This is a genomic window from Parendozoicomonas callyspongiae (assembly GCF_023502345.1).
Lineage (GTDB): Bacteria > Pseudomonadota > Gammaproteobacteria > Pseudomonadales > Endozoicomonadaceae > Sansalvadorimonas > Sansalvadorimonas callyspongiae.
The window spans coordinates 1-115,343 of record NZ_JAMFLX010000005.1 but is presented as its reverse complement, the minus strand read 5'-3'; the positions used below and the strand labels follow the sequence as shown (position 1 = coordinate 115,343).

General features: G+C 48.1%; 89 protein-coding genes (1 of these 89 running past the window's edge). 60 read left to right on the top strand and 29 right to left on the bottom strand.

The features are described from left to right. On the bottom strand, window positions 1-812 hold the beginning of the coding sequence (locus M3P05_RS05330; RefSeq protein WP_249698367.1) for an RING finger protein. Its footprint begins 907 nt before the window's first position; only the first 812 of its 1,719 coding nucleotides appear in the window; its start codon is at window positions 810-812; its stop codon lies off the left edge, out of view. A gap of 237 nt (window positions 813-1,049) precedes the next feature. Between M3P05_RS05330 and M3P05_RS05325 the strand changes: the two genes are divergently transcribed. Beyond that, a complete protein-coding gene (locus M3P05_RS05325; RefSeq protein WP_249698366.1) occupies window positions 1,050-2,648 on the top strand; it encodes an ABC-F family ATPase in 1,599 nt (532 codons plus the stop codon). A gap of 225 nt (window positions 2,649-2,873) precedes the next feature. Here the strand turns inward: M3P05_RS05325 and M3P05_RS05320 are convergent, their stop codons facing one another. Then, window positions 2,874-3,200, bottom strand: coding sequence for an AMP-binding protein (locus M3P05_RS05320; protein ID WP_249698365.1), 327 nt, complete (start codon window positions 3,198-3,200; stop codon window positions 2,874-2,876). A 180-nt stretch (window positions 3,201-3,380) separates the two neighbouring features. Between M3P05_RS05320 and M3P05_RS05315 the strand changes: the two genes are divergently transcribed. After that, a complete protein-coding gene (locus M3P05_RS05315; protein ID WP_249698364.1) occupies window positions 3,381-3,845 on the top strand; it encodes a YcgN family cysteine cluster protein in 465 nt (154 codons plus the stop codon). Between the two features lie 189 nt (window positions 3,846-4,034). Here the strand turns inward: M3P05_RS05315 and M3P05_RS05310 are convergent, their stop codons facing one another. Together M3P05_RS05310 and M3P05_RS05305 are read right to left on the bottom strand one after the other, a co-directional pair. Beyond that, the gene (locus M3P05_RS05310) at window positions 4,035-5,453 is read right to left on the bottom strand and encodes a hypothetical protein (RefSeq protein WP_249698362.1); all 1,419 of its coding nucleotides are present in this window, start codon (window positions 5,451-5,453) and stop codon (window positions 4,035-4,037) included. 206 nt (window positions 5,454-5,659) lie between these two features. Beyond that, entirely contained in the window at window positions 5,660-5,992 is a 333-nt protein-coding gene (locus M3P05_RS05305; protein ID WP_249698360.1) for a PBPRA1643 family SWIM/SEC-C metal-binding motif protein, read from the bottom strand. Window positions 5,993-6,334: 342 nt separating this feature from the next. On the opposite strand from M3P05_RS05305, the gene trpB reads away from it, so the two are divergent. Next, complete coding sequence (gene trpB, locus M3P05_RS05300; RefSeq protein ID WP_249698358.1) at window positions 6,335-7,537, top strand: tryptophan synthase subunit beta; 1,203 nt, start codon at window positions 6,335-6,337, stop codon at window positions 7,535-7,537. 69 nt (window positions 7,538-7,606) lie between these two features. Here trpB and M3P05_RS05295 read toward each other — a convergent pair whose 3' ends face one another. From M3P05_RS05295 to M3P05_RS05265, 7 genes are all read right to left on the bottom strand, one after another. Next, window positions 7,607-8,260 (bottom strand): hypothetical protein, encoded by a 654-nt coding sequence (locus M3P05_RS05295; protein WP_249698355.1) that lies wholly within the window; start codon window positions 8,258-8,260, stop codon window positions 7,607-7,609. Between the two features lie 116 nt (window positions 8,261-8,376). Then, window positions 8,377-10,524, bottom strand: a complete 2,148-nt coding sequence (gene ovoA, locus M3P05_RS05290) for a 5-histidylcysteine sulfoxide synthase (protein ID WP_249698353.1) — start codon at window positions 10,522-10,524, stop codon at window positions 8,377-8,379. 189 nt (window positions 10,525-10,713) lie between these two features. After that, the gene (locus M3P05_RS05285) at window positions 10,714-11,145 is read right to left on the bottom strand and encodes a GNAT family N-acetyltransferase (RefSeq protein ID WP_249698351.1); all 432 of its coding nucleotides are present in this window, start codon (window positions 11,143-11,145) and stop codon (window positions 10,714-10,716) included. A gap of 38 nt (window positions 11,146-11,183) precedes the next feature. Next, window positions 11,184-11,651: a GNAT family N-acetyltransferase gene (locus M3P05_RS05280; RefSeq protein ID WP_249698350.1), complete on the bottom strand. Its 468-nt coding sequence runs from the start codon at window positions 11,649-11,651 to the stop codon at window positions 11,184-11,186. A 17-nt stretch (window positions 11,652-11,668) separates the two neighbouring features. Further along, window positions 11,669-12,415 carry a hypothetical protein gene (locus M3P05_RS05275; protein ID WP_249698349.1) on the bottom strand — a complete coding sequence of 249 codons (747 nt, stop codon included), beginning with the start codon at window positions 12,413-12,415 and terminating at the stop codon, window positions 11,669-11,671. After that, window positions 12,412-13,521: a hypothetical protein gene (locus tag M3P05_RS05270; protein WP_249698347.1), complete on the bottom strand. Its 1,110-nt coding sequence runs from the start codon at window positions 13,519-13,521 to the stop codon at window positions 12,412-12,414. The genes M3P05_RS05275 and M3P05_RS05270 overlap by 4 nt, the downstream gene beginning before the upstream one ends. Window positions 13,522-14,142: 621 nt before the next feature. Further along, window positions 14,143-16,224 carry a hypothetical protein gene (locus M3P05_RS05265; RefSeq protein ID WP_249698346.1) on the bottom strand — a complete coding sequence of 694 codons (2,082 nt, stop codon included), beginning with the start codon at window positions 16,222-16,224 and terminating at the stop codon, window positions 14,143-14,145. 342 nt (window positions 16,225-16,566) lie between these two features. Here M3P05_RS05265 and M3P05_RS05260 point away from each other — a divergent pair, with 342 nt between their 5' ends. Together M3P05_RS05260 and M3P05_RS05255 are read left to right on the top strand one after the other, a co-directional pair. Continuing rightward, entirely contained in the window at window positions 16,567-17,406 is an 840-nt protein-coding gene (locus tag M3P05_RS05260; RefSeq protein ID WP_249698345.1) for a Stp1/IreP family PP2C-type Ser/Thr phosphatase, read from the top strand. Window positions 17,407-18,003: 597 nt separating this feature from the next. Then, window positions 18,004-19,521 (top strand): hypothetical protein, encoded by a 1,518-nt coding sequence (locus M3P05_RS05255; RefSeq protein ID WP_249698344.1) that lies wholly within the window; start codon window positions 18,004-18,006, stop codon window positions 19,519-19,521. A gap of 85 nt (window positions 19,522-19,606) precedes the next feature. Here the strand turns inward: M3P05_RS05255 and M3P05_RS05250 are convergent, their stop codons facing one another. From M3P05_RS05250 to M3P05_RS05240, 3 genes are read right to left on the bottom strand one after another with little or no spacing between them, the layout of a single operon-like run. Next, window positions 19,607-30,073 (bottom strand): filamentous hemagglutinin N-terminal domain-containing protein, encoded by a 10,467-nt coding sequence (locus M3P05_RS05250; RefSeq protein WP_249698343.1) that lies wholly within the window; start codon window positions 30,071-30,073, stop codon window positions 19,607-19,609. Window positions 30,074-30,130: 57 nt separating this feature from the next. Beyond that, entirely contained in the window at window positions 30,131-32,086 is a 1,956-nt protein-coding gene (locus M3P05_RS05245; RefSeq protein WP_249698342.1) for a ShlB/FhaC/HecB family hemolysin secretion/activation protein, read from the bottom strand. Window positions 32,087-32,124: 38 nt separating this feature from the next. After that, a complete protein-coding gene (locus tag M3P05_RS05240) occupies window positions 32,125-34,812 on the bottom strand; it encodes a bifunctional serine/threonine-protein kinase/formylglycine-generating enzyme family protein (protein ID WP_249698341.1) in 2,688 nt (895 codons plus the stop codon). A gap of 333 nt (window positions 34,813-35,145) precedes the next feature. Here M3P05_RS05240 and tagH point away from each other — a divergent pair, with 333 nt between their 5' ends. The 24 genes from tagH to M3P05_RS05125 all read left to right on the top strand — a co-directional run bounded on the left by tagH (window position 35,146) and on the right by M3P05_RS05125 (window position 64,317). Continuing rightward, window positions 35,146-36,825: a type VI secretion system-associated FHA domain protein TagH gene (tagH, locus tag M3P05_RS05235; RefSeq protein WP_249698340.1), complete on the top strand. Its 1,680-nt coding sequence runs from the start codon at window positions 35,146-35,148 to the stop codon at window positions 36,823-36,825. A gap of 77 nt (window positions 36,826-36,902) precedes the next feature. Then, window positions 36,903-37,376 carry a type VI secretion system lipoprotein TssJ gene (gene tssJ / locus M3P05_RS05230; RefSeq protein ID WP_249698339.1) on the top strand — a complete coding sequence of 158 codons (474 nt, stop codon included), beginning with the start codon at window positions 36,903-36,905 and terminating at the stop codon, window positions 37,374-37,376. A 101-nt stretch (window positions 37,377-37,477) separates the two neighbouring features. Next, window positions 37,478-38,116 (top strand): AHH domain-containing protein, encoded by a 639-nt coding sequence (locus tag M3P05_RS05225; RefSeq protein ID WP_249698337.1) that lies wholly within the window; start codon window positions 37,478-37,480, stop codon window positions 38,114-38,116. Then, window positions 38,094-38,609, top strand: coding sequence for a hypothetical protein (locus tag M3P05_RS05220; RefSeq protein ID WP_249698335.1), 516 nt, complete (start codon window positions 38,094-38,096; stop codon window positions 38,607-38,609). Before M3P05_RS05225 ends, M3P05_RS05220 begins: the two co-directional genes overlap by 23 nt. A 57-nt stretch (window positions 38,610-38,666) precedes the next feature. Then, window positions 38,667-40,001, top strand: a complete 1,335-nt coding sequence (tssK, locus tag M3P05_RS05215; RefSeq protein WP_249698334.1) for a type VI secretion system baseplate subunit TssK — start codon at window positions 38,667-38,669, stop codon at window positions 39,999-40,001. Between the two features lie 21 nt (window positions 40,002-40,022). Beyond that, window positions 40,023-40,874 (top strand): type IVB secretion system protein IcmH/DotU, encoded by an 852-nt coding sequence (icmH, locus tag M3P05_RS05210; RefSeq protein WP_249698331.1) that lies wholly within the window; start codon window positions 40,023-40,025, stop codon window positions 40,872-40,874. Then, on the top strand, window positions 40,871-44,380 hold the full coding sequence (gene tssM, locus M3P05_RS05205; protein WP_249698329.1) for a type VI secretion system membrane subunit TssM: 3,510 nt from the start codon (window positions 40,871-40,873) through the stop codon (window positions 44,378-44,380). Before icmH ends, tssM begins: the two co-directional genes overlap by 4 nt. A 4-nt stretch (window positions 44,381-44,384) precedes the next feature. Beyond that, the gene (gene tagF, locus M3P05_RS05200) at window positions 44,385-45,110 is read left to right on the top strand and encodes a type VI secretion system-associated protein TagF (protein WP_249698327.1); all 726 of its coding nucleotides are present in this window, start codon (window positions 44,385-44,387) and stop codon (window positions 45,108-45,110) included. A 58-nt stretch (window positions 45,111-45,168) separates the two neighbouring features. Continuing rightward, window positions 45,169-46,491 (top strand): type VI secretion system protein TssA, encoded by a 1,323-nt coding sequence (gene tssA, locus M3P05_RS05195; protein ID WP_249698325.1) that lies wholly within the window; start codon window positions 45,169-45,171, stop codon window positions 46,489-46,491. Window positions 46,492-46,566: 75 nt separating this feature from the next. Next, complete coding sequence (tssB, locus tag M3P05_RS05190; protein ID WP_249698323.1) at window positions 46,567-47,088, top strand: type VI secretion system contractile sheath small subunit; 522 nt, start codon at window positions 46,567-46,569, stop codon at window positions 47,086-47,088. Next, window positions 47,085-48,578 (top strand): type VI secretion system contractile sheath large subunit, encoded by a 1,494-nt coding sequence (gene tssC / locus M3P05_RS05185; RefSeq protein ID WP_249698321.1) that lies wholly within the window; start codon window positions 47,085-47,087, stop codon window positions 48,576-48,578. Before tssB ends, tssC (M3P05_RS05185) begins: the two co-directional genes overlap by 4 nt. Before the next feature lie 81 nt (window positions 48,579-48,659). Further along, the gene (gene tssC, locus M3P05_RS05180) at window positions 48,660-50,213 is read left to right on the top strand and encodes a type VI secretion system contractile sheath large subunit (protein WP_249698320.1); all 1,554 of its coding nucleotides are present in this window, start codon (window positions 48,660-48,662) and stop codon (window positions 50,211-50,213) included. A gap of 85 nt (window positions 50,214-50,298) precedes the next feature. Then, window positions 50,299-51,618, top strand: coding sequence for a hypothetical protein (locus M3P05_RS05175; protein ID WP_249698319.1), 1,320 nt, complete (start codon window positions 50,299-50,301; stop codon window positions 51,616-51,618). Between the two features lie 16 nt (window positions 51,619-51,634). After that, window positions 51,635-52,516, top strand: coding sequence for a hypothetical protein (locus M3P05_RS05170; protein ID WP_249698318.1), 882 nt, complete (start codon window positions 51,635-51,637; stop codon window positions 52,514-52,516). Between the two features lie 34 nt (window positions 52,517-52,550). Next, window positions 52,551-53,024 (top strand): type VI secretion system baseplate subunit TssE, encoded by a 474-nt coding sequence (gene tssE / locus M3P05_RS05165; protein ID WP_249698317.1) that lies wholly within the window; start codon window positions 52,551-52,553, stop codon window positions 53,022-53,024. 12 nt (window positions 53,025-53,036) lie between these two features. Next, window positions 53,037-54,869 carry a type VI secretion system baseplate subunit TssF gene (tssF, locus tag M3P05_RS05160; protein WP_249698316.1) on the top strand — a complete coding sequence of 611 codons (1,833 nt, stop codon included), beginning with the start codon at window positions 53,037-53,039 and terminating at the stop codon, window positions 54,867-54,869. Next, window positions 54,869-56,002, top strand: a complete 1,134-nt coding sequence (gene tssG, locus M3P05_RS05155) for a type VI secretion system baseplate subunit TssG (RefSeq protein WP_249698315.1) — start codon at window positions 54,869-54,871, stop codon at window positions 56,000-56,002. The genes tssF and tssG overlap by 1 nt, the downstream gene beginning before the upstream one ends. Window positions 56,003-56,457: 455 nt before the next feature. After that, window positions 56,458-56,634 carry a putative adhesin gene (locus M3P05_RS21215; RefSeq protein ID WP_408635866.1) on the top strand — a complete coding sequence of 59 codons (177 nt, stop codon included), beginning with the start codon at window positions 56,458-56,460 and terminating at the stop codon, window positions 56,632-56,634. A 454-nt stretch (window positions 56,635-57,088) separates the two neighbouring features. Further along, complete coding sequence (locus tag M3P05_RS05150; RefSeq protein WP_249698314.1) at window positions 57,089-58,081, top strand: transposase; 993 nt, start codon at window positions 57,089-57,091, stop codon at window positions 58,079-58,081. A gap of 315 nt (window positions 58,082-58,396) precedes the next feature. Beyond that, window positions 58,397-59,014 (top strand): hypothetical protein, encoded by a 618-nt coding sequence (locus tag M3P05_RS05145; protein ID WP_249698313.1) that lies wholly within the window; start codon window positions 58,397-58,399, stop codon window positions 59,012-59,014. Next, the gene (locus M3P05_RS05140; protein WP_249698311.1) at window positions 59,011-59,361 is read left to right on the top strand and encodes a M15 family metallopeptidase; all 351 of its coding nucleotides are present in this window, start codon (window positions 59,011-59,013) and stop codon (window positions 59,359-59,361) included. Before M3P05_RS05145 ends, M3P05_RS05140 begins: the two co-directional genes overlap by 4 nt. Before the next feature lie 320 nt (window positions 59,362-59,681). Continuing rightward, window positions 59,682-62,381 (top strand): type VI secretion system ATPase TssH, encoded by a 2,700-nt coding sequence (gene tssH, locus M3P05_RS05135; RefSeq protein WP_249698309.1) that lies wholly within the window; start codon window positions 59,682-59,684, stop codon window positions 62,379-62,381. A gap of 29 nt (window positions 62,382-62,410) precedes the next feature. Beyond that, window positions 62,411-63,217, top strand: a complete 807-nt coding sequence (locus M3P05_RS05130) for a hypothetical protein (RefSeq protein ID WP_249698307.1) — start codon at window positions 62,411-62,413, stop codon at window positions 63,215-63,217. Between the two features lie 59 nt (window positions 63,218-63,276). Beyond that, on the top strand, window positions 63,277-64,317 hold the full coding sequence (locus tag M3P05_RS05125) for a hypothetical protein (protein WP_249698306.1): 1,041 nt from the start codon (window positions 63,277-63,279) through the stop codon (window positions 64,315-64,317). Window positions 64,318-64,354: 37 nt separating this feature from the next. On the opposite strand, the gene M3P05_RS05120 is transcribed toward M3P05_RS05125, so the two are convergent. The 7 genes from M3P05_RS05120 to M3P05_RS05090 all read right to left on the bottom strand — a co-directional run bounded on the left by M3P05_RS05120 (window position 64,355) and on the right by M3P05_RS05090 (window position 70,636). Continuing rightward, entirely contained in the window at window positions 64,355-65,563 is a 1,209-nt protein-coding gene (locus M3P05_RS05120) for a lipase family protein (RefSeq protein ID WP_249698305.1), read from the bottom strand. A gap of 11 nt (window positions 65,564-65,574) precedes the next feature. After that, window positions 65,575-66,084 carry a DUF6795 domain-containing protein gene (locus M3P05_RS05115; RefSeq protein WP_249698304.1) on the bottom strand — a complete coding sequence of 170 codons (510 nt, stop codon included), beginning with the start codon at window positions 66,082-66,084 and terminating at the stop codon, window positions 65,575-65,577. 3 nt (window positions 66,085-66,087) lie between these two features. Then, the gene (locus M3P05_RS05110) at window positions 66,088-66,381 is read right to left on the bottom strand and encodes a PAAR domain-containing protein (protein WP_249698303.1); all 294 of its coding nucleotides are present in this window, start codon (window positions 66,379-66,381) and stop codon (window positions 66,088-66,090) included. A 32-nt stretch (window positions 66,382-66,413) separates the two neighbouring features. Continuing rightward, a complete protein-coding gene (locus M3P05_RS05105; RefSeq protein ID WP_249698302.1) occupies window positions 66,414-67,040 on the bottom strand; it encodes a DUF6931 family protein in 627 nt (208 codons plus the stop codon). Window positions 67,041-67,055: 15 nt separating this feature from the next. Continuing rightward, window positions 67,056-68,912: a type VI secretion system Vgr family protein gene (locus M3P05_RS05100; protein WP_249698301.1), complete on the bottom strand. Its 1,857-nt coding sequence runs from the start codon at window positions 68,910-68,912 to the stop codon at window positions 67,056-67,058. 181 nt (window positions 68,913-69,093) lie between these two features. Beyond that, window positions 69,094-69,582: an Hcp family type VI secretion system effector gene (locus tag M3P05_RS05095; RefSeq protein ID WP_249698300.1), complete on the bottom strand. Its 489-nt coding sequence runs from the start codon at window positions 69,580-69,582 to the stop codon at window positions 69,094-69,096. Between the two features lie 316 nt (window positions 69,583-69,898). Continuing rightward, a complete protein-coding gene (locus M3P05_RS05090; protein WP_249698299.1) occupies window positions 69,899-70,636 on the bottom strand; it encodes a transposase in 738 nt (245 codons plus the stop codon). Window positions 70,637-70,913: 277 nt separating this feature from the next. Between M3P05_RS05090 and exaC the strand changes: the two genes are divergently transcribed. The 4 genes from exaC to M3P05_RS05070 all read left to right on the top strand — a co-directional run bounded on the left by exaC (window position 70,914) and on the right by M3P05_RS05070 (window position 75,192). Then, window positions 70,914-72,434: an acetaldehyde dehydrogenase ExaC gene (gene exaC / locus M3P05_RS05085; protein WP_249698298.1), complete on the top strand. Its 1,521-nt coding sequence runs from the start codon at window positions 70,914-70,916 to the stop codon at window positions 72,432-72,434. Between the two features lie 82 nt (window positions 72,435-72,516). Continuing rightward, the gene (locus M3P05_RS05080; protein WP_249698296.1) at window positions 72,517-72,900 is read left to right on the top strand and encodes a SirB2 family protein; all 384 of its coding nucleotides are present in this window, start codon (window positions 72,517-72,519) and stop codon (window positions 72,898-72,900) included. Between the two features lie 231 nt (window positions 72,901-73,131). Further along, entirely contained in the window at window positions 73,132-73,566 is a 435-nt protein-coding gene (locus M3P05_RS05075; RefSeq protein ID WP_249698294.1) for a hypothetical protein, read from the top strand. A gap of 99 nt (window positions 73,567-73,665) precedes the next feature. Continuing rightward, window positions 73,666-75,192: an FMN-binding glutamate synthase family protein gene (locus M3P05_RS05070; protein ID WP_249698293.1), complete on the top strand. Its 1,527-nt coding sequence runs from the start codon at window positions 73,666-73,668 to the stop codon at window positions 75,190-75,192. 63 nt (window positions 75,193-75,255) lie between these two features. On the opposite strand, the gene M3P05_RS05065 is transcribed toward M3P05_RS05070, so the two are convergent. Continuing rightward, window positions 75,256-75,834, bottom strand: coding sequence for a Fe-Mn family superoxide dismutase (locus tag M3P05_RS05065; protein ID WP_249698291.1), 579 nt, complete (start codon window positions 75,832-75,834; stop codon window positions 75,256-75,258). A 300-nt stretch (window positions 75,835-76,134) separates the two neighbouring features. Between M3P05_RS05065 and M3P05_RS05060 the strand changes: the two genes are divergently transcribed. Then, window positions 76,135-76,977, top strand: a complete 843-nt coding sequence (locus M3P05_RS05060; RefSeq protein ID WP_249698290.1) for an ATP-binding protein — start codon at window positions 76,135-76,137, stop codon at window positions 76,975-76,977. A gap of 51 nt (window positions 76,978-77,028) precedes the next feature. Here the strand turns inward: M3P05_RS05060 and M3P05_RS05055 are convergent, their stop codons facing one another. Next, on the bottom strand, window positions 77,029-77,337 hold the full coding sequence (locus tag M3P05_RS05055) for a hypothetical protein (protein WP_249698289.1): 309 nt from the start codon (window positions 77,335-77,337) through the stop codon (window positions 77,029-77,031). A gap of 236 nt (window positions 77,338-77,573) precedes the next feature. Here M3P05_RS05055 and M3P05_RS05050 point away from each other — a divergent pair, with 236 nt between their 5' ends. From M3P05_RS05050 to rpoS, 12 genes are all read left to right on the top strand, one after another. Then, window positions 77,574-78,362, top strand: a complete 789-nt coding sequence (locus M3P05_RS05050) for a hypothetical protein (RefSeq protein ID WP_249698288.1) — start codon at window positions 77,574-77,576, stop codon at window positions 78,360-78,362. Window positions 78,363-78,473: 111 nt separating this feature from the next. After that, complete coding sequence (locus tag M3P05_RS05045) at window positions 78,474-79,424, top strand: acetyl-CoA carboxylase carboxyltransferase subunit alpha (protein ID WP_249698287.1); 951 nt, start codon at window positions 78,474-78,476, stop codon at window positions 79,422-79,424. Window positions 79,425-79,505: 81 nt separating this feature from the next. After that, window positions 79,506-80,867, top strand: coding sequence for a tRNA lysidine(34) synthetase TilS (gene tilS, locus M3P05_RS05040; protein ID WP_249698286.1), 1,362 nt, complete (start codon window positions 79,506-79,508; stop codon window positions 80,865-80,867). Between the two features lie 163 nt (window positions 80,868-81,030). Then, window positions 81,031-82,824 (top strand): hypothetical protein, encoded by a 1,794-nt coding sequence (locus M3P05_RS05035; protein ID WP_249698285.1) that lies wholly within the window; start codon window positions 81,031-81,033, stop codon window positions 82,822-82,824. A gap of 187 nt (window positions 82,825-83,011) precedes the next feature. Beyond that, window positions 83,012-84,637 (top strand): CTP synthase, encoded by a 1,626-nt coding sequence (locus M3P05_RS05030; protein WP_249698284.1) that lies wholly within the window; start codon window positions 83,012-83,014, stop codon window positions 84,635-84,637. Between the two features lie 2 nt (window positions 84,638-84,639). Next, window positions 84,640-85,494: a 3-deoxy-8-phosphooctulonate synthase gene (gene kdsA, locus M3P05_RS05025; RefSeq protein WP_249698283.1), complete on the top strand. Its 855-nt coding sequence runs from the start codon at window positions 84,640-84,642 to the stop codon at window positions 85,492-85,494. A gap of 159 nt (window positions 85,495-85,653) precedes the next feature. Next, a complete protein-coding gene (locus tag M3P05_RS05020) occupies window positions 85,654-85,944 on the top strand; it encodes a septum formation initiator family protein (protein WP_249698281.1) in 291 nt (96 codons plus the stop codon). A 6-nt stretch (window positions 85,945-85,950) separates the two neighbouring features. Continuing rightward, window positions 85,951-87,021, top strand: a complete 1,071-nt coding sequence (gene truD / locus M3P05_RS05015) for a tRNA pseudouridine(13) synthase TruD (protein WP_249698280.1) — start codon at window positions 85,951-85,953, stop codon at window positions 87,019-87,021. 160 nt (window positions 87,022-87,181) lie between these two features. Next, entirely contained in the window at window positions 87,182-87,817 is a 636-nt protein-coding gene (locus M3P05_RS05010) for a protein-L-isoaspartate(D-aspartate) O-methyltransferase (protein WP_249698462.1), read from the top strand. Window positions 87,818-87,884: 67 nt separating this feature from the next. After that, entirely contained in the window at window positions 87,885-88,835 is a 951-nt protein-coding gene (locus M3P05_RS05005) for a DUF368 domain-containing protein (protein ID WP_249698279.1), read from the top strand. A 226-nt stretch (window positions 88,836-89,061) separates the two neighbouring features. Then, window positions 89,062-89,874, top strand: a complete 813-nt coding sequence (locus tag M3P05_RS05000; protein WP_249698278.1) for a peptidoglycan DD-metalloendopeptidase family protein — start codon at window positions 89,062-89,064, stop codon at window positions 89,872-89,874. A gap of 120 nt (window positions 89,875-89,994) precedes the next feature. Further along, window positions 89,995-91,026, top strand: coding sequence for an RNA polymerase sigma factor RpoS (gene rpoS, locus M3P05_RS04995; protein WP_249698277.1), 1,032 nt, complete (start codon window positions 89,995-89,997; stop codon window positions 91,024-91,026). A gap of 76 nt (window positions 91,027-91,102) precedes the next feature. Here rpoS and fdxA read toward each other — a convergent pair whose 3' ends face one another. The 6 genes from fdxA to M3P05_RS04965 form a co-directional block, all read right to left on the bottom strand. After that, entirely contained in the window at window positions 91,103-91,426 is a 324-nt protein-coding gene (gene fdxA / locus M3P05_RS04990) for a ferredoxin FdxA (protein WP_249698276.1), read from the bottom strand. A 187-nt stretch (window positions 91,427-91,613) separates the two neighbouring features. Beyond that, the gene (gene mutS, locus M3P05_RS04985) at window positions 91,614-94,202 is read right to left on the bottom strand and encodes a DNA mismatch repair protein MutS (RefSeq protein ID WP_249698461.1); all 2,589 of its coding nucleotides are present in this window, start codon (window positions 94,200-94,202) and stop codon (window positions 91,614-91,616) included. A gap of 103 nt (window positions 94,203-94,305) precedes the next feature. Continuing rightward, on the bottom strand, window positions 94,306-94,641 hold the full coding sequence (locus M3P05_RS04980) for a hypothetical protein (RefSeq protein ID WP_249698275.1): 336 nt from the start codon (window positions 94,639-94,641) through the stop codon (window positions 94,306-94,308). A 257-nt stretch (window positions 94,642-94,898) separates the two neighbouring features. Continuing rightward, on the bottom strand, window positions 94,899-95,351 hold the full coding sequence (locus M3P05_RS04975) for a host attachment protein (protein WP_249698274.1): 453 nt from the start codon (window positions 95,349-95,351) through the stop codon (window positions 94,899-94,901). A 158-nt stretch (window positions 95,352-95,509) separates the two neighbouring features. Continuing rightward, window positions 95,510-95,995, bottom strand: a complete 486-nt coding sequence (locus M3P05_RS04970) for a MaoC family dehydratase (RefSeq protein ID WP_249698272.1) — start codon at window positions 95,993-95,995, stop codon at window positions 95,510-95,512. Between the two features lie 25 nt (window positions 95,996-96,020). Continuing rightward, window positions 96,021-96,974, bottom strand: coding sequence for an alpha/beta fold hydrolase (locus tag M3P05_RS04965; protein WP_249698271.1), 954 nt, complete (start codon window positions 96,972-96,974; stop codon window positions 96,021-96,023). A gap of 257 nt (window positions 96,975-97,231) precedes the next feature. Between M3P05_RS04965 and M3P05_RS04960 the strand changes: the two genes are divergently transcribed. The 14 genes from M3P05_RS04960 (at window position 97,232) to M3P05_RS04900 (ending at window position 115,260) form a co-directional block, all read left to right on the top strand. Continuing rightward, the gene (locus M3P05_RS04960; RefSeq protein ID WP_249698270.1) at window positions 97,232-98,932 is read left to right on the top strand and encodes an AMP-binding protein; all 1,701 of its coding nucleotides are present in this window, start codon (window positions 97,232-97,234) and stop codon (window positions 98,930-98,932) included. 258 nt (window positions 98,933-99,190) lie between these two features. After that, window positions 99,191-99,658, top strand: coding sequence for an AMP-binding protein (locus M3P05_RS04955; RefSeq protein WP_408635864.1), 468 nt, complete (start codon window positions 99,191-99,193; stop codon window positions 99,656-99,658). Window positions 99,659-99,699: 41 nt separating this feature from the next. Continuing rightward, window positions 99,700-99,882, top strand: a complete 183-nt coding sequence (locus tag M3P05_RS21065) for an AMP-binding protein (RefSeq protein ID WP_332841999.1) — start codon at window positions 99,700-99,702, stop codon at window positions 99,880-99,882. A 50-nt stretch (window positions 99,883-99,932) separates the two neighbouring features. Then, on the top strand, window positions 99,933-100,385 hold the full coding sequence (locus M3P05_RS20885; protein WP_332841998.1) for an acyl-CoA synthetase family protein: 453 nt from the start codon (window positions 99,933-99,935) through the stop codon (window positions 100,383-100,385). Window positions 100,386-100,443: 58 nt separating this feature from the next. Beyond that, on the top strand, window positions 100,444-104,352 hold the full coding sequence (gene hrpA, locus M3P05_RS04945) for an ATP-dependent RNA helicase HrpA (RefSeq protein WP_249698269.1): 3,909 nt from the start codon (window positions 100,444-100,446) through the stop codon (window positions 104,350-104,352). A gap of 188 nt (window positions 104,353-104,540) precedes the next feature. Next, window positions 104,541-105,659, top strand: a complete 1,119-nt coding sequence (locus tag M3P05_RS04940) for a beta-ketoacyl-ACP synthase III (protein ID WP_249698268.1) — start codon at window positions 104,541-104,543, stop codon at window positions 105,657-105,659. 104 nt (window positions 105,660-105,763) lie between these two features. Beyond that, on the top strand, window positions 105,764-107,875 hold the full coding sequence (locus tag M3P05_RS04935) for an autotransporter family protein (protein ID WP_249698267.1): 2,112 nt from the start codon (window positions 105,764-105,766) through the stop codon (window positions 107,873-107,875). Window positions 107,876-107,948: 73 nt separating this feature from the next. Next, entirely contained in the window at window positions 107,949-108,464 is a 516-nt protein-coding gene (locus M3P05_RS04930) for a hypothetical protein (protein ID WP_249698266.1), read from the top strand. 306 nt (window positions 108,465-108,770) lie between these two features. Beyond that, complete coding sequence (locus M3P05_RS04925; protein WP_249698265.1) at window positions 108,771-110,228, top strand: sigma-54 dependent transcriptional regulator; 1,458 nt, start codon at window positions 108,771-108,773, stop codon at window positions 110,226-110,228. Further along, window positions 110,197-110,640, top strand: coding sequence for a flagellar biosynthetic protein FliO (fliO, locus tag M3P05_RS04920; RefSeq protein WP_249698264.1), 444 nt, complete (start codon window positions 110,197-110,199; stop codon window positions 110,638-110,640). The genes M3P05_RS04925 and fliO overlap by 32 nt, the downstream gene beginning before the upstream one ends. Before the next feature lie 440 nt (window positions 110,641-111,080). After that, a complete protein-coding gene (locus M3P05_RS04915; RefSeq protein ID WP_249698263.1) occupies window positions 111,081-111,893 on the top strand; it encodes a P-loop NTPase in 813 nt (270 codons plus the stop codon). A gap of 2 nt (window positions 111,894-111,895) precedes the next feature. After that, a complete protein-coding gene (locus M3P05_RS04910) occupies window positions 111,896-112,636 on the top strand; it encodes an RNA polymerase sigma factor FliA (RefSeq protein ID WP_249698262.1) in 741 nt (246 codons plus the stop codon). A 17-nt stretch (window positions 112,637-112,653) separates the two neighbouring features. Next, window positions 112,654-113,160, top strand: a complete 507-nt coding sequence (locus M3P05_RS04905; protein ID WP_249698260.1) for a rhodanese-like domain-containing protein — start codon at window positions 112,654-112,656, stop codon at window positions 113,158-113,160. Between the two features lie 156 nt (window positions 113,161-113,316). Continuing rightward, complete coding sequence (locus M3P05_RS04900) at window positions 113,317-115,260, top strand: AarF/UbiB family protein (RefSeq protein WP_249698259.1); 1,944 nt, start codon at window positions 113,317-113,319, stop codon at window positions 115,258-115,260. The last annotated feature ends 83 nt before the right edge of the window (window positions 115,261-115,343 follow it).

Genomic DNA, 115,343 nt, shown 5'->3' with positions numbered 1-115,343 from the left:
ACCATGGCAGGGGGTTTTAGCGCTATAGCCTGTTCAAAATCAGGCTTGGGAGGTGTTGGTGGGCAGGTGGAGGCGGGAGTCAGAAAACACCGGATCTGTTTGTCAAGCTTATCAAAAGCTGCCTGCATCTTGTTTTGGCGGGGATGTAATTTAATCGGGCTCTTTAGACTATGAAACCATTCCGTAATGTCTGGATGTACACGCGGGCTATTATACAGAAGCTTAAAGAGTATTTCACTGTCTATAGGCATGGTTAGCAAAGACAGCCAAAGGTATGTCAGCCAGGAGTGAGGTGCATTTTCTGGGGTACTGTTGTGAATGTTAATAAATACAATTGGAGATAAGAAGGGTGGCTTTTGAACTGAACTATTATCATGTAGCAGCAATGGTGTAACAAGCAACCCTGCCTCATATTCTTCTTCCCATTCTGGAATGGCGCGTTTGCCACAGGATGGGCTCTGGTTAATCCGGTAAGGCCCCAAGGACGATATAGATGATACAACCACCTCGGCATTGTATTTATCTTTATCTATTGGCGGCCAGTTATCTGTTTCGGTATCTCTAATACGGGGAGGGCCATCCTCGTCGGTCTCTGTCTTTAAGCTGGCAGTGTTTGAGCATGCTGTCGATGAAGAGGGGCAGGTGCATTCATCATTTCCGCAATGAGGACAGAGGGCATATGCCGGACAGACAACGACCAATGCCGTGACCAGTAAAAGAATACTGAACCAGCTCCAGCGGCCAGAATTATTCTGATCTTTTTGAAAAACCGTTAAAGCGTTAAGTCTTGAAAAAAGGAACTGCAAATACACGTTAAAGAGACAAGGCCTTTTGCTGTAAGCCGAAAAGTTTAGCAGTTAGTTCAGAAGACAATGATATGCTGATTTTTTCAACACAATATTTGTCTATTCTTTACGAATGCAGTTGCCTGATGAGGGCGGGCAATGTAGTCTCCGCGCCTTTTACTTGTGTAAGACTTTTCTGGCAGCAGCGCAAAGTGCGTGCAGGATGCCTCGATAATATAAGTCCAGACCTGACAGGATAATAACTTGATCTCTACTGCCAATCTCACCATGCAGTTTGCCTCAAAGCCTTTGTTTGAGGATGTATCCGTAAAATTCGGAGAGGGTAATCGCTATGGCCTGATCGGTGCCAACGGCTGTGGCAAATCCACCTTTATGAAGATTCTTGGTGGAGAGCTGGAACCTTCCTCGGGTACGGTGATGAAAGATCCCAATCAGCGTATGGCTAAATTGAATCAGGATCAGTTTGCATACGAAGAGTACAGTGTTATCGACACTGTGATTATGGGGCACGCTGAACTGTGGAAGGTGAAATCCGAGCGTGATGCTCTCTATGCCAAAGGCGATATGTCTGAAGAAGAGGGCATGCGGGTTGCTGATCTGGAAGTTCAGTTTGGTGAGATGGATGGTTATTCTGCCGAAGCCCGCGCCGGTGAATTACTGCTGGGTCTGGATATCCCCCTTGAGCAGCACTATGGCCTGATGGGTGCTGTTGCTCCTGGCTGGAAGCTGAGGGTTCTGCTGGCCCAGGTTCTGTTCGCTGATCCTGACATCATGCTGCTCGACGAACCGACCAACAACCTGGATATCAATGCGATCCGCTGGCTCGAAGGTGTGCTTCGCCAGCGTGACTGCACCATGATTATTATTTCCCACGACCGCCATTTCCTTAACAGTGTCTGCACCCATATGGCTGATCTGGACTATGGTGAGTTGCGCCTGTTCCCGGGCTCTTATGATGAGTACATGATGGCAGCGGAACAGGCTCGTGAACGTATGCAGGCTGATAATGCCCGCAAGAAAGCCCAGATTGCAGAACTGCGCACTTTCGTAAGCCGCTTCTCTGCAAACGCATCTAAGGCTCGACAGGCCACCTCCCGTCTGAAGCAGATTGACAAGATCAAGCTGGAAGAGATGAAGCCTTCCAGTCGTCAGAGCCCGTTTATTCGTTTTGAACAGGAAAAGAAACTGTTCCGTAATGCCCTGGAAGTTAACAACTTAGCCCAGGGCTATGAGGAGCTGCTGTTTAATAAGGTCGGCATGCTGGTGGAAGTGGGTGAGCGTATTGCCATTATTGGACAAAACGGTATTGGCAAAACAACGCTGCTACATACTCTGGCCGAGCAGATGGCTCCGAAAACCGGTGAAGTGAAGTGGTCTGAAAATGCCAACATCGGTTACTACGCCCAGAACCACAGTGCTGATTTTGATATGGACATGAATCTGTTTGACTGGATGAGTCAGTGGCAGAATGAAGGTGAAGACGAGCAGACGATCCGCAGTACTCTTGGTCGTATGCTGTTCTCCCAGAACGATATCAAGAAATCTGTAAAGGTGATCTCCGGTGGTGAGCAGGGACGTATGCTGATTGGCAAGCTGATTCAGCAGAAGCCCAATGTCCTCCTGATGGATGAACCTACCAACCATATGGATATGGAGAGCATTGAAGCTCTGAACCTGGCGTTGGAAAACTACCCGGGCACTCTTATCTTTGTGTCCCATGACCGGGAGTTTGTATCGTCATTGGCCACCCGGATTATTGAAATTACTGATAAGGGTGTGACTGATTTCCACGGAACTTACGATGATTACCTGAAGAGTCAGGGGATTGTTGAAAATGCGTAATTAATTGCGAAATTGAGGAGCATCAGGTTATAACTGGTGCTCCCATGCCGGGTATCTGATGCGAATGGCTAACTGATCCTATTGTTTGCAGAAATCAAATATCCACTAAAATGCTAATCGGAAACCTCGTTTATAAACCTGCTGAGCTCAGAGCGAAGGTGGGATTTCTTTGCTTGTAGAAACAGCCAGCTGTCTTCGGCATGGCTAATAATATATTTAATCTGGTCAGGAGCCAGGCGGGGGTTGGTTGTATGGCAGACGGCCCCAGATCAGGCGGTGGCGTAGTGGATTTCCAAGTGGCGGTAATCTCCAGGCCATGGTTGCAATGCGTTCACCCGGTTTGACACCCAGACTGTTCAGGGCATTGGCCAGTTTGCGGCAACGCCTGAAGATGCTTCCATAACTGGTACGGTGCGTTGAACCATCGCCGCTTAAAGAAACTACTTCACGATCGGGCCATGTTCGTTCTGCATGGAGAAGGATATCTTTTATAAGCAGAGGGCTATCCTTCATAATCCCGGAAAGAGGGTATGAAGATGCGTCTCTTTTCATGTTACCGTCATGAGATGTCTGCACAGGAAAACCACGAACTGTTTTTCGTAAGTTCGAAAAGTAGACCTGTTCCCTGCAAACTCAAGCAGATGGAGAGCGAGATTATTGTGCCTGTTACCGACTGTGCCAAACTGACGCCAATGTCGTAAGATATGCGGCTTTTTCCCATACCTGATGATCATGTCCCAAACAGAACCCAAGGCAATAGAAATTCCTTTCTGGCATAGCAAAACGTTGGATCAGATGTCTGAGAAAGAGTGGGAGTCCCTCTGTGATGGCTGTGGGCGCTGCTGCCTGAACAAGCTGATTGATGACAATGATCAGGTCCATACTACGGCTGTCGCCTGCAAACTGCTTGACCTTGAGACGGGACAGTGCCGGGATTATGTTCATCGCAGAGCCCAGGTGCATGACTGTATTCAGTTCACCCCGGAAACGCTCAATGAACATTATGCCTGGCTGCCCGACAGCTGCGCTTATCGACTGCTTGCAGAAGGCTATGAATTACCGGAATGGCATCCATTAGTGACTGGTGATCCTGGCAGCACCCGTAAAGCCGGGTTTTCTGTTTGTGGTATGGCTGTATCGGAGCTGGAGTGGCCTGACCCGGAAGAGTGGCATGAGTTGATTATTCAGGAAGAGTGAAGACAAACTTCTGTACCTTTGAAAACAGAAGTCACCGGCTGGCAATTTATAAAGCTGGCACAGTTCGTTGTAATCAGCTTTATTTTTAACAAGACCTGCATTCCATAGATCTTGCCCAGTAACTGTCTGCTACGGAATCTGTTGATTTCGGTAAAACTGATGCCTTGGGTTGCTATGGGCTGGACGGTGTCATTTTATCTTTTTGGGTCCATTTCTGCTCATATCATTGATCATCGCTTGCCTGACATCCCAAAAGGATGGCTCTTTTTCGCCGAAGGGCATGACCTGGCAACGTTCATGGCCTGAATACTTGCAGAGAACATGGTATGGCTCTATTGCGTTACTTCGCTCCAGAAAATATCTGCATACAATACTTTCTTGAATGTATACGCTGAAACGGTGAAGTTTCATAAATTCACCGACGCTATCACGACCCGGATAAAAAGGAGTTGGTTCGAAGAACTGGGCGCAGTGAACCTCATATTGTTTATCTTGATAGTTGAGAGAAGCTTTTTCCCTGACAAAACTATTACAGGTTGTATTTGGAAGAAGCTCCTGACCCCAGTGATTGCGAAGCTGAACCAACTGACTGGAAAGTGCATCGCACTCCTTGGCCACCTCATCTGGTATCTTCTGTCCCTGTTGGTAAGGACTGCTCAAACTTGTCATATACATCTGACAGTCACCAAACAGCTGGTCCATTGATTTAAGAAACTCTTCCGTTGCCTCTGAGTCACTATTTTCATACTTCCAGTCTTCAGCTGCTTTTATTTCACGCAGCAATTGCTTTCCCCTTGAAGTTTTGACCGTAGGTGAAGCCGAATTTGTTTGAATTTCGCTCTGTTGCATTTGTCGAGTAAGTGAGGGTGTAAGGCTGCCAAGACATAATTCCTCATCCTGACTGTAGGCAGATGAAGGTAAGCTTTTGGTAAACTGTTGGTGTTCTGCTTTGGAAAGGGCAAGAGCCTTCTGCAGGTCATCATAGTCTTGAGTCAGGTTTGTTAAGGCAAGCTGTTGGCTGGCAATGACTGCTTTGGAGAGATCAGTTGCTGCTGTGGGGTCACCACAATCTTGAAATACGGCATCCTGAACGGACTTCAAAAAAGTCCCAAGTTTTTGTGATGAAGGCATTTCACCGTTTTTCTTCTCAAGGTAAGCATAAGCTTCCTCAGCAAACAGTCGTGCTAGTGTGCTTACTTCGGCATATTCCGCCCCATTGATAATAGCGGTGGTCAGCTCAGCCTGGCGATCATTAAGCTGACCCACTTCTGATTCCCTGATTCCAAATGATTTCATCATCAGGTTTTCAACTGAAAGTAAGTCTCCTCCTGAAACTTCATCTTCTGTAACTTCTCGCTGGTGGATAGATTTAGCCTGTCCCTGAGAAGCCTGGTCTGCAGCATCGGTTAAAAATCTAAGATTGTGTTCCAATTTATGAACAGCCAGGTTGCAGTAGTAAGCTGTATCATCATCATCGAGGCGAGGAGTATGGACAATTATTTGTCCTTGAACGTCAAAGGATGCTACATCTCCAGCATTGGGGGTCACGCCTGAATTGAGTTTGCTGTCAATAAAATGGTTAACAGTACTGACTTTTAGCGGATACATAGCTGATTCCTTTGTGAAATTCCTTTGAAATCAGCTTAGAACATCAGTTTCAGACTTATTGTGGTTTTATATCAGGGAGGGAATCTGGAATGTCAGAACGGTTTAAATTAATCCTTTTGGATAGGAATGCTATCTGAAGTCATAGAAACAGAAAGCCCCCATGTTATTGATACCTAACACGGGGGCTTTCTATCAGTTAGCTTTGGTTAACCACAGCACTTCTTGAACTTCTTGCCGCTGCCGCAGGAGCAGGGGTCATTCCGGCCAGGAGTCTTTTCGACAACTGCAGTGGATGTAGGCATCTGCTGCAGAAATTCTAGATCAGCGATATTTTCCTCTTTCTCTTCATTGTGCTCGATATTGATTACCCAGCTGTTTTCAAGAGCAATAGCCTTAATTTCCTTGAAACGCTCTTCGGTCTGTACAACAACATTTGCAGGGTTCTTCTTGGTGCCCAACTTTGCAGTCTTATTATTATTAAACTGACGACCATTTTTGTCGCCCTGATTCATCAGCCGGTTTCCTTCGGAGTAATGCATCAATATCACCATATATTTGGAGGTTGACCGGCATGCAGCAAGCACTTTGCTCTATTCCGTTGCCGGGGTATGCAGGCTAAGCACGCATAAAAACCTGATAAATTTACAGTATTTAAGGTTTTTTCGCCACCGGCACGGGCCGTGGGAGGCGAGTACTTCTCGAAATATAACACCGTGGCCTTGTAATGAATGCTTGTATCATTGTACTGTTGCATTATTACGATGCGTGGCAGAATGCTGAGCAAAAGGCGCTGCTAGCTATCGAGAAATCAAAAACAACCCATATCCGGAAGATTAAGAGATAAATCAGGGATGTGGGCTCAAATTGCTCAAGGAGTGAAGATGTCTGAGTCTGCTTTTGCGGCTATGCCCGATAAGAATGGCTATTTTGGCGAGTATGGTGGCTGCCTGGTGCCGGAGCAGCTGGCAACGGTCATGCAGGAGATTGATGGGGCTTATCAGGAGATTCGAAAGGATCCTGCCTTCAAGAAAGAGCTTCAGGAGCTGCACCGCTATTATGTCGGTCGTCCCAGTCCTCTCTATTTTGCCCGCCGACTGACTGAGCTCTGCGGTGGGGCGAAGATATATCTTAAGCGTGAAGATCTGAATCATACCGGCGCCCATAAAATTAACCACTGTCTGGGAGAAGCGCTGCTTGCCAAATATATGGGGAAAACCCGTGTCATTGCAGAAACCGGGGCAGGGCAACATGGTGTTGCCATGGCAACGGCCTGTTCGCTGGTGGGTATTGATTGTGAAATCCATATGGGTGAAATCGATATTGCCAAGGAAGCACCCAATGTGGTGAAAATGAAAATTCTTGGTGCAAAAGTGGTTTCTGTCACCCGTGGTACCCGCACATTGAAAGATGCCGTCGACAGTGCCTTTGAGGAATATCTGAAAGACACCGATTCCACTCTTTATGCCATTGGCTCTGTGGTAGGTCCTCATCCGTTCCCAATGATGGTGCGTGATTTCCAGCAGGTTATTGGTGAGGAGGCCCGGGATCAGATTCAGGAACTGGAAGGTCGTCTGCCTGATGCTCTGGTGGCCTGTGTCGGCGGTGGCAGTAATGCTATGGGGCTATTTACCGCCTTCCTGAATGACACAGATGTCAGTATCTATGGAATTGAACCGGCCGGTAAGGGGCTGGAAACACCTGATCATGCCGCCACGCTGACCCTTGGGCAGCCGGGTGCGGTACATGGTTTCAAATGCTACGTCCTTCAGGATGAGAATGGCGAGCCTCTGCCTGTACATTCCATTGCTTCAGGTCTGGATTACCCTGGCGTTGGCCCACAGCACTCATACCTGAAAGATATTGGCCGGGTTGAATATCGCAGTGCTACAGACCAGGAATGTCTGGATGCGTTTATGACCCTGTCCCGTCGCGAAGGAATTATTCCTGCACTGGAAAGTTCACACGCTTTGGCAGGAGCAATGAAACTGGCGAAAGAGATGAAGCCGGATCAGGTTATTATCGTCAACTTGAGTGGCCGTGGTGATAAGGATGCGGATTATGTTGCGAATCTTCTAAATCTGTAATTCTCTGAACATGCCATAGAATGAAAACGGGCAGCCTGATCAGCTGCCCGTTTTCATTTTCAAAGAGAGTCATTTTTCCAGTCCATAGATTTCCATGGCGGATAGCATGACCCGGTAAAACAGATCACAGTAGTGAACAATGCTCTCCTGTCCTGCAAGCAGGCGGGTGTGATCCTGAGTTTGTTGAAGAACATTATCAGCAGCTTCAGCTGAGTTTGTTAAAGCCGTGAAATTAAGACGCATGGAATAGGCTTCCTGAAAAGCCGGAGCTCTCTGGTTCAGCCTTGGAATCGTATTGCTGATATTAAAGCAGACGGTACACCAGGACAGAAAATCAACGGCTTCCGGCGTTTCATCCTTACCCCATTTATAGGCATTGACGGTTGAGGTAACGGTTCGGTGTACAAAACGACAGCCATCCAGTAAGTCATCCCGTGCGTGAAGTTGATCCACGAGCTGATTGGAATATTGGTGGACCTGTTTCAACTCATCGACAGAATAGCGTGTTTTCATCAGCTGATTTTTACGAGGGGCTACTTCTGCGAAGGTTTTATAGATACCGCCGGTTTCCGGATAAATGGAAGTCACGATCTGGCAGGTTGTGAACCAGGCTGAAGCTTCAACATCAAGCAGAATAGCAGGCGGCAGATTCTTGGCAAAGGCGTATGGGGCAGTTGCTACCGGTAGAACCAGTGCAAGCAGTTGTTTTTTATATTTACCCATGATTGCTATCCACCTGTTAATTATTATTTGTGGATCTCCCTGTTTATGACTGTTTCTCCCATTTGTTGAATAAAGCTCGATTCAAGCAATACCTTACGTCAGCAGAAACTATGGGCTTACTCTCCTTTTTTACGCCACACAGTGCAGTGTGCCATGGTGTGTTGAAACTTTCTGGCTGTTTCCCTGATCACAAATGGAATATCCCGGGTAACGGGAATCTCCTCAAAATGCTTGCCAAGAACCCGCTTGAGACCAGTATGAGTATCCAGCGCCTCTCCATTTTCCCGGTAGCCACCCAGCCAGTTCTTCTTGGGCGTGTATTCCTCCAGCCAGGTATAGGGTGAGGTCAGAACCAATAGGCCCTGATCGCGGAGGCGCTTGTGAACTTTTTTCAGGAACTTACTGGGATTATTCAGCCGGTCGATCAGGTTGCCAGCAAAGATCAGATCATAATTTTTGTATTTGGGTTTCAGGTTGCAGGCATCACCCTGGGTGAACAGGATACGATTGGCATCGATATCATCCAGTCCGAGTTCTTTAAGGTCGGCAATCTGGTATTCGCCCAGCTCACCCTCGGTCGGTACAAAATAACGGACTTTGCCGTTTTTCTGCAGTTCAGTTGCTGCGGCAATAAAGCGGGCAGAAAAATCTATACCATCCACATGTTTAAACCAGCGTGCCAGTTCAAAGGTACTGCGACCGACTGAGCACCCCAGGTCTAGAGCCCGGGTCATATCATGTTCCGCCATCAGGCTGTAACAGATTTCCGCACAGGTTTTGGGGTAGTTGGGAGCATCGAAATACTCCTGACCATAATGGAACTCCAGGTACTGTGAGACTGATGCATCGGTTTCGTAAGGGTTGATCATCTCCCGGTTGGTGGCAGTCGACTCTACATAACGAAAACCGGCATGCTGGAAGAAGTGACGGCGAAAGGCGTAGCGGGAATCCTTGATGGCGCAGTTGCCTGTAGAAATCCAGCTGCCACCCTTGATCATATTATGCTTGCCATCAAAGGTTGGTGTTGAGAAATCATCGTACAGAGGGTGAACCCGGAAACCGTCATAAGCATCAATAGATGTGCTGGTCCATTGCCAGACATTGCCAATCACATCGAAGAGCTTCCCCTTACCAAGTGGAGTACTGTGCCGGTTGACCGGACATGAGGAAGCCCAGTATTCAAGGTTGATATTCCCGGGAGCCTGACACCAGTCGGGCAGGTCGGTATCAACGGTTTCTCTCAGACAACACCATTCAGCTTCAGTAGGCAGTTGAATCTGTTTGCCTGTGACTTCTGACTTCCATTTGCAGAAAGCCTGTGCTTCATGACAGTTCACATCAACGGGCCAGTTCCAGGGCATATCGATTTCTTCGACCATGGTGCGGTAACGCCAGGAATCACCTTCAGGAACCCAGAACTCGGGATGGCGAACCTTGGTAAATGTTGCCCAGGCCCAGCCTTCATCACTCCACCAGCGCTCGGTGTCATAACCGCCGGCCTGTATAAACTCCAGGAACTCGCCGTTGCTGACCAGGTACTGACTGGCTTTAAAGGGAGCGACTTTTAACTCATAGCAGCCATATTCATTGTCCCAGCCATACAGCGAGCTGTCGTAATCCTTGCCCAGTCTGATCTTTTGTCCGGAGATTTTAATCAGACTGTTCTCTGGAGCTTCACTGGCATCAGGGCATATCTGCCAGTCCGCGTGGGGCTTGACGCAGGAAAGAGGAAGCTGGCGCATCAGAACTGAAGATGTTTCCAGATGAATACGTTCATGTTCAATGCCCATAAGAACCAGCCAGGCCGGGCTGTCCCAGTCAATGGGGATTTCCAGTGGCATTTTCTGAATGAACTTGATGACTTTTTTTCTGACCTTCTGGCGATACTCTTTCATGGCCTTAACGGATGGCCAGTTGTAATTGTTCTCATCCAGGTCGTCCCATGACATTTCGTCAACGCCAATGGCAACCATGGCTTCAATATCGGGGTCTATACGCTTTTTGATTAATCGGGCGGCGATCAGTTTATTAATAAAAAATGCGGCAGTGTGACCATAGTAAAAAATCAAAGGGTGGCGTAGCGGGATAGCCTTTTCGAACCAGGCATCATCTCCTTCTAGAACTTCAAAAAGACTGTCGTACTGATCAAAAGTGTGACAAAAGTAATCCAGAAGTTCCTGTCGTTTACTTTCTGGCGTCCCCTGGTTCAGATAGGGGGTTGTTAAAGGACTTGACTCCTCAACAAGTTCGGGTTGTTTCAGCACAGTCAGCTTACCTTATTATTTGAATATCTAATGGATAAGTCTGCCCTGTACTGCGTGGACAGGTTTAACAGTAACTTAGTGATAGCAGATTAATATGACAGAAGATAGTTTGGTTTTATGGAACTCCTCCCTGATAATTCGTATATCCATTGTCTGGATATGGGAGCACATATCCTTTTAGAACATTTTTCAGTAGATATCAGGGTAGTGGATTTCCATAAAGTGATCCGGTTTATTGAGTGACCGGAAGCCGAACTGGGAATAAAGCCCGTGAGCATCTGCTGTCGCCAGTGTTATACGACGCAAGCCCTGCAGGCTGGGATGGTCCAGAATACAGCGCATCATCCATTTGCTCAGATTCCTGCCCCGGTGCTCGGGAAGAATAAAAACATCGGCAAGATAGGCAAAGGTTGCTTTATCGGTAATCAGACGGGCAAAACCGACCTGAATGTTATTGAAGAACAGGCCAAAGCAGAGAGAGTTCTCAATGGAACGCTCGACAATCTCATAGGGAATACCCCTGCACCAGTAGGCCTTGTTTGATAAAAAATCATGAATCAGTGGAATATCAAGAGATTCGACATCCGTGCTGATCAGGTATTGGTCTCTGTTCCATTCCATAGCGGCTATTTCAATCTTGTATGTCTTGTCGGTGATTCTTATTCAATACAGAGTTGATAAAAATGACCCTGCTCACCATGTTGTTCTGTTGCCGACAGTTTTTTCCAGTTGAGCTTGCGTGCCAGGGCTATGCTGGCGGTATTGTCATTGGCAATAAATGTCTGAAGGGTGGAAATATCAATAGTCAGATTCAATTGCTGCAGAACCATCCGGCAGGCCTCTGTTGCATAGCCCTGCTGCCAGAATTTGTGACGCAGGAAATAACCAAACTCCGGTACACCTTCCAGAATCTTCATACCACAGAAGCCGATCAGTTCATTGGTGTCGCAGGTTGCTACAACCCTGCGCGAAGGTCTTGTCAATTGCTCGGTAAACCATGCCTGCGCTTCGTCGTCAGTCAGAGCCCGTCGGGGGCCGATAAATCGCATGACTTCCGGGTTTTGCACCAGATCAAAAACGTTGTCTTTATCGCTTTCTTTCAGATTTCGTAAACGAATTCGTTTCATTCGATACAACTGCTAATTTATGGTTCCTTCAGCCAGACCTGCAAAGGCTGAAGCTCAGAAAATCCTGAGGTTTTGGCAATATCCAGATCGGAACCGGATTCATAACATACCAGTGGTCTGTCAGGGAAGTGATGGCGTGCGATAGCCATACAGTTCTGCCACCAGAACTCGGGGTTTGTTTCGGGAACAAACATATTGGACAGTCCAACCACACCATGACTGGCGTTGGCAATAGTGCCGGCAATAATTTCTCCGTGGTCGAAAGCAGCAATAAAAGCAATATCAGGATTAAAGAGAATGTCCGGAACAAAAATATGGGGCTGGTCAAGACTGTTGCGCCAGGCCTGTTCCCAGCGGGACAGATCGAAAGGGTTGTTAATAAAGGCCCACTCAATCTCGTCACAAGGGGCTGGCAGGGCAGTGTCCGGTTCCAGCCACAGCCAGGATGCTTCGAACAGAACCTGAAAGCCAAGGTTATCCAGATCCAATTGGTTGAAACTGTCTTTCACCGCCCAGCTGCCAGACAGCCCTCCGTCCAGCAGGTCCCAGATCATGGCCTTCTGAATGGGTTGGTGATCAACCGCCAGCGTAACAGCATTGGGGTAAAAACGGGGGACGGCTAACTGGTTCAGCCATAAAGTATCGTGAAATTCACCTGGTGTCTGATGAGCCTGACAAACAGAGTGACATAAGTGAGCATTGTTTCTGGCTGCCAGTTCAACCTTTGCTACTTTTGATGCTCTTGATAATGCTGCTGGATTCATAGTTCTTCTTCGATATCCGAACGGTAATACATGTTTACTTTATCTTTGTTCACAACGATATCGACGCTGGAAAAGCGCCGTCCCCACCAGGTGCAGTCTTCAGTGCACAGAGTGACGGAAATCCGGGAGTCCTTATGCAACTCTTCCAGAAACTGAGGATGGAAGCCTTTGGAACTCGGGGTGGCACGATAGATCAATAACCACTCCGGTGCATCTTTTTCCCGTGTCAGCAGGGCACTGAACGAGTGATAAACAGGACGGTTATAAATAATGGACAGAACTTCCCTCTTATCATTCTCCAGTTGTTTCACTGAGAAGGGCAGGGCGTCTGCCTCTTCAATAATACTCACCAGTTTCCTGACCTGCTCGGCACCAACAATGCGGTAGTCCACTTCATGGGGCGTTCCGGCGAAGAACGCATCTTCAAAATCACTGATAACAAGATTATCCTCCGGCCCCAGGAAGGCATCAATTTCTATGTTGAGCTCCTCTTCCTGCTCCAGGGGCTCCAGGTTGCAGTAACAGGGCTTGAAGGGTTTACCGTCACGGGGAAACAGCTGCTCATCATAATCACACTGGATCAGTTCATGACTGCCCAAGGGTATACCTTCTTCAAACCCGGTATCGATATAGCTTTCCAGCTCGTAGCCCTCGAACTCGCGGGTCACTGGATTAAAGAGGTGAGCGCTCTTGATGCCACCCAAGGTAGGAGAGCCATCCCAGTTGTAGACCAGCAGAGCCAGGCGGGCATCCTGTGTTAAGCAAACACCGGAGAATGAGACCGTCTGCCCCTCTTCAATAAGCTGTGCTGAACCTTTGGTGATAATCAGTGACTGTTCGAAGTGCTCACTGGTTTTATTGCAGCAGGAGAGTTCGAGGTGTGCAGTCTCCTGACTTTCAGGGCCAGAGAATGGACCTTTAACTTCATACTCATTTAGAAAGTGGGGTGAATTTGGTTTATGGTTTTCCGTCACAGTAATCTGTGCCATTGAAGAGGCATCCAGCTGTTCCAGATATAACACCAGAAGAACGGCTGCCAGAATGGCGGTCAGAGTCAGGAAAGGATTCAAGCGGCTTATTATTGTTCTTGTTAATGCTTTAGGCATAGGGCATTTTTGCCTTCAGATATTTTTATAATGTTCTATTGATGTGACTTGAATGTGGCATTTCACATTTTATTATGACTTGTTTATCAGCTTATCAAACCGGCTGTCCATACAGATGCTACCGCCCTTCGGTTGGCTTGATGTTTCGTGCGGGTATAACCGAAATACCAACAAGTACTGAGAGTATTATGCAGGGTTGTGATGGCTGCGATAAGGCACGGATAAGAACTTTGTTTGGCGGCAAAGATGCTCAGCAACTTTGGGATGAAGAGGTTTGCAGAGTTACGCAGCCACAATATTCTGTTGCAACTGCGTAAGGCTCTTAAGGTCTTAATATATCGATACTATCTAGGGGGCGTTCTCAATTAAACATCGAGCTCAGCGCTTTCGAGAGTTCCTATGGCAAGACGTAGTGCCGCAGGAATGCTTGTTGCCTTTCAAGGCGCTACAACGCAGTCCATAGGGACTCTCGGAAGCGCCCTTCGGGTGGCTCTAAAAGCGGCCATCTGCTGTGTCGGGCTTGCTCAATGTAGAGTAACTACGATTTTCACAAGCCCTTCTAACAGCTGACCGCTTTTAGAACCACTGAGTCGATGTTTAATTGAGAACGCCCCCTAGACACTATGGACAGGTATCCTGTTGCGCACCTGCGGGCAGTGGGATAACTGGAACATCTCCCTTGGCAATACTCTCCAGGAAACATCCATACTGATGACGCGCATCCTCCTGCTGGAAGATTACATGGTGCCCGGATTTGATACCATCTTCCGGATAGCGCACAACAGCTGACGTACGGCCATCCCTGTTGCCACCTACAGAGGAAACCCACTGCTGGTAACCGGCATTCTCCAGATCAGGCAGAAGTTGTTTATCTTCAGAAACATCCAGCTCAGGGCCAAACAGGTCAACTCCGAGACTGACCAGCAGAGGCTTCTGGTTATACAGGCCGACCCAGTCGTCAAAGTAGCCTTCAGCAATCAGCACGTTAGGAGCTGACTCGGCGGCTGCCAGATCCCGTGTCCAGCGGGATGCATGGATAGAGAAATCTACCGGTGCCAGTACCTGCTGGGATAACAGCCAGAGTGGGTGGAATGGATCGTCAACAATATCGTTCTTGCCGGTAAAGAAGAACAGTGGCTCCAGGGTGTTTCCAAGAGGTTTTTCGCCAGTTGACAGATGCATGACCAGACCGAGGTTATAACTTCCTGCGCCTCCGCCAATAATTCCCTGGAAAGGAACCGGGTCAATGGCTGCCTGGGAAATTGCGGTCATGGAGCCCAGTGACTGCCCCATCACAACCTGGGTATCAGGATCGAAACGCAGGCGTCCATCGTCACTCGCTGCTCCTGGGCACAATGCGGGATCCAGCTCCAGTTCATTAACCAGCTTTCTGAAAAGCACTCTTTCCACAACGGACTGCTCGAAGTTGCCGCGCATGGCTGGAAGGTTCATAAAGTTGTAAGTCCCGATATTCAGGGACAAACCGGGAATAAGATCGGCGATCACATTGATGACGCCAATGCTGTCCTCATGATCGGCACCAAAGTGGCCTCCCATCGCTGCAGTTGCCCAGTTTCTCTGTGCGGCGACCTGCGCCGGGCTACCCTGGCGGCTTTTCGTGCCATCGGCCAGAGTGGCACCGCGCATATAAGATTGGGTGGCATAGCCGCCAGTACCATGGTTGTAGAACATCATGGGATAGCCATCTGATGGCATCTCTGTTCTTGGAATGGTAATCACCAGCGGTGTGTCACGGTCGTACTGGACAACAGGGTTATTGTTGTCATCGTATTTGATCTTTCCGCCAAGCAATGGATAGGGAAGCAGGCCGGACTGCAGACCAGGCACCCGCCATTTTGATTCAACCACGCAGTATTCAGGGTTAACTTCAACCTGCTTGAACTCAGTCAATGGTTGGGGAGCTCCCTGCTCAACAGCCCAGCGGCCAAGGTTATCCAGAGAAGAGGTGGGGGAGCCGGTGGTCCAGACGGTTGCCCCGATAATATCATTGGCAGCAATCTGGTCGATCTGAAGCTGCTCCCGCAGAGGTGCATAAATGGCCAGTGCTCGCTGGGCATCTTCACTGCTGATATCTTTATCTACGCTCTGTGGATTTTTATTTTCCAGCAGGGCTTTCAATACCGGGTTGGGTATCAGTTTCTTGGCATGCTCAGGTGAAACCTTACGGGTCACAACAAGGGCATACTTGTTGTTCTCTTTCAAAGGTTTTCCTGCTGGTAAAACCTGTAACAGTTCATCTGGACGGTATTCATCTCCTTTTTCCCGGAAGGAGACTTTTATTGGGAAGCGCATGCCACGCTCATTGGAATCCGGATCTATATCCAGTAGCTGAATGGCAGCATTCTCATCTGCGTAGGAAAGAGGATCTTGTGGCAGTGTAAAGTCAGCATTTTCAACACTGCCATCAAAACGCATATAAAGAGGTAGGTTGGGAGCAAAGCCAAAGTGATCCCGTTCTGCCCATTTTACGTAGTTGCGGATAGTGATGTTAAGTGGTTGGGGATAGCTGTTGAAGTCAATGGAGTTATCCGGGTTGCGTCGGATATCGGAAGGGAAGCCTGAATCAAAGAAACCTTCTTCTCCACTGAGATCAAGGATCATCTGCTTATCTTCATAGCATCCCTGTAGCAACAGAATGCTGGAAGCCAGTACCAACGAACAGAGCACCCGGCTGGTATTCATAAGTATCGTTTCTCTTGTTGTCGTTATTGATGTTTTGATTGGTTTTATAAGAAGTCATCAAACGGGATTATGCATTCAGATTCTCCGTATCCCGATAGCAGTAAAGAAGAATTCAATATAATGAATCATGCTCTGAGAGCAGTGAAAATAATGTAGTGATTTCGCTATGGCTGAGAGGGGGGAGGTGTAAAGGTGCCAATCAGTTCATAAGGCAGGAGGACAATAAAAAATTGAAATCTTTAATATCTGTCAATGTTAACCATCCTTTTCTATTGGCTTTTGGGGTGAAAGCGGTAGTATTGATTCCATGGAAAATGGCGCAGTTATAAAAAGATAATAACAATGATTCGAATAGCCATCGATGGAAAAAGTGACATTGGGCGGAAGCGTGACGAAAATGAAGACGCGATTTATTTCAGCGGTGACAGTACCACACCATTCTCATTTATAGTTATTGCAGATGGCATGGGTGGTTATCACGGCGGTGCCACTGCCAGCCGTCTGGCTATTGAAAAAATCTCCCAGCGTCTATTGATTCTGCAGAACCAGACATTCGCTTCCTGTACTCCCCAGCAAAAACCTCAGGTCTTAAAGTCAGAAATTCTACATGCCATCAATGATGCCAATCAGACCATCCTTGATTGCAAATCAGGCGACAACCGCCTGCGTCAGATGGGTACAACGGTTGTTGTTGCCGTGATCTGGGAACATTCACTGGTCACGGCTCATGTAGGGGACTCCCGGGCTTACCTCTGGAACCGGGATTATGGTTTGAAGCAGCTGACACGAGATCACTCTGTTGTTCAGAATATGATCGACAGTGGTGCTTTATCAGAGTCGGATGCGCGTACCAGTAAGGTTCGCAATCAATTGACGAAAGCTGTGGGCGTTCAGGCCAGTGTAGAGCCGGTTATCTCTGAGTTTGATATTGCAGGTGATAATCTGGTTCTGCTCTGCTCAGATGGTATGACGGAATATTTTAGTAATGAAGATATCGAATATGTGCTGTCGACTCACCGTCCAGCTCTGGAGTGTTGTTACATGTTTATCGATGAATCCAACAAAATGGGCGGCAAAGATAATATCTCCGTAGCCATAGCTGAATGTTTGCAGCCCCATGAGGATATGCAGCATCCAGCCGACAATAATGACGAAGACAAAACTGTGCCTTACTCGGTATAAGCCTGTAAGCCGAGTATGTAACTGCTCAGAAACCGTTGCTACCGTCATGCCGTGCTTCGGTATCGTCGACGAGCGGTATCCGGGAGCAGGCAATCCCTGTTTCCAGAATTCCCCCACGTTCCTGGTGGAAGAGGTCATGCCCCTCAATCAGCAAGTCATTGAGTTTTCCTTCAGAAATGGGGCAGCTATGACTGTGCAGACAATCCAGTAAGAGGCTGAGTCACGCTGCAGGAATGATAGAGATCCAGCACCATCGCCGTGAGGTTGTGACCATAACGGCTTGTGATGTGGTTTGGTAAGCGGTACCTGGAAGTATTGATGGCAAAACATCAACCGAGAGCTTGTATCTACACCTTCAAAGAAAATTGCTTAATTTGCATTAAGGCAACTTTGATCGTGAATATTTCCTCAAAATTGTAATGCACGCTTGTTTCTGTTGCATATATGAGTTATTCATTCAGAGTATCCTGCTTCCTGCTTCCTGCATGAAGCAGCAGAATGTGTATAACAATAATAAAATTATTGCAGCTATTTGCTTGGTTCTGTCTGTTGGCAGAAAGCAGCCTTCGCTGCATAGCCAATCAGGAATGGGCAGATATGTCAGATATCGATTTCAAGGAAAGACTCAATCAGACTTTAAGTCAGGGCCCAAAGGAAAATGCCGGGCATATCAAGCCTAAAGAGCATGACACCAGCTTTACTGTAGGTGAAACCCGGTTCAGCTCACCCATGACTTACCAGGAGTGGAAGGAGGCAACCAAGGTCAGTCGCAAGATTCGCAGCTCTGCTCTAAAGCGGTTTGACAGCGCTTATGACCAATATATCAAGTCCAAGACCTTTGCTGACATGATGTCAGCTCAGCTGGCTCTTTCTGTCTGGATGCGCAAGAAAGGAGAAGGTGATGAGTGGAAGAAGAGCATCCGCAATCAGAAATATGCCGTTGAGGTTATTTATCAGCAACTCTTTCAGGGATATATAAGAACGCCGAGAGGATTACCATTGTGGCTGCCCCACCTCAGCTCTCAAGAAGAGCGGAAGGCGATGGAGTTCTGGGTGAAGAGATCTCAACAACTCTGCCAGAGATATTTCCGTCCAAAGGAAGGACAGACTCTTCACCTCAAACTGAAAAAAAAGAAAGCCGCCAAGGAGGCGATGGCTGGGCTGAAAAAACTGCCAGACCAGTCCAAAAAAGTCAGCCTGCCCGATGTGAAGTTACCACCGGTACGCTTGCCCAACATACCTCTTCCTGAAGTTAATATTCCCCGGGTAGAGTTGCCAGATATGGACCTTCCCAATATTAATCTTCCACAGCTGAATGCTCCCAGTGTGAATTTGCCCGGGTTTAATCTCCCCAATTTTGACTTACAGGATGCCCCGGGAATTTTTGTCTCTCTAAAAAACATGATTGCCAACTTCTGTGGTTTTGAGAGTTTCCTAAGCATGGGTAACTTCTTTAGTGAGTTCATCGGGACTATTGCGGGTGAACTGCACACGCTGGCATCGAGGTTTCTGGTCGATATGATTCCAGGAATCGCACAGCTTAAAGATGCTGCAGGTTTACTGCAGGCGTGGGGAAAGGCAGCCATTAGCTTTTACAAGCAGTCCAGTGCTCATTCCCACCAGATATATTTCAACTCGGGAGATGCTGCGAAGGCTTTTGATGCTGTACACAAATTGATGAAGCGAAAAACCAAAGATCTGACGGTGAAGGCTACCAATTTGACGGCCCGAATTGCTGTCGATGTAGCGACAGCAGGAGCTTCAACACAGATCAGTGGTGTTGTGAAGAATGTTACCGAGGTGATTCAGCGAATCTTTCTGCTGGGGCTGGAGTGGAGAGAAGCCCAGGCTGTGAATGAAATTCTTACCGATTCAAAGCCTCTGACATTTGAGATATTCAACAAGGCCCCAATTACGGGCAGTTATCTTGTTGCTTATGCGTCCCTGAGTGATTTGCTTTCTATGGGACGATATCAGTTTGGGGCGGAAGGGTGGATGGATGTTGTGCAGGAGCTTGATAAAAAGCATATTCAACCCATGCGGAAAGTGGCCAAGAGCCAGATTGATAAATCTATTTTCTGTATTCCCGGGTTTGCAGGTACAGCTTTAGCCTGATGCAAATGCAGAACACCTCCTTGGTTTTTATATAAAAAGAGCCGATAGAGTGACGACCGGCTCTTATATTTAACAGTTGAGAATTTTAGAAGCAGTTTTCATCAACTGTACACTCTTCCTCAGCCAGCTCCTCCTCTTCACCAGCGGCAGTCGCTTCAATAGGCAGAGCCTGAATGGAGTAACCACCATCATTCTGGGCCACCATAAAGTCACCGGCTGCAGGTTCAGCAACACTGTTTTCAGCAACACTGAAGCTACTGATAGCAGTGAAGATGGCCGGGTCAACATTGCCAAGCTGGTTTATCAGGTTTTGGGACGCATTACGCAGACCGTTCATTGCACCGATTTCAGCAAAGGACAGCAGGCGCTGACCTGATGTTTCCAGTAGTGCCTGAGCACCGGTAAACAGAGGTCTTACATAGGTGAGAGCTTCAATCCTCACAGTGCCATCAAAATCACTGGTAATGGTAAATGGTAGATCCTGGCTACCCACTGCGTCAGCTGCTGTCAGGTTAATATCATGCGCCTGGATATGAACACCGTCACCATCAGCAAGCAGACTTCCGTTTGTGCTTTCTAGAGTGACTGTGCCGTTACCTAGGGAAGCAACCAGACCATTAATAAGAATGTCACCCCGGTTGGCTTTTACACTGACATTGCCGCCAGTGCTGATAATGTCATCAATCAACAGTGTGTTGTTGGTGGTGATATCAACTCCACCGGCAACTGTTGCATCAATTTCACTGGTTTTGGCCAGACCGGACAGTGAGCCGGATGTGTTGAGCTGCATCAAACTGAACAGCGGAACACTGCTGATATCAATTGAGGTATTCTGGGCTGAAGGTAGGCCAATATTATTCGATGAGAGATTAATATTGGAATCAGTGACCAGAGATATCTCGCTCAATGTATGAGTGAGATGTTCAAACGCTGTAAAGTTCAGGCCTCCCAGACTGGATGATGAGCTGGTCAGCTCCCAGCCCAGACCGGCTGTCCGGTTTATCAGGGTATCGCTGTCGTTGCCACCGGCCAGTGAGGTCAGGGTGTCTACAGCCCCATCAATATAAACCGTATCATTGCCTGCACCTGTATTCAGGTTTGTAAAGCCGGTAAATTCCACGCCATCGCTGGTCAGGGTTTTATTACCTTGCCAGAAAATGGTGTCATCCAGGTTGCTCCCTGTCAGAGTGCCACTGCCGCTCTGTTCGGCAGCTCTCTCCGTTTCAAAGAAGGTCATGCCGGAAGCAATCAGGCTGCCATCAGTATTATTCAGTGACCACTTGGCATTGTTACCAACAACATTATCTGCGTCACCTGCACCAGAATGAATAAAGCGGATACCGGTAAAGTTGATGTTCTTAGCTAATAGAGCGTTGTCACCGACAACCTGGAACTCATCATTTTTCGAAGTGCCAATAAGCTCTTCCCGTTCATCTTTGGATACTTCATAACCATTACCGATGATATTTCTGATATCAGAGAAATCGATACCAGCGGCTGAGAATACATTATTGCTATCTTTGAGCTGCCATTGAATAGCAATATTGTCGCCAGCTTTTGCGGTATCATTACCACCATTTCCATCAACTGTTCCGATACCGGCAAAGTTGATTTCGCTGGCTGTGAACGACTTGTCACCAGTGATGGTGAAAATATCATCAGCGGTTGTGCCTACGACTATACCGCCACCGGCATCAGTAATTGTGTCAATATCTGTGATAGTAAGGTCGTTGACCTTCACAGATCCATTAACGATGGCACCGCTTTGATCAAGTTGAAGCTTCCATGTGTGATTTTCTTTTGATGCGATAACTTTGTCTGAGAGCCCATTACCGTCAAGGTTTTTCATGCCCTTGAAAGCCATTTCATTGGTTTGGACATAAAGTTCACTGGAACCGTTGTCTGTGCGAAGTTCCAGATTAAACTCATCATTACCGTTGGTGCCTCTCAACGTGCCGCTGTTATTTCCATTGATGGTTTCAATATTCTCGATAAGGGTAAGCTTGTCTGTCATGACCTGCTTGTCCATCCCATTGAGAGTCCAGGTTTCGTTTGTTCCCTGAATAATATCTCCTGCATCGGTACTTTGGCCGCCCGCGTTAAGCGTATCTATGCCAGTGAAAACAATATTTCTGGATTCCAGGGAGTCAGTAGTTGAATTGACAGTGAATGTATCATCGCCATCAGTTCCAAAAACTGTTCCAGTGTTATCAGTGATGTTCTTCACATCATTGAAGGTAACAGTCTGGCCAGAATCATAGCTTGAGCTGACTTTGTTATTCTGGTTATACAGCTGCCAGGTGTTTGCAGAACCCTTGATTGTATCGTTAAGGTCGGTATGCCCCGTGTACTCTGTAGCGCCCTTAAACTGAATATCTGCGATAGTCAGATTGTCGCTGTTTAAAGTCACTGTCTGGTCTGCATTTGTCGAGTTGGTCACACCCTTTGTGGTGTTAACCGCGACAATATTACCGAACTGATAGTAGGCTGGAGTTGGGTCTGAAGTGACAGCCTTATTAACCTGCTTACTGCCTCTAACAAGCCAGGATGTATCAGCGGTTGTTTTATCAGAAACAGTATCGCCGCTGCTATGGCCGATGTAACTGTGACTTCCCTGGAAGTCGATACCGCCCACGGCCAGGCTGTCATCATCAACAGTGACGTTCAGAGTGCCGGTTGAGCTGTTAGTCACAGCATTGTCTGTCGCAACGCTGGCAATCTCGTTAAGGGTATAAGTCTGTTTGATTGCAGACTTACCGCCTTTCACCTGCCAGTCATCGGTTCCTGTTGTTTGGTCAATGACATGATCACTGTTACCGGTATAGGATTTGGTTCCTGTGAAGCTGATCCCACCAACACTCAGGTTGCTGTCATTTAGAGTAATATCCTGACCGGCCATAGTACTGGTAACTGATCCTGTTCCAGTTATCTGCGATGTGCCAGCCACAGTTATATTGTTTGTGGACGAACTTGCATTTTTGACAGCATCTATTGTCCAGGCACTGTTGGTGCCGTCAGTGATATTGCCAGCAGTTGTTACCTTGCTGATATTGGTAAAGCTTTGTGAGCCTGAGCCAAATACTCTAGAAGCGGCCTGGTTGCCTGTAATCGTCCAGATATTGCCACTGGTATCGTTGATGGTATCACCTCGTCTGGCGTTACCGGTAAAGCCGGTAGCGTCAACAAAGTCGATAGCAGCCAGTCTCAGGCCGCCTGCCTTGGCTTCCACTTCCTGTGCGGTGCTTGCATCTGAAGTCAGACTTCCGGCCTCAGTGACTTTGGTAATACCTGTAAAGGTAATGCCTTTGGCTGTTGCAACTTTATCGCCGCTTGTTATCCAGTTACTGGAATTACCATCGACGTCACCAGTCGTGATAACCGTATCAATATTATTAAATGTACGGTTTAGGCTTTTCGCCTGGTTGTCGCCGGTCAGTTCCCAGTTATTGTTGTTGTCGGTCACGGTATCACCGTCTGCATGACCGGTGTAAATGGAAGCCCCGCTGAAGGTGATATCCATAAGCTCGAGGTCACCAGCGGATGTCACCAGTACAGTCTTCTCAGAACCAGTGCTGTTAGTCACACCGCCTGTTGACGTAATACTGCTGGTGCCGTTAAAGAACAGCTCGGTGTTATTGGCTGCCTTGGTACCTGTGACCAGCCAGTCACCGCCTGTGGTATCAGTCAAAGCACTGGACGAGTTAATGTTCCTGACCTGGTTAAAGGTCAGGGCACCTGTCACCAGAGAATCATCGGCGTTCAATGTCCATGCGTCACCGGTGCGGCTGTCGTTGATGGTGTCATTGCCCACACCGGTATACCTGGTGGCATCGGCAAACAGAACCTGGGCACTGGTCAGGGTGCTGTCAGCATTAATAGCAACCGCCAGGCCGGTACCAGTACCGTTTGTGATGTCACTGACATTGGCAAGTTTGTCGACGCGGCTCAGGCTGATCAGGTCAGAACCTGTACCGGTTGTGAGAGTCTGGGTACCGGTAATTTTCCATGCACGACCCTGGCTATCGGTAATATTATCGTTAACGCCGATTTCACCAGAACCCTGATAGCTCTTGCTGCCATGGAAAGTCATGTCTGCCAGGGCAATAGTGCTGGTTCCGTTGTCATTTCCAAGGGTTACGTTCTGGTCAGCTTTTGAGGCATTACTGATCTGGCCAGTTGTCGTGATCCTGGAAGAACCGCTGATGGTCAGGTTGTTGGCCGTTGATGTAGCCAGTTTCTGGCCATCGACTGTCCAGTTGCTGGTTGTGTTATCAGCAACTTCACCGGCTGTGGTCACCTTCTCTATGAGGCTGAAGCTCTGATAAGTTTCAGGGTTGGTGCCCAGCGCCCGTTTGGCAGTTTGGATACCAGTAATCTCCCAGTTATTACCGGTACTGTCACTGACCTTATCTTTTCTGCCAGCCTTACCGGTAAAGCCTGTGGCGCCAACAAAGTCTATTGCCGCCAGTTTCAGGCTGTCAGCCTTGGCTTCGACTGTTTGAGCAGAAGTAGCATCTGAACTCAGGGAGCCGGACATTGTGACTTTGGTTGTGCCGGTAAATGTCACGCCCTTGGCAGTCGCAACCTTATTGCCATCGGTTACCCAGTCACTGGTTGTGCCATCGATGATATCTCCGGTAGTACTGACGGCATCAATATTGGTAAAGATGCGACCCTGACTGCTGGCTTTTCTGGTATCTTCCAGTTTCCAGCCACTGTTGCTGTTATCAGTTATCTGATCACCATTGCCATGGCCATCGTAACTTGTGAAGCTCTTGAAGGTTACACCGAGAAGTTCCAGATCACTGGTATCTTTATTGATAACAACTGTCTGTTCAGTGGTGCCCTTGTTTGAGAGCTTGCCAGTTGATGTCAGACCACTCAGGCCTGTAAATGTTAAAGCACCATTGCTGACAGATTTAGTGGTAGTCACATTCCAGTCGCTGTTAAGCCCGTCAATAACTGATGCAGATGTATCAACACTATTGATCTGTTTAAAGGTCAGGTCAGCAGTTGTAAGAGAGTCTGCGTTTATGGTCCAGTCGCCGCTGGTACGATTATCATTAACTGAGTCATCTTTGGTGGCGTGGCCGGTATAGTTTTTGGCATTGGCAAATAGGATACCGGCAACATTCAGAGTACTGTCAGAGTTGATAGTCGCAGTGAGACCATCGCTGGTATCGTTGGACACTGTGCTAACGCCGGACAGCTTATTAATATTACCGAGGGTAATTGAATCATCCGTCTGGGCCAGTGCATTCTGACCGGTTATTCCCCAGGTGCGCCCGAGATTATCAGTGATATTGTCATTCACACCATTGGTGGTGGAACCCAGATACTCCTTGCTGCCATGGAAAGTGATACCGGCCAAAGCAATAGTGTTGGTGCCGTTATCTTTATCAAGAGCAACTTCCTGAGTGCTATTGGAAGCGTTGCTGACCTTGCCTGTTGTGACAATCTTGGAGGAGTTGCTGACGGTTAGATTATTTACTGTAGAAGTGGCTAGCTTCTGGTCATCAACAGTCCATGCGCTGTTGGTATTGTCTTCAATATCACCAGCAGTCGTGATTTTGCTGATATCAGTAAAAGTCTGATCGCCCAGATTTGCTTTTCGGGTTGAGGCACGGTTACCCGTAATGGCCCATTTGAAACCGGTGATATCATTGATTTCATCGCCACGATTGGAAACACCATCAAAGCCCAGGGCTCCCAGGAAGTTGATGCCTTTCAGTTTGAGACCATCGTTGTTAGCTTCAACAATCTGAGCGTCATTTTCAGAGTTTGGGTCTACCGCCACACTGGAGCTAAGTCGTGCTGTTCCTGACGTTGCAACAGCTTTGATATTGGAGAAATTATATGGGCCTTTACTGGCACTGTTCTGGCCTGCGCCAGTTACCCAGTCTCCGCCATCGGTATCGGTGACATTATCCAATGCTGAATGCCCCACATAACTGATAACATCATCAAATGACATACCCAGAAGTTTCAGGGCTCCGCCAGCAATTTCAACAGTTTGGAAGCCTGCGTTGTTGGTCAGAGTCGCTGCAGTACCAGCGATCGTGGATATACCTGTGAAGTTAACCTCTTTGGCTGTTAATGCTTTTGTTCCTGTAGCCAGGTAGTTGTCATTGGCATCAAAACCTTTAACAGAGTCGGAGCCACCATTACCAGACACACTGGTAATATTGCTAAATACAACCTCTTTGGCTTTGATAACATTGTTGGTAGCCTGCAAGGTAAATTCTTCATCGCCACCCGTGCCGATAATACTGTCACTACCCTGACCATGAGCCCCATTAACATTGCTGATACCTGTGAAGACCATCCCTTCACTTTGTACACTGTTATCAGCTGTTCGCAGGTAGAACTTGTCGTTACCCGAAGTGCCTACCAGGGTGTCATTGCCGCCATTACCATCAACCGGGTTAGCAATACCATTAAACAGCACACCATTACCCATCACATCATTTTGAGTTGCGGTAGAGTTGGTTACTGTGAAGGTATCATTTGCAGTTGAACCGGTCAGGGTATTGTTATGAACATCTTCTTTTACTTCAGAAATACGTGTGAATGTTATCCCTCTGGCGATGAACTCAGCAGTGTTAGCGGTTAAGGCATACTGATCATCTGCACTGGTTCCTTTCAGAGTGTTGCCAGTGTCATCGCTGCCTGCACCATCAACTGATTCAAGATCAGAAATGGTGAACTCTCCGGCAATAAGCTTCTCAGCGATAGTGGTTAGTTCGAAACTGTCATCAGAGGCCGTACCTGTAAGAGTGTCGTTACCACCACCGGCATTAATATCTTTTGCCGTATCATTAAAGGCAATGCCGTTGGCTTTGATCTGATTTGTTATGCCAGTTAATTCAAAAGAGTCAGCCTGGGCAGAGCCGGTCAGGGTATCTGAACCCTGTTGAGAGTTAACTGTTCCAATATTGGAGAAGGTTATTCCTTTTGTGATCAGCTGTCGGTTTTGTCCTGTCAGTAGATACTCTTCCTGGTTATCCGTACCTTTTACTGAGTTATTGGTTGAGTTATCTCCGCCACCAGAAACCAGCTGAATATCAGAGAAGGTGATTTGCTGAGAGGTCACCTGGTTGTTACCAGTCTCCAGGATGAAATCGGTAGCACTGTCTGCACCAGTTACTGTGTCATCACCTGTTCCGGCTTGAACGGAGCTGATGCCAAGGAACGTCAGGGCTGCGCTGGAGACTTTATTAAAGACTGATGAAAGAGTGAAATTATCAGCGTCATTCGTACCTTGGAGAACATCAGCACCTCCTTGGGCATTGATATCTTCTGTAATCCCTGTAAAGCGGATCAGGTTGCCCTTAAATTCTCCGTCTGTACCGGTTAAGGCAAAGGTATCAACGTCAGATGAACCATTCAGGGTGTCGCTTCCCTCACCAGCATTGACACTGGTGATCTGGTTAAAGGTGATCTCATTGGTTTTAACTGAGTTATTAGAGTCGGTCAGCTCGAAAGTGTCATTACCTGAAGTGCCGTTAACTGTATCTGTACCACCATTACCATCAACCTGGGCGATACCAATAAATATTCTGCCGCCAGCATCAACCTGATTATCAACGCCATTAATGGAGAATGTATCACTGTCAGAAGTGGTGCCTTCCAGCACATCGCTACCACCTTTGCCATCAATATTTCCGGTTATTCCTTTAAACTCTATTCCGTTAGCTGTCAGGTTACCGGTCGAGTTGGTATTTGATTCCAGGGTAAAGGTGTCCGTGCTTGCAGAGCCGATCAGAATATTGTTAGTGCTGGTATCTACAATCCGGGCAATTTTCTGGAAGGTGATTCCCTGGCTGATAACCTGTTTGTTTATACCTGTCAGCTTGTAAGTATCTGCTGAACTTCGGCCTGTAACTGTATTATCACTTCCGGAACCAGCATCAGCCTGTTCAACCTGTTTGAAGGTAATGCCCTGGGCGATAAGTTCATTGGTATTGTCTGTCAGGCTGAAGTTGTCGTTATTATTTGTGCCGACAACCTTATCTTCTGTACCGTTACCGGCATCAACAATTTCAATACCAGTAAAGAGAAAACCACCTGCTGTACTTCCAGTATCAACTTGTTTGCTGCTGCCGGTCAGTGAAAACTCGTCATTACCAGCTGTTCCTACAAGCGTGTCGTTATCGGTATTTCCAGCTTTGCTGCCAGCGTCAATCGGACCAGAAATGCTATTCAAGGTAATACTATTACCGACTATCTGTCCTCCTGTACCAGTTAACTTGAAAGTATCATCTTCGTCTGAACCAGTGAGTGTATTAGCTCCACCTCCGGCATTCACAGTACTGATGCCTGAGAATGTGGTTCCATGGGATTTAACGACTCTGTCAGCACCAGTTAATTCAAAGTTATTTGAGCTGTTTGAGCCATTGATTGTGTTATCGCCACCACCAGCATCAACTGTTCCCAGTCCACTAAAATTGATGTCTCTATGACGAACATAATTTCCAAATGTCTGGTTTTCTCCTAACTGAAATGTTTCATCGCTACCGGTTCCAGTTAGTGAACCATTGCTGTTTCCTGTGTAATCAATGGTGCCATTGTAAGTCACTGTGCCGAAAGCGACGGCATCAGCGCCATTCAACTTTTGAGAATCAATAGTGACATCATTATCAGAAAAACCGATGGTTCCTTCTTCATAAACAAACGTGTTGTACCCTGAACCAGTGGCAGAGATAGTTGTAGAGGCCGCATTGATAATGGTGCCAATGTAACCAACGCCATCTTGATTATTCCTGCCAATTTGAATCGAGACATTCCCGTATTCATCAAAAATCGAATCTCTATCAAGATTGATCGTGCCATGGTTAATAAAATTCTTGGAGTCAGAGGAAAAGTTTCCTCCATGAGTATTTAGAACTGCATTCTCAGCAATATAAACGGTGTTGTCTGCATTCAAGAACAGGTTGAAATCACCCAGGCTTTTGCTGCCAATACCGGACCCTTGTCCAAATGTAATATCATTATCGGCATTAAGCGTTAGTGAAACTGCATTACCGCTTCCTATCGAAGGGTCTATAACAGTATTGTCCTCTACTTTTATATTTCCTGAATCGCCATCTGGCAAACTATTATTTTTAGTTGCCGTAATAGTGATATTGGTATCATCCAGCAACGCTTGCTCAAGAGCTTCATCATAAACAATTGACCCAGTAACTCCTTCAGTATTATCGCCAGACTTTATAGTCACATTCTCGGGATCAAGTAACCAGTTACCAGATTTTCCTTTTGGGGCCCCAGCATTGACGCGACCTGTGACAGTTAGGTGCTTCTTACCTGAAGTCTCAACAAAACCTCCATCACCGGTATTAACACCACCACGAGCTTTGATTTCACCAGCAAAAACAGCAGTATCATCAGACCAGACAATGACCTTGCCACCGTTACCGTGTTCTAAGGCGCTGGCATCAATTTGGGAGCCTGCTTCGACAACAACTTTGGTAGCATTATGGATATCAGGATTTTTACCCTGATAATCACCGCCAATCAAAACGGTACCGCCGCCATTATCACCGGTGGCAATGATGCGAGAGTTCTCTTTAACCTGGATTGAATCGCCTTCGACCTGAACCCGGCCACCTTTTGCATTGGTGCCACTGGCGGAAACGTCAATCGTTCCGGAATTAACAACATCGGCAACTCTGCCGCCGAAGCCGCCCAGGCGAATAGTTCCACCGCGAGCATTAATACCTCTGGCTTCAAGAATTCCTTCATTATTAACTGCCGTATCAAACAATCCTTTTGCTGTTTGAGCCGTCAAAACAATTTCACCGGCTTCAATTGTGCCGGTGTTTAAAACCGCGCTATCTACGCCCTGGGATTCAAGAATTTCTTTGGTGACCCTGACACCGATCAGCTGGTCGGAATCAAAGATCAGTACAGTCTCGGAACCACCGGCCAGTGCAACCATATCCGCAGCAATCAGACCATTATTGACAACCTGTTCCCCCTGCAGGACTACACCGCTGGCAGCATTAATAACCCCCTTATTGATAACAGCACCCTTGCCACCCCCCTTAAAGGCAAATTTTCCATTCATAAAATCTTCGGTCTGAATATCGAGCGAAGATGCAGTCATGCTATTAACGTTGATACGGGCAGTCTCGGTAAACAGAACCCCCCTGGGATTTACCAGAAGAACATGACCATTGGCATCAATTGAGCCATGAATCATGCTGGGGTTTTCATCCAGAACCCTGTTCAGTACCAGTGATGATGATGAGGGCTGAATAAACTTAACCTTCTCATCAGTGTTCACATTAAAACTGTCCCAGTTAATGGCCAGCTTATCTGTGTTCTGAATAATATTGGTGTTCTTGCCAGAGTTAGAGATGGAGCCAGAACCGCCAACAACGACACCTCCCTGCGGTGCGGCAAAAACAGCACCTGAGCTCATAAGTGAGAGAAGGATCAAACCTTGACTTAACCCGGCATTTTGCAGTTTCAGAGCTTTGGCGATACTGGTCAGTTTTATCTGATGACTAACATGACGGCTGTTCTGGGGCAGCTTATCTATTGTTTTCATTACTTGGCCTGCAAATTCTTATGATTGTTAATTCAATGAATTTTCAATAATTATTTATCAATCCAGATGCATTGAGAGATCTACATATGTCCGCCAGCTCTTGGCATTATCACCAACAACACCACTGCTTGATTTGGCACTGATTGGTTTGGCGATAGTCAGGGTGGAATAAAACTGATCAAGCCAATTCAGCCGGAACAGGAAGCCAGCCCCTGCAAGGTGGGCCCATGGATCAGGAACTTTTCTATCTCCGACATTCTGGCGATAGCTGTTTTCATTACCGTAAGCACCGTCAACAATCAAAGCATACTGGAAGATGTCGCTGACCCGTTGTCCCTTGGCAACATCTACATCAAATTTTTGTGGCACATCAAAGAACATCTCGACACCAAGGTATGCACCGGAGTCCACTGAGAAATCATTAATATTAAATGCCCGTACGCTGTTGGGTCCGCCAAGGGACATCTGCTCAAATGTTGGCAAGGCAGTGTTTCCATAACGTAGTTTTGATTTAAGGATCAGACGGGACTCACTGTCTTCGGTAAATGGTATTGGCACAAAGAACAGGGAGTTGGAATCCAGGGAGGCCTTATAGTAATCAGAGCCGCGATCCTTAGGGACTTTATTTTCAAACTTACCGTACTGCAGACCGAAACGACCCATATTTAACATTCTGACATTGGTTCCGAGCTTGTCACCTTCAAAAATCAGCTCCGCTGAACGAGCATGATCACCCTCTGTCAGCAAACTGTTAATCTCAGATTTTCGGGTTACCTTCTGGTCTGAGAGACGCAGGCCAGCAGATAGATTGTTGGCCCGTGAGCGCATAAACTGGTGCATTAAAGTGGCAGAGAAGGTACGACTTGCACCGGTAATACCCAGAATATTGACGCTCTGGTCTTTTTTCGATGTGACACTGTAATCATTATCTTCGTAGAAAAACTCCAGTCGTGTATCCGGCCCATAAATGGGCAGGCTGTAACTGAGCTGATAAAGGTCTGTGTTGTTTGGATCAAATCCATACAGGGTGCCCAATGTCAGCTGGTCTCCAATACCTGTGGGGTTAAGCCAGCTGCCCTGGGTATAGAGGCGTTTTTTACCGGTGAACTCTGAGCCATGGTTGTCCGCCCGAACAGTCAGTTTCCAGAACTTTTCATCCCTAACCTGCAGGTTCAGATTAGACTCGCCGGTTACCTCGCCTTTTTCAAAATAACCAAAAACACTCAAGCCGGGCAGGTCATTAAGCAGGTAGATGCTCTCTTCAACTTTATGGTTGTCGACAGCTGCACCCAGCTGTTCTTTGAAGGGTTCCTGCAAACGTTCAGTGCTGTACTTGATATTGTTCTGAACTGTCACTTTACCCAGAGTACCGGCAATAATGTCCAGCTCAACATTTCCGTTCACAACTTCCTGTGGCGGAATATATGCTTTAGCCAGAAGCAGCCCCTTCGAGCGATAGAGCTGAGTGATTTCCTGTACCACTGTTTCAATATCGGAATAGGTCATTCCTCGCAGGGCGTTCTGGTTTTTCACAATGTTAATCAGACCCCTCAGGTCTAGCATCGTTAAAGAGTCAGCACTTGTGGTGGTTGCTTTCTCCTGAAGGAAAGTTCCTATTTCTTCCAGTTCATCAGGAGTGAAACCACTGTCGAGTTTGTCCGATTCACGCATCAGTTTCTGTCGGAGTTTTTCAGTGAGGCCTTCTACTGCCTGCCGGGTTATTCCGAGTTCAGGATATTCCGGCAGGTTCCGAAAAGAGAAACTGCGTATCTGAATATGGGGATCACTGACTGATAAATCTTCATCGAAGGTCTGGTTGATTGGCTGATCCGGGATATCAGACTTTCGCTGCTCAAACTCTTTCTTGATATCAGGAGTATCGAGGTTAGGAACGTAGTCCTCTGCCGCCATGGTCAGAGAGGGCAGGCTGAGGAACTGGGCCAGAAGTATGGAAGCTGCCAAAGGTTTGAGGCAGAAGATCTGTTGCAATGCGCTTTGATTTGGTCTGTTCACTGCTCTACACCTGACCTCTTATTATTACAGTTGTTTAATTATTTAATTGTTCGGATTAGGCGGAAGCCCGTAATGCTGTCTGGCTGGCCGTTATGAGCTACCTGTGTTGTCACCAGACAGCGCTTCAGAGGGTCCTTCCGGCTTCCTCCTGCGGCAATAAGTCTGCCATTTGTTCCAATGGTTAATTCCTGTACATTGCCAACATGGTTTACAAGCCCGTTGTCGTTGGCTTTGCCAACATTGGCATTGACCAGTTCAGCGCCTTTCTGCAGGGTTCCAAACTTGATGTAACAATTTCGATCAGGATCGCTGCCATTTCGTTCATCACTGGCAAGATCAAGCCACTCATCGTAAGACGGCAGGCGATACTGGTAACCACTTTGCTGGCTGAGCCAACTGACATAATGCTTGATTTGCTCAAAGCTGATATTACTGGCTGGAAGTTTTGAAGAGCCATTAAGTGGAGAGCACTGGCCGGTAGTCTGGCAAAATTTGTTGAAATCCCCAATGGTCACTTCATTGCGGGTTACGGCAACGGTTTTGTTACCGGCTTTGGCAACAACAAGTGTGGGACTGTTACCGCCACTATCGAGTATATCGGCACAATAGTAACGTTTACCCTTACTGCCGGAGCCAGGGCGTAAATGACCGCAGAAGTCAATTGAGACTGCAGCAATGGTTGGTGACTGAGGGAAAGCCTTGAGGGCTGAGGACTTTAGGCGTGATGCTGTACTGGGGCTGCGGCGTGCAATCTGGGTCAGGCAACCGGATAGGCTTCGTTCAGCGCTCTCTTTCTGCACCTGGTATTTGTTAGCACTTAATTGTTGTAGTGCTGACAGGGTACTGGCGATTGCACCAATATCTATTGAGCTGCTGCAATAGAGTGAATCCTGCACGGATTTTTCGGCATTAGCGATATCTCTTTGCTTCTTTTTACGGGCAAGCGCCTGCTTACGCAGCTCTTCCTGCCTTGCCAGCTCGATCTGTTGTTGGCGTTGGGCTTCGGCCAGCCGTCTGGCTTCTGCTTCTGCAGCCAGTTTTTGCTGCTCCTGCTGTTGACGGAGATCCTCCTGTGCGTCTGCCAGCAGGGATTCCTGCCTGACGATCTGTTCTGTGTCTTCTTTCTGCCAGTAACTTGCCTTATTCAGAAGTTCCCGTGCCGCTTTCAGAATTCCTGCTTCTCTCTTCTCTGCTGAAGCCAGCAGGTAAAGGGACATTGCCTTTTGTTGAGTCTGAATAATGGTATCTGTATCGTCAGGGGCCAGTTTTTTATAGGCGTTCAAAGCACCTTCAACCGCTGCATCCCAGTTTTCATCAAGAGGCATCTTCAGGGCGGACTGCAACAGATTGCTGGCTGATTTTACTGCCAGCTCATGTTCAACATTGGCGCGAATATCACTCTGCAGCTCCTGTTCAAGTTCCTCTCTCAGAACCTGTTCATCCACCTGTTGAGATTGTTGGTAAACAATGAAGGATGCGGAGGCTGCAACAAGAATGGAGGCCGCAGCATAGAGTGGAATGCGGGATTTGCGGAAAAATGCTATCTCCAGCTCTTTTACCGTAGCTGTACGATCTGACCGTTTAAACTGTAAAGCCTTTTCCAGTGCTTTCCACTGGCGGCTTTTCAGGTTTTTGATTCTTTTAGGCTTAAGGTTCTGTTCAGCGGCTTTATCGGCAGGTGTTTTATTAAAAGGGTGTTTACCGGCAAACAGTTCATAGGCCACACAAGCCAGGGCATAGACATCATCACTGACCGACGGTTCCTCACCTTTCAACATCTCGTAGCTGGCATAAGCCGGTGTCAACGCACTTAGTTCACCGGCATCAAAAACAGTCTTGTCATCATCGGTTGGAGCACCAATACCAGAAGAGGAAACAGCTCTGGCGATACCAAAATCAAAAACCTTGGCATGGCCACTATTTAGAACAAAAATATTTCCCGGCTTAAAATCGGAATGAATAATATTTTTGGAATGGGCGTACGCCAGAGCTTCGGAAATATCACGAAAAACCCTGCAGGCTTTCTCAAATTCCAGCCCGATATTGGCATTTTTGCGAATCAGGCCGTCAAGTGCAGAACCCTCCATGAATTCCATGGTCATAAAGACCGTTTCACCATCCCGGTCAAAGTCATAGACCGTTACAATATTGGGGTGGGCAAGATTCTGTGATTTTCGTGATTCGCGCTGAAGAGATATAAATGCATCAGGATGCTTTTTAAAGTCATCATTCAACAGTTTTAGAGCGACGTAAGGATTTCGATCTCTTGCTTCAACTTTGCGCAGATCAATAGCTTTATATACAGCCCCCATGCCACCCGCACCTAATACTGTCTGTAACTCAAAACGGTTATTAATTAGCCGGTTGGAGCTGTAACGCTGTTGTTCTGCCGGGTTAGGTTGCTGTTGATTATTGAATTGACTGCTTTGATTGTGCTGAAAGCTTCCCGTTTGATGACTGCCAGTTATTGATGGGCGGGTGTCAACAATAATGGTTTTGTCGTTTTCGTCTGGAATCTGATCAGTGCGAGCACTGACTTCTGGTATATCGACAAGAGTAGTTCTGTCTTCGGAATCCTGATCTATTCCCGCTATCACAGTTTCGTCGGTATAAGCTGAAGAATCATCGACAAGTCTTGTCTTGTCAGAATTTCCTTCAGATGAACCTTTTTGGTTGAGTTCGCTGTGATCAGCCAGCTTGGTCTTGTCGTTATCGCTGGTACTCATTCTTGTACTTCTGTTGTTATTACACCCAGTACAGCCGCTTTAATGATTTATTGGCTTTTCATTTTAAATTATTACCAAAAATCATTATTTCTAATCTATCAAAATTTTAATTGCGGTTTTATGACTGTACAAGATGTAGGTCTGTTTTTACCCATTCTTTTCAATTGAATCATGAAATTAGACAACGACTAATTTGATTTCAAATCACTTGTAGCCAAATTGTATGGGCATGCGATAGTATCCTCAAATGTAAGGGTACGCGCCCCATGATTTGGTGGTAGTGTATCTTCCGAGAGAATAAGAATGTAGTCCTGATAATATGAAGAATCGGAAATGGCAGAAGATCTTGTATTAGAGGTTATTGATAGCCCTGCCGAAGCGAATATGTGCGGTCATACTAAGACATTCGCCGGAGCTGGAGGGTCGATTGGACGATCAGATTCCAACAGCTGGGTTCTGCCCGATGTGGAACGCATTGTTTCCTCCATTCATGCAGATATTCTTTATGCAGATAGTGATTATTATCTGGTTGATAAAAGTACTAACGGTACCTTTATTAATGGAACGGATCATCCCGTCGGTTCCGGAAAAAAAGTGAAAATCAATGATGGTGATATCATTGGTGTCGGTCTGTTCCAGATAAAAGCTGTATTACAGGTCAGGAATGTTGATCTTCCCGATGGGCTTGGTGGGGTTGATTTTCTTGATGACTCCGATAAAACCACTATCGGATCCATTGCGGCGCAATCCCAGGATCAGGCCGGAGCTGATGGTGATAATGATCAGTTTGATCAGTGGCTGGAACCGGGGCAGAAATCTTCTTCCTATGATGTTTGGGGCAGTGTGAACCCCAGTATTGATATGGCGGAGGCGCCTGCTGATCCGCTGGCTTCATTGTCTGGTACCTCAACCCTTGATCCTTTGGGGGCAACACCTGCACAGGATATTCTTGACCCGCTTGAAGCTTTATCTGATTCAGGCGTTCCACAAGCCCAGTCAGATATCAGCTCTCCCTGGGGTAGTCAGCCCCAACCGCAGTCTCAGGAAGCAGACGACCAGTGGTGGCTAAGTGAAGCTGATAATGCACCGGCAGTTCAGCAGTCCATCGCGATGCCAAAGCCAGCACAGCCTGTCACCCCCGAACCCGTTCAGCAGCAGGCACCTGTGAAGTCAGAACCATCGCTTGATGATATGAGTCTTGATCAGCTGCTGACACCTTCTGAATATGCGCCGATAGGGCAGGCATTTGCCGAAGCACCTTCCGTAGAGCAAGTTGCTCCTGTAAAGGCACAACTGCAGCCAGAGGTACAGCAATCTGCACAGCCTCAGGTTGAATTTCCACCTCAACCTCAACCTCGACCAGTAGTGCCACCGGTCCCACAGCCTGTAAAGATACAGCAGCCTCCAATTGCGGAAAGTGCATCAGTTAATGCTGATAGTGTATTGATGACCCAACTTGGGCTGACAGATCTGGCCCCCTCTGACCTGGCTGGCCTGGATGTTGAAGCGGCAGCTTTTATTCGCGAAACCGTCAGTCGATTAATGGATCTTCTGCGGGCGCGTAGCACGATAAAAAATGAGCTGCGGGTCGAGCGCACCATGATTCAAAGCCAGGATAACAACCCGCTGAAATTTTCAGCTGGAGTTGATGATGCTCTGACCATGATGTTTGGCAAGAACAGTAATGCCTTTATGTCACCGGAATATGCGGTAAAAGACAGTTTTGATAATGTCTCTGATCATCAGGTTGCGGTTTTGGCTGCGATGCGCAGTGCTTTTGAATCGATGCTTGCCAGCTTTGCTCCCGATAATCTGGAAAACCTGTTTGGCCGCATGAATGGCAAGGGTTTTGCTATGAATAAAAAAGCCAAGAACTGGCAGTCTTATCAGGATTGGTACAGAAAACTGGCTGGAGATTCTGAGACCGCCTACAACCGATTGTTTGGTGAAGTGTTTACCGAAGCATATGAAAAGAAAATATCCGAGCTGACAGCTATAAGAAATCTCAAATAGAAATAATGCTGTCATCCTATGACAACAGAACCTTAGCCTGCTTAAAAAAGAAAAGCTGTAAACAAGGAGTTCAGACCGTGAGTGTAAAACGATTTGCTCATTTCGCTTTCCTCAGCCTGGTGGTTGTTATCTGGGGTTGCAGTACCACCAGGGAATATTTGGACTTTGATACTTTGGCGGAGTTGGAGTTTCAGGCGGCGCGTAATGTCAACCTGGATGACGATGGTCGTCCATCTCCACTTGTTATTCGAGTATTTAAGCTGGCCGACTCACGCCAGTTTGAAAGAGAAGACTTCCTGGCGCTTTATGAGAATGCTGAAGAGCGTCTGGGTAATGATCTTCTTGGAGCCATCCAGTTGAAAGAGATTGCGCCCGGTGAGAATCGTCTGGAAGCGATTGAACTCACTCCTGAAGTGCATTATCTCGGAATTATTGCGGAATATGCTCGTTACGGTGAAGCCAAAACCATGCTGCTGGTGCCTATCGATGCACACTACAGCAATGATTTCACCGTAGTTGCCAATGACAAGGGATTGGCACTGGCTGATTGATAACGGTACTGCATGTCCTAAATATAATTACCCAGATCCTTAACTTAAATAGGACTGCAGGCTTGCAGCCAGACACAAGAAAAAAACAGAGATCAACAAGAATGAGGTTAGGAGCCGAAAGTCACATTCCGGCCAAAATTAAGCTGGAATATGCCCTCCAGAGGTATGAGGACCATATCCGTAGTGCAGGAGACAACCCGACAACGGAGCAGACTCGGCACCTGGAAAGAGAAAGGATGCATGTTGAGGCCTTTGCTGATCTCACTCACAAGTTGGAAGAGTATTACGGTATCGTTGATAGCCCCCAATATGACATCTACCAGGATGAACACCAGAGCCAACGTCTGGGAGAGAACATGCGGGCAGTCGGGAGGCCAAAACCAACAGAGCGGTATGATGCACATGCCATTGTATCGGGTTCGCACGACAGGGCTGCACTTTCCCGGGTGAAAATGGCACGACTTCGAGTAGGCCTTGATGACCCCGATAATGGAGCATGGTTACCAAGACGAGGGCATGACGCCAAGGGTTCTCGGTGCTGGGCGACCCCTGGTGCTATTCCGCATAGCCGGATACATAGAAAATCTTACTACAACTGGATTACCAGGCAGGTTTCTCCAGTTACCAACAGGGATGTACTGAAGCAGCGCTTGCGCACGACGGGTGCGCGACTGGAGTCAGGTGATATTCCTGCCAATATCAAAGAAGAGCTCAGGTATGATGATTTACAGAGTAGTTAGTGACGATGCCTTTGGTGAGTTGCTGCCTGATTGGGAATGGCTGCTACAGCAGTCGAGCGTACCTGATGCTGTAGCTGATGCGATATTTGATAGAAGCAAACTGGCTCAGTTCTGGGTAAAGCATGAAGGTCTTATTCAGGATGACCTTCCGCTGGGAGATATTTGTCGTCTGCAAACCAGTGAGCTGATGCTTTCACAAAAGGCTGTAGAGTGCTTGAAGGAAATGCTGCCGAAAGAGCTGCTACCGGTCACCTGTCAAGAGGACTCTTGGTATCTGCTGAATATTATCAACAGTATCCCGGCTAATGAGAAAGCAAGCCAGCTTAATGATTATGGCGAGGTTAAAGCGATTGCTTTTAACAAAAAGGATCTTGCAGGACAGGTTCTTTGGTCCTCTCCCTTTAGTGAAAATGTTGAAGTTTATTGTTCACAGACTTTTGTTGATACCGTAAAAGCTTATAGCCTGACGGGTCTCAGTTTTGAAAACCTGTAAAGTGATTTTTGAGCAGGGTTAGCCAGTTATTACGCTAAGGATGAAAGGCGACAGATAATGTCGAATAAAAATAAAGTCATTTGGTCTGAGGGCATGTTCCTCAGACCGCAGCACTTTCAGCAGCAGGATCGCTACTTCGAGTCATATATAGAAGGGCGCACGGGTGCTTCCTTTGCTTATGGCTGGGGTCTGACCAAACTGCGGATTGACAATGAGCTGCTTAGGCTTGGGAAAATCTCGGTTATCGAGGCCCAGGGCGTGATGCCCGATGGTACGCCTTTCTCTATTCCTGATAATGAGCCTCCCCCCGCAATAATTGATATTCCGGTCAATACCCGGGATGAGATTATTTATCTCTGTCTGCCGCTGCGTCGTCCGGGCGTGCGGGAAAGTGTGCGCAAGGGTGAAGAGCAGACCCAGGCACGGTTTATCAGTCAGAGTGGTGAGATTCGGGATAATGCTTCGGACTCGAATGAAATTGCGGCTATCGAAACCGGCAATATGGCGTTATGCCTTAAACCGGAGTCTGATGATCGTAACGGCTATGCCTGCCTTGGCGTAACCAGGGTTCTGGAGCGGTTAACTGATAAGCCGATCAAACTCGATAACGAATATATCCCCCCCATTCTTGACTGTCATCTCTCGCCAGTGACCAGTGGCTACTTTGAAGAGATTTCCGGGCTGCTTAGACAGCGTGGCAACGCGCTTGGTCACCGGCTCTGCGACAGTGGTCGTGCAGGCTCTGCAGAGATTGCTGATTATCTGTTGCTGCAGGTAATTAACCGCTATGAGCCGCTGTTTATCGAGTTGTCCCGGCAGAAGCGTCTGCATCCGATAGAACTTTATAAAGAGATGCTGCAGCTGGCTGGTGAGTTGGCAACGTTTACCCGCAGTGAGAAAAGGGCAGAGCAGTTCCCGGCATTTGACTTTGAAGCTCTTGGTTCGGCATTCGGCGCCGTGTTCTCCAGCCTGCGCCAGTCTCTCAGCATGGTACTGGAACAGACTGCCATTCCAATGGAACTGGCCAAGCGCAAGTTTGGTATCTATGTGTCACCGGTTTCTGACCGTTCTTTGATTACTGGCGGCACATTTGTGCTGGCAGTGAAGGCAGATATTCCCGGCGATACCCTACGCAGCAACTTCCCGGCTCAGGCCAAAGTAGCACCGGTTGAAGTGATCCGTGAACTGATCAGTGCATCCATGCCCGGCATTATGCTGCGGCCGCTTCCCGTAGCCCCCAGGCAGATTCCCTACCATGCTGGCTTTGCCTACTTCGAGCTGGAGAAACAGGGTAAGGCCTGGGATTCCATGAATAAATCCGGTGGTTTCGCTGTTCATCTCGGGGCTGAGTTCCCGGGCTTGAATATGGAGCTGTGGGCGATTCGCGATTAACCGGGAGCAGGGAGTTTCATTATGAGTGATCGTACCGTTATTGTTCCTACTCCTGGCAGCAGCCGGCAGCCTGATATGGCTCCTGCTCAGCCTCAGTACCGGCAACAGGGGCAACCACAATATGCACCGCAGCCAGCAGCAGGCGACAATTTTCAGATACAGTCGGGCCTGAACCCGGTTGTGAATGCTGCTAACACGCTGCTGACCCTGATGGTCAAGCTGCGTACTACCACAGAGCACCGCCTGGTTCCCCAGCTACACCAGATGATGACGGCGGAAATCCAGAGATTCGACCGGGAGCTGCAAAGTCAGGGTATGCGACCGGAGCAGATTATTGCGGCCCGTTATCTGTTGTGCACGGTTCTTGATGAAACTGTGATGAATACTCCCTGGGGCAGTCGCAGTGGCTGGAGCCAGCGCTCGCTGCTCAGCACTTTCCATCGGGAAACGTTCGGTGGGGAGAAGTGTTTTGCCATTTTACAGCGTCTTCAGGAAGCTGCCCGAATGAACCTGCATGTTCTGGAGCTTTTCTACCTCTGCTTAAGTCTGGGCTTTGAAGGCAAGTTCAAGCTGGTACCGAATGGCACAGCCCAGCTGGATACCATTCGCGACAATCTGTACCGCGTGATCCAGGCTCAGCGGGATCAGGGTGACAATGAACTCTCGCCTCATTGGCAGAGCAGTGTGCGTCGAGGCAAGGGGCTCATGCATTACATTCCGCTCTGGGTGTTTGCCGCTGTTGCCCTGGCCGTTCTGGTGGCCGCTTATGCCGGTTTCAGCGTATGGCTGTTTCAGGGCAATGAACCGGTTATTGAATCTATGCAGCAGTTAATTACTGAGGCTGTCGCAATACTCTCAAGGGGTCAGGTATGAAGCGGGTTCTGGCTTTTCTGGGGAATCCCTGGGCTATCGGGTTTATCGGGATCTGTGCCCTGAGTGCGGTGATCTGGTTTGGTGCAGATTATGTCCGGTTTGGTGAGGACAATGCCACGCTGGCATACAGCACACGATTGATCATTATTCTCACCATTTTCTTTATCTGGATAGTCTGGCGTTTGGTGATGCTGCTGCGGGAACGCAGCCAGAACAATGAGATGCTGGAGGAGATCCAGACCTCTGCTGTACAGGAAGCTGATCCGGAAGACACCCGCACCAAAGAGGAGATGGAAGCGCTGTCCAGCCGCTTCCGCGAAGCCATGGCGGTGCTGAAGAAGTCCCGCTTTAAAATATCGGGGGGTAACAAAACGCTCTACCAGTTGCCCTGGTATATCATTATTGGCCCGCCAGGCTGTGGTAAAACGACCGCACTTGTGAACTCCGGGCTGCATTTTCCGCTGGCCAGCAGTCATGGTAAGGCATCTCTTGGAGGTATTGGTGGTACCCGGCACTGTGACTGGTGGTTCACCAATGATGCTGTGCTGATTGATACCTCTGGCCGTTACACAACTCAGGACAGTCATCGGGTGGTCGATAATGCCGCCTGGACTGGGTTCCTTGACCTTCTCAAGAAGTACCGCCGTCGTCGTCCAATTAATGGTGCCATTGTTGCCATAAGTCTGCAGGATCTGATGCTGCAGACGGAAGAGCAGCGCCATCAGCATGCCCAGGTGATTCGTGCTCGTCTGGATGAACTGCGTGACAAGCTGGGAGTTCGTTTCCCGGTCTATCTCACTTTTACCAAGACAGATTTGATAGCCGGCTTCAGTGAGTTCTTTGCCAATCTGTCCCAGGCTGAGAGAGAGCAGGTCTGGGGTATGACCTTTGATATGCCCGACGACCGACTGTCGCAGGATGGTGCAGGTCGTGTTGATCTGGCGAAATTTGAAACCGAGTTTAAGGAACTGATTCAGCGTTTGAATGATCGTGTTCTGCGGCTGGTACATCAGGAGCGTGATATTGAACGCCGCTCTCTTTTGCAGGGCTTCCCGGCCCGAATGAGCAGTCTGCAGGAAAATATTATGAATTTCCTGCTGCAGGCGTTTTCTGATAACCAGTTCCATGAAAGTCCGTTGTTGCGAGGTGTTTACCTGACCAGCGGTACCCAGGAAGGCACCCCGATTGACCGGATGATGGCATCAGTCACTGCCAGTTTCGGACTACCAAGAGATATGGCCAGTCAACAGGTCAATACCGGTAAGAGCTTCTTTATCCATCGTCTGCTGAGAGATGTGATCTTCCCGGAATCGGAACTGGTGGGTGTTAACCGTCGTTTCGAATCTGGTCTTTTATGGATGCGTCGGGCCAGCCTGGCCGGTCTGGCCATTATTACTGCTGGAACCATGGTGGTGTGGGGTGGCAGTGTCGGTAAGAACAAGCAGCTGGCGGCCGAAGTGATCGATCATATTAATACCTATGATGAGGGAGTGGCCTCTGCTCAACCCAACAGTGTGCCTCTTGCGGTTCTGCCTGCCATGCATGCGTTGCAGTCTGCCAGTGTTGTTTATGATCGGGAAGAACACCCGTGGCTGGACTCTCTGGGACTGTATGATGCCAAAGTTGATACTACGGCCAACAAGCTGTACGACGATAAGCTGATATCGGTATTCCTGCCATCCTTCAAGAATGTACTGGAAGAGAAACTGCGATTTGGTGGTGGCAGCGACGGTGAAATCATTGAACAGTTACGTATCTACCTGATGCTTTTGAATCCTGGGCGGCGTGATCCGGAAGCCATCAAAGAGTGGGCCAGACTCCACTGGCAGGACACTCTGTCAGGTCAGGCTGCAAAGCAGGAACAGCTCAACCAGCATCTGGATCGGGCATTGCAGTTTGATTTCCCCGCCCTGGATGGTGATGAACGGCTGATTGCCGGTGCCCGGCAACAGATTCGCAGTATTCCGGTACCCCAGCGGCTGTATGGTCAGCTGCGCAATGAGCCCGAACTGCGTGGTGAAGTAGATATTTATACTGTGATTGGTGGCGATACCCAGCAGGTGTTTGGTGTTTCCCAGGATAATGCTTCCTTCACAACACCAGCCTTCTTTACCCGGCAGGCCTACGAGCAGGCTGAGTATGGTCCGGATTCTCCACTTCTGACTGATCTTGCCCAGGATCAGTGGCTCTACGGTCAGACAGAAGGAGAGGACTTTACCGAAGCTGACCGTAAGAAGATCTCGGAGCAGATCCAGAAGATCTATCTCACCGAATATGGTCAGTACTGGAAAGGCTTCCTGGATAAGTTCCATATCAAGCCATTTCGCAGTATCTCGGATGCCACATCCAGCCTTAAGGTGATGGCAGATCCAATCAATTCCCCCCTGCAGGGTGTTCTGGAGGCGATTGCCCAGAACACTGAACTGACGCCGGAAGTCAAAGTACCGGATAAAACCAGCAATGTGCCAGGCGCTGAAGCTGCAACCAGGCTTTTAGCTTCCAAGCGCAAGCCCACCATCGTGGATCTCCAGTTCCGGGATATCCAGGGGTTATTGAAAACCCAGAATGTCCAGTCACCCCAGCTGCAGGAAACCCTGGCAGTTGTGCGGGAGATGCATGATTTCCTGGAAGGCATTGCCATGGCCCCGGACTCTGCCGAGCAGGCTTTCAAAGTAGCTCGGGCCCGGTTCCAGGGCAGTGGTAACGATGTGATTAAGAAGGTCCGTATCAAGGCCGCCCAGTCACCTGAACCGGTGAAAACCTGGCTGAATGAAATCGCCGGTTACAGCTGGCAGCTGATACTCGGCAATGCCCACAGTTATGTCAATAACATGTGGCAGGAGCAGGTGTATGCTTCATACCGGCGTAGTCTGCAGGGTCGTTATCCGTTGACAATCAGCCAGGATAAGGAAGCACCTCTGCAGGACTTTAACCAGTTCTTTAAACCTGGGGGTATCGAAGAACAGTTTTTTAATGACTACCTCAAACCGTTTGTTTCTACTCGCAACTGGAAGGTCCGTAAGCTCGATGGTCGAGGGCTGGCTGTTTCCAGTGATACCTTGAAGCAGCTGAAGCGGGCGACGTTGATTCGGGAATCCTTCTATCAGGGTGGTTCTGATCTGGTTGTTGATTTCAAACTGCAGCCAACCAAGCTTGACTCCGAGGTGCGCCTGTTCTCCCTGGAACTGGGGCAGCAGCGAATGAACTACTCCCATGGTCCCCGCACAGTGAAACAGTTTGAGTGGGATGAAGCGGAGAGTTCAAGAGCAAGAGTGGTGTTTGAAGACCTTAATCAGACTGTCAACCGCCAGCAATATGATGGTGACTGGTCCTGGTTCCGGTTGTTTGATGCTTCCAAGCTAACTTCAACAGGTGACCCAAGGGAGTTCCAGGTCATATTTAATGAGGCAGGGCGGGAAGCAAAATTCCGCTTGATTGCCGGAAGCAGCTTGAATCCGTTTAATAAATCGCTGCTGCGCAGCTACCGACTCAACAGCAGGTTGTAAGGCTATGGCAGGTGTCGACGCAGTTGTTGGCAAGAGAAGTCCCGGATTTTACGGCAAACTCCCGGCCCATGGTGATTTTATCGATCGTGGGCTTCCTGTGTCGTTTATCTCGGGCTGGGATGAATGGCTGCGGCAGTGTGTTGCTGCCAGTCGGGAGATAGGTGGCGAGAATTGGTTGAATCATTATCTGACCAGCCCGATCTGGCGCTTTGCACTGACCGATGGCGTAATCAATGGTTCTTCCTGGGCTGGAATACTGGTGCCGAGTGTTGATTCTGTTGGGAGATATTATCCGGTCACAGTTGCCATGCCTCTGATCGCCGGCGAGCAGCCAGCCAGCTTTCTGGCCGAAAATCATGACCTGTTCAGCAACTGGGAGCAGATTGCACTGCAGGCACTTCAGGAAAATCTAAAAGCTGATGAAGTGGCGGAACGATTAAGCAAGACCGGTGATATTGCCCGTCCGGTGACGGTGATGTCATCAGCTGGTTACCAGCGCAGTTCTCTGGTTAAAGGAATTGCCCAGCCTGCTGATGGCGGTAATGTCTGGGCCCGGCTGCTGGATGCCAGCACTCAGGCTCATGCTGACAGTTTCAGTTTGTGGTCCTGTGCCGGTTCAGCCTGCATGCCAGCCATGTTGCTGTACAAGAAAGGTTTGCCGGAGCCGCGCAGTTATATTGCCATGCTGAATGGCCAGTGGCAGGCTCATGAGTGGGACAGCCCACTTTAGAAAACAACAAAATTGCAATACAGCACAACCAAAAAATAATCAGGGACTGGAGTAGATCATGCCATCTGCGCAAGTGATAGATGTTGAACGACTGCTGGAGCCTATTACCGAGGAGCTGCCCCAGGGGATTGATATCCGCGAGGATCGTTCACCGACATCGGCCTACTACACCATCAAGGATGCCCGCAATGCCGCCAGGGCTACAGAGCGCACCGGTATGTTTGATGAGGATATCCGGGCTGAGGCGCTGTCCCAGTGGAAACCGGTCTTTGAAAAAGGACAGGAAATTCTGGCCAGTACCAGCAAAGATCTGGAAGTCTGTTGCTGGATGATTGAAGCAGGCACTCGTCTGCACGGCTTCCCAGGATTGCGTGATGGTCTGACCATTCTGCATGGTCTGGTGGATAAATTCTGGGATGGCCTTTATCCCGAACCCGATGAAGATGGGCTGGAAACCAAGGTTGCTCCAATAACTGGCCTGAATGGTGATGGTGCTGATGGCACTTTGCTGACACCAATCCGTAACTGTGAAATCACTGGCGAAGGTAACTGCGGACCGTTCAGCTTCTTTGAATACCAGCAGATTTATGAAGCCAGCAAGATTGCAGATGAAGAAAAGAGGCAGGCTCGGTATGAGCACCTCGGACATTCTCTGGAAGATGTAACACAGTTGATCAATACCACAGGGGATCAGTTCTACGTTGATCTGGTTGATGATCTGGACATCTGTAATTTCGAGTACAAGCGCCTGAACCAGCTTCTGCATGATCATTGTGCCCATGATGCCCCACCAAGCAGTCAGATAAGCAGCCTGCTTGATGAAGTCCTGCGCTCCGTACGCTTTCTTTGTCAGGATATCCTGGCACGGGCGGAAGCCGCCAGGGAGTCCGAACAACAGGTTGAAGCTGCCGCTGAACAGGCTGACTCTGTTGATAATCAAACCGGGAATCCAGCTGCGATCCAGCAGGGTGTTGCCGGTGCCGCTGTTATGGTTGCCACGGGCCCGATTACCAATCGGGAACAGGCCCTTGACCAGTTAGAACAGGTCGCGGAGTTCTTCCGTACTTATGAACCCCATACACCTCTGGCTGATGGTATTGACCGGCTGGTGCGCTGGGGCCGTATGACCGTTTCTGAATTGATGATGGAACTTATGCCGGAAGAGACGGCACGGGGAATCTTCAGTCAGCTGACCGGGGTGGCAATGGATGGCAGCTCGACAGCGAAGTACGTACCACCTCCCACTGCCCCGGCAGCAGCACCTGCTGCGGCCGAAGCCCCTGAGCAAGATGGTTGGGGAGAGACGACTGAAGAGATAGTCGATGAAAGCTGGGGCAGTGAGTCCAGCGGTGTTTCCGAGTCAAATGATGTTGGCTGGTAGAAATAGCAGAAATAAAAGAAGTCTAACAATTTGTAGAAAACAAAGAACTCATAAATTGAGACAGGGAGAAGAAGAATGTCAGACAGTATTCACGACAAACTCAAGCGGGTTCGTAAACCCCGTGTTCATATCACTTATGACGTGGAAACCAATGGCGCGGAAGTCCAGAAGGAACTGCCATTTGTTGCTGGTGTGATGGGTGACTACTCCGGTGATAACACTGCTGGTAAGAAGGCACTGAAAGAGCGCAAGTTTGTTCAGATTGACCGGGATAACTTCAACCAGGTGATGGGCAAGGTTAATCCCAAGCTCAACCTGAAGGTTGATAACACTCTGGCAGATGATGACAGTCAGATGTCTGTGGAACTGGATTTCAACTCCATGGATGACTTTGAGCCGGAGAATATCGTTGACCAGGTTGAACCCCTGAAGCAACTTCTGGAAGCCCGCAACAAGCTGCGCGACTTGCTGAGTAAGGCTGACCGTTCCGATGAACTGGAAGAGGTGCTGGAGAATATTCTCAAGAATACCGAGGAAATCGCCAAGATCTCTGAAGACCTGGGTGTGACTGTGAAAGAGGGGGAGGATTCCGAATGAGCAATGAAACAGATAGTGCCGTCCTTGACTCTGCGGTCGCGGAAGAACAGTCGGTTAACTTGCTTGAACAGGCTATCGGTGCCACCAAGCAGACTGAACGGGAAGAGGCCAAGGATCTTCTTGAGAACCTGACCAAGCAGGCCATGCAGGGCACGGTCACCTGGGACCGGAACCTGACCAAGACCATCAACTCTGCCGTTGATGCCATTGATCGCGCCATCTCCAAGCAGCTGGCCGCGATTATGCACAACGACAAGTTCCAGAAGCTGGAAGGCTCCTGGCGTGGCTTGAATCATATGGTGATGAACAGCGAAACCAGCACAACGCTAAAAATCCGTATGCTTAACCTGAGCAAGCGCGAACTGTTCAAGGATCTGGATAAGGCTGTTGAGTTTGACCAGAGCCAGACCTTCAAGAAAATCTATGAAGAAGAGTTTGGTATCGCCGGTGGTGAACCCTATGCCTGCCTGATTGGTGACTATGAGTTCACTAACCATCCGGAAGATATCGATCTGCTGAGTATGATGTCCAATGTGTCTGCAGCCGGTTTCTGCCCATTTGTGGCTGCGGCTGGCCCTGAGATGTTTGGCTTTGATGATTACACCGAGCTGTCCAAGCCCCGTGATCTGGCCAAGATCTTTGAGTCACAGGAATATATCAAGTGGCGCAGTTTCCGTGACAGTGAAGATTCCCGCTTTGTCACCCTGGTTATGCCCAAGGCATTGAGTCGTCTCCCTTACGGCGCCAATGGAAAAACCGTGGAAGCTTTTAACTATGAAGAGCTTCCACTGGATGAAAGCGGTATGGCACAGGCTGTTGCCCATGACCAGTATTCCTGGATGAACGCATCCTACGTAATGGGTACAACACTGACCAAAGCCTTTGCTGAAACAAGCTGGTGTACGGCTATTCGTGGTGCTGAAGGTGGCGGTAAGGTGGAAGGCCTGCCCAGCCATATCTTCAAGAGTGATGATGGTGATACTGACCAGAAGTGCCCGACTGAGATTGGCATTACCGATCGTCGTGAAGCCGAGCTGAGTGGCCAGGGCTTCCTGCCACTGTGTCATTACAAGAATACGGACTACTCGGTATTCTTTGGTGCCCAGAGCTCTCAGAAGGCCAAGGTCTATGACGACCCGGATGCCACTGCGAATGCGTCTATCTCGTCCCGTTTGCCATACATTATGGCAACGGCCCGGATTGCTCATTACCTGAAGGTGATGGCACGGGATAAGATCGGCTCCTTTATGGAAGCCAAGGATGCTGAGGTTTGGCTGAATAAGTGGATTTCCCAGTACACCAACGGTAACCCTGATGCTTCTGCCGAAATGAAAGCCCGCTATCCGCTGGCTGCCGCGAGGGTAGAAGTGAAGGAAAACCCAGGTGCACCAGGTTCTTATAGCGCTGTCGCCTATTTGAAACCATGGCTACAGATGGAAGAGTTGACCACCTCTCTGCGAATGGTGGCCAATATTCCATCCTCAAGCTAACTGACCTGATAGAAACCACCTAGCCTGATACAGAAGCCGGGTGGTTTTTCTCTTAAAGGGAAATACAAAAAGGAAATTGAAGTGTCTGAACCGGTTGTAGCCAGCAGAAAAAAGCAAACAGCGGTAGAGTCGGCTGGCGATCAGTTTCAGGCGCAAGAAACTCAGCAGTATAACTCAGCTCTCAGGCAGTTTCTGGCTGAGTCTGATGATGCCAAAGCACTTAACTTGTGGTTCCAGCATATCAGTCGTGGCTTTTCTGCCCTTGCCGGGGATGAAAGTCTGACCACTGATGATCTTAAACTCTGGCTGGGTTCCGAAATTGCCTGGATTGACCAGCAGATAAACGACCAGCTTAATGCCATCATCCACAATGATCGCTTTCAGAAACTGGAAAGCAGCTGGCGCGGACTCTGGAACCTGGTTGATATTGCCGGGCATTTCAGCACGGTCAAGATACGTATTCTTGATATCAGCTGGCGGGAAGTCACCCGTGATATAGAACGGGCACCCGATATTCTTCAATCCCGTCTGTTTACCTTGATTTATGGTTCTGAATTTGATATGGCCGGTGGTGAACCCTATGGCGTTCTTCTTGGTGATTTTCAGGTTTCTCACCGGCCCTTTGATGGTCATCCCTACGACGATGTTTTTACCTTGCAGGGGATGGCTCAGATAGCGGCTGCAGCTTTCGCTCCTTTTGTTTGCAGCGCTGCACCACAATTGTTTGGCCTGGATAGTTATGAAGAACTGGGCATGCCCCTGAATTACCAGGAACTGTTCAGCCAGCCGGAATATATGCGCTGGCGTTCACTGCGGGAACGGGATGACAGCCGTTTTCTGGCCATCACATTGCCGGGTTTGCTGATGCGCCGCCCTTACAGAGAGGGAAGTCAGGGCGCTTTAAATTTTGAAGAACAGACTTTCAGTGCGGAAACAGGTGATGAAGCCAGCTCCAATTATCTCTGGGGCAATGCCTGCTATGCCTTTGGCAGTGTATTAATCAGAGAGTTTGGTGAAGTAGGGTGGTTCGCCCATATTCGTGGTGTGCCAAGAGATTACTTTGGTGGCGGACTGGTAACATCCTATCTGCCACAGGATTACCCAACAGACAGCGTTGATGTGGCCCATAAGATCCTGACTCCGGTATTAATCACCGATACCGTAGAGAGGGAACTGTCTAACCATGGTCTTATGCCACTGTGTCATTGCCATGATACGCCTTTTGCCGCTTTCCATAGCTGCCCATCGCTGCATCAACCGAAGAAGTTCAAAAAGAAATCAGCCACAGCCAATGCAAGAATCAGTGCCATGCTGCAGCAGGTGATGTCCGCTTCCCGTTTTGCCCATTACATTAAGGTGATGATACGGGATAAGGTCGGGCAGTTTATGACGGCTAAAGACTGTGAGCGTTTTCTGCAGGAGTGGCTGAATGAGTACGTGACCGGCCGGGATGATATGAAATGGGATATGCTCGCACGTTATCCCCTGCGAGGAGCGCGCGTGGAAGTGCGTGAACAGCCAGGCTCTGCGGGGATTTATCACAGCACGATTTATTTGCGGCCGCATTATAGTGCGGATCATTTGGTTTCTGAGTTGCGGTTGACGACTGAGCTGGCGGGTAGCAAAGGGCATTGATTACTGAGGTACTCTTTGGGTTGCTGTCGCTTAATATCACCGAATACAATGACAAAAATTGAGTCAAACAATAAGTGCAAGAATTATGACTATTGCAAATCAACAACTTGTAAGACTGATTGCCAGTGACCAGGGGCGCACCTTGTATGCTACGCCCGCTGCAAAAGCGGCCTTTGATGCCTTAGAAACCCGAGGGCAGACAAATTACTGGGCAAACCTAATTGTTCGGGAGATAAAAAGGCTGCGATGCAGTAAGTTTTCCAGTGATTATGTATACATTTCTACTGCTCGATCTCAGGGTGACGAAGCATTCCGGATGAACCTTCCGGGGTGTTGTGTAACTGTACATCCATTGAGTTATTACGGTTCTATGGATAACAGTTATGTTGTGACTGATATTCAAGTTGATAACTCTTATCAGAAAGAACGTAAAAAAAATCAAATGCCGCAGCTCTATGAGGCAGTCGAAGGGAGAAGTGATTGGAAAACAAGTGAGAGGGCTCCTGCTAATGTGTTAAACACCAGCATGCATGCAAATAACTGGGTACTAGTAGGTATCAATGGCACGGGGGGTGAAATAAATCAGGCTGCAGCAGTCGTTGCAAACCATATTGATAATGTGAAACAAGTTGGTAAAGGAAGGGTTGCTGAAGTGGGATATAACTTTTTCTTTACCCCTTCACGTGGCTATTTTCAGGGATTACGAGCTCTAAAGGCTGCGTTGAAGCCAGAAAGCTCTTCATCCAAACGCGAAGCAGCAATATTATTGGCTGATGTTATGCGAGCTTCTACTAAAGAAAAAGACTTGAAAGTTCGCTGGATTACCCAGAAAAGTGGCTCGGCAATATTAACCCAGGCAATGAGAATTCTCCGGGATCAAGGTGTACGTCTTGGCGAGAACCATTCATTGTTTTTAAGTAGTCCAACGTCAAGCCTGAATAGTGCATATAACCTCAGCCAGAATTTGGGAATGAAGGTTGAGACTGAGTTTTATAATAGTAACCCTTCAAATATCGTTGAGCAGTTAGGTTCCCAGTGGGGGGGCGTCGGCTCGGCAACTAATGCATATAAACGGACAAGAAATTCTGAGGACGGCTTTGGCTTTTGGGATGGTGTTAGTCAAGTATATGACTCCTACGGAGGAACAAAAGGGCTGGTATCAGCAGCTTCCGCAACAGCCGGTGTCCTTGCTTTTTTGGGAACAGGGCCTGCAGGAGTGGTCGCTGCAATGGCAACCGCTGCAGGAGAAGCGTCATTAGCTGGTGCTGCCACACAAGTAACTGGTGCAGCCCTGACCGCTGGATCAGCTTTTGGTCTGGCGGTTAATAACTCACCAGTAGCAAAAGGGTATCATCAAAGTGCGACAGGTCACTTGAAAAATATGATAACAAGAGAGTTTGCCTGAGGTGTAGGAAAACAATATGGCATTTGAAATACTACCAATTACCAAACCATATAGGCCGAAAGTCCCTGACTTTGATCGGGTGGCTAAGCCAATTAAATTTGATATATCTGGTACCCAGCTCTCTTTGAAACTACCAGTGCATAAACCAGATTATTCTGAGGAGCTATTCCCCAAGCCCTCCTATGATATTCATGACTTGTCTCGCTATGAAAAAGTTGGCAACTATCTTTCATTATCAATTCTTGCCCGTGCATGGAAGTTAAAGGGCCCACTCTTTCATGAAAATGCAGGGGAACTTTTTTTCTGGTGTGGTGTAACTTTCGTTGAAGGCTGTGATCTTGAGAACTCATTGTTCAGTCATGAGGTTTTCGAGGAAGCTGTTTTAAAATGTACAAGATCTGAATGGGGTGAAGGGTATGGTAATTTCAAGAATGGATGTCAGATAAATAGGGCACCAGTTAATTGGAAGATTATTACGCTAGCAGATTTTTATGCTCTCCAGTTTGAAATCTATCGCGATTTTTCTCAGTCAAGAATCATTCAGACCTTTATCCCATTAACGCACTCCCATTTCCTATGTTTTATGCTTCGTGATAACACGCTTTTTATTCAAGATAAAGGCGATAGGCACCTTATTGATCAAGATCCAATTAATCACTTCTTTGAAAAAATCTTGGACAGCATATCCATAGATTTATCGGAAGTGAGTAAATCTCAAAAACAGATAATTGAAGATCGCTTTAGGAATCAAAAATATTCTGCTCACAGACTACCTGAAAAATGGACTACAGAAGAACAGGATAAAGAGTACGAAGAACACCTTCGAGGCTGGGAAGAGATTGTAAGACTTTCTCAAGAAAGTGTAGAAGCAGCTAAGAAGTTTAATTCTGCAAGATGACCTTGTTGTCACTACATCCAGTCAGGGCCGGAGAATGTACAACAAAAACGAAAAAAAACTCATGGCACCGGTGCTGGACAGACTTCTGCAGCACGAGAGAGGCGTGCAGGTCAACTACCTGAAGCTCAAGCAGCTGAGGGAAAGTGTGCGCCGGGATCTGGAACATATGATGAACACCCGGTATCGGTGTGTTTCTCCTCCCGATGAGCTGGGACAGGTGCGAAAAGGGATTCCCAATTACGGTTTGCCAGACCTGTCCACAATTAATCTGAACTCATCGGAAGCATTAAATAAGTTCTGTCGCCAGGTGGCTGATGCGGTGCGCCATTATGAGCCCCGCATTAAATCCATCAAGGTCGAGAGTGCCCAGTCTATAGACCCGGAAGATCCGACAATTCGCTTCCGGATGGAAGCTGTGCTTCATGCCAATCCATCACAGGAACTGTTGATTTTTGATTCGGCGCTCGACCCTGTGACCCAAACTATTGATATTCTGGAAATGCGGTAAGGATACATAACCATGAGTGAAAAGCTGCTGCCGCTGTACGAAAAGGAACTGGCTTTTATCCAGCAGTCTGCTGGTGAATTTGCCAAACGGCATCCATCGGTCGCCAGCTCCCTGCTGCTTGATACCGATACTGTGGCTGACCCTCTGGTGGCGCAGCTTTTATCAGGTTTTGCTTATCTGAACGCCCGCATTCAGCAGAAACTTGATGATGAGTTTCCTGAGCTCACCGAAGCCATGCTGGAGACGCTGTATCCTCACTATCTTCGTCCAGCCCCTTCCATGGCCGTGATTCAGTTTGAGCCGGAAGCGCTGCTGGATGCACCAGCCTGCGTGCCTGCCGGAACTCTGGTGGATACTGAGCAGGCATCTGGCGGCAGTTGTCGTTTTAAAACCGCCTATGATGTCACGGTTCCTGCCATTAAGGTGAAATCAGCCAGCCTTCAGCCACGGCCATTTATTGCTCCGGGTTCAAACAAGGTGACTGAAGCCAATGCTGTTTTGAAGCTAGCTTTTAAAACACTGGCTGAAGAGAGTGCTGTTGGGGAAGTGGTGAGCCCTTCCACCCGTTTTTTCCTGCGTGGGCAACCTCAGCATGTTTATCCGCTTTATGATCTTTTGCTGACTAAAGCCGTTAAGCTAGTAGTGGCAACAGGAGAGGATGACCCGCAACCCGTTTACCTTGATGCTGATTGCATTCGGGCAATTGGTTTTGAGGAGGATGAAGGGCTGATTCCCTATCCGGATAATGCCTTTCTCGGATACCGATTGCTGACCGAGTACTTTGTTTTTCCGGAGAAGTTCCTTTTTATAGATATCGATGGGTTGGACAAAGCTCTGGCCGGTAATGAAAAGCAGGGTTTCCACCTTTATATCTATCTGGAAGAAAGTGTTGATGAGCTGGAGCACCAGCTCTCAGCCAAAATGTTTGCTTTGGGCTGTACGCCGGTTGTTAATCTGTTCCCGCAGCGGGCGGAACCCATCTCCCTTGACCATACCAGTTATGAGTATCCAGTTGTGCCTGACCTTCGCAGGCGGGATGAGATGGAGACCTGGTCGGTTGAGAAAGTCGTAAGCAGTGACAGCAGTGGCAAAAAGCGGGGGTTCACTCCTTTTTACAGCTACAGACACCATCAGGTGGAAGCGGGGCAGACTGCTTTCTGGATCAGCCACCGGCGGGAAGTGGTTGAAGGTGAGCATATGAATGAACAGGCCAGTGAAGTGGATATTCGGCTGGTCGATCTGGAGTTTAATCCCTTCCTGGAAGGCAACAGTGTTCTACATCTGGAAACACTGTGCACTAACCGAAACCTGCCCAGAAAACTTCCAACTGGTGGTGGGCAACCTCATTTCACTGTGGTTGATGGGGATGCACCAACAAAACGAATCAGCAGCGTGATTTCGCCAACGGCGGTGGTGCGGGCGCCCATGAAAGAGGGCGCATACTGGCGGTTGATCTCACACCTTAATTTGAACTTTCTCTCTTTAAGCCGTGGCACGGATTCCTGTGAGGCCTTTAAGGAAATTCTTCGGCTTTATAATTTCCGTGATTCTGCCAGTACCCGCAATTTGATTGAATCCATTCGCACCATGCAGACGCGAACAATCACAGCACCAATTCCCATTGATAACACCGTGGTGCTTTGCCGGGGAACAGAAGTGGAAATTGAGCTGGATTCAATGATGATGACAGGAACCAGCCCGCTGTTGTTCAGTTCTGTGATTGAACGTTTTCTTGGTGTCTATTGCAGTATTAATTCCTTTGTTCGGTTAATTGTCCGCTTAAGTGGCAAAGACGGTGAATTCCGCCGCTGGCCACCACGGGCAGGTGAAAAGGCGCTTTTGTGATGACAGCTGCAGAGAAACCACCCGGCCATAAGAATAAGCGACCAACTGTTGTTGATAAATTGCGTTCAAGGCCGCAGGAGTTTGATTTCTTTCAGGCTGTGCGACTGCTGGAAACGATCGGCCAGACTGAAAAAGCCCAGGCAGAGAAGTTTGCCAGTCAGCCTGTAGCAGAACAGGCTCCTCCCCATAAAGAGCTGGTGCGGTTTCTCGTTTCACAGAATTTGTCGTTTTCAGCCTCAGATATAGCACGACTGAAAATCCGTGAGCAGGAAGAGAACGATGACCCTGATAACCGTCATCAGTGGTTGATGGAAGTCTCTTTTATGGGGTTAACCGGCAGTCAGGGAGTGATGCCTCAACACTTTACTGAGACAGTTCTCAAAGAGCTGAAAGCCAAAAACAGAAGCCTGCGGGATTTTCTGGATATCTTTCATCACCGCACAATCTCACTGTTCTACCGGGCCTGGCGTAAATATCAGCTACCTGCTCATGTGGAGCGGCACAGGATCAAGCATGTTGGAGATTTTGAGCCGACGAAAGAGAATGATCTTTATAGCCATGCCGTAAAGTCCCTTGTTGGCCTGGGCACCAATGCTGTTCAAAATCGTACGGCACTGTCCGATGAAATTGCTGCTGGCATGGGCGGTTTGCTGGGCAGGAATATCCGTTCAGCCAGCGCTTTGAAGAGCGCGATTTTGCATCATTTCGGTTTAAAGGCTGAAATTGAGCAGTTTATTGGTGAGTGGTACCACATACCACGGGATCTTCAGACTCAGCTGCCGGGTGTCGTAAACAGAAACAAAGGTATCAATAATATTCTTGGGCAGAATGCTGTACTGGGAGAGCAGAGTTGGCAGATACAAAGTCGGTTCCGAGTGGTTCTGGAGCCTATGAGTTACAAGCTTTATATGAGTTTTTTACCTGGCAGTCATCGTTTGGAATCTTTGCGTTCATTGGTGCGGCTGGTGGCGGGTACTGAGCTGGATTTTGATATTTGTATTCGGGTTCTGGAGCAGGAATTGCCTGCTTTGCAGCTTTCTCAGCGGGCGGATTATTATCCTATGTTGGGGTTTAACAGTCGGCTGGAGAGTGAGGTGAGTAATCAGATGGTTGTGGTTGCTGTGCCTGGGTGATTTTTTGGTTTTTTGGATTGATTTTTGGTTGCTTTTGTGGTGGTTGCGGGTGTAAGGTTTTGGTAAGGGTTGCTGGTTTTCGTGGTCTTTGGGATGACGGTAGTGTGGTTGTGTTCCTTTTCGACCTACTTTGACTGTTCTGTAGTTCCTTAATGTAATTGTCGTGGGTGTACTGAACCATTAGTAATGGAGCTTTGGGTATCATCAAGTATTGCTGTGGTATGTTTAGCCGCTAGCTATGTTCCTCCTGCTCGTTGAGGCGTTGAGTATATATTGAATTATTTTTCTGTCTTACACGTATGATAAAGAAATATCAGAAGAGCAGCCTTTGGTGTACTAAGACGACTTACTTAATGGATTAATGATTTCCAAATAGGGCTCTACACCAGTTCATAATCAGAAATCGATGGTCTAGTGAGACAAGAAACTCAAAACTGACGATCTATTAGCTATAGATGGTTCTGAGGGTGAGTTCTATCAACTGGAGGGTTAATCATATGGCAGATTTTGTGTTTTTTGGTCATGGTGGACGAGGCGAGGGTACTTCGAGGGGGACTTATGTTGTCCCCAAAAACTGTACTATTCATTTCTTCGAGGAAGATGGGCAGTTATTGAATATGTCAGGAGCGTAAAAATAAAGGACATCCATAAATTTGACTCTTCCCGAGAAAAATAAAGAGCAGGAAAAATAAAGGACATCCACAAATTTGACTCTTCCCAAGCGCAGTCTATTTTTCTTCCTGCCATCAACTGAAGTAGAAGAAAAACATGACCAGTGCCTGAAGAACTCTAATTGATCCAAATACCACACCTTACTATCACTGTAAGGTTCGTTGTGTCAGGCGTGCTTGCGGATCATATTATGGGTAAAAAATTCGAATACCGAAAAAGTGAGTTGTTAAAAACTGGATGAAATCACTTCAGTTTTCGGGATAGGTGCCTGTGATGTGATGTTGAATCATGAATACCTATAAAACTTAATAAAAACCTAAAACAAATAAAGCAAATAAAGGACATCCATAAATTTGACTCTTCCCGAGCGCAGTCTATTTTTCTTCCTGTCATCAACTGAAGTAGAAGAAAAACATGACCAGTGCCCGAAGAACCCTGATTGATCCAAAAACCACACCTTACTATCACTGTATGGCTCGTTGTGTCAGGCGTGCTTTCCTCTGTGGTGAAGATCATTTAACTGGTAAAAGTTTTGAGCACAGAAAATCCTGGGTTGTTGAAAGGCTTGAAGAACTCTCTTCAGTTTTTGGGATAGAAGTCTGTGCTTATGCCGTGATGTCGAACCATTATCATGTTGTTCTCTACGTTGATAGTGAGAAGTGCAGTGCATGGAGTACTGAAGAGGTGCTTCGGCGCTGGGTGTGCCTTTTTAGTGGCCCATTGTTGGTTCAGCGATTTTTATCGAGCTTGGTTACTTCAAAAGCTGAGTTAGATCGTGTAAATGAGTTTGCCCGAGAATATCGCCAGCGCTTGCAAAGTATTAGCTGGTTTATGCGGTGCCTGAATGAAAATCTGGCCCGAAGAGCCAATGAAGAAGATTCTTGTAAGGGGCGATTCTGGGAAGGGCGTTTTAAAAGCCAGGCGCTATTGGATGATGCTGCCTTATTGTCGTGTATGGCGTATGTTGATTTAAACCCTGTAAGGGCAGGAGTTTCAGAGTTGCCGGAAGATTCCGATTTTACATCCTTGCAACAGCGAATAAACCAATGGAAGAGATCTTGTGCAAGGGCGACAAATCGTCAGCCAAAGAATATCAAGCCTTTCCGTATTCAGGGGCAAAGGCAGGAGTTGGCCATTCCCTTTGCTCTGGTTGACTATATGGAATTGGTAGATTGGTCTGGCAGGGCCATTCGTGATGATAAGCGTGGTTCTATTCCGGCAAGTGTGCCGCCGATATTATCTCGTCTTGATATTAACCCTGATGAATGGTTGTACACATTGCGGCCATCTGGTTTTGGGTTTATACGAGCAGTAGGGAGAGTTGAAAATTTATTGTCGTATGCACGAAAGCTTGGACAGCAGTGGGTTCATGGTTTGAAAGCCAGTGACAGACTTTTTGCTAGATAGCTTTTTATCATAATGAACACTTTAGAGTAATTTCCTTCTCGCTGTATGAAGCCTTTTTTGGTTTTGATTCTGAAACTTTCTGTTCTTACCTTGTCATAATCGCGGGTTTTTTCTGGCGTAATTCAATCACTATAGGGTAATGCCTACAACAAAAATATATGGATGTCTTTTTTCCTTCTTTTTCTTTCTTTCTTTTGAAGCTGATTAGGAGGTGGATGACTCAAACACCAGATTTGACGATAACTCCTATGCAATCATCAGGAAGTTATGATTCCTGAGATTTCTATTGGGATTATATCAAGGAGAATAATAATTATGTCCGCAACACTATTAGCACCTGTATTGTCAGCGGCAAGTTCTTACCTGGCAACCAAAGGTATGGATTTGCTAAGTAGCCTTTTCAGGGGAGGAGTTGATAAAGGCGTTGAGAAAATTGCCGGGAAAATCAAAGAAAAAACAGGAATTGATATTTCTGATATCGCCGAAGAAAACCTATCAGACAAACAGCTTGTAGAGTTGAAACAGTTCGAACTTGACTACCAGGAAATGCTTTTAGATCACCTTCAAAGAGTTAAAGCGCTTGAGGTAGAGGAAGAGAAAGTACACCATGCAGACAGAGTGAGTGCACGATCTATGCAGATCGAGGCTCTTCGGCAAAACGACAAGATTGCCAAGTATTTTATCTATGCTTATTCATTTTTAATTACCTGTCTTACCTTTGGTTATATATTTTATATAACAATGAACCCGCTTCTAGAAAGTGCTGTAGGTATTGCTGATACTGTTTTGGGCTTTTTATTAGGTGTGACATTGTCAGCAATTATTCAGTTTTTCTATGGATCAAGCAAAGGAAGTTCAGATAAAAACTCCCAGCTCTCAATTCTTACACAACAACTGACAGAGCTCTCTGAAAAAATGGGGGTTAAAAAATGAAATCGGTACAAAAACAGGCTCAATTCCTGATTCATGTTACCCAGTTATTACAGAAGGCTTATGAAGCAAGTTTTATTGTAACTGGGGGTGAGCTGTATAGAACAGTTGAGCAACAAAAGCTTTATGTTAGGCAGGGAAGAAGCAAAACAATGAATAGTCGCCATTTGCAAAGACTGGCGATAGATCTTAATTTCTTTATTCCTGACCAGGAGGGTAAGGTCAGATTGACTTATGAAAAGTCTGATTTGCAGGCAATTGGTGATTACTGGGAAAGTTTACATTCTGACAACAAGTGGGGTGGGAATTGGAAAAAATTCAAGGATACACCTCACTTTGAACGTCGATAAAAACGAACATGATGTCTGCACAGGTTGACCTTTGATATTTTGATATACAAATAAGGGAAGGTGGATTTTGAGCGGTCAGATTTTTCTGTGTTCTACCTTCCCTCAACTTAACGCTTGTGACATTTGCCCCCTTCCCTTAACTCCTTTCAATTAATCCCGCCTACTCATTCAAGTAAAAAATCAGTCAAAAGGGTTCAGAAATGCTCTACAAGAGCAGGTGAGCGGCTGATATAGTCAGTATCACATTGTGCTTTGTTATGCCTTATAAAACACCGAGGCTCTTGCCCTGAGAGCCAGAATAATACAAGGACGGCGAATCAATGATTTCCCTGAATCTGAAAGCCCTGGTCGACAGAATGACCCCGACATTGCGAGAAGCATTGGAAGGTGCCGCTGGCTTATGTCTTGCCCATAACCAATACAATGTGGAGCTGGAACACTGGCTGCTTAAGTTGCTGGATAAAAGTGATACCGACTTTTACAGCTTGCTGGAGCTGCATGAAGTGAATCCTTCCACGCTGGCGAAACAGCTGGCAGAATCTGTGGCCAAATTCAAAAGCGGCAGCAGCCGCCCTGCAGCATTATCACCCTCCATTGTTGATGCCTCCAAAAATGCCTGGATGATAGCTTCCATTGACTGCGGACATAACCAGATTACTTCAGGCCACCTGCTGGCAGCGATTATGCTGGATGATCAGCTGCGCCGTCAGCTATTGGAAAGTTGCGCAGTACTGCGTGAGCTGGCACCGGAATCAGTACGCGAGACGGCCCGGGCACGAGTAGGAACGACCGGCGAGTCTGCATCTACAGCTGCGGTTGGTTCTGGAAGCAGTGGTAGTGGTAATCAGGCAGATGCCAAGCCAACTAACACGCCATCCCTTGATAAGTACACAATCAATTTGACCGAACGGGCGGCTAATGGCGAGATTGATCCGGTACTCGGGCGGGATGAAGAGATTCGTCAGTGTATTGATATTCTGCTGCGTCGCCGCCAGAACAACCCGATTCTGACCGGTGAAGCAGGCGTTGGTAAAACAGCCGTTGTTGAAGGCTTTGCCCTTCGGATTGCTGGTGGCGATGTGCCTGAACCTTTGCAGGGAGTGGTTGTTCGTACTCTCGACCTTGGTCTTTTACAGGCAGGAGCAAGTGTGAAAGGTGAGTTTGAAAATCGCCTTAAGTCCGTGATTGAAGAGGTTAAGGCTTCACCGGTTCCCATTATCATGTTTATTGACGAGGCGCATACCCTGATTGGTGCCGGTGGGAAGGAGGGGCAGGGTGATGCCGCCAACCTGCTTAAGCCGGCACTGGCTCGTGGCGAGATGCGTACTGTGGCCGCCACAACCTGGGCAGAATATAAAAAGTACTTTGAGCGTGATCCGGCCCTGACCCGGCGCTTCCAGGTTGTAAAGGTCGAAGAGCCTGATGAAGTAAAAGCCATTAATATGATACGGGCTATTTCTGCTTCCCTGCAGGAGCATCATAAGGTCCGTATTCTTGATGAAGCGATTGAAGCTTCAGTAAAACTCTCCCACCGTTATATTCCCGGACGTCAGCTGCCGGATAAGTCGGTCAGTCTGCTGGATACAGCCTGTGCCCGAGTGGCCCTGAGTCTTTCTGCAACACCGGGAGCGATTGAAGATGCTACCCGCCGAATTCAGGATGCTGATAGAGCCTTGGCTATGCTGGAGCGGGAACATGCAGCGGATGAAGGGCATGGAGATCGTCTGGTTACCCTGAATGAGGAAAGAAACCAGGCTCAGGAGGATTTAGAAAGCCTTGAGCAGCAGTGGGAACAAGAGAAAGAACTGATTGGCAGAATCCGTGATATCCGTGAGCAGATTGATGCCAGCTTCTTGGGCCAAACATCAACCAAGGCCGACGAGGATGAGGCAGAAGAGGGTAAGTCTGAAGAGCTGTTTGACCAGAATATTCCCGAGCTGCGTGAACAACTGAAAACACTGACCAGCGAGCTTAACGAGATCCAGGGGCAGCAGCCCTTGATTCAGCCCTGTGTTGATCAGCAGGCTGTCGCTGAGGTGATTGCCAACTGGACCGGTATTCCTGTTGGCAAGATGGTCAGTGATGAGATCAATGCTATCCGCCAGTTGGGTGACCGGATGAAGCAGCGGATTATTGGTCAGGATCATGTTGTTGATGCAGTAGCCGAGATGATTCAGACTTCACGCGCTGGATTGACCGACCCACGCAAACCGGTTGGCGTGTTCCTGTTTGTTGGTACCAGTGGTGTCGGTAAGACCGAGACGGCATTGACACTGGCTGATGAACTCTATGGCGGTGAGCAGAATATCACCACGATTAATATGTCAGAGTTCAAGGAAGAGCATAAAGTCTCCATGCTGCTGGGTTCTCCTCCCGGGTATGTCGGTTATGGCGAAGGTGGTGTGCTGACAGAAGCAGCCCGTCGTAAGCCCCACTCAATTATTCTGCTGGATGAGATGGAAAAAGCTCATCCCGGCGTGCAGGATATTTTCTACAGTCTGTTCGATAAAGGCACAATCAAGGATGGTGAAGGCCGTGATATCGACTTTAAGAACTGCGTTATTATCATGACTTCCAATGCTGGTGAAGATGCTATACGCGCCATTATGGGGCAGGTAGAAGAGAAGCCAGAGCCGGAAGTGCTGCTGGATAATATCCGTCCGCAGTTGCTCAAGCATTTCAAGCCAGCTTTCCTGGGGCGTACCAATCTGATCTCTTTCTATCCGCTGGAAGATGAAGATCTTATGAAGATCTGCGCGATCAATATGCGCAAGATTGATAAGCGAGTCAAAGAACACTACGGTGCCAAATTCAGCTATGACGATGATGTGCTGCTGCATATTGTCGCCCGTTGCCAGGAAGCTGATACCGGGGCTCGGAACATCGAAAATATTCTGACCCGTACATTGCTGCCTGAACTGGCAGCGGCCTGCTTGTCCCGTATGGCTGATGATAAACCCGTTGAGAAGATTCATATCGGTGTCACCGAAGAGGGCGAGTTCAGCTACAAGCTTGATTAACAGACTAACTGGATTAATTGAGAGCTGTTATGAGCAACCCGACTGTCCGGCAATGCCGATATTGTCAGCAGCCATTGGCTGCCCACATTCCTGCGAACCGGGAGTATTGTGGCGATATTGCTTGTCGGGCAGCCTGGCAGAAAGATCTGGTGGCAATTCAGGATCAGAAGCGGCTGGATGAAGAGAACGCCTTTCGTACAGATGTGCGGAAAATAACTCTTCAGCAGGCATCCGAGGGTGGTTTTGATCCGGATGAGTTAACGTTAACTGTTGTCCCCTGTAATCCTCATGAAGTTGCACAGACCTCCAGAGCAGCACGTAAGGGTATGGAAACCTTTCTCCGCCACCTTCTGGATACACTTGATCTTTATGACACAGAAGAGGTGTTTACGGCTGAAGTAGAAGCGCCTCCTTCTCCCCATCTTGATGCACTTATAAACGTCTGCTGTTCCGCCTGCCGAGGGAACTGCTGCCTGCAAGGCAAGGACACTCATGCCTATCTGCAGAGAGTCACTTTAAAGAGGGTGATGGATGAATTTGGGCTTAATAAAGAGCAGCTTCTAAAACGGTACCTGGATCAAATACCTGATAAGTCGATGGAACGGGGCTGTCTGTACCAGGCGGATAACGGTTGCAATCTGGATGAGCAGTTACGGGCAGATATCTGTAAGGATTATTTCTGTGAAAGCATGATTACTATGATGAATCATCATAATCGTGTTATGCCTGGGCGTAATCTTGTGGTTTCTGAGGACAGTAACAAAGTTATGGCAGTGAAGATCCTTGATACAAATGGAGAAAGAAATATTAATTCTGGGGCTGACTTGAAGTTTTGATTGTGTAAGCGGAAACACTTTTTAGAAGTATATTTGGCTGATTCTGAAAGGGCATTCAGATGGGACTTGTAGTTGCTTCCAGCATTGTTGCCATACTTCTTGTCAGCGGAGTATTGGCCCACTTTACTGAAATAGGCTTTGTCTGGTGGTTTGCAGGAATTCCTCTGGGCATATTGATGATTAATGTACTTTTTTCGGTATCTTCGTGGGTGTCAGAGAAGATGGTGGATGAAGGTGTTGATCTAAATCTTGTTGAGCAAGTTGTTTTATCGCATGGTTTTTTTGAGCCAGATTCTCCACTATTTGATGATATTCCTGAAAGTGAAAAAGCAATTATCAGAAAGTCAGCTCCGCTTTGGAGCCATTCGCTGTTTGCTGACACAATACCTCTGAAAGTTTCAAAAAATCCGCCATTTGAGAGACTGTCTAACGACCTGTGGAGTAGTGAAGAGGGAGATTACGGTTTTCAAATTAACTATGGATCTGCACATCCTTCGCGCTTTTTTCTTCAAAGCTACTCTTCCGGCTCAGATGTGAACTACCGAAATAAACTTATCAGTTGGCAAGGAAAGGTTAGCGATAGAATTAATGCTGTGGATTTACCTTTTGAAGACGGACCTGAGGGATTTGAGGTTCATGGTGCAACAGAACGCTATACAGTGCTGAGTTTGAACTTTGAGTATCAGCATATTAGACAAGTCCTGCTCTTAGATCACTCTAGTAACCATTTAACTGCAATTAGTAAGCGACAGGAAATGGCAGGGATGAAACTGGAGTATGGCGATAGAAAGAGTTATGCGATAGTCGTTGCGGCAGATGAAAGTGAAATCTATATAGTCTTTTATCTTAATGAAAAAAATTATGATGATTTCTTTAGTGCTCGAGGACGGTATATCCCTCGATCTGCTGAGTTATGGCGTATTTCTTTTAAGAACAATGAGAGTCAACTTATTTCTCGCCTGATACTATCGAAGCACGGTATGCCTGTAGCAATGAGGGTAGAAATGGATGGATTGCTGATAGATACAGTGGATGAGAGAAATCTGAAGAAGGTAGTATGGCGGCGATGGAAGTTGGCAATGCATGAAGAAGGTTTATAAGGCTGCAGCGCAGCCCTATAGAAATCGAGTATTGTAATTAATACTTTGTAATATTCTTAATGGCCTGCTTTCCTACAGTTGATATTTTATTCATTAGCGTTTGCAAAACATAGCGTATCACAAAATGAGTTAGCTCCTCAGCCTTTTGTTTGATCTTCATTCCTAATGCCTGCATGATTTTGGCCATCAGCCTTACTACCCATATTGACAGTTTTGCTGAGTATTCAATTCCTTTGCGGAGTATCAAGGCTAATTTGTCAGCAAGGGTAATACACCCCGAAAAACCTGCCTGTAAGCTTATCGCTGTTACCTTGAGAATTTTCTTTATGACATATTCCAGGCCGGCATTGATCCATTCCCATGTTTTTGGGTTGAACGGGTTAACAGAACCATCTGACGCGAGCCACTTTTCGACAAGCTTGTCATATGATGTGGATGGCAAAGGATCACCAAGGCTCGACCAGCTGGCCTCTGGATCCTTCACTGAATCAAAGTAAAGACGCATATCGTGTGCATCAGCACTTAGTAAGGCTTCACTTGAGTAGAGGTGAGTTCCTGTGCCAGGAATAGGCGCATGAACAAAAGGATAGAGTGGTATCATGGGAACAGGATCGGTTGAATGAAAGACCCTGTGAACAGATTCACTATTCAGTCTGGTTGTTAGCTTTCTTGCAAACCATTCAAATCCTGGTTTCGGTGCTCCAAAAGTGTATAACTTCACTTCCTTTGTGCTGTAATTGCATTTAATCCAGTCTGACGTGATGGTCGCTATTGCCCCACCTAGGCTATGGCCCACACAATGAACATATTTTATCTTGTTGTTATGTTGATTAAGGAACTTCTCGATCTGGTCTTTCATACTCATGAAAATCGAGTTGAAACCAATATGAACTGGTAGCCCTGTGCTGGAGGTCTCTACTCCTATTCGAAAGTTGCTGATCCAGTCAGCATACATGTTGGCAGTTGTTGAACCCCTGAAAACAATAATTGCATGTCGATTGCTAGTATCTTGATTTCCCACTTTTTCTTGTTCAGCACCTAATGCGCAAACACCAAAACCATCTTTTGTATTAATAAGACGAGAACCAACCTCAGCACTCATGGTTTTCTTTTCTCTTCCTTTGGGAGAGAAGAGTGGTTTATTAAGGAAGGCTTTTACAAGAAATTCATCCTGCACGGCATAAATATCTCTTGCAAGGCTGGCTGCATCTTTGGGAATAAGGTGGTTGTTTTCAGTTACGTTCATCGCTTTGCCAATTATTGTTGTAATTTACAGGCTGTGACTAGAAGCCCTTCAGGAACGTCAACTGGCTCCATTTCATCTTTGAGTTCACAGGTGAATTTGATTTTCTTCCCACCAAGTTCGCCATCAAGCTCAGGATTTATCTTTCCCATCGACCATATAACAAAATCATTACCCTGATACTGCACAGTAATTCTTTGGTGGGAAACAAATTGGGAAGGAAGAAGGCTGTTATGACTCATTGTGATTGCAGGCATTCTGAAACTGCCATCATTCTCAGTTATTACACTATCGCTATTTTCTTTTTGCCACTTGGAAGTGCGTAATATTGTGGCTCCACTTATTGGCTTCCCATCATAAGTGATTGATCCTTCAACATCGGAAAAAAGAACGACTTCTTTACTTGAAAATAATGACATAGCAACACCTGATCCTGAGTATCCAGCCAAAATCACTAGGAGACAAATAAGAGATACTCCTGCGGTGAAGTTATCTCTTTTCAAAAACGTTGATTGCAACAGCATATATCACCCAATTAAAACCGTAGGAGCCCCAGCCACAACCTTCCCACCATGAGCGGTAGAATCCCCCAGCCGAGCTGCAGGTTTCCCGCAAATCAAAACACTGGTGCTGCCCATGGCAATCGTATCTGGTGGGCCTACACAGACACACATGCTGCTGACAGTCGCCGAAGGCAGGCTGCATATCAAAACAGTGGGACCACCAGGAACATTAATTGGTCCTCCTACATGAGGAACCGGGCCTGGGTTCACCATAGGGCAGACATGCATATCTGTTATTCGCGCTGCGGGCATTCCCATATTTTTTTAATCCCTGATTCTTTTATTTTTATTTATGAAACGGGGGCAGCATCCTGCGCTGTAGTTAACAGGATTGCCGGCTCTTTATGTATCATCCCTTTGCCGCCACTGGCCAGATCCAGTCCCTGGCTGATAAACCGGAGATAGCGTTCCTGGATCTCATCCTCAGAGTCAGCAGCAGCTGCCATGCCAACTGATCCGGAAATTGCCTGAGCATAGAGAAAGGGTGGAGCAGTCATAGTCTGTTCATTATTATCAAGCATATTCCCTACACTCCAGAACGCGGCCATGGCTGCCCAGCTGTCAGGTGTTTTGAATTTGCCCTTATTCGCCAGCGTCTCGGCATTGCGGCGAAGTTCTTCTGTCGGTTGCCGCACCCAGCTTTCGGTCACTTTGAGGGTCTGCTGATTTAAAGGAGGCGTGTCCGGTGTATGGGTAAAGCGGGTGGCCAGACAAGCCCACCAGACGCCTTCACGCTTTGGCAGGGCATGTGCGAGAAAGCGAACGCACTCATAATATTGTTTTTGATTCAGAAGTACCTGAATGTAACCTTCCGGTGTTAGCTCTGGCGTTAACAGACTTTCAATATCTTCGCCCAACTCGTAATGCGTGGTGATCTGGCAGGCTTTGCTGGCTTCGATCTTGACTAACTTGCTCATAGTTCCTTCCTGCCGTTAGTTGACTTTCACCAGAGCGCCTTTCACCTGTGTTATGGCTCCGCCCTTAACATCCATCATCACACCAGCTTCAATCTTGGTATTGGTATCCGACTTGGATTTGATTTGCATCGCTTTCAGGGAAATCTCACTGGGTGTCATCTTGATAACCGAGCTGCCCACTTTCAGGGTAATGCTGGTTTTTGACTCGATGGTGATAGCACCCTGAACAGTGGTTTTCTGGGTGCCCTTGCTGACCTTCTTGGTTTCATTACCTTTGCTGACGGTAATATCCCGGTTGTTGGTGACTTCTATGGTCTGGTCATTCTCAACGGTTTCGGTATTGTCGTTATGGACCAGGACATTCCAGTCCTTACCAGCTTCAAAGTAGATTTCCTCGGCCCCTTTTTTGTCGTCCAGGCGCATCTCGTTGAATTTGCTGCCTTCCCACTGACTTTTCCAGCCACTTTGGGTGCGGGAATATTTTGGCCCGTTATTATCGCTGTTATAGAGAGCGCCCGTGACGACCGGGCGATCCGGGTTGCCATTAAAATATTCAACCACCACTTCCTGGCCAACTCTTGGAACAAAGTTGGCACCCCAGTTACTTCCTGCGTAACTTTGCACAACCCTGATCCAGCAGCTGTTCAGTTTGCTCTTCCAGGGAAACTGAACCTTGACTTGGGTAAACTCGTCAGAACCCTGCTCACCTGCAGCTTTTACTTCAATCACTTTCGCCGTCTGGGTGGTATGTACGGTGCGACGGAAGTTCTCAGGTGATGGCGGCGCATATATATCAGATGGGATACAGGTAAAGTGATTACTGTATCGAGTACCGAGATCATTACTGTCCTGTGCTGTATGGCGAACAACTGTCAGCAGGTACTTTCCAGACTCACTATCGATAGGGTGTTCGACCTCAAATTGCCCGCCTGCATAGAACTCACAGCAGGTACTGCGGCCGTCAGCTGTATCGAACTGACCTTCCTGGTTTTCTGCCATGGTTCTGGCTTTTTGGGTACAGAAATTATTTGGCAGCTGTTCGGTATGGTCCTGTTCTTTTACGTAATCGAATCGGCCAAAGTATTCCCGCATGGGTTTGGCGGTATTCAGAGAGCCACAGGTGCTTTTCTCTTTGGATGGTTTCTCGATCCAGGCTGAGGCTGAAAAAGGGAGATAGTCACGGTATTCGACTTCTGCCGTATGGTAGCTGTAATTGTGCTGCCATTGATGGATGCTGTTTTCCAGCGGGTTGCTGCCAGTGCCAATATAGGCAACAGGGGTGGTCAGAGATGGCTTGAAGGCGTTGGCTTTGTCGGCAATGCAGAAATCATGGCTGCCATCTTTGTGATCAAAATAATAATGAACGCCTTCTTCCGCCAGCAGGCGACTGATAAATTCAAAGTCACTCTCTTCAAACTGGGTGCAGTAACGGCGTTTGCTGTAGGAACCTGACAAAGCCTTTTTGAAAGTGACGGTGGTATAGTCCCCCAGCACTTCATTGATAATGTCGCTGAAGTCCTTGTTTTCAAAAATTCTGTTCTGCCCGCCCAGTGTGGTAAACCAGAGTGCCGGCACCACTTCTGCCCGATACAGGCGTTTCATTCCTTCGTTGGTATCAAGAGCCGCGAATCGACAGATATGCCCATGAATATACCGTGGGGTATCCGGGCCGCTGTTGTAAATGGCAATGGTAACCGGCTGCCCCAGCAATTTCTTTGATGTAATGGCGCTATCTTCAGATAGCAGTGTCAATTGAAAATGGAATAGCTGGGAGAGTGCTTCCTGACCCTCAAGTTCGCGCACAATCAATGCATCCTTTCCCAAGGGCGTATTTATGGTGATCAGGCGGTTATTCTGGGTCAAAGCCGACATGAGAAGACATCCATTCCTGTTGCAGTTCTAACTGGGCGCAGTTTTTTATGGTTGTTCGATTTTCTTCGATACTGCGCAAACTGTCCTGTTATTATCCGGCCTGCAGCTGGAAATTTCTTATTGCAGTGCAGACCGGAAAGCTCCCGCAGGAGTATCACTTCACTACTAAAATGCCTGAAACTTACATAGGCTCTGCAGTCGTCAGGTTGTAACCAACTTTGAGGTTGGACTTGTTCTTATGAGTCTTGTCTGCGTGGCTCAGATCACCAACGATCTTGGCAAAGCTCAGGGAGATAGTTTCAGTAGGTGCGCCACCTGCAGATGCGCCAACGCTGTAGGAAGAAACAATACAGTCTTCCAGGGTGTAGCTGGCATATTTCTGGACAGATTTGGCTCCAGTCTGAACAATGTCGATAATAACGGTGACACCTTCAGCACCTGTTACAGACTCTTTAAACAAACCACCGGAAGAAGCATCCATAAGCTTGGTGACAGAAACTTCACTCAAGGAAGGGCGGCTGGCTTCACGGTTAGACATGGCACCTGCTTCCATGGTGATGCTGCGGCCAACACCAAAGGAGAAGGAGTCCACCTCGATCCAGTCTTCATAACCCTTGGCAGTTACATTACCGGCGGGCTTGTTGCTGTTGAAGTTCATGTAAATGGCCATATGCGAAGTCCTCTTTCATCGCTTGTTATTCATTTTTATCCGACAGATGAGCGCCCGGGGGCTGGTTTTTATCACTGTCTGAGGTTGATTTAATCAGAGGTTTTCCGGGTCGTGAAGGTAAGAAATGATTTATAAAACCCACTCTGACACTTATTTAATATTCATGAAATGAGAGGGTTTAATTCTTCTCAGACTGAAATTTGCCGAGCCTTGATTTACCTGTGTTTGAGAGGGTTTTGACCAGTCTTTATGCTGGATTTGACTCTGACACGACTTTTTTTAGAAATTTTCAGGCAAATAACCAATACCACTGTTTTTACAAGGTTGTTTTATCTTTTGCTGGTGATTTCTCAGGCTTAATTTCAGCAACTTTTTTTCGAGGTCTGCCACGTTTCAGTGGTCTTACTCTGTGGTTCGCTATTTTCTCGATTTTATCCTTGAAAGCATCTCCACCAAGAACCTGGCCCATGTTGACCGTTTCGGCAATAAAGTCGATAAGCCGGCGATCAAAACGGTAGCGGAAGGTTTCACTGTAAGCATCACAGCGTTCATCCCGCGTATCGCCCAGGGCCATGTATAGGCGATGATCCTGAATCAGCCAATTAACCGAATTACCGCAGTGGTGGTGATAACTGGACCACTTGTAATCGGACAGATTATCAACCAGCCCCTGATGGAGAGGACGCAGTTCAACATAGCGATAGCAGGTGAGAAGGTAGTTGTCGGAATCAATAAGGCTGGATTTATAACGACCTTCCCATAAGGTACCTGAGCGTTTGTATTTATGATTGACATGCTGCACATAACGTCTTCCCAGAGACTGCATCATGGAGGAAATGCTCTTGTCGATTCGCGGGGTGGCAATTATCTGGATAGAGTTCGGCAACAGGACATAGGCATGGATTTCCACCTGGTACTGATCAGATGCAGCACGCAGGCTGCTTAGATAGAACTCGTAGTCTTCGTCGTCGAAGAAGCAGGGCAGGCGGTTATGGCCTGTCTGAACAATATGTTGAGGTATTCCTACGATATTTATGCGTGACAATCGACCCATGACTTCTGGTGAATCCTTTTTCTGGTCTTTGTCTTATTCGTTATTTGCCTAATTGCGCATGATACGGAACAAGGAGGGAGACTGGCAATATCAAAATGAACTACAGGTAAAAGCAATTTAATAGAAATGGCAGTTAAGGGTAGGAGTGTACAGAATGATTAAAGATCAAGTTGTGGGAATGTAATAATTGTTTACAACCGTGGTGTAGCATAACCCATTGATTTTCAGTAATGTGAAATTGGTCTTTCAACAACAATAACAAAGAAGGACGGATCTGATGATTTACGCAAATCCCGGCGCAGCCGGTTCTGTCGTTTCCTTTAAGGAGCGCTATCAAAACTATATCGGTGGAGAATGGGTTGCTCCTGTTAAAGGACAATACTTTCAGAATACAACGCCGGTTACCGGGGAGGTGATCTGTGAAGTTCCCCGTTCAACGGCTGAAGATATTGATCTGGCCCTTGATGCTGCTCACCGGGCCAAAAATGCCTGGGGAAAAACCTCGGTGACTGAGCGCTCTAATCTGCTGCTGAAAATGGCAGACCGGATTGAGCAAAATCTTGAGAAGCTTGCGATTGCTGAAACCTGGGATAATGGTAAGGCAGTGCGTGAAACGCTGGCCGCTGATATTCCTCTGGCGGTTGACCACTTTCGCTACTTTGCCGGGTGTGTTCGCGCGCAGGAAGGTTCAACGGCGGATATTGATGGCAATACTGCGTCTTATCACTTTCATGAACCGCTGGGTGTAGTTGGTCAGATTATTCCCTGGAACTTCCCACTGTTAATGGCAGCATGGAAGCTGGCTCCGGCACTGGCAGCAGGTAACTGCGTGGTGCTGAAACCGGCAGAGCAGACCCCGGCTTCCATTCTTGTTTTGATGGAGCTGGTGGGTGACCTGTTCCCGGCTGGTGTCATCAATATTGTCAATGGCTATGGTCCGGAAGCCGGTGAGGCTCTGGCAACCAGCAAGCGGATTGCCAAGATTGCCTTTACCGGTTCGACTCCAGTGGGCTCGCATATTCTGAAATGCGCTGCTGAAAATATTATCCCTTCGACGGTAGAGCTGGGCGGTAAATCACCCAATATCTATTTTGAAGATGTGATGCAGCATGAGGATGAGTTTCTCAGTAAGTGTGTGGAAGGAACTGTTCTTGCCTTCTTTAACCAGGGTGAAGTGTGTACCTGTCCTTCCCGGGCCTTGATCCAGGAATCCATTTACGATGAGTTTATCTCGTTGGTGGTTGATCGCTCCCGGCAGATAAAACGTGGCAATCCTCTGGACACTGATACCCAGGTGGGAGCACAGGCATCCCGAGAGCAGTTCGACAAGATTATGAGCTACCTGGAGATTGGCCGGAAGGAAGGCGTCGAGTTCCTGATTGGTGGTGATAAGGAAGAGCTGGGCACAGGCTATGGCAAGGGTTTCTATATCCAGCCAACGCTGATGAAAGGCTCAAATGATATGCGGGTATTCCAGGAGGAAATCTTTGGTCCGGTAGTCGGGGTAACCACTTTCAAGGATGAAGCCGAAGCGCTCAGTATTGCCAATGCCACCGAGTTCGGACTAGGGGCTGGAGTCTGGACGCGTGATATTAACCGTGCCTATCGGATGGGTCGGGGAATTGAGGCAGGCAGGGTATGGACAAACTGCTATCACGCCTATCCCGCTCATGCCGCGTTTGGTGGTTACAAGAAATCCGGCGTTGGACGTGAAACCCATAAGCGGGCACTGGAGCATTATCAGCAGACAAAGAATCTGCTGGTCAGCTATGATGTGAACCCACTTGGATTCTTCTAGGTATCTAAATAGGCTCTAGAGAATTCGCTATTCTGGTCAGCACGCATTTTGTGCTGACCGGATGAATTTATCGGGGTGCTGTTTGATTTATTTTGCCTTAAAACACCTGCATACCGCTTTTGCGGCGACCAGTATGGTTCTGTTTTTTATCCGCTGGCTGATTGCTCTGATTAACCCGCGCTGGCTCCGGTACTCAGTGTTTCGTGTTGTTCCGCATGTTATTGATACATTGCTGCTGTTGGCTGCAATTGGGTTATGCGTTTTTCTCAGCCAGTACCCGTTTGTTCATAGCTGGCTGACTGCCAAGGTTGTCGCGCTGGTGGCATATATTGTGATTGGCTATACCGCAGTTAAAGGAGGCAAAACCTTTTCCCAGAAATTTGTAGCAGGAATGCTTGCCCTGCTGATAGCCGGTTATATAGTGGGGGTTGCCATTTACCATAATCCCTACTCCTGGCTGAGTTGATTTCTCTCTTCTGCCTCCAAATCCTTTGACTCCCCGTATATCTAAGTACCCAGACAGTTGCTTTCATATATTCTGGCGGCGTCTTTTTCCACCCTTACAGCGTTGCAACTCTGGTCACGTAGCTACGGCTACGCTCCCGGCGTTGCGCCTCGAAGGGTGAAAAAATCCACTCGCCATAACATACGAAAGCAACTGCCCGGGTACTTATAAAAACAATGAATCGGGGTGCTTATGCGACTGACAGGAAAGCTTGCTGACAGCAGACTTGAGCTTCAATTTACCCCGCTGACAACAGCTGAAAATCAGCAGTACTTGCTCCACTGGGCGTTAACTGGTTCTGACCGCAGTACTGAGGTCAAGAGCGGGGAGAATGCCCATAACACTCTGCATCATGACTTTGTGGCTCTTGAATTTGGGAGGGTGATGCAAAGTCGGGACAAAGCACAGTGGATGGTTGAAATACCCACCGGGAAATATCAAGGGCCATTAGCCCTCAGTGTCTGGGTTACCCCTGTTAATAACCCTTGCGAAGTGCTTCAGGCTGCAGGATTAAATAACCCATTTCAAAGAGAGAAGGAACAACAAATGCTCCCCATGGAAACAATTATGACCACGGCAATGGCCACTGGAATTATGTTTGCCAAGCCAAAACAAAGTTCTTTGTAATCATTTGTTCTCGCAACCGGAAGTATCGCATCTATAACAATATCAGATGCGTATCTTAGATATTCATGCAGTAACCCACAGGTAGTTCCTATGATGGGAATGGAAATCTTAAATTCAGAGTTTGTTCGTGTATTAACAGCTGTTCTGCAAATCCTGGCTTCACTTTTTGTTTTTGTCGTTGGCGCGGGGCTGGCAGGTGTTATCGCTATCTACTTTATCGACAAAAATCAGACCAGTCAGACGATTCGACGTAATTACCCGGTTATAGGGCGTTTTCGTTATTTCTTTGAGCATATGGGAGAGTTTTTCCGGCAGTATTTTTTTGCCGGAGACCGGGAAGAATTGCCTTTTAACAGAGCTCAGCGCTCATGGGTTTACCGCGCAGCGAAGAATGTCGATAGCACGGTTTCTTTTGGTTCCACCAAACCTATTAAGGAGCGAGGCTCGATTCTGTTTCTCAACTGCCCCTATCCGACGCTGACCGAAGATGCCCATGAGATCGACAGTGTATTAATTGGCCCTTTTTGTGAGAAACCCTACCGTCCGGGTTCGCTGTTCAATATTTCCGGGATGAGTTACGGAGCATTGTCGGCACCGGCTGTTCAGGCGCTTTCAAAAGGGGCAAAAAAGGCAGGGTGCTGGTACAACACCGGTGAGGGAGGTTTGTCTGAGCATCACCTGTCTGGCGATTGCGATATTGTTTTCCAGATAGGAACAGCCAAGTACGGTGTGCGTGATGAGCAGGGCAGGCTTTCCAATGAGCGTCTGCGGGATGTGGCAAGCCACGACAATGTCCGTATGTTTGAAATTAAACTTAGCCAGGGGGCCAAACCTGGTAAGGGAGGTATTCTGCCGGGTGAAAAAGTAACGGAGGAAGTCAGCAAGATTCGTCTGATCCCTGTTGGTGAAGATTCCATCAGCCCCAACCGTCATCCAGAAATTAATTCTACTAGCGATCTGCTAGACATGACTGACCGGGTACGCCGGGTCACTGGCAAACCAACTGGTATCAAGTTTGTGCTGGGTGCCACCAACTGGCTGGATGATCTGTGCCGGGAGATTCACAAGCGTGGCATCGAATCCGCACCTGACTTTATTACCATCGACAGCTGTGATGGTGGTACCGGTGCTGCGCCAATGGCGCTGATTGATGATGTTGGCCTGCCTCTGAAAGAGAGCCTGCCTTATGTTCACGATCTGCTGATGAGCCAGGGTTTACGGGAGAGAATCCGGATCAACTGTTCCGGCAAGCTGATTAACCCGACAGATGTTGCCTGGGCCTTATGTATGGGAGCGGACTTTATTGTCTCGGCCCGTGGTTTCATGATGGCTCTGGGTTGTATTCAGGCTTTGCAGTGCAATAAAAATACCTGCCCGACCGGTATTACTACCCATAACAGGAAACTGCAGCGTGGACTGGTGCCAGCTAATAAAGCTGAACGTGTTGCTCATTATCACGATAACCTCGTGCATGATGTTGAGCTGATCAGTCATTCTTGTGGTGTTAACGAACCGCGCAAACTGCGTCGTTATCATGCCCGACAGGTGATGGATAACGGGCAGTCTATAGCACTGGATAGGCTTTACCCTTACCCAAAGAATGAAATCAGTGAAAGTTCTCACTGAACTGCAGACAAAAAAAGAGCTGGTAGGGGGATTGCCCTGCCAGCTCTTTTTTGAAGGGAAAAATTAAGCGTAATTCGCTTCAGCAAATTCCCAGTTCACTAGATTCCAGAAAGCTTTCAGGTAATCCGGGCGTACATTGCGGTAATCGATGTAGTAAGCGTGCTCCCACAGATCGCAGGTCAGCAGAGGCTTCTGATCAGTAGTCAGCGGAGTCGCTGCATTGCTGGTGTTAACAATTTCTACAGAGCCATCAGGGTTCTTGACCAGCCAGGTCCAGCTGGAGCCGAAGTTGTTAACGGCCATCTCATCAAACTTGGCAACAAAGTCTTCGAAAGAACCGAAAGCCTTGTCGATAGCTGCAGCCAGAGCGCCGGAAGGCTTGCCGCCACCGTTAGGCCTCAGGCCATTCCAGTAGAAAGTGTGGTTCCAGATCTGGGCTGCGTTGTTGAAAACGCCACCTTCAGAAGACTTGATAATCTCTTCCAGGGATTTGCTTTCCAGGTCGGTGCCACCCACCAGACCGTTCAGCTTCACAACATAGGTGTTGTGGTGCTTGCCATAGTGATAATCCAGAGTTTCCTTGGAGATGTGTGGTTCCAGTGCATCACGCTCATAAGGCAGGGCAGGCAATTCAAAAGCCATTTTGATGATCTCCATTCAAAATTGAAAAAGCGGAGGCTGACGAAGCCTCGGCGCTGTCGGATTTGGTGAGGCGATAATAGCACTATGGTTGCGGGGTTTGCTATCCCGGATAGGGGTTTGTTCGTGGTTTTGGGGGTGAAATCGGCAAGTATTTTTGCATCATCCTGATAGCTAATCTCTATTAAGTGTGAGAACGCTTGTTCTGAATCATAGTCAGATCAGGTTTAAAGGATTGCCTGTTGGGGTGATCATGGCTTTCCTCTATCATACGCAAGATTGTACTTGTAATTTACCGGACCTATGAATTCGCGATCCCAGGATGATCTAGACAAGCTGCCCAGCATTTCCCTGTCTCCGGATGATCTGCCCGACAGGGCTGCGGACAGGAGTCGCAAGTCAGCAAAAAAGGTAACTGCCAAAACCGAAAGTCAGGCTGGCAGTCGTTTTCCCATGGCTGCAGTGATTCTCTCTGTTGCCCTCTTGGCGCTTGCTGGTGGTGGTTACCTGCAACTCAAAGCCGTTCAGGATGATTTGAACCTGGCACGAAGGCAGCTGGAAGAAACCACCTCCCGTCTGGTTGAGGTGTCGGGCAGTGTTTCCAAAACCGATGAAAACCTCAGCAAGAGTGACAGCAAGGTTAAGGATGAACTCAAGGCGATTAATTTTGAGATTCGCAAGCTTTGGGATCTGTCCAATAAGCGCAACCGCCAGAATATAGCGGCTCAGGGCAAACGTCTGGATGCGGTCGAGAAAAGTGCCAAGTCATCTGTCAGCAATATCGACAAGGCAGAAGGACAGATCTCATCGCTTACAAAGCAGCTATCTACAACGGGCAAAGAGCTGGATACAGCCCAGAATAGTCTTGCGGCCCTGAAGAAAGAAGTCAGGGGAATTAATGCCCAGATTACTGCCGGTTCGGCTATCAGCCAGGAGCAGCTGGACAGTCTTTCCGTAAAAATGAGAATGCTTGAAACCAGTCTCAGCAATACTGTTGCAGATAACCAGCGGCTGACCAAAAATATTGAGGCACGTCTGAAGGAAAGTGCTGAGAATGACAAAGCTTTTGATGTCCATCGTCAGCAGCTCAATCGTCGGCTGTTACAGCTGGAAAATACCGTGCGCGGGCTGAATGTTGCTCAGTAATAATATGCCTTCATCTTTGAGGGCTTATTGAGCGGAAGCTGGTTTATCGGGTTAGCGGGATAACCGCGATAACCGCGATAAATGTGCAAGAAGTTGCTGGTTCTTGATGCTCTTTTCAAAAGCCAGTTCACGTGACTGACGGTTCCAGTCATAGCGTGCCAGGTCACCGGATTTTCTATCGGGTCCGACAGCATGACATTTTGTGCAGATAACCCGGTTGCCGAAGAGCCGGTGTACCAGTTTTGGGTGACGGTTGCCACAGTAAGGGCAGGTTGCCAGTTGGAAATCCATGATGACGCTCAATCCCTGAGATGTCATTTCATTTATCAGTAAACCAGCCAGAAGGCTGGTTGTTGCCATATAAAAGCAGCTGTTCTTATTTTTTAGCAAGGTAACAGCAGCAGATATATGAAGCTTCCATTGTGCTGGAGCTCAGATTAATGGTGTCTTCTCAGACTAGAAGGTGGTTTTGTTACCCGCAACTTTGCCTGATTAAGCAATGGGTATGCGGTGACGTTTACCCTGGTAAGACTGTTCGCCTGGTTTTTCTCTGTTTCCTGTTTTCTTCTGTGTCGGGCTGCTCCTGGGTAAGGGGATTGTGGACTGATCAAACTGATCCCGTGCTGTCCGTAGAATCTGTTGAGCAAGTTGAGAGTGTGCCGCAGCAGGCTCATAAGCATATGCCTGTTCCCAAGATTTGGGTTGTTGATGGTAGTAAGGCCAATGAGTTTCGCTCAATTCTGAAATACAAAACCCTGCTTCTTGTTCCAGTTATGGATATCCAGTCTAATGGTGAGCTGCTCCCGGACTATATCCGTACGGCAAAACTATACGATGATTTGAAAAAATCGGGGCTGAAGCTGGCACCACCCGAGTTAAGCCTGAAATGGCACTTCAATATGATTGCTGCCGTCGAACAGGCGTGTCCAGAAAAGGCCATAGATCCATTACCGTCCTGCAGTAGCAGGAAGTGGGTCAGCAGCTGGTTACCTGGAAGCGGACCATATTTCAGTGACGATATGCTGTTTCATTTTCTGGAGAAACATCATATCGATTACCTGCTTGTGCCTGATCCGGAAATCTATGATGGAAAAACTGTGCAGAATCTGCGCTATGCTCCATCTTCCAAACCAGTTGTTGATATGAATCACCGTGAACGTAAACAGCTGTTAAAGCCTCTTCTGGATACCGTTTCCATGGGCTTAATGAAGGTGGATCGCAACTGGCTGGGTAATATCGAAAGCTGGAATAAACCGCTGGCACGCTGCGAATTGCCGCTCAACCTGCAGGGGCATTCATCTGAGTCTTTCATGTGGCGCCGGACGGAAAAACTGGACCAGCTTCGTCGGTATTGCATAGGGGGGATAGTGGGAGTGTTAAGGTGAGTATAAGAATGTAAAGCTGGCTTACATCTTTTCTCTCGACATTGCCAAGGCTATTCCTTAAGGTTTGTGGTTGAATTTTACCGACCTGGCTCCTCTGAGCGCTCTGGACAAATGAATCCGAATTATCTTGAATTTGAACAACCCATCGCTGAACTCGAAGCCAAGATCGATGAGCTGCGACTGGTTGGCAGTGACAATGAACTGAACATTACTGGCGAAATCGCAACCTTGAAAGAGAAGTGCGAAACACTGACCGCCAGTATTTTTGAAAACCTTTCTGCTTGGCAGGTAGCCCAGCTGGCCCGTCATCCGCGTCGGCCTTACACGCTGGACTATATTCGGGAAATTTTCACCGATTTTGATGAATTTCATGGTGATCGTCACTTCTCTGATGATCACGCCATTATGGGTGGTATGGCCGAGCTTGACGGTCAGCCGGTTATGGTGATCGGCCACCAAAAAGGTCGTGAGGTTCAGGAAAAAGTACGCCGTAACTTCGGTATGCCCCGTCCGGAAGGCTATCGTAAGGCCTGCCGTCTGATGGAAATGGCAGAACGTTTCCGTGTGCCTATTATGACTTTCATTGATACCCCTGGAGCTTATCCGGGTATTGATGCCGAGAAGCGCGGCCAGAGTGAAGCAATTGCCTGGAACCTGGCTGTAATGTCCCGCCTGGAAACTCCGATTATCTCCACCGTTATCGGTGAAGGTGGTTCTGGTGGTGCTTTGGCTATTGGTGTCTGTGACAGCCTGATGATGCTGCAACATTCCACTTACTCTGTGATTTCTCCGGAAGGCTGTGCATCTATTCTATGGAAGACTGCAGAGAAAGCTTCCGACGCTGCCGAGGCTATGGGTATAACGGCCCCTCGCCTGAAGGAACTGGGCCTGGTTGACCGCATTATCCAGGAGCCTCTGGGTGGGGCTCATCGCTCCCCTGAAGATGCTGCCGCCAATATGAAGGAAGCTCTGTCCGAAGAGCTGGCGAAACTGCGTGGCCTGAGTGGTGCTGAACTGGTTCAAAACCGCTACGAGCGTCTGCGCAAGCTTGGGGTTCAATAATCCTTTAAAGCTTCTCCTTGCAGAGACTGTAAAGCCGGAACTGTGCAATACATAGTTCCGGCTTTTTTGTATCCTTATGCCATGAAATTAACACTCGATTCTTTTCTGGCAAGTTTTCAGGATCTGGTTCCTGGCTCCCATCCTCAGGTTGTGGTTGGATTCAGTGGTGGCCTGGACTCCACAGTATTACTGCATCTGTGTCATCAACTCAGGCAGCAGGGCATGATTGCCAGCTTACGGGCCGTTCATCTGCATCATGGTTTAAGTTCTCTGGCAGACACTTGGGTGGAGCATATCGAAGCGGTATGTCGTGACTGGGATATCCCCCTGGATGTTGGCTATGCCAAAGTCTGTGCAGAAAGAAATGTTGAAGACAGTGCCCGCGAAGCCAGGTATTCCTTTTTTGAAAAGCAACTGGAAGCCAATGAGTTCCTCCTTCAGGCCCATCATCATGATGACCAGGTTGAAACCCTGCTGTATCGACTGGTGCGTGGTACAGGTATATCAGGCCTGAAAGGTATTCCTGCGACCAGGCCTTTGGGGCAGGGATATTTAGCCAGGCCTCTGCTTGAGTTTGAGCGAAAGGATATCGAAGAGTATGCAGATGATCACGGCTTGAGCTGGATTGAAGACGATTCAAATACTGACACTCGCTATGACCGTAACTTTCTGCGTCATGAGATTGTTCCGCTTTTAAGTCAACGCTGGCCAGGAATGAAGGCATCACTGGCGCGCCTTACTGATATCTGCTCTGAAACTGAGGGGCTGCTGGGTGATATTGCCCGATCAGATCTTGAAACCTGCTCTTTGGTCAGATCGTTTCCCTTTATTGGTGAGCAGATGGTTGTGGATATAGCAGCTCTTCAGGCTTTATCTCATTCACGTCAGCAGTTACTCCTGAGGGCGTGGCTGTCTCGGCAAGGAGTCGCTGTCCCTGGAAAATCCATGCTTCAGCGGATCCTTGATGAGGTGGTTTCAGCTCGTAAAGATGCTGAGCCTGTCCTTGCCTGGGAGGGGGGGCTGGTCAGGCGCCATTGCGGCTTTTTGCTGGCTTTTGAAAAACCTTTGTCTGAGAAAGGGTTTGAACCTTTAGTGTTTGCCGGGCAGCCGTCTTTGTCTCTATCGAATGGAGATGTGGTGCAAGTATCACCAGCTAAAGGTAATAGTAATGGTTCATTTCGAATAAAAGCGGGTGTGAGTTTTACATGTTCCCCGCGTGCAGATATTCAGGTGCAGCCTTTTGCGTTGTCGGGACGAAAGGGGCGAAAAACTCTCAAGAAATGGTTAAATGAGCTTGATGTACCTGCCTGGATTCGAGGGCGTCTGCCGGTATTGCATGAGGGGGATATCATGATCGCGATTCCGGGGCTTTTGATTGCTGAAGGTTTTCAGGCTGATTTAGGCAGTAGCTGTCTGGATTTGCAGTGGATTCTCGATAATTAGGCTTTTTTGCTGCATGGTTATTTCCTCCGGCATTCTAGGCTTTGATTTATTTACGAAGAGAAATGCAAATTAACAGTTATTAACAACCTCTTTTGGCAGCTGTAATCGGTGGTGACTACACTTCGCCCGCATTTTGATTTGAGTGGGCGAGAGAGATTATCTGATGAGATTGCAGTATGGTTTAAGTCACCTGTCGTGTTTTGGCTTGATCTGTTTAATAGCCTTGCTATCAGCTGCTTCCTCTTATGCTGACCAACAAGTTTCTGCAGCAGTTGATTCACCTGCTGGATACCCGGTAAATGAAACTGGTTATGAGAAGGGTGAATCTGCAAAAAAGCAGACGAATTCAATAATACATATTGCAAAGCTTGTCCCTGGAGAAAGTGGGTCGGGTCTGGAACTGGAGGTTAATGCTTTTCCGGTTCAAATACCTAAAGTCTCTTCAATTGTCGCCATGGGTAATGGAGGGATACTGAAATATTACCCTGTGCCCGATAGTGATGATCTTGAGTTTGCCGATTTAAATGGAATCCCAGGTCACTTAATTATGCAGCGCGCCAGGGTTGCATTTGGCGAGGATGGGCAACTTGAGGATATTCAATTTCCTACTGCGGTTCAGGGTAAGGAAGATGCCTGTCTGATGAGTGCGCTGGAACAGGCTTTAAAAGCGCTGGCCAGCCATGCTCCTGAAGTATTGTTGTCAGTGTCTGATCGCAGTATTGCCCTGGTTAATGCCAGGCGAGATTGCGTTGAAATGACCGTATATCGTGATGAGTCGGTTCTTTCCCCTCTAGCTGAAGTGCATGTTTTTGATTCCGGTCTGCCCGTTGTTAATGTCCTGGATTCTGATATCTATTTACCCGATGCTGACTGGCAAGAGGGTGAAACGACAAAAAGCTTGAACATTGTTGGTCTTGTTGAATATTTACCGCAGCGGGGAGGGGAAGGTGTCAAGGGTTATCTTGGACACGTAATAACGGATATTGCCACCGATGGAATAATAGGAAGTAAAGTGCCGTATCTCGGTTATGGTGGTGAGCTGGCCTGGGGGTGGAAGAGTCAGTCGGCAGGGCGTGACTTTAACTATGGCGGTTACAATGGCAGGGTATTCAGCTCGGTTTTTAGTTCATCCTATATTCAGCTGGATGTATCGAGCAGTGATACAGCAATAGCTGCGCTCAGGAAGTTGCTGCTGGATGCTGACAGTACTCTTCCTGATAAAAAAGCAATACAGATTTTGCTGCCCCGCAATGTTTATGATGATTTGAAAGGGAATACAGAGGTTCAGGCATTTACCCAGTTGTCTGCTGATCTTGAGGCTGGCCAGTATCCTTCTCTCAATAAAATGCTCGGTGATGGGCAGATTTCATATGTAGGGCGAGCCTCCCGATTGACCCGATATCTTGCCGGTTCCGTTGGTTCCGCTGCTGTCAGTGGAGTTTTTGGTGGAATTCTCAGCGCGGGTAACAATGTTTATAACCGCTACGGGGGAACAGGAAAGCTACCTCATAATTACAGTAATGAGGAGATGCATGAGCTGGTCTCTGAGGTAGGGCATGATTCTGCACGCCATGCAGTCACTGGATTAGCCGTATATAACCTGCAACAGGTTATGCCAGCTTTTGCGGCAGCGACGGTCGCAGGGGTGGGGAATCATGTTTATGACAGTTACCGCCAGGGGAACCTTACGCTTTTGAATGCTCCTGCCGTTGTGGCTGGTGCCGGGGCGGAATCACTGGTCGCCGGAGTTTCTGGCTTGACGGGTTCCTGGATTGGGGGTTCAATACCTCTGATCAATCGCATTCCTGGAGCGTCTTTGACGGGGTCTCTGGTAGGGAGTCTGGCCGGTCATTATGCCTATCAATATGCCATGAATAATGATGCGTTTATGAAATTGCGGGGAACGGCTCGGCTGGCCTGGTCGGGTGTGTTTACCAAGACTAATCCGGAACACTAAACAATCCATTCTGCCTGTTTGTTATGAAAAAAGGTTTGCTTTTTTACAGAAGCAGTCTTTTTATTGATTAGTGGCAGTCTTTTCGTTGTCTGATTGTTCAGTTTTTGGTATCCTGCACTCCCATCTTAAGTTAACTCTACTCATTCCCCACAGACGGTTCTTCCGTCGGTCAAATTACGGGTTTTAGATGGCGCGCTATATATTCGTCACGGGCGGTGTTGTTTCCTCTCTCGGAAAAGGCATTGCGTCCGCATCTCTTGCTGCAATTCTTGAGGCTCGCGGGCTGAAAGTCACCATGCTTAAACTGGATCCTTACATTAACGTTGATCCAGGTACTATGAGCCCATTTCAGCATGGTGAAGTCTTTGTAACTGAAGACGGCGCTGAGACTGACCTGGATCTGGGGCACTACGAGCGTTTTGTTCGTACCACCATGACCCAGGGTAACAACTTCACTTCTGGCCGGGTTTACGAGCACGTTCTGATGAAAGAACGTCGTGGCGACTACCTGGGTGGAACGGTTCAGGTTATTCCACATATCACTGATGAGATTAAGTCTCGCATTATTGCTGGAGCTGGTGATGCAGATGTAGCACTGGTAGAAATCGGCGGTACTGTTGGTGATATCGAATCCCAGCCATTCCTGGAAGCTGTTCGTCAGCTGAAGGTTGAACTCGGTCCACGTCAGGCCCAGCATATGCATCTGACTCTGGTGCCCTGGATCAAGACAGCCGGTGAACTGAAAACCAAGCCGACCCAGCACTCTGTAAAGGAGCTGCGTTCTATTGGTATTCAGCCCGACATTCTGATCTGCCGTTCCGAAAAACATATTGACCTTGCTTCCCGTCGCAAGATCTCCCTGTTTACCAACGTGGCCGAGCAGGCGGTTATCTCCCTGGAAGATGCTGAATCCATCTATATGATCCCGGGCATGCTGCGTGACCAGGGGCTGGATCAGTTCGTTGTTGATAGCCTGGGTCTGGGTTGTGGTCCGGCTGATCTGTCCGACTGGGAAGATGTGCTGGATCGTGACTTGCATCCCGAAAAAGAAGTGACTGTTGCCATGGTTGGCAAGTACATGGAGCTTCTGGATGCTTACAAGTCTCTGATTGAGGCGATGAAGCACGGTGGTCTGAAGACCCGCACCAAAATTAACCTGCGCTATATCGATTCCGAAGATATCGAGCGCGATGGTACTGATCAGCTGAAAGATGTGGATGCTATTCTGGTGCCTGGCGGTTTTGGTAACCGCGGTGTGGAAGGCAAGATTGCCACTGTTCGCTATGCCCGTGAAAACAAGGTTCCCTATCTGGGCATCTGCCTGGGTATGCAGGTTGCAGTTATTGAATACGCCCGCAATGTTGCAGGTCTGGAAGGTGCCAACAGTACTGAGTTTGACCCTGCTTCCAAGCACCCAGTTGTCGGTCTGATTTCTGAATGGCTGGATGAAAGCGGTGAAGTTCAGCAGCGTACAGAAAACTCTGATCTTGGTGGCACCATGCGTCTTGGTGCCCAGTTGTGCCACCTGGAGCCAGGTTCCAAGGCTCGTGCTGCCTATGGCAGTGATACCGTAAAAGAGCGTCACCGTCACCGTTATGAGGTGAACAACAACTTCATTGGTCAGCTGGAAAAGGTAGGCCTGAAGATTGCCGGACGTTCTGTTGATAAATCCCTGGTGGAAATGGTTGAGATTGAAGACCATCCATGGTTTGTTGCCTGCCAGTTCCACCCCGAATTTACTTCTACGCCTCGTGATGGTCACGGGCTGTTCAAGGCGTTTGTAGAAGCTGCTCTGGCCCACGGAGGAAAATGAGCATGCAGCATCAGACAGTAGTTCTGCCTAATGGTACAGAAGTGGCTAACGACAAGCCGTTTGTACTGTTTGGTGGTATGAATGTGCTGGAATCCAAAGAGCTGGCTCTGGAAATTGCTGGATACTATGTGGAAGTGACCAAGAAACTTGGTATTCCCTATGTGTTCAAGGCGTCTTTTGACAAGGCCAACCGTTCTTCTGTTAAGTCTTATCGCGGTCCGGGCCTGGATAAAGGTCTGGAAATCCTGCAGGCGATCAAGGAAACCTATGGTTGTCCGGTGATTACCGATGTGCACGAAACATTCCAGTGCAAGCCTGTCGCGGAAGTTGCCGATGTGATTCAGCTGCCAGCATTCCTGGCCCGCCAGACTGATCTGGTTGTTGCTATGGCTGAAACCGGCGCTGTTATCAATGTGAAGAAGCCTCAGTTTATGAGCCCTCCTCAGGTTGGCAATATCGTTGACAAGTTCAAGGAAGCTGGCAACGACAAGATTATGCTCTGTGAGCGTGGTGCCTGCATGGGTTATGACAACCTTGTTGTCGATATGCTTGGTTTCACTACCATGGCTCAGGTGAGTGGTGGTGCACCGCTGATCTTTGATGTGACTCACTCCCTGCAGTGTCGTGACCCGAATGGTGCAGCTTCCGGTGGTCGCCGTCAGCAGGTAACTGAACTGGCTCGTGCCGGTCTGGCTCTGGGTATTGCCGGTCTCTTTATTGAGGCACATCCTGACCCGGACAAGGCGCTCTGCGATGGTCCAAGTGCTCTGCGCTTAAATCAGCTGGAACCGTTCCTGAAGCAAATGCAGGCTATCGATAATCTGGTTAAAGGCTTTGAGCCTCTCGATACCAAGTAATCGTGCGATGGTCTTGTTAGGTTCTGTTGGCGCTGAATGTACACACTTGCGTCAACAGAACCTGGGATAAGGGGGAAGATCGCGAGGTCTTCCCCCTTGTTTATTTCGTTATGTTCGTACAGGCTGTACGGACTGTTTTGATTCGTCTTGCTTTGACCTATGCGACCTATTGTTATCACTCTTTCGTTTTTCCTGGTGGTGCTCCAGTACCGGCTCTGGATAGGAGAGGGCAGTTTTGCCCAGCACCAGAGTGTACGCGAGCAGATTGCCGAAAGAGTGCAGGATAACCGCACGCTTCAGGCCCGTAATGATGCCCTGGCTGCAAAAGTTATCGCGTTGCAGCAGGGGCGCTCTGAAGGGTTGTATGGCTTACCCGCTGTGGAAGAGTATGCCCGCCAGGAGCTGGGCATGATTCGCAAGGACGAAACCTTTTTCTATATGCCTGACTGAGTTCTTATGTCTTGTTCTCAATGGTCTCTGGACTGGCCGCTTGCTTATGGCGGACGTGCCGGATCTGCTCTGTTTAAATCCTGCCCTGAAGATTTTCAGGTGAATGAGGAACTCCCTTTTGCTCCGATAGGTAAAGGGGAACATCTATTTCTCCATATTGAGAAAACCGGGCAAAACACTAACTGGCTGGCTCGCCAGCTGGCCAAAATGGCAGATATCCCTGCTGCTGATGTCAGTTACGCGGGCATCAAGGATCGCCATGCAGTCACAACCCAGTGGTTCAGCCTGCGTATTCCCGGTTTGCCACCCGAGGGTGAAAAGTCACTCTGGGAAGAGAAGTTATCAGAACTGGAAGGTGTACGCCTGTTGGCGGCACGACGTCATGATCGAAAGCTGCGTATTGGGGCCCTGACAGGAAACCATTTTGTGATTCGGTTGCGCAACTTTGAGGGGGATCATGAACAGGCAGAGGCTCTGTTGCTGCAGATTCAGAATCATGGTGTTCCCAACTATTTTGGTGATCAGCGGTTTGGTAACCAGGGGCATAACCTGGAACTGGCACGTAAGCTGTTTCAAAAAGAGATCAAGCTGGCGCGGGAGAAACGCAGTTTCGCTCTTTCGGCCGCACGATCCTGGATTTTCAACCATGTGCTGGCAGACAGAATTCGTACAGATACCTGGCGACAGATGACTGACGGCGATGTTCTGACATTTCCCCAGGCTGCTTCCCTTATTCTTCCGGAGCGACGTGATGACAGTGTCGCTGAACGTTTTGAAGAGGGTGAGCTGCTGGTCACCGGACCGCTTTGGGGTAAAGGGCAACTGCCATCTACGGAGCATGTTGCCGAGCTCGAGCAGGGAATTGCCAGTGAGTGGGAAGTCTTTGCCAAGGGGCTTTGTGAGCGTGGATTAAATCAGGAGCGTCGTGCATTGACTTCGCTTGTTCAGAATATGGAGTGGATCTGGCATGGCGACGATCTTGAAATAAAGTTTTTCCTCTATAAAGGGTGCTATGCGACGGCAGTTATTCATGAACTGGTAACCTGTCGTATGCTGGAAGGTGTGCAGGATAATTAATTTATTCTTTGATTCTCTCTTTGAATCGTTGATGAAAAGTCGAGTTCTGTGTTCCAACTGGGTAATATGGAAATTATGAGACTGGTAAAACCGGTCTGGCTGGAAAAGGAGTTATATAGTGGGAACCGGGGTTTCTGGATTGAACCTGAAAGGTATTGGTATGACCTCACTCAGGACTCGCGACCGGTTAATTCAGCGTCTTTATGATCAGGGTATCTGTGATCATAAAGTGATTGATTGCATGCGCTCGATTCCCAGACATATTTTTGTCGATGAAGCGCTGTCCCATCGTGCTTATGAAGATACCGCTCTTCCCATCGGCCATAGTCAGACTCTATCTCAACCTTTTATTGTTGCCCGAATGACAGAAGCCTTGCTGGCAGGTGGGCATGAGCCAAAAAAGGTTCTTGAGGTTGGTACTGGTTCCGGTTATCAGACTGTCGTTCTTGCAGGCCTTGTTGAACAGGTTTTTACGGTTGAGAGAATCCGCCCCCTTCAGGCGAAAGCCCGGGAGCGTTTTCGCATACTCGGTATTCGTAATGTGCTCTGCCGCCATTCTGATGGAGGTATGGGCTGGCCAGATAAGGGCGAATTTGATGGCATTGTTGTTACTGCGGCTCCGGAGACAGTTCCGGACAGCCTGCTGCAACAACTGGCTGTGGGCGGGCGGATGATCATTCCTGTCGGTGGCACTGAGCAACACCTTTACCGAATAACACGAACAGAGACCGGGTATGAGCGGGATTATCTGGAACCTGTACGTTTTGTTCCATTGCTGGGTGGTGTTATCCGCTAAGCTGCCGTTCTATTCGGGGTCGATAGGCCGGTTTGCGAATATTTTTCATTTTTCTTTAAGATTGTATATGAGCTTGAAACCTACCTTACTGCTTTTTGCCCGCGGTGTGGCGATGGGAGCCGCAGATGTTGTCCCTGGAGTATCTGGCGGGACTATTGCTTTTATCACCGGTATTTATGATGAGCTTTTGAATAGTCTTAAAAACTGTAACCCAGCGGCGGTGAAAGTACTTTTCCAGCAGGGTTTTGGCAGCTTTTGGTCATATATCAATGGCTCATTTCTGATTACCCTGTTTACGGGTATTCTGACCAGCCTGTTTTCTCTGGCGAAACTGATTACCTGGCTGCTTGATCATCATCCGGTTCTGGTGTGGTCATTCTTTTTTGGCCTGGTTCTGGTGTCTGCATGGCATGTGGCAAAACAGATCCGGCGCTGGCCTGCTTCAACAGTTCTTCCTTTTTTGGTCGGGGCGGTTTTAGCCTGGGTTATAGCGGGAGGTGTTCCTGCTGCTGCCGGGAATGAAGTTAACCTGTTTACTTTTTTCTGGGCCGGAGCGCTGGCCATCTGCGCCATGATTCTTCCAGGAATTTCAGGCAGCTTCATTTTACTGCTGCTTGGACTTTATGGATCGGTGTTATCAGCGGTGAAGGATCTGGATCTTCTGGTGCTTACGGTTTTGGCATCAGGCTGTGTGGTGGGGTTACTGGTATTTGCCCGGTTTCTGTCCTGGCTTTTGCTCAGGGCTCGTATGCAGACACTGGCATTCCTGGTGGGCTTAATGCTGGGCTCATTGAATAAAATCTGGCCCTGGAAAGAAACTCTCACCACAAGGGTGAACAGTAAGGGTATTGAGGTTCCTCTTCTGCAGAATAATATCCTGCCATTTCATTATGAGCAGCTAACTGGCCAACCCTCCCAGTTTGCCCTGGCAGTGCTTTGTATGGGGCTGGCTATAGGTCTTGTACTAGGTCTGGAGTGGCTTGCTGATCATGATTTTTTCAGTCAGAAGCAATCATGATGAGAGTTGTGAAGCGAAAAGTGTGTATAGGTAACTCTTGCCTGTGGAAAAGTGAAGCACGGTTCATTTAAATACTGAATTTTGTAACCGATACAATAGGAAAACTTGTGGATTAATAGTGAATAACCAAGTTTTTTTAGAATACTTTAGATTATTAACTTGCTTGAATATTCTTTTCGAGAATTAAAAGCGGTTAACTTCCTACCCAAGGGGATGTTGTGAAAGTGTGAAAAGGCTCACAGGGCAGTGTGTTTTTCATTTGAGTGTTTGCTCAAAAATAATCGGTGCAAGTGTTCTTGCATTGGTTTTGTCTGCCTGTTCATCCACCCCGTCTGATATTCCTGTCAGCTCAAGAACCCGTCCAAAAACAGTGACTTGGGGGGCTCACACGGTCAAATCCGGCGAGACTCTCTATGAGATTGCTTACAGCTACGGCCAAGACTTCCACAGGTTAGCAGCTGTTAACGGGCTGCGCGCACCTTATACGATATATCCAGGTCAGAAATTGAAACTGGGTGGGAAGTCCAAGTACTCATCCATCCTGGTGAAACCTTCCACTCCCAAAAAGGTCGCTGCCTCTTCACAACGGCCTTCGACAGGAGTAAAGTCCGCGCCGTACAAAAAACGACCAGTGGCAAAAAAAAGTTCACAGGCGGCTGTGGCCCGAAAAGTGAGCTGGCAGTGGCCAGCATCGGGCAAAGTAATTTCCCGATTCTCGTCTTCGGAAAGGACTTACAAGGGTGTTGCTATTGGCGGCCGTATCGGAGAACCTGTGGTAGCGACCTCGGCAGGGGAAGTGGTTTACTCCGGTGGTGGTCTAACAGGTTATGGCAACCTGTTGATAATAAAACACAATGCGAGTTATCTCAGCGCTTATGCCCACAATAAGGTGTTGCTTGTCAGGGAAGGTGACAGGGTTAAAGCGGGTCAGAAGATAGCCGAATTAGGTTCTACAGGGACTAACGAGCCAAAACTGTACTTTGAAATACGGCGCAATGGTAAGCCTGTTGATCCTCTTCTTTTCTTGCCGAAACGTTGAGGGAGTCAGTATTTGAAGTAACGTGAAGGCATATAAAAGACGGACCTCGTAAAAAAAGGTCGTCGATACAGCCCAGGCTGTTCGGCTGTGAGTGGGACCAATTAAATAAGGCTGGCACTTATGGCACTGAAAAAGGAAGAGACTGATCTGACCGCAGTGAGTGATGATGCAGGTAACGGAAAGGATATCGAGCCTGATCATCCGCAAGAAGTCACAGGGTCTGATCTGGAGTTGTCTCAACAACAACCAGTGGTACAGAAAGCTGCTTCAACAACTCCGGCTCCTGGTCGGCGTGAAGAAGATGCTTTTTATAAGTCACTCGACGCAACCCAGATGTATCTCAATGAGATTGGCTTTTCTCCGCTGCTGACACCGGAAGAGGAGGTGCACTTTGCCCGCCTGGCCCGGAAAGGCGTGGAAGCGGGCCGACGCCGAATGATTGAGAGTAACCTGCGACTTGTGGTCAAGATATCCCGACGCTACGTGAATCGTGGACTATCTCTTCTGGATCTGATTGAAGAGGGTAACCTCGGCTTGATCAGAGCGGTGGAGAAGTTCGATCCGGAGCGTGGATTCCGCTTTTCAACTTACGCGACATGGTGGATCAGGCAGACCATCGAACGGGCCATTATGAATCAGACCCGTACCATACGACTGCCCATCCATGTGGTGAAAGAGCTGAACGTTTACCTGCGTGCGGCCCGTGAGTTGACCCAGAAACTCGATCATGATCCGACCCCGGAAGAAATTGCAACGCTGCTCGACAAGCCTGTCGACGATGTGAAACGCATGCTTGGTCTCAATGAGCGGGTGACGTCGGTTGATACACCTCTTGGTCATGATTCTGACAAGTCTATTCTCGATACGATTTCTGATATTCGGGAAAGCGACCCAGCGGTGCTTCTGCAGGACAGCGACCTGAATGACAGTATCGATAAGTGGCTGTGTGAGCTGTCAGAGAAGCAGCGTGAAGTGGTTGCCAGACGATTTGGTTTGCGGGGCTACGAAACAAGCACGCTGGAAGAGGTGGGTAAAGAGATTGGGCTGACTCGCGAGAGGGTCAGGCAGATCCAGGTCGAGGCTCTGAAGCGCCTGCGTCTTATCCTTGAAAAGCAGGGGTTGACCAGCGAGTCACTGTTCAGTGGAGGCTGATCTTAAGATTCTCAGCTGACTACGCCGAAACGAAAGAAGGCAGGTTTTTCCTGCCTTCTTTGCATTTCAGCGGTTGCTAGCGTTCCAGCAGCTCCAACTTACCGGGCTTGCCATCCCACTCTTCAGCGTCAGGCAGAGCATCTTTCTTCTCAGTGATGTTCGGCCAGATATCCGCCAGATCGGCATTCAGCTCGATAAACTCCTGCTGATCCTCTGGTACTTCATCCTCAGAGAAAATGGCATTGGCCGGACACTCTGGCTCGCAGAGGGCGCAGTCAATACATTCATCAGGATGGATAACAAGAAAGTTGGGACCCTCGTAGAAACAGTCAACAGGGCAAACCTCAACGCAGTCCGTGTACTTGCATTTGATGCAGTTGTCACCCACTACGAAAGCCATGGCAGATACTCCATCTTCAATTCATCATCAGGCATCGAAATATATTTCTTTATTGTGGAGCCACTTCTGTCATCACCAAAGGTAATGACAGAAGTGGCTCCCGCTCAAGGCTGTTTGAGCTGTCCCCGGGCAGCCGGGCTAGTCTATCAGCTTGCCCAAAAGGGAACAAATCGCTCATTGATCGACCTTATACCATTTCTTTAAGTTCATATAACAGCTCCAAAGCCTGACGTGGGGTAAGGTTGTCAGGGTCAACATCTTCCAGACGGTCGGCAGCTGGGTGACTCGGTCTTGAGAACATATCAACCTGCGGGCTGACAAAGTTAACTGGTTTCCGTTTGGCACGCTCTTCAGAAGAGTTGTTACTTTCACCTGCTTCCAGTTGTTCCAGGCGTCCTTTTGCCAAATGAATAACATCTCTGGGTACGCCAGCCAGCTGGGCAACCTGTAGGCCATAACTCTGGCTGGCTGGTCCTTCCTGAACCGCATGCAGGAAGACGATGGAATCCCCGTGCTCAGTAGCATTCAGATGAACGTTGGCAACGCCCGTGGTTTCTTCTGGCAGCTGGGTCAGTTCGAAATAGTGGGTTGCAAACAGGGTAAAGGCTTTGATCTTGTCGGCCAGATGGCGGGCACAGGCCCAGGCCAGGGAGAGGCCGTCAAAGGTGCTGGTGCCGCGGCCCACTTCATCCATCAAAACCAGACTTCTTTGAGTGGCATTGTGGAGAATGCTGGCTGTTTCGGTCATTTCCACCATGAAGGTCGAGCGGCCACCGGCCAGGTCGTCCGATGAGCCGATACGGGTAAAGATGCGGTCGACCATGCCAATACGGGCACTGGTTGCGGGCACGTAACTGCCAATATGGGCCAGCAGAACGATAAGAGCAGCTTGACGCATATAGGTCGATTTACCACCCATATTAGGGCCGGTAATAACCAGCATGCGACGATCGTTGTTCATCTCCAGGCTGTTGGCGACAAAGGGCTCATCCAGCACCTGTTCGACCACGGGGTGACGACCTTCATCAATATGTATACCTGTTTTATCGGTCAGTTCCGGGCGGCAGAGGTTCAGGGTCTGACTGCGCTCGGTCAGGCTGGTAAGAACATCCAGTTCGGCGATGGCAGAAGCCGAATCCTGCAGACGGCCGAGATTTTCATTCAGCTTTTCCAGAAGCTCCTCATACAGAGCTTTCTCGCGGGACAGGGCGCGGCTCTTGCTGGACAGGGCCTTGTCTTCAAACTCTTTTAACTCCGGCGTGATAAAGCGCTCGGTGTTCTTCAGTGTCTGGCGGCGGATATAGTCAACCGGGGCTTCATCAGACTCCCGCCGACTCAGTTCAATGTAGTAGCCATGCACACGGTTAAAGCCAACCTTCAAAGTGCTGAGGCCGGTGCGCTCTTTCTCCCGTTGCTCCAGTTCCAGCAGGTAGCCACCAGCGTTTTCGCTCAAGGAGCGCAGCTCATCCAGCTCACTGTCATAGCCCGCCGCAATCACACCGCCATCACGAATCACGACTGGAGGGTTTTCGATAACGGCATTCTGCAGAAGATTGACTTCTTCAGGAAAAACACTGATGCGTTCAGACAGCTCACCCAGTAACTGCCCTGCGGTTGTTGTCAGCAGACTCTGCACTTCCGGCAGGCAGGAGAGGGCATCGCGCAGACGTGCCAGGTCTCTAGGGCGGGCTGAGCGCAGGGCAACACGAGCCAGGATTCGTTCAATATCACCAATGCCTTTCAGAACCGGATTCAGGCTTTCATAGGTGTACTGTTCAAGAAGTTCACTGATAGCATTCTGGCGCTGTTCCAGTCTTTCCCTGTTGCGCAGTGGGCGGTTCAGCCAGCGGCTCATCAGTCGGCTGCCCATGGCTGTGGATGTCGTATCCATCACCGACAGCAAAGTATTATCCTTACCGCCGTTCAGGTTGATATCCAGCTCAAGGTTGCTGCGGCTGGCAGCATCCATAATCACGGTGTCTTCACGCAGCTCAACAGACAGTGAGCGAAGATGAGGAAGTTCTGTACGCTGGGTATCGCGCACGTACTGGAGCAGGCAGCCAGAGGCCTCCAGGGCAACGGACATATCCTCGCAGCCAAAACCGGCTAGATCCTTGGTGGCAAACTGGCGGGTTAGTAGATCTTTGGCGCTATCCAGGTCAAAGCACCAGGGAGGCTGGCGGTTTACACCCGAACGTTTGGCGACGCTGTCTGGATAGTTGCGATCTTCACTGAGCAGAAGTTCCCGTGGACCCAAACGCTGGATTTCACTCAAAAAGGCTTCCTCACCACTGACTTCCATAACCCGGAAGCGGCCACTGGTAATATCCAGCCAGGACAGACCGTATTGCTGCTCATGGCTATGGATGGCCATCAACCAGTTGTCAGAACGCTCCTCCAGCAGGGCTTCATCACTGACAGTGCCTGGTGTCAGGATGCGCATAACTTTGCGCTCAACAGGCCCCTTGCTGGTTGCTGGGTCACCAACCTGTTCGCAGATGGCCACTGATTCACCCATACGCACCAGCCGTGACAGATATCCTTCTGCGGCATGATAAGGGATACCGGCCATGGGAATTGGCTCGCCGCCAGACTGGCCCCGGGCAGTCAGGGTAATATCGAGAAGGCTGGCAGCTTTACGGGCATCGTCGTAGAACAGTTCGTAGAAATCCCCCATGCGGTAGAACACCAGCTGATGGCGGTGCTCCTGCTTGATGCGAAGGTATTGCTGCATCATTGGGGTGTGTTTTTTGGTACTCGAAGTGTCCTTGGTCATGACAGCCCGGTTGTTTCCGTTCAAACAAAACTGCTGATTTTATGTGATATTGATCATCGTGAAAATGGAAAAGATATCAGTTTCGTTTAATTGAGAACGCCCCCTAGGCAGTCTGGGACTGGATCTCCTTATCAATCAACTCAAGGAATGTCTCCAGAACAAGATTGCCGGGTGTGCTTTTGCTAGTGATATCGGTAAATGGGGTTGTGTGGTTAAAGTGGGCAGGGCAGAGAGCCCTCATTTTATGCTCCTTTATCCATCGGGAAGCATAGTGTTCGGGAAGGAAACCAAGATATTTTCCCGTCAGAATCAGGAATGCTATGCCTTCCCTGTCAGTTGCGCTGGCTCCTGCCCTTAGGTCTTGATAAATAGTTTTGATCTCGGGGGGCTGGGCATAGACCGGCATAACGATATCCTGATTTTGAACCAAGGATACCATCTGATCATTGTCCGTTTCTGAGAATAAGGGGTGATTATGAGCCAGTACAAATAGGACTGTTCTTCGTATAAATGACGATCAACCAGCCCGGTAAGTCCCTTGGTTTTCCTGTGGATTAATCTGGATCGCTGAGGCCACGACATGCATTGATTCATTTCTGCTGGTCAGGAATTTCAATAGCAGGCAGTTGTCGCAATGCTGTTAAGTTTTCTTTTCGCATAATCTAAACCGGGCGTTTGACTACACCCGGAAAATCTTTATTTGCTTAGGGTCAGGGGGTTCAGGTGCTGCATGATCAATCCACTGTCTGCATGCACCATATCCTTTGGCACCTTATGACTGAGGGGAACTGATTTTTTTAGTTTGGGTAGAAGTTCGCCCAGGAACTTTGGGGGAGCACAGATCTGCAAAGACTCAAAACTGTGCTGGTCGTAAGCGTTATTTATCGCTTCTGCGATTTGCTGGGTAAAACGAGTGTTTTCCTGATTTTTGGGGGAGCGGTCGGTCGTTCCAAGCCCGCGGTTGGCCATCGAGGTCATATTGTTGATTGTCGTGCCATGCCCCGTCCCGTCAGTGATAAAATCCTGATTATGCCATCGACCTTCTTCGTGCTGTATTCGGTCGAGAAGTCTGAGCTGTTTCTGGTGTGGTTGAAAGTGATACATGCTGGCCTGGCTGTTATCGGCCACGAGTACCCAGATCGGTTGCATTGAGACATCCTCCTGAGAGTGCCAGATAAAACTAGTTCAAAGCAGCGAACCGCGCTTGCTGTTAATGAAAAAAGGGTGGGAGAGTAAATGAATGGATGGATGGATGGATGGATGGTAAGAGCTGCGGAGCTGTTGCCAGCCCCGAAGTATGAAGATGGTTAGTCGTCCAGGCCTTCGATGCGAATGGCGGGCATCTGTGGTGCATTTAAGATCACCTCACCCTTGCTGGGAAGAATGGTCGCAGTGCCTTTAACCACATAAACACCATCCTGGTTGACAACATTGGTGGACATCAGTGCTCTGCCGCCACGTTCCTTAATCTCGATCACTTCCAGTTCCACGGTCAGAGTGTCGCCCAGTTTTACCGGCTTAAGGAACTTCAGTTCCTGTCCACGATAAATTCCGCCAGGTCCAGGCAGTTTCATGGCCAGGGCGGCGGAAATCAGGGAACCTGTCCACATTCCGTGGGCAATACGCTCGCCAAACATAGATGTGCTGGCGTACTCCTTGTCCAGATGAACAGGGTTGTGATCACCAGAGACTTCTGCAAAAAGTACGAGATCACGTTCAGTCAGAGTGCGCTGGTAAGTTGCCTTGTCACCGACTTTCAAAACTTCAAAAGGCACGTTTGCCAGAGTGGTCACGGATATATCCTCACTAAAACTGCTATCAACCGTGGTTTTCTGCTTCGGTTGAACGAAAATTCTGTACCTGTTGATCCAGCCATTGAAGCAGCTTAATGACCACTTCCTGGCGATTGGTTTCATTAAGCATCTCGTGACGGCCTTCCGGCCAAATTTCGAGGGTAATACTGTCTGAACCGGCTTTGCTCAATGAGTTGGCCAGTTGCTTCAGCCCTTTACCCTGTTGGCCTACGGGATCTTTCGAACCACCGAAAATATAGAAGGGTAGCCGGTTATCAATGTTCTTCAGCGCTTTAATGGAGGTTATTGATAACAATCCATTGAACAGATCAAGCCACATGACATTGGTGCATAAAAAGCCACACAAGGGATCTTCAATGTACTTGTTCACTTCGGCTGAATCTCGGGAAAGCCAGTCAAACGGGGTGCGAACAGGTTTGAACGCGTTGTTATACGAGCCGAATGAAAGTGTGTCAATCAGTTTACTGTGACCGTTTGTCCCCTGCCTGGCGTTTTCAAGAATCGCGACCAGCTTTCCCAGCTTCAGTAACAATCTGGGAGCAAAATTCGAGCCGGAGAGAATAGTACCTGATACTGGTTCTGGGCGATTCAACAACCAGGCTTGGGCAAGAAAGCTGCCCATGCTGTGCCCCATCAAGATAACTGGTATATCAGGATATAGATCAGTCACAAAACTGTGCACCAAAGAGATATCTCCAAGTACCTTCTGCCAGCCATTACTCTCTGCAAACCACCCAAGCTGCTGTTGGGGAATATGTGGTCCGTGTCCTCTGTGGTTTGGGGCGACAACGGAATACCCTGCCTTATTCAGAGTTTCTGCAAAAGAACGGTATCGTGCGGCATGTTCTGTCATCCCGTGCAGCAGGAGAATAACCGCTTTTGAATCAGGCTGTTGCCAGTGGTAGCCGGTTATCTGGTGGCCGTCGTTTGCTTGTAAGTGAAGTTCATGGGCAGACATGAGGTGATTCCCGCAAGCTGGTGGCTTTTATTTTCTTCGATAATGTTCTAGATACTGCCAAATTACGCGCTAAAACGCAGCAAAACTGGATATAAACCCTATAAAACTGTTACTATTCGCCTCTTCGTTTTTTCCGCTGGGCACTATCTCCGCCCAAGCTTTAAGTTTCCCCGTCTCTGATTTTTTCACCAGGGACTGATGCCCGGAATTCATCCCGGGCTGATGAATACAGGCACAGGTATGTCAGGAGTCAGATCATGAACAGGAACTTTTGGGCCGACAAATATCCCGAAGGTGTCCCGGCAGAGATCACCAGCGAATCATACACTTCAATTCTTGATGTTCTTGATGAAGCTTGCCGGGAGTTTCACGACAAGCCTGCCTTCAGTAATTTAGGTTGCACTTTAACCTATGGTGAGATTGGCAAGCTGAGTGACCAGTTTGCTGCCTGGCTGCAGAATGCGACTGACCTGCAGCCCGGTGACCGCATTGCTGTTCAGCTTCCTAACCTTCTGCAGTTTCCCATCGTCACTTTTGGTGCCCTAAAAGCTGGTTTGATCGTTGTAAACACCAATCCACTTTACACCGAGTGTGAAATGGAGCACCAGTTCAAGGACTCAGGCGCGAAAGCGCTGGTGGTACTGGCTAATATGGCTCATCTGGCAGAGGCTGTTCTGCCAAAGACATCTATCAAGCATGTGATCGTGACCGAAGTGGGCGATATGCTGAATCCCATCAAGCGATTTATCGTTAATGGTGTGGTTAAGCATGTTCAAAAAATGGTGCCCGCTTTTAATCTGCCAACAGCTGTTCCATTTAATGAAGTGATGTCCAAGGGAGCACGCTGGAAGGTTGAGCGCCATCAGGCAGATAAGAATGATACCGCCGTTCTCCAATATACTGGTGGAACCACCGGCATCGCCAAAGGTGCAGAGCTGACTCATGGCAATATTATCTCCAATATGGAGCAGATATACGCCATGGTGCAGAAAGATATTGCTACTGGTGGCGAACTGATCGTAGCGCCTTTGCCTCTGTATCATATCTATTCGTTTACTGTGCACTGCATGGTTGCCCTGAAAACGGGTATGCATAACCTGCTGATTACCAATCCGCGGGATTTGAAGTCCTTTGTTAAGGATCTGAAAAAGTATCCTTACACCATGATGGTTGGCCTGAATACCCTCTTTAATGGCCTTATGAATAACCCGGATTTTCAGCATCTGGACTTCCGACGTCTGAAAATGACTTTGTCTGGCGGTATGGCTCTGCAGATGAATACTGCCCGACGTTGGAAGGATATGACCGGCTGTGACATTAACGAAGGTTATGGCATGACGGAGGCATCTCCTGTGGTGACTCTGAATCCTCTGATCGATAATCGTTTGGGTACTATTGGTATTCCACTGTCCTCTACTCAGCTGAAAATTATCAATGATGAGTGGGATGAGCTGCCTCTGGGTGAAGCTGGGGAACTCTGCATCAAAGGTCCGCAGGTCATGAAGGGGTACTGGCAGCGGCCTGAAGAAACTGCTAAAACACTTAGTAACGATGGCTGGCTGAGTACCGGTGATATTGCCACGATTGACGAGAGTGGTTACGTCCGTATTGTGGATCGCAAGAAAGATATGATCAGCGTGTCCGGTTTTAATGTTTACCCCAATGAGCTTGAGGATGTACTGGCCCGTCATCCGGATGTGGTGCAGTGTGCTGCTATTGGTGTGCCATGTTCCAAGACCGGAGAGCGTATCAAGATTTTTGTTGTTGCCGATAATGCGACACTGACCCCGGATGATATTCGCAGTCATTTCCGTCAGTATGTGACCGGTTACAAGGTACCCAAAATCATAGAGTTCCGTGATGAACTGCCGGTGAGCAATATCGGTAAAATCTTGCGACGTCAGCTGCGAGATGAAGAGCTGGCAAAACTGAATGAAGAACCTGCCCTGACAAAATAATTCTCCGGCATTTATCCTGACCTCGGCTAATCTTGCTTATCCGGAGTCAGGCTTCCATTTCCTTATGCAAATAAAACCTACAACAAGCTGATACATATTCGAACTGGATGTCACCCGGAAGACTGATAGTCCGCTCCTCATTATTGTGAGAGATATTACCATTCCTCCCGGTTTCAGTTGTCCTTATCTGCTGCCGGTTTATGAGTAGCTCCCCCCGAAGATACGGGTTCACATGGTGATTTTTCTGACCTCTATGGCATGCCATATAAGTCGGTTCTGGGTGTTCTCAAGTGGTCCAGTAAAAGGTTTGCAAGTTACCCTGCCTTTTCCAACCTTGGGCACACGATAACCTTCGGGGAACTTGATGAGCTGAGCTCGCACTTTGCCGGCTGGATCAAAAAAGAAACTAACCTCAGTCCTGGTGACAGGATTGCCATACAGCTTCCCAATGTGATGCAGTTTCCAGTGACGACCTTTGGTGCCCTGAAAGCCGGTTTGATCGTGGTGAATACCAATCCGCTCTATACCGAGGCTGAAATGGAACACCAGTTTCAGGATTCCGGGGCCCAGGCGCTTGTTGTTCTGGCCAATGCCCGACAGGGCATGATGATGGTTGGGCGGGATATTGTTGAAGGAAAGAGTTGCTGGTGGCCCCCCTTGCCTCTGTACCACATCTACTCTTTTACCGTCCTTGTTGGTTTGAATACATATTTAATGGGCTGCTGAATAATCCTGAGTTTCGCAGGCTCGATTTTACCCATCTGAAAATGACCATGTCAGGCGGTATGGCCCTGCAGATGGAAACCGCCAGACAGTGGGAAGATGTCACTGGCGGCACCATTTATGAAGCCTATGGACTGACAAAGGCCTCACCTGCCGTAACACTGAGCACAATAACCCATAACCACCTTGGAGCTGTTGGCAAGCTATTACCTGCAACAAAAATTTAGATCTTTGAAGATAACGGCACTGAAGTTAAGCCAGGGGAACCGGGTGAATTGTGGGTAAAAGGTCCGCAGGTAATGAAGGCTACTGGAATCGCCCGGATGAAACCGAAAATACACTGACCAAAGAGGGTTGGCTGAGAACTAGTGATATTGCCATTATGCAGGACGATGGCTACCGCCGAATTGTTGACCGGAAAAAAGACACCATTATTGTTTCCGGATTTAAAGTGTATCCCAGTGAACTTGAAGATATACTTGTGCGCCAACTGGATATTGAACAATGTGCCGCCATTGGCATTCCATGCCGTGAAACCGGCGATATTCGCAAGCACTTCCGGGAATATGCGGTGGGTTATACAGTACCCAAGGTTGTTGTTTTCCGGGATTCACTTCCTCTATCCAATGTCGGCAAGGTTCTGCGCCGGGTGCTGCGTAATGATGAACTGGCCCGTCTGGCCATGAAGTCAGAACTTGTCGGACCAAATAATACCGATGATGCTGCCTAGTCTGAATGCATTGATTGTTTTGTTTCAGGCAGGTTGAGAGAGAAATTACTGCGCTGAAATGACAGAACAGGAAAGTCGTAAAGACCGGGCAGCGATTGCTGCTGATATCAAGGACAGTCTTACTAAAGATCGTTATTGGCTACAGCGTCAGTGGCGCAACTGGCGTCGGCTGTCGGGTAAGGAGCGTGGGCGTTTTCACCATCGCCTTGAGCGCTCCTGTGCCCAGGTGGAACTTCGTAGAGACCAGCAGGTTAAGCTGAACTGGCAGGACAGTCTGCCAGTTGTCCAGAAAAAAGATGATATTGCTCGCCTGATTGCCGAAAACCAGGTGGTTATTGTTGCCGGTGAAACCGGTTCAGGTAAAACCACCCAGCTTCCCAAAATATGCCTGGAACTGGGGCAGGGCATTCATGGCCAGATTGGTCATACCCAGCCACGCCGTCTGGCAGCACGCTCTGTTGCCAACCGTATTGCTGAAGAACTGGAAACGGAACTGGGTGGCCAGGTTGGTTACCAGGTGCGTTTTACCGATCAGGTCAGTGAGCAGACCCGGGTCAAATTGATGACCGACGGTATTCTGCTGGCAGAAATCCAGAACGACCGTTTTCTCAATAACTATGACACGTTGATTATTGATGAGGCCCATGAACGCAGCCTCAATATTGATTTTCTGCTGGGTTATCTCAAAGTCATTCTGCCCAAACGCCCTGATCTCAAGCTGATCATTACCTCGGCAACAATTGATGTAGAACGTTTCTCCAAACATTTTGATAATGCGCCGGTGATTGAGGTTTCCGGGCGTACTTATCCGGTTGAGGTTTTATATCGCTCATTGGCTGATCTCGATGTTGAGGCCAAGGATGCCGATGAACGGCAGATGCATGGTATTTACCAGGCCCTGCAGGAAATTGAAGACCTTGAACGGGGAGGTATCGGGCACCGACTGGGTGATGTGCTGATCTTTCTTCCCGGTGAGCGGGATATCAGGGAAACAGCCAAGTTTCTTCGGGATAGAAAGCTTCGGGATACAGAAATACTGCCGCTCTATGCCCGCCTTTCCAATGCCGAACAGAACCGGATTTTCAAACCGCACTCTGGCCGGCGGGTGATTCTCTCGACCAACGTTGCTGAAACTTCCCTGACGGTTCCGGGTATTCATTATGTCATTGACCCGGGCACGGCCCGGATCAGTCGTTACAGTATACGCGGCAAGGTGCAGCGCCTGCCGGTTGAAGCTGTTTCACAGGCATCAGCCAATCAGCGTAAGGGGCGCTGTGGTCGTGTGGCAGAGGGTGTCTGTATCCGTCTTTATGATGAAGCTGACTTCTACAGCCGCCCAGAATTTACCGATGCAGAAATCCTGCGGACCAATCTGGCGGCCGTTATTCTGCAGATGTTGAAAATGGGGCTGGGTGATGTCACTCGCTTCCCGTTTGTGGATCGTCCTGACAATAAAGCGATTAACGATGGTTACCGGTTACTGCAGGAGTTGGGTGCTGTTAGCAATGATAACCGGTTGACTCGAACTGGGCGCCAGTTGTCTCAGCTGCCAATAGATCCGCGTCTTGGCCGTATGTTGCTGGCATCCCACGATACCAATGCCCTTGAAGAGCTACTGATTATTGCCAGCGCCCTCAGTGTTCAGGATCCACGCGAACGGCCTGCAGAGAAAAAACAGGCATCGGATCAGAAACATCGTGAGTTTTACGATGATGATTCTGATTTCCTGACCTTTGTAAATCTGTGGAGCTGGTATGAACAACAGCGTCAGGAATTGTCTTCCAGTCAACTGCGAAAGTTGTGCAAAAACCAGTTTCTGAGTTTTATGCGAATGCGGGAATGGAAGGATATGCACCGTCAGCTGACGCTGGTATGCAAAGATCTTAAGCTGCGCCATAACAGCGAAGTGGCTTCCTATGCGGATGTGCATAAGGCTCTTCTGACAGGCTTGCTCAGCCATCTTGGTAATAAAACCGAAGAAGCTGACTATCTTGGAGCCCGTAATCGCAAATTCTGGGTGTTCCCCGGTTCCGGCCTGTTTAAACGCAAGCCGAAATGGGTGATGGCAGCAGAGCTGGTGGAAACATCCAAACTCTATGCCCGGGTCGTTGCCAAAATCGAACCGTCCTGGATTGAGCCTCTCGCAGGACATTTGATCAAGCGCAACTGGTTTGAGCCGCACTGGGAGAAGAAACAGGCCAGAGCTGTGGCCTATGAGCAGGCCACGCTATACGGGCTGGTGATTTATTCCCGTCGCAAGGTTCATTACGGAACCATTGATCCGGTGGTTTCCCGGGAACTGTTGCTGCGTGAAGGGCTGGTTGCCGGTCAGTACACCAGTAATGCTCCTTTCTTCAAACACAACCAGAAGCTGATTGAAGAAGTTGAGGAACTGGAAGCCAAGTCACGTCGGCAGGATATTCTGGCTGATCCTGAAACACTGTTTGCCTTTTATAGCGAACGAGTTCCGGCAGATATTGTCAATGGAGCCGGTTTTGAAACCTGGCGTAAAAAGGCTGAACGGGGAGATTCCCAGTGTCTGTATCTGACCCGTGAATACCTGATGCAGCATGATGCTGCCCATGTGACAGCTGTGCAGTATCCGGATCGCCTGAAGTGGGAAGGTATGGAGTTGCCTCTAACCTATCATTTTGCTCCAGGAGAAGACGATGATGGGGTGACTGTCTCGGTGCCGGTTTCCCTGATACAGAAACTGTCACGCAAACGCCTGGAATGGCTGGTGCCGGGCATGCTGGAAGGGAAGGTTATTGCCTTGATTCGTTCGCTTCCCAAACAGATTCGTAAGAATTTTGTTCCGGTTCCGGATTTTGCCAAGGCAGCTATGGAAGGGCTGAATGCCTGCGGTGAGTCTCTGACCGAGATGCTGGGTGTGAAACTTTTCCGTATGACGGGGACCCGAATTCCTGAAGATGCCTGGAAGCCGGAAACCCTGGATCAGCATTTCCAGATGAATATTCGCGTTTTGGATGACGATGGTCGTGTTCTTGGACAGGGGCGGGATATGGTCAGGCTGCGTGAGAAGTTTGCCGGTAAGGCCCAGGCCAGTTTGCGGGATATAACCGATCGTGGTCTGGAGCAATCAGGCATTACCAGCTGGACGATCGGAGAGTTGCCGCAAGAGATCAGTCAGACCCGAGGCGGACTTCTGTTTAAATCCTATCCTGCACTGGTGGATGAGAAGAGCTCTGTTGCCCTTCGTCTGTTCGACAGCCCTGAACTTGCCAGGGACGAGATGATCTGGGGGCTGGCTCGCCTGATTCGCCTTTCTATGCCCGAGCAGGTTCGCTTTATGCTCAAGCAGATGAAAAATCTGAATCGAATTACAGTGCTGGCGGTGAATGCGGTTCCCAAAACTGCACTTCTGGAAGATATTGAACTGTTTGTGATTCGTCAGGTATTTCTGGCCAATGAGGCTGAGTGGCCACGTAATGAAACAGACTTCCGTACTCTGGTGGCACGCTACAAGAGTGAGCTGGTTGCCTTTGCTGAGTCACTGGACAAACTTCTTCTGGATATCTTTACCCGCCATACAGCCATTCAAAAGCGCCTGAAAGGAAAAATCTCTTTTCAGGTGGCCCTGTCAATGTCGGATATTCAGGCGCAGTTAAAGAACCTTCTGTATAAAGGCTTCCTGCGTCAGACCCCTCTGGAGTGGCTGGAGCAGTTTCCCCGTTATCTGCAGGCTGTCGAGCTGCGGCTGGATAAACTGGGTGCCAACTACAATCGGGATCGGGTCTATGTCGATGAACTTCAGCATCTCCATGATGCCTGGAATGCTCGCCGTGAAGCCTTAGCCAAGGTTCATATTATTGATAAGACCCTTTGGCAGTATCGCTGGATGCTGGAAGAGTACCGGGTGTCTTTGTTTGCCCAGACATTGAAGACCCGTATACCTGTTTCAGACAAGCGCTTGCGAAAAGTCTGGGAAGAAATCGCTATTCCATAATACTCCCCCTCGTAGTGGCATAAGAGTTGGCCGGTTGTGCCAGTTCTTTTGTCCAATTCTTACAGATTTTTTTTGGATCGTTTTCTGCTGTTTTCACTGTTCATCTCCTGCTATACCATTTGTTGCAATAATAAAAGCTGGTACTCTTCTTCATGCCAGCGAAATCAGAATAACAGTGGGGGTCATAAGTGGCTGAAGTCGTTATCACTGGAACCGGGCTTTATACACCGCCTTATTCAATTACCAATGATGAGCTGGTTGACTCATTTAATCAGTGGGTGACTGCTGAAAACCATCACAATCAAAATGCTATAGATAATGGAACTGTTGAGCCTTTGCAGGAGAGCAGCAGTGCTTTTATTGAAAAAGCTTCCGGTATTCGCAGCCGCTATGTGATGGATCGTGAGGGTATTCTGGATCCTGAGCGAATGAAACCAAGAATTCCCGAACGCAGTAATGATGAGCCATCCATCCAGTGCGATATGGCTTTGGCTGCCGCAGATCAGGCGCTGAAGGAGGCTGGTATCGCTGGGAGCGATCTGGATGGTGTGATTGTGGCCTGCTCTAACCTGCAGCGTCCCTATCCGGCAATGGCTGTCGAGATTCAGCATTATCTGGGGGCTTCTGGCTTGGCATTTGATATGAACGTGGCCTGCTCTTCGGCGACATTTGGTTTGAAAATAGCGAGTGATTTGATAAGGGCTGGAGGTGCACGGCGGATCTTGACGGTAAATCCAGAGATTTGCACAGCTCATTTAAATTTTCGTGATCGTGACAGCCACTTTATTTTTGGTGATGCCTGTACTGCATCAGTACTGGAATCCACAGAGTTGGCAGGAAAGGAGGGGTGGGCAGTATTGGGAACCCATCTCTGGACCCAGTATTCCAATAATATCCGCAATAATTTTGGTTTTCTCAATAATGCTGCTGAAGAAGGAATTGGTGCAGTTGACAAACTGTTTATTCAGAATGGGCGAAAGGTTTTCAAGGAAGTCTGCCCTCAGGTGGCCAAGCATATAACCGGGCATCTGCAGGCTTTATCGATGGAGGTGGCCGAAATTGACCGGTTATGGTTGCATCAGGCCAATCTTTCCATGAATCAGCTGGTTGCCCGCAGAGTTCTTGGTCGGGAGCCCTGCCCTGAAGAAGCCCCCGTCATTCTCGATGAATATGCAAATACCAGTTCAGCGGGATCGGTGATCGCTTTTCATAAAACCAAGCCCAATCTTCCCACAGGAACAAAGGGTGTTTTATGTTCATTTGGAGCGGGGTACTCAATTGGCAGTGTTGTTGTTGAGAGGCTGTGAGCACTGAGAAATCGTCGCTTCTAAAAATGAGTTCTTGTTTTTTGCATGTTATGTCAATGTAACTACATTGAAAAATATGTGTTTATGTAAACAGGAATAAGACCATGCCAAGGAATGGCTTTCGGAAAGCGACTCTTGCTGTAGCAATAACTGCAATTAGTTTTGGAGCAGCCAGCTCAGCATCGGCTGCGGCATTAGTTGTCACAGGGAGTCAGACTTATGTTAGGGATGTAACTGGTACGTCAGGACCTGAGCCGGTTTTTTCTCTGGAAAAATCAGGGTCTTTCTTTTCTTCTTCCTGTCATAATTCAAGTCATTCATGTACTTTCACCAACTCTGCAAACATCAACCTGGGTGGTGCCCTATCTGTTTTCAGGCTTGGTAGTGGTGCTTATTACAAAATTGATAATAATGGCGTGTTAAACGCTGATGGAGGCGTCCTTATATCAGCGGATTCCACCGCCGGAAAACGATTGCATGTTACAAACAGAGGCACGATCACAGCGGCTACGGCCATTAATTACAATGTAGTGGGTGGAGCATTGACCCTTGGTCTTGAGGACGGTTCCATGTCTGGGACAATTAATCTTTATGATGACTCTGCACGGGACTACATATTTCTAACCGGCGGTAGTTATAGTGGTACAGTGAATAATATTGATATTGTGCGGGCATTGAAAAACGCCAGTAGTATTTCAGGTGAATTAGAGTTTGCATCAGCAGGAACGATTACTAGACAGCTAGAGGTTCTTTCTGGAGCAAGTTTGTTTACGGATGATTTGGAAGTCAGAGATGCTCCTTTAAATTTGAGGGAAAATGCAGAGCTGAGGGTCGGCGTAAGTAACTCATCAACAGGCCCAATTATTACAATGCACACACATAATGCTAATCTTTCCAATGGTAAAGTGGTTATTGTGCCTGACAGGAGTTTCACAACAGCAACTGTCAGTGTAATTAGCAAAGTTGATGCAAATACTGTTACGGCAGCCTCGAATATTGTTGTTGCTTCCGAGCTTTATGATCTCGGTACCCCATCAGCCAGTAATGGAGGCACTCTCTCCGTTACCGTGACAAGAAATAGCTCCCTGCCAGAAGATATCATTCGTAACGGCGGCGGAAGTGAGAATGCATCCAAGGCCTACAAATCAGCGACACTATCCCCTAATACAACCTTGTACAAAGCTGTTGCTTCAAAAGTTGGACTGGCAAATACCGTTGAATTCGCCGAAGAGCTGGCACCAACCACTAATGGTGGAGCCATAGCGCTGGCTCAGGATGCCCAGGATCTTTCTCATCAGAATATTGCTAAAAGACTGAATACCATCTCCCCAGGATCAGGCATGAATGCTGGTTCCCTGCTTGATGGAAAGACTCTCTGGGTGCAGGGTCTTTATGGTGAAGGTGAACAGGATGACCGCAAACGCTCAGATGACACTACCTTGAGGGGTTATACCAGTCGTATTTCCGGTTTCACCATGGGTATGGATATGGAACTGGGGCATGACTTAATGGCTGGGGCGGCTATCTCTGTTGGCCAGGCCTCTGTCAACAAGAACGAAGTGAGAGATAATACGGAGATGGATACCTATATGGCCACACTCTATGGTCGCTGGTATGTCGATCCTGAAAGTGATACCAATCTTGACGTCTTCCTGAGTTATGGCCTGCACAAAAACAGCAGAGAGCGTTTCTTTGATGTTGAAAATGCTGTTTTGAATGAAGCCACGTCTGACTTTGATTCCAAGCAATACGGAATCAAGGCTGTTCTAAGCCAGACCGTGATGTTTCATGAGTGGGCCGTGACTCCTCTTGTTGGTCTCCACTATGGTCGCTTTGATATCGATGCCTACAAGGAAAAGGGCTCTGCGGCTGCACTGGAAATGGGTAAACAGCGCTACGAAATTATTGAAGCAGGTCTGGGCGTTGGAGTCAGCAGAAGCTTCCAGTACAACGAGACAGAGGTTATTCCTGAAGTGAAGGTGTCAGGCTGGCATGACTTCTCTGGAGAAGGTGTTGAAGTACAGTCCCGCTTTGTTTCTGGAGGAGATACTTTCGTAGCTAAGGGTATTGATCCTGAGAAAACCACCTGGACGGCTTCTGCTGGTGTGACCTTTGTCGAAGATGAGCGTTTTGAAATGACGACTGGTTATGAGCGTAACTGGCGTAAAGGTTTCCATTCAGACAATGTTTATGTACGGGCAGAATACAAGTTCTGATTGAATAACCTCAATAAAAAGCGGCCATGGCCGCTTTTTATTTCAATGTATCTTTCGTTCGGGTTGCTTAGGGATGAGTAGAAGAAAAATACTGACAGGTTTACTGATTGTTTTGGTGCTGGCAGTTGCTATTCCTTTCCTGCTTGTTCTGGCTGATGAAGAAGGCTGGGGGTGGTCTGATGACTCTGATTCAACAGGGTATGAAACCTGGGATGATCCTGAGAATTATCTGGATGAAGATGAGGATTATGAAAACAGCGGGTATCAGGAGTATGAAGAGGAAGAAGAGTCGTTAAGCCCTGAAGATGAGCCGGGACTGCCAGAAGAATACCAGTATGATCAAATGGATGGAGAGGGAGCAGAGCAGCCTCAGAGGAGTTATGGTCGAAATTCAAAAGACCGCCCCGGGCAGCAACGCAATGAATCACTGGATTCCGGCTGGCAGCCCATCGAGTCAGATATTAATAATGGAACAGACGAGTTTGTGCCGGAAAATGATGGAGGCCTTGAAGAAAATGAAGAAGAATATGATTTGTATGATGAGTATGGAGCCGATGCAGAATATGAGGGTGAAGATGAGCTTTATTGACTCAGCACAGGGTGTCATTCATAAGTGAATTATCGAAGTGAAATTATGAGATGTCTTTCCTGGTGACAGGGGCACGTTATACATGCAATCTGTACTGCTTAACCGCCATTGATATGGCGTTTTTTTTGTCTGAAATCATTCTGTTAGGGAATTATTACAACATTTCTGGTCATGGTTTGACGAACCAAAAGCTACCGCCTTAACTGGTAATAAACGCGTCTAAACGACGTTTCAGCTTTATTCACGTCTCTATCGTGCTGCTGTTTGTCCCGACAGAGTCATTGCAAGACATGGATGATTAGCAACATGGGTGATTCAAGCCGGATACTCGTCATCGAAGATGACCAGCAGCAGAGGCACAAGCTCCGTACAATTCTTGAATTCCTGGGTCATGATATCGTGCTCTCCGGAGCCGGTGGCTGGGAAACACGTATCACTGTGGCTCCAGAGGACTGCCTGGCAGTTATTGTTGGCCGCTCACCACGCACTCTCGATATCTTAAAACAGCTCAACCGGCACTGTCCGGCTTTGCCAATCCTTATCAATGGATCTTTCAGCCGGGTAGGCCTTCAAGGTAGCCTGCGTCGGCAGGTGGTTGGGGAGCTGGAACATCCGCTGACATACAGCCAGATTGTTGATGCCCTGCATATGGTGCAGGTGTACAGGATTCACTGCCGTCAGGGACAGGTTCTGGCCGGCCATCACGATGCTCAGCTGTTTCGGAACCTGGTTGGTAACAGTCGCAGTATTCGCCATGTTCGTGTGCTGATGGCCCAGGTGATGGACAAAGATGTCAATGTCCTGATTACCGGTGAATCCGGCACGGGCAAGGAAGTTGTAGCTTGTAATCTCCACGAGCACTCCTCCAGAAAAGAGAAGCCATTTGTACCGGTTAACTGTGGTGCTATTCCTCCGGATTTGCTTGAAAGTGAATTGTTCGGCCACGAAAAAGGGGCGTTTACCGGCGCGATTGCAGCGCGTAAAGGCCGTTTCGAACTCGCTGAAGGTGGAACACTGTTTCTGGATGAGATCGGTGATATGCCTCTCACTATGCAAGTGAAGCTTCTTAGAGTGCTGCAGGAAAAGAAATTTGAGCGGGTGGGTGGTACGGCATCAATTGATGCAGATGTCAGGATTATTGCGGCAACACACTGCAATCTGGAAGAGATGGTAGCGGAAGGAAAATTCCGGGAAGATCTTTACTACCGCTTGAATGTGTTCCCAATCGAAATGTCAGCCCTTAGAAATCGGGTTGAAGATGTTCCCCTGATCTTGAATGATCTGATTAATCGAATGGAGCGCGAGCAGCGTGGTTCTGTACGCTTCAGTTCTGCCGCTATTCTTTCTCTTTGTCGCTATGAGTGGCCGGGAAATGTCAGGGAGCTGGCCAATCTTGTCGAGCGCCTGGCGATCATGTACCCAATGGGAGTGATTGGTCTTGATGAGTTGCCTGGGCGGTTCCGCAAGGCATCAACAGAGAACTCTCAGGAATCGGGGGTTGCCGAAATGTTCCCGACAACTATTCAACCTCCCGGTATTGGCGGACTAGATGAACTGGCGGTATTGCCGGTTAATGGTCTGAACCTGAAAGAGTTTTTGTCAGACCTTGAGCGTAAGCTGATCAGGCAGGCACTGGATGATTGCAGTAATGTTGTGGCACGCGCTGCAGACAAACTGCAGGTGCGACGTACTACTCTGGTAGAAAAAATGAGGAAGTATGGCCTGAATCGCTATGAACAGACAGATAACTCTCCTTCTTCTTAAGACTTTTCTATTAGCGGGTTCATCACTGGTTTTCGGTGGTGAACCTGTCTCTATCAATACGATAATTCCAAGTACTGATAGTGAGACCCAAAATCAGGGGCCTGACTTCTGGGAGCTGATGCAGTCTATTGCTATTTTCGTATTAGTTATCTGTCTGCTGTTTTTCTGCTCCTGGATGCTTAAGCGCTGGCAGCCAGGCCTTGCTCCTGGTACTGCTGGCATGAAAGTGATCTCTGCATTGCCTTTAGGAGGAAGAGATCGCGTTGTCGTTGTACAGGCTGGTGAACGGCAACTTCTGCTGGGAGTCTCTCCGGGTAAAATCGTATTGCTTGGAGATTATGAGCAGTTACTTCCCCAGAATGAGCCAGATAGTCGTTCAATCAAAAAGTTCAAAGATTTGCTGAAACCCTGAATTACCCCCTCTTTTTAAAGCCTCTTCTTATTACTTGCTGAAACGCTGTCTTGGATAGCGTTTCAGCTGTATTTCTTTAGCTCTTTCTTATTGCACTTATACACGACATCTCTTCTGAATTAAGCAAAATATTTTCTTATAAACGACAGGTAACTGACGAAGAAGTACGCCGTGATTTTTTAATCACGGCAGTTAACTGGCGTTGCTGTTTTGACATGTCAAAATCCAATCGAGAAAACCGGTTCTGATCTGTATTCTCTAGGAATGAACTCTTCAGTAGTCGTTTAATTTATTCTTTTAAAACATTGATTTAGGAGTTTTGTGGCTTATTTCTCTCTATGATTCACAAGTTGGCACAGTCACTGCAATAGATAGATTGTTCGCGCCAAGGATGGCGCACAACCCTATCTATTTGGAGTGAATCATAAAGGACTATGGACGTGAAACCTGCAAGAGTTATTGCCCTTGCCAGTGGCAAGGGTGGTGTTGGGAAAAGCTTTCTGACACTGAATCTCGCCGAAGCACTGGCACGTATGGGACGACGAGTTGTTATTCTCGATGCCGACTTTGGTCTCGCTAATATTGAGTTATTAACCGGACAGCAACCAGAAAAGACTATTTCTGATGTTTTGGCCGGGAAATGCACTGTTTCAGAAACCCTGATTACCGGGGCTGAAGGGGTACAGTTAATTCCCGGTGGCCGTGGTAAGCCAGAAGATGCTGAACTCTGCCATGGACGTATGTCAGGGCTGATTCATGCTATAGACCAGCTGGCAGGGGAAATTGATTACCTCCTTATTGATACATCTGGAGGGTTGTCACCTACCGACCTTCAGCTGGCACAGGCTGCAGGTGAAGTTATGGTTGTGCTGACACCTGATCCGGTTGCTCAGGCTGATGCTGCTGACTACATACGTTCCCTTCGTAATTTCTGTGGTATTCAGCAGTTCGGCATTGTTACCAATATGATCAAGCGGCAGAGGGAAGGACATGCCCTGATGGAAGCTTTGCAGGAGAAACTGGGTTTCGACCAGGATCTGGTTCTTCGTCATTGTGGGCAGGTGCCGTTTGATCAGGATATCGCCAAATCCAGTGTTAACTATCAGACCATTATGCAGTCAAGACCGGACTCCAGGGCAGCACGGTCCCTGCAGCTTCTGGCAGAAACACTTGATCGTCGTCGCCTGAGCAGGGCTGTTCCGGGTGGTATGACGTTCTTTCTTGAACAGACTGTTTGTGCAGGAGGAATCTGAGAATGGAAGCTCTGGTACAAAACTCCAATGACAACAGTAAACGTAAGCAGCTGAGCCTTGCCGAGCGTACGGAAACAGTTACCAAGCATGCACCGCTGGTGAAAAGAATAGCCCGCCACCTGTCTGCCAGAATGCCAGCCAGTGTTCAGGTTGATGATCTGGTTCAGGCAGGAATGGTCGGTTTGCTGGAAGCAGCAGGAAAGTATGATGCCTCCAAAGGTGCCAGTTTTGAGACCTTTGCCGGTATTCGCATACGTGGAGCCATGCTTGATGAGATCCGCCGTGGTGACTGGGGGCCTCGTTCAGTTTATCGCAACTCCAGACGGGTCAGTGAAGCCATTCAGCATGTTGAAGCCCGGCTTGGTAGGGATGCCAGGGATGCTGAGGTGGCGGCAGAGCTGCAGGTCTCCCTCGATGAGTACTTTAATATGGTTAAGGATCTCAGGGGTTGCCGCCTGTTCAGTTTCGAGGATATGTTCGACAGTGAGGAATCCCGGTTACAGCGTCCAGGTGATGGAAATACGCCGGATGCAGACCTCCAGGATGAAAAATTCCGACAGGCGCTGCTGAATGCGATAAAAACCTTGCCTGAAAGGGAACAACTGGTTTTAACTCTCTATTATGAAAAGGAGTTAAACCTGAAAGAGATTGGCAAACTTCTGGGAGTCAGTGAATCCAGAGTGAGCCAGATTCACAGTCAGGCGGCTCTGCGCTTACGCGGCAGGCTGCAGAACTGGAAGTGATTCTCTTCAGGGTTTAGATGGATCCAGAATCCCAAGACAAGGATGTCATTATGATGCGGCTTCTGATGTTTACTCTGTTTTTTTTGGGTGTGGCTTCCCGGCCTCTGGCAGGTGAAGCCCCGGCTTCTGTTGATGGGGCCATCACTATTGACACCCTCAAAGCACGAGAGCTTTTTGAACAGGGAACAACCTTTATTGATGTTCGAAACCGGAATAAGTGGCGCTGGGGGCGGGTCAAAGGCGCTCATCATTTTGATCTGCGGTCAACGTTCAGCCTTCTCCGGTATGAGGGCTTTGTGGAGCGGGATGATCCGGTCGTGATCTATGGCAATGGTCCACACTCGATGCGGGCAGCCATGGCTACTTATATGGCCTCTGCATGGGGCTATAAAAATATCTATTATTACCGTGACGGCTATTTCTCCTGGCTGGCGGCAGATTTTCCAGCCGATCTTGGCAAGCCATCAAGTAATCTGGAAGCAGCAATTTTTGGCCGCCATTCTGAGTGCAGCAGCCAATGCTGACCGCGATAAAGTTATTGTAAATACACTATTTTATTTCAATGGTGTCCGGTCGGGCACCTTTTTGGTTATCCCTGCTAACACCTCTGTTGAAACAAATTTTACAGTGCAGGCTCTATATCCCCGCTTGTTATTAAATCCATAAATGGGGAAAGAAAAATGGCTGCCAATGTAAGTCAATCACCTGTACAGCCGGTTCCAGCAACCAGTACAGATCAAACAACTACACCTAATGCTTCAACAGGAACTCCAGAAGCAGGAAAAATGGGGTCAAGGCAGACAAGACGTCAAGAAATCCGCCAGCTTAGAAGGCGTCATCAACATAATCCAGCGGGTTATGCTCTCACTTTGGATCAATGGAAAAACCTTCGGGCGCAGCGACAGGCTTCAGTCCAGACTTCTACTGCTAATCAGATTCCGCAGCCTGGAAGCTCTGCCTCTACGCCAGCTTCGTCAACACCGACATCTCAGGGACCAACTACAGGTACAACTGGCCCTGAACCAATGGAAACAGGTGGTACAGGTGCGAATGGATCTGAGCCAATGGGCGTAGATCCAACACCAGAACAGCTTGCAGCAAAGGAAAGAGAGTATGCTGAATTCAGACAGAAAACACTGAAAGGTATCCAGACACTGGATGCTGCCAAGGTTATCGAGAATTCCAGTAATGTTGTAGCTTGTGCAACTAAGCATTGGATTAATACTCACAGGGGATTATGGAAGGCCGGTTCAGTAGCTGTTCAAGTTGCTTATAAGAGATCACGTAATCAGGAAATTTCACCAGAACTATTTGCAAAGGCTGCAGAAAAACTTGGAGCGATTGGTATAAAATTTGTCCAATGTGTGTACATGTTGGGAGCACTGCCAACAGAATATGAGGAAGCTGTTGAGCATCTCCTTCATGATTGTCCTGCTGAAAAAACTGAGGTTATGAATAAAAGGTTTGATGAAGTTCTAAAGTCTCACAGGGATGAGTTTGTCATTGACCCTCAGCCAATTGGAACGGGCAGTGTGGCTCAAGTACATAAAGCAGTTCGCAAAGGGAAGAACGGAGAACCGGATCAAAATGTTGTTATTAAAATTGTGAAGAGTAGTACTCGAGCGGAGTTCGCAGAAATCAGAGCGTTTATCACTATGTATTTCGAGCTGTTGGGTCTGCTTATGATTCCTGAAGAACTTAAAAAGGTTATAGGTGACAAGGTTGACTGGTTTCTGGAAGCTTATGAGAAAGAGTGTGACCTGGACTATGAAAAGTTCTACATGGAAACCTTTGAAGAAGCGAACAAGATGCTTGGTTTGGCCGATCGAGCCAGAGTACCCGGTATCCATAAAGATGTCTCGACCAAGGACGTGCTGGTTATGGATTACATTGATGGTGGGAACATGCTTCAGATCAAGGAGAATGATCCAAAGCGTGCACTGAAACTCTATCTGACAGCTGCTAACTCATGGTTAAAAACCGCTTCGAAAACTGGTTTTATCCATACAGATGTCCAGTTCGGAAACTTCATGGGCAGTAATGATAATCCTGATGCTGTGACCTTTATAGACTGGGGCCGTGCCACGATTGTACCGACACACATACTCGGTATGGTTGCAGGTCAGCAGCAGCTTGTTAACCCTGATGAGATGGAATTTATCGCGGATGATAATGGGTTACTGATTCTGGAAAACACCGTTCGTAACGTAATCCGAATTGCAGGCGCGCTTGCATCAGATCAGAAAACACAGCAGAAGTTGTCCAAGGAAGCTATTGAAGATGTTATCAAGCAGGTGATGGAAGAGCAGAAGAGTGAATTAGAACAGTTTAATAATCTTGAGGAGTTCACTGTACCGCAAGCTAGGCAGTTAATAAATTGCTTTATGAAATGTGCAGGCAGGGCTCTGCTCCTTATGGAAACGAAGCATGGTGCAGAGGTATCTGGTGTGCTTCTAATGCTGGTGCAAAATGTGGCCATGATGGCACAAGGTATATATTCACTTTCAAAAGTTGAAGGTATTACCAGAGAGGATATTATGATGGCAGCTGACCAGTGTGTTGATGCGGATCTTTTTGAAGTATTCGTGAACTTTTCCAGAGGGCTTCAAGACATGGAACAGTAATTCCATTGTGCACATAATTGATTGATGTTTAACAATGAACAACCCGGCCATACAGAGTATGGCCGGGTTGTTCATTGTTAAAG

What these genes read in the sequence shown, in the direction of transcription:
- M3P05_RS05320 (WP_249698365.1), bottom strand. Translation starts at nt 3,200, where the DNA reads ATGAAAAGAGACGCATCTTCATACCCTCTTTCCGGGATTATGAAGGAT.
- M3P05_RS05315 (WP_249698364.1), top strand. Translation starts at nt 3,381, where the DNA reads ATGTCCCAAACAGAACCCAAGGCAATAGAAATTCCTTTCTGGCATAGC.
- M3P05_RS05310 (WP_249698362.1), bottom strand. Translation starts at nt 5,453, where the DNA reads ATGTATCCGCTAAAAGTCAGTACTGTTAACCATTTTATTGACAGCAAA.
- M3P05_RS05305 (WP_249698360.1), bottom strand. Translation starts at nt 5,992, where the DNA reads ATGCATTACTCCGAAGGAAACCGGCTGATGAATCAGGGCGACAAAAAT.
- trpB (WP_249698358.1), top strand. Translation starts at nt 6,335, where the DNA reads ATGTCTGAGTCTGCTTTTGCGGCTATGCCCGATAAGAATGGCTATTTT.
- M3P05_RS05295 (WP_249698355.1), bottom strand. Translation starts at nt 8,260, where the DNA reads ATGGGTAAATATAAAAAACAACTGCTTGCACTGGTTCTACCGGTAGCA.
- M3P05_RS05285 (WP_249698351.1), bottom strand. Translation starts at nt 11,145, where the DNA reads ATGGAATGGAACAGAGACCAATACCTGATCAGCACGGATGTCGAATCT.
- M3P05_RS05280 (WP_249698350.1), bottom strand. Translation starts at nt 11,651, where the DNA reads ATGAAACGAATTCGTTTACGAAATCTGAAAGAAAGCGATAAAGACAAC.
- M3P05_RS05275 (WP_249698349.1), bottom strand. Translation starts at nt 12,415, where the DNA reads ATGAATCCAGCAGCATTATCAAGAGCATCAAAAGTAGCAAAGGTTGAA.
- M3P05_RS05270 (WP_249698347.1), bottom strand. Translation starts at nt 13,521, where the DNA reads ATGCCTAAAGCATTAACAAGAACAATAATAAGCCGCTTGAATCCTTTC.
- M3P05_RS05265 (WP_249698346.1), bottom strand. Translation starts at nt 16,224, where the DNA reads ATGAATACCAGCCGGGTGCTCTGTTCGTTGGTACTGGCTTCCAGCATT.
- M3P05_RS05260 (WP_249698345.1), top strand. Translation starts at nt 16,567, where the DNA reads ATGATTCGAATAGCCATCGATGGAAAAAGTGACATTGGGCGGAAGCGT.
- M3P05_RS05255 (WP_249698344.1), top strand. Translation starts at nt 18,004, where the DNA reads ATGTCAGATATCGATTTCAAGGAAAGACTCAATCAGACTTTAAGTCAG.
- M3P05_RS05250 (WP_249698343.1), bottom strand. Translation starts at nt 30,073, where the DNA reads ATGAAAACAATAGATAAGCTGCCCCAGAACAGCCGTCATGTTAGTCAT.
- M3P05_RS05240 (WP_249698341.1), bottom strand. Translation starts at nt 34,812, where the DNA reads ATGAGTACCAGCGATAACGACAAGACCAAGCTGGCTGATCACAGCGAA.
- tagH (WP_249698340.1), top strand. Translation starts at nt 35,146, where the DNA reads ATGGCAGAAGATCTTGTATTAGAGGTTATTGATAGCCCTGCCGAAGCG.
- M3P05_RS05225 (WP_249698337.1), top strand. Translation starts at nt 37,478, where the DNA reads ATGAGGTTAGGAGCCGAAAGTCACATTCCGGCCAAAATTAAGCTGGAA.
- M3P05_RS05220 (WP_249698335.1), top strand. Translation starts at nt 38,094, where the DNA reads ATGATGATTTACAGAGTAGTTAGTGACGATGCCTTTGGTGAGTTGCTG.
- tssK (WP_249698334.1), top strand. Translation starts at nt 38,667, where the DNA reads ATGTCGAATAAAAATAAAGTCATTTGGTCTGAGGGCATGTTCCTCAGA.
- icmH (WP_249698331.1), top strand. Translation starts at nt 40,023, where the DNA reads ATGAGTGATCGTACCGTTATTGTTCCTACTCCTGGCAGCAGCCGGCAG.
- tssM (WP_249698329.1), top strand. Translation starts at nt 40,871, where the DNA reads ATGAAGCGGGTTCTGGCTTTTCTGGGGAATCCCTGGGCTATCGGGTTT.
- tagF (WP_249698327.1), top strand. Translation starts at nt 44,385, where the DNA reads ATGGCAGGTGTCGACGCAGTTGTTGGCAAGAGAAGTCCCGGATTTTAC.
- tssA (WP_249698325.1), top strand. Translation starts at nt 45,169, where the DNA reads ATGCCATCTGCGCAAGTGATAGATGTTGAACGACTGCTGGAGCCTATT.
- tssB (WP_249698323.1), top strand. Translation starts at nt 46,567, where the DNA reads ATGTCAGACAGTATTCACGACAAACTCAAGCGGGTTCGTAAACCCCGT.
- tssC (WP_249698321.1), top strand. Translation starts at nt 47,085, where the DNA reads ATGAGCAATGAAACAGATAGTGCCGTCCTTGACTCTGCGGTCGCGGAA.
- M3P05_RS05175 (WP_249698319.1), top strand. Translation starts at nt 50,299, where the DNA reads ATGACTATTGCAAATCAACAACTTGTAAGACTGATTGCCAGTGACCAG.
- M3P05_RS05170 (WP_249698318.1), top strand. Translation starts at nt 51,635, where the DNA reads ATGGCATTTGAAATACTACCAATTACCAAACCATATAGGCCGAAAGTC.
- tssE (WP_249698317.1), top strand. Translation starts at nt 52,551, where the DNA reads ATGTACAACAAAAACGAAAAAAAACTCATGGCACCGGTGCTGGACAGA.
- tssF (WP_249698316.1), top strand. Translation starts at nt 53,037, where the DNA reads ATGAGTGAAAAGCTGCTGCCGCTGTACGAAAAGGAACTGGCTTTTATC.
- tssG (WP_249698315.1), top strand. Translation starts at nt 54,869, where the DNA reads ATGACAGCTGCAGAGAAACCACCCGGCCATAAGAATAAGCGACCAACT.
- M3P05_RS21215 (WP_408635866.1), top strand. Translation starts at nt 56,458, where the DNA reads ATGGTTCTGAGGGTGAGTTCTATCAACTGGAGGGTTAATCATATGGCA.
- M3P05_RS05150 (WP_249698314.1), top strand. Translation starts at nt 57,089, where the DNA reads ATGACCAGTGCCCGAAGAACCCTGATTGATCCAAAAACCACACCTTAC.
- M3P05_RS05145 (WP_249698313.1), top strand. Translation starts at nt 58,397, where the DNA reads ATGTCCGCAACACTATTAGCACCTGTATTGTCAGCGGCAAGTTCTTAC.
- M3P05_RS05140 (WP_249698311.1), top strand. Translation starts at nt 59,011, where the DNA reads ATGAAATCGGTACAAAAACAGGCTCAATTCCTGATTCATGTTACCCAG.
- tssH (WP_249698309.1), top strand. Translation starts at nt 59,682, where the DNA reads ATGATTTCCCTGAATCTGAAAGCCCTGGTCGACAGAATGACCCCGACA.
- M3P05_RS05130 (WP_249698307.1), top strand. Translation starts at nt 62,411, where the DNA reads ATGAGCAACCCGACTGTCCGGCAATGCCGATATTGTCAGCAGCCATTG.
- M3P05_RS05125 (WP_249698306.1), top strand. Translation starts at nt 63,277, where the DNA reads ATGGGACTTGTAGTTGCTTCCAGCATTGTTGCCATACTTCTTGTCAGC.
- M3P05_RS05120 (WP_249698305.1), bottom strand. Translation starts at nt 65,563, where the DNA reads ATGAACGTAACTGAAAACAACCACCTTATTCCCAAAGATGCAGCCAGC.
- M3P05_RS05115 (WP_249698304.1), bottom strand. Translation starts at nt 66,084, where the DNA reads ATGCTGTTGCAATCAACGTTTTTGAAAAGAGATAACTTCACCGCAGGA.
- M3P05_RS05110 (WP_249698303.1), bottom strand. Translation starts at nt 66,381, where the DNA reads ATGGGAATGCCCGCAGCGCGAATAACAGATATGCATGTCTGCCCTATG.
- M3P05_RS05105 (WP_249698302.1), bottom strand. Translation starts at nt 67,040, where the DNA reads ATGAGCAAGTTAGTCAAGATCGAAGCCAGCAAAGCCTGCCAGATCACC.
- M3P05_RS05100 (WP_249698301.1), bottom strand. Translation starts at nt 68,912, where the DNA reads ATGTCGGCTTTGACCCAGAATAACCGCCTGATCACCATAAATACGCCC.
- M3P05_RS05095 (WP_249698300.1), bottom strand. Translation starts at nt 69,582, where the DNA reads ATGGCCATTTACATGAACTTCAACAGCAACAAGCCCGCCGGTAATGTA.
- M3P05_RS05090 (WP_249698299.1), bottom strand. Translation starts at nt 70,636, where the DNA reads ATGGGTCGATTGTCACGCATAAATATCGTAGGAATACCTCAACATATT.
- exaC (WP_249698298.1), top strand. Translation starts at nt 70,914, where the DNA reads ATGATTTACGCAAATCCCGGCGCAGCCGGTTCTGTCGTTTCCTTTAAG.
- M3P05_RS05075 (WP_249698294.1), top strand. Translation starts at nt 73,132, where the DNA reads ATGCGACTGACAGGAAAGCTTGCTGACAGCAGACTTGAGCTTCAATTT.
- M3P05_RS05070 (WP_249698293.1), top strand. Translation starts at nt 73,666, where the DNA reads ATGGAAATCTTAAATTCAGAGTTTGTTCGTGTATTAACAGCTGTTCTG.
- M3P05_RS05065 (WP_249698291.1), bottom strand. Translation starts at nt 75,834, where the DNA reads ATGGCTTTTGAATTGCCTGCCCTGCCTTATGAGCGTGATGCACTGGAA.
- M3P05_RS05060 (WP_249698290.1), top strand. Translation starts at nt 76,135, where the DNA reads ATGAATTCGCGATCCCAGGATGATCTAGACAAGCTGCCCAGCATTTCC.
- M3P05_RS05055 (WP_249698289.1), bottom strand. Translation starts at nt 77,337, where the DNA reads ATGGCAACAACCAGCCTTCTGGCTGGTTTACTGATAAATGAAATGACA.
- M3P05_RS05045 (WP_249698287.1), top strand. Translation starts at nt 78,474, where the DNA reads ATGAATCCGAATTATCTTGAATTTGAACAACCCATCGCTGAACTCGAA.
- tilS (WP_249698286.1), top strand. Translation starts at nt 79,506, where the DNA reads ATGAAATTAACACTCGATTCTTTTCTGGCAAGTTTTCAGGATCTGGTT.
- M3P05_RS05035 (WP_249698285.1), top strand. Translation starts at nt 81,031, where the DNA reads ATGAGATTGCAGTATGGTTTAAGTCACCTGTCGTGTTTTGGCTTGATC.
- M3P05_RS05030 (WP_249698284.1), top strand. Translation starts at nt 83,012, where the DNA reads ATGGCGCGCTATATATTCGTCACGGGCGGTGTTGTTTCCTCTCTCGGA.
- kdsA (WP_249698283.1), top strand. Translation starts at nt 84,640, where the DNA reads ATGCAGCATCAGACAGTAGTTCTGCCTAATGGTACAGAAGTGGCTAAC.
- M3P05_RS05020 (WP_249698281.1), top strand. Translation starts at nt 85,654, where the DNA reads ATGCGACCTATTGTTATCACTCTTTCGTTTTTCCTGGTGGTGCTCCAG.
- truD (WP_249698280.1), top strand. Translation starts at nt 85,951, where the DNA reads ATGTCTTGTTCTCAATGGTCTCTGGACTGGCCGCTTGCTTATGGCGGA.
- M3P05_RS05010 (WP_249698462.1), top strand. Translation starts at nt 87,182, where the DNA reads ATGACCTCACTCAGGACTCGCGACCGGTTAATTCAGCGTCTTTATGAT.
- M3P05_RS05005 (WP_249698279.1), top strand. Translation starts at nt 87,885, where the DNA reads ATGAGCTTGAAACCTACCTTACTGCTTTTTGCCCGCGGTGTGGCGATG.
- rpoS (WP_249698277.1), top strand. Translation starts at nt 89,995, where the DNA reads ATGGCACTGAAAAAGGAAGAGACTGATCTGACCGCAGTGAGTGATGAT.
- fdxA (WP_249698276.1), bottom strand. Translation starts at nt 91,426, where the DNA reads ATGGCTTTCGTAGTGGGTGACAACTGCATCAAATGCAAGTACACGGAC.
- mutS (WP_249698461.1), bottom strand. Translation starts at nt 94,202, where the DNA reads ATGACCAAGGACACTTCGAGTACCAAAAAACACACCCCAATGATGCAG.
- M3P05_RS04980 (WP_249698275.1), bottom strand. Translation starts at nt 94,641, where the DNA reads ATGGTATCCTTGGTTCAAAATCAGGATATCGTTATGCCGGTCTATGCC.
- M3P05_RS04975 (WP_249698274.1), bottom strand. Translation starts at nt 95,351, where the DNA reads ATGCAACCGATCTGGGTACTCGTGGCCGATAACAGCCAGGCCAGCATG.
- M3P05_RS04965 (WP_249698271.1), bottom strand. Translation starts at nt 96,974, where the DNA reads ATGTCTGCCCATGAACTTCACTTACAAGCAAACGACGGCCACCAGATA.
- M3P05_RS04960 (WP_249698270.1), top strand. Translation starts at nt 97,232, where the DNA reads ATGAACAGGAACTTTTGGGCCGACAAATATCCCGAAGGTGTCCCGGCA.
- M3P05_RS04955 (WP_408635864.1), top strand. Translation starts at nt 99,191, where the DNA reads ATGCCATATAAGTCGGTTCTGGGTGTTCTCAAGTGGTCCAGTAAAAGG.
- M3P05_RS21065 (WP_332841999.1), top strand. Translation starts at nt 99,700, where the DNA reads ATGACCATGTCAGGCGGTATGGCCCTGCAGATGGAAACCGCCAGACAG.
- hrpA (WP_249698269.1), top strand. Translation starts at nt 100,444, where the DNA reads ATGACAGAACAGGAAAGTCGTAAAGACCGGGCAGCGATTGCTGCTGAT.
- M3P05_RS04935 (WP_249698267.1), top strand. Translation starts at nt 105,764, where the DNA reads ATGCCAAGGAATGGCTTTCGGAAAGCGACTCTTGCTGTAGCAATAACT.
- M3P05_RS04930 (WP_249698266.1), top strand. Translation starts at nt 107,949, where the DNA reads ATGAGTAGAAGAAAAATACTGACAGGTTTACTGATTGTTTTGGTGCTG.
- M3P05_RS04925 (WP_249698265.1), top strand. Translation starts at nt 108,771, where the DNA reads ATGGGTGATTCAAGCCGGATACTCGTCATCGAAGATGACCAGCAGCAG.
- fliO (WP_249698264.1), top strand. Translation starts at nt 110,197, where the DNA reads ATGAACAGACAGATAACTCTCCTTCTTCTTAAGACTTTTCTATTAGCG.
- M3P05_RS04910 (WP_249698262.1), top strand. Translation starts at nt 111,896, where the DNA reads ATGGAAGCTCTGGTACAAAACTCCAATGACAACAGTAAACGTAAGCAG.
- M3P05_RS04905 (WP_249698260.1), top strand. Translation starts at nt 112,654, where the DNA reads ATGGATCCAGAATCCCAAGACAAGGATGTCATTATGATGCGGCTTCTG.
- M3P05_RS04900 (WP_249698259.1), top strand. Translation starts at nt 113,317, where the DNA reads ATGGCTGCCAATGTAAGTCAATCACCTGTACAGCCGGTTCCAGCAACC.